We start from the raw sequence: 112128 nt of genomic DNA, 5'->3' as shown, positions 1-112128 counted from the left end.
GGGTCGGAAACGCTGTTAAGCCCGATATCGCCCATCTCATCGAGGGCCCAGAACGCGGAGACCAGCTGATTGAGAAGCTCGTGTTCCGTCATCCCTCGGGACTCGGCGGTGTGTCTCACCCACTGCTGAAAGGTGTCGGCGTCGACCGCCGTGTCGCTTTCGGAGTCCCGAGAACCCATCACAGAGCTATTTAGGGCGTTCCTCCGTTTAAGATTTGGTGTTAGCATCGGCCCGCGTCGAACGAGTTTAATTCGATCTGTGACGAAACGAGTCGCGAGGGGAGAGCGAAGCACCGCCGTGACCGGTCCCGCTTGCTTCGCCTCGCACGGAACCGGTCTGCCGCGTCCGATATTCGGCAGGTGCCGATGCTTTTATAACATGAAACTACTAAGCTCATAAACGGTATCGAGATGTCACTACGCAGGGGCCGTCTCTCCGCGTCGGTCGCCCCCGTCCTCCGACCGCGGCTCGCTCCTCGGTCAGAGGGGGAGAGCGACTCTCGGCACACGTCGGCGGTGAGCGACTGGCTCCGGCTTGTTCGGGCGCGTTGGCGGCGATGACCGAGTCCGACGACTCAGACGGTGAGCGCTCCCAGAGCCGGGGCGACCGTGCGAGCCGGTTCGACGATATTGCCGCCGAGTTCACCGACAAGTTCGGGACGCAAGCGTCCGAGAGCTCCGAATCGCGTCCCCGGGACGAGTCCCTTGATGACGACAGCCCTCCCACTGACCGGGCGAGCGATCCGGATTCCGGGACCGACGACTGGGAGTGGGTCGGCAACGACGGGGACGAGGACACGGCCAAACAGAACTCGCCGGAAGTCCCCGAGAGCGGCGTTCCGGAGCGGTCGGGGGAAAACGGTTGGCTGTGGAACGACTCGGAGGCAGAAAGCCGTCCAACGGAAGCCGAGGCGACCGACTCCGGGCCGACAGATGACGACCCGCCGGTGAGAGACGGAGCGCCCGACCGCGGTCCAACCGGAGACGACGCGGAGCGAACCGCGTCCGATGCGGGAGCGGAGCGGAGTACAGACGGCCGGAGAGAAGAAGACGACGGTCGGATCTGGGATAGGGGGTCACCGACGGAGAGCCCCGCTACGTCCACCGAGACGACCGCGCCTGCGCCGGGCGGGGACCCGACGGCCAACTTCTCTGCCGCCGAGCCTGCGGGCTCGGCCGGATCCGAGCCCGCCGGAGACGAAGCGGCGCTTTCCGACTTGGTAGAATTTACCCCGGGGACGAACGTTCTGATCCAGTCGGAGTCGCGGTCGGAGCGGACCCGACGCGGTTGTCGCGAACTGCTGTTCGTCGATAAGTCCGATCACGCCCCGTACGTCCTGCTCATCCGTTATCAGCCGATGGATGGGGAGCGGCTGCGACGCATCGCCGCGGAGGGGTATCGAACGCACGTCGTCTCCGTTGGGTACGCGCAGTCGGTCCCGCCGGCGGTCGACGAGACGGTCGAAGTCACGCAGATCAACAACCCGAATGATATCACGCGGCTGGGGATCACCGTCTCGCGGATCACGCAGGGGTGGTCGGGAGGCAACCGTGGGATCCGCGTCTGCTACGACTCGCTGAACGTCCTCCTCAACTACAGAGACGTTAAGAACGCGTTTCGGTTCCTCCACGTGTTCCTCAGTACGTTCACCAAGACGGACGCGCTCGCGCACTTTCACGCCGATCCGCTCGAAGGGGACCCACAGTCGATCAACACGCTAAAACCGCTGTTCGACGAAGTCATCTCGATCGACTCGACCGGGACGTACGCGGAGTAGATGATAGTGGCACCACCAGACACGCGACGGGAACCGCCAGTTGGGGCAGCCTCGTGAGTGACCTCGATCGGTCGCTACAAGTTCGTGCGTTCCTCGAAAGCTGGTCCGGCGTCTTCCTCGCCGTGCTTCTCGTTCTCGCCGCGGTCGGCGGGTGGTGGAGCTATCAGGTCCACGCGACGCAGGACATCGAGCGGGAGGAGGTCGTCGTCGAACAGTGGAGCGAGTCGACGACGTACGAACACAGCGCGGTGATCACGAACGACTCCCTCGTGTTCGAGGAGGGCGAACGGGTGCGAAACCGACCGGTGTACTACGTGAACCTCACCAGAGAGCTTGACGTGACGTACGCGTACGAACACACGGCCGAGACTGGGTCGGTGAACGTCACCACTGACGTCCGACTCCAGTACCGGGGCGTCGAGGGGGACACGGTGCTGTGGCAGTACGCCGAGCCGCTGGCGAGCGGCCGGGACGAAGGGGTCACAAACGAGGAGAATCACACCGTCGAGGCGGCCGTAGAGATCGAGTCCGTGTTCGAACGGATCCGTACGATCGAACAACAGCTCGGCGCCGCCGGAACCATCGAGATCCGGATCGTCGCGGCGTCGTCCGTCGAGGGGACGCTGGCGGGCCAGCCGGTGAGCGAGACCTACGAGAGTACGATGCCGATGACGGTCAACCCGCAGACCTTCCGCGTGCTGGAGATGAACACCGTCGACGAATCCGGCCAGCGAACGGAGACGGTCGAGCAGCCCGTCGATCCGGGAACGACCGAGGCGGTCGGATCGATACTGCTCGTTCTCCTCGGAGTCGGCGGCGCCGCCGGAATGTTGTTCGCTCAACGGAGCGGGTACGCCACCGTCTCTCCCGAGGAACGTGAGATTCTGGAGATCCGACAGCAGGAACAGGAGTTCTCCGAGTGGATAACCCGCGGTACGTTCCCGTCGGAACGCGACTACGAGGCGACGATCCTCGTCGACGACCTAGAGGGGTTAGTCGACGTCGCGATAGACACTAACAAGCGCGTCATCAAAGACGAGCAGCTCGGAGTGAGTTCGGTCCTCGACGGCGACTTCGCGTATCTCTACGTCCGACCGGACTCCCCGGCGAGCGACTGGCTAGTCAACTACGCCGACATGACGATGGACGAGTTCGACCGATTCGACGACTAACCGGCTTCGAGTCGGAAAGCGAGGGCACCCGTCTAGGTAAGCGACTCGCGACCGGACGGCCCGGATACGACCACTTCGACGGTCGGTCGTCGGTAACGTCGCCTTGACTACCTCCTGCGCCTGCCGCCGCAGGCATCCCACCCGCTTAGCAATCCGGTGTCTGACCGCAGGGTGCCCGCCGTCGAACGTCGATGGCAGAACGTCTGAGTGAGCTGAGCCGCGTTCCACGTGCCTGCGGCTCACAGCGGCTCATCGAGGTCGCCGAGCCGGTACTGTCGATTCTGGACCACCTGCGCGACGGAGGAGACGAGAAAGGCCGCGAGGACGATCGCCGCCCACCCCAACTCCGGGACCGTCTCTGTCGGAACGAATCCGATCCAGACGCCCCCGAGGACGACGGCGGACAGGAGCGAGAGCCCCAGGTAGTAGACCCCCCACGGGATCGATCCCTCCGGGACGACGTCGAGGTACACATCGAGTTCGGTGGCATTCTCGGTGAGTTCGACCTCGTCGCCGTCGAACTCGATCATCCCGGCGTCGGCCAGCCGGTCGAGGTGCGTCTGCTGGAGCGAGGTGTACACGCGTTTGCGTTCGGCCGAGGTGAGCTCCGCCACCGACTTGTCCTGCTCGCGGGCGGCCACCCGTTCGGCGAGGTCGGAGAGCGTGAGGGGTTCGTCCGCCTGCTTACAGAAATGGATCACATATCGCCGGCGGTGGTTGCTCAACAGGTCGTACAGTTCGTCCTTCTCGGGCTGCGTGTACTTTTTCTGGTCGGAGATCGACACGTCAGGCCACCTCCGGCGGTACCCGAGTCGGACCGAGCGCCGCGCTCGTCCGGGTCGACCACGTCATCTCCGTACCTCTCGTGCGTCAGGTTCGGGGATCGTGAGCCGTCTGGAGGCGCGCGTTCGTCCGAGCTCCGGAGGCCGAGGTATGCTCCCACACATACTGTCAGAGCGACTAACGCGAGTTGACATAATTATTCGGGTGTCGGGCCGGACTCAGTCGAGTCCGAGTGCGCTCGCGACCGCGTCGGCGTACGACACCCCGTTGAACGATGTGATCCCCGTGTCTCGTGCCGTCATCGCATTGTTACGGGCAGTGAGCGCCTCGTCGATCGTGGTGACAATCTGTCGGGATTGGCCGCCTCCTCCAGCGATGTCTCCCGGAAGAGCATTGAGAAAAGAACGCGGCCTACGAAGCGTGAGGAGGGGTATTATTAGTCTCCCGCGCTGTCGCTGCCGACCCGTATGCTCTCAACCAGATGTACGGTATCGTATTCGCCGCCGCCGTTGAACACGTCATTTGTGCCCGGAGCAGCAGCTTCGGCGATATCATCGCTAATGCTACCGACCGTGAGGTCTATCTTGAGACCAATCTGCTCAGTTTCGCCAGGATTGACCGATGTCGTGGCTTTCAACGTTTGTGAACTCACAGATCCGCCGGGACTCCCATTGGTCGAGATCTTCCCACCGTCTCCGCCTTCGTTGTAGAACTCGTATGCCTGAATGAGGTCTTGTTTCTTTATCGGACCATCGTTGACATCCGCGCCGTACAGGTTAAATCGGATCCCAACCTCGCGGGTCTCTGTCCCTTCGTTGGTAACTTGAAGGAAGTTATCGAATTTGAATTCTTCGAAGTTTTGTACGGCGGTTTCGACCTCGAGATCGCTGTTCGTCCTATCGTTCGCATACGCGGCCGGGAGCTCGTCAGGCTCGAGACCGTTGAGACCGCTGTCACCGCTGAAGAGATCGTCACTCCCGCCGTAGAACTTGCCACTAGGGTTGTCTAGATAGGCACCATCACCATTGCGGAAGCTGTCACCCGCTTCCAGAACGAGGTTGTCCTCGACGACGACCCTGAAGTCGGCAGTCGACGTCGCCGAGGCCGAGAACGCCGCCGACGAGAACACCGCTCCGCTCCCTGTTGCCAACGCCCCGAGTCCGACCACCATGCTGCGTCGTTTAACCATATGGCTTCCACCTACCTCACATCAGCGGTCCCGTCCACTTAGTATTAATCCAGCTGAAACGTTTGAAGGGTCGGCTTGAAGCACGGCGCCCCTTCAATGTCCGTTTCAGGTGGTGCTTGACCGCGCGAGCGGAGGTACCGAAATCAGTGGACGAGAGCCGGATGCCTCCACACGACGTGCGTTTGTGAGACACGTTGGCTCACCACAGTCGGCAGATTCGTCACGAACCTCTCAGCGACCGGTCACTCCTTGTCGATCGCGGCGATCTCCAGCGTGACGTTCGCTGAATCAGGAAGCTCTTCGAGGCCAGACGAACTGTCGGCAATCAGGTCCACCACGATACCGAACGTGACCGCGTCGCCGGAATCAAACGTCTCGCCGGTGTCTGCGAGGAGGGTCGTCTCCCCCTGTGCCCGCTCCGTCGATACGTCGTCGCCGGAGACCACGCGGAGCGTCTCCGCGACCTTCGACGCGTCGGGGTCCTCGTCGGTCGCCGAAAACGAGAATTCGAGTCGGTCGTACGGCACGTCGCCGTTGTTCGTCACCTCGATAAGGTCCTCGAACCGCGAGATCGCCCGCTGGTTCAGTTTCTGTATCACGATCTCGGTGACCTCGCCGTCGTCGTCGGCCCTGACGTACTCGTCGCCCGTGCGACCGGGCGTCAACGTCAGCTCCGAGACGACGACCACTCGGAGGTCGGCGGCCGCGGCCGTGCCGGAGAGGAACGACCCCGAGGTAACGGCGGCGCTCCCGACCGCCGCGGAGAGGAGGCCGATCGTCGTCTGTCGTCGTGTCGGCATTGAGTGAGGCCGCGTCCGGTCGCGGTTCGTGTCCACATCTCGGGAGCCGAGCCTTTTGTATTGGCGGGCTTTCCCCCGACGGCATGGGTGCTGACACCGGGGATCTGCCGCCGCCCGAGAGTTCAAGCGGGGCGATACCGATTCTGCCACCGCTTGAACGTCGTCCAAGCGGGGCAATACAAAGTGGGTAGGGGCACATGGTGTAGATATGGCAAGTAGACGAAGCGTCCTGATCGGACTGGGCAGTTTAGTAGCGGGCGGCGGCGCGCTCCTCGGTACGGGCGCGTTCACGACTGTGACGGCGGAGCGGACGGTCAACGTTGAGACCGCAGGTGACGCTAGCGCGTTCCTCGGGCTGGCGCCTGCGGATCGTGATAGTGATGCCGATGGGACGCAAAACGAATATGTCGCTAGCCCGGGAGATGGCACTCTTGAGATAACCCTCGTAAATGACGATGAAACCGCGGGTAACGCTACCGGTCTCAATCAGAATGCAAGAACCGTCTTCCGGAATCTGGTAACGGTTACGAATAATGGTACACAAGAAGTAACGTCACTTGAACTAGATTTCATTGGAGAGGAGAATGATAATTTATCAGATTCTGAGATCAACAATGTATTTAGTTTCACTGTCTCGCCGACTGACGGGACCAGTAACCGAGACACAGTCTCGGACGATAGTGATATTCTCACCGACAGCAACAGTATCCCCGGGGCACTCGGGCCGGGGAGTTCAATCAACTTCGGACTTGAAATTGATCTTCTTAACAATAGTGTTACCGAGATTCCAGCGGATAGTAGCTTCACGCTTGAGATAACCGCTGAAACTTCGAACTCCGCGTAAGAAGCAAAATAGCTTATTGGCGGTGAGAAGCGCTCACACACCCTTTTATCGTTATAGCAATCGTCTTCTGCTGATGACAACCGAAGACGCCAGTAAGGATCAACTTCTCAACGAGATCCGCCGACTCCACGACGAGCTGGAGAAGGTCCCATCATATCAGGAAATGAATGACCACGGAGAGGTGTATACACATACTCTCGTGTGTTTGGTTCGTGGAATGATACAGTTGAGTCGGTGGATACGTCTCACGTCCAAACCTAACTCCCAGGTCAAAAGAAGAACTGTTAGCTGAGTTAGAGAGTGGCTAAGAATTGTAATTGAACGTCGACCGCCGTCAACGCTATACGTTGGCCGCACAAAATTAAGGACTGTTGGCTGGTCCCAGTGAACTAATTCCATGAGTCGAAAACGGAGCCGAGACCGCTCGCGCGGCGGGTCGAGCGGAATCATCAGCCGCCGCGGGGTCATCGCCGCGCTCGCGGTTGGCGGTATCGGAGCCGCGGCCCTCGAGAGCACCGGCGCCTTCAGCGCGGTCGACTCGCGACGGGATGTCAGTGTCGTGTCGACAGACGACGACGAGGCGTTCATGCGCATCACCGGCGGACAGGTGAGCGGGTCCGACGGGGATACCGTCACGCTGTTCGGGTTGACGAATCAGTTCGATCAGCCGCTGACGTCGGTTTCGGCGACGGTCGTGAGCTCTGGAAACCCGATCGACCCGGGGACGGTACAGACGCCCGACCGGCTCTCACCCGGCGGCTCCGGCGACGTACGAGCGGCGCTCAATTGCGGCACCGACGGCGCGGTGAAGCTCCGAATCGTCGCCGCAAGTGCGAATCAGCGCGTCGAGTTCACGCGGACCGCCCAGGTCACGTGCGAGAGCGTCGACGTGTGCGCGCCCCGACGACTTCCCGCCGGCTGTACTGTCAACGAGGTCCCGAACAACTCCACCGATTGTAGCGTCGTCATCGACACGCCGAACCAGATCAAAGAGCAGATTACGGGTAACACCACGATCGGCGGTGCGGCCGAATTTCATTCGAAAAGCCAGATCGACCTGACGCTCAGAGGGAACTCGGAGATCCGAAAGTATCTCAAGGTTAAGACGCCCAGCCAGATCGGCTTGGATTTCGGCGGCAATAGTCGCGTCCAGGGCGGCGTTAAGATACGGAGCAAGTCACAGCTCGATTTTGGCGTTTCGACGCATGTCGAAGGCGGTATTTGTGTCGAGGACGCCGGAGAAGTGAAGCTCACACCGAGTAACGCCACGATTGACGGCGAGGTCTCGCTGACCTCCAACGATCAGGTGACCGTCGATAGCTTAAAAAATGCGACGACCGGTCCCATTACGATCGACGCCAGCGGTCAGGTGAAGTTCGATAAGACGCGGAACTCGACGGTGAATGGGCCGGTATCAGTAACTGCGGCTGGGCAAGTCAAGCTGGACAAACTGGAAGCGGTCTCGACCGGTTCCATTACGGTCGACGCCAAAGGGCAAGTGGATATCGTCAGTGAGCGTGACTCGACCGTCGACGGGGCTATCGAGATTACGGACGCTGGCGGTCAGATCACGCTCGATTTGGCGGCGACTGAGATCTCCGAGGGGGTTTCGTTGGCCAATAAGAGCCAAGTGAAAATGTCACAGACAGACGGATCAACTATCGGATCAGCCGTCGACATAGACACCGAGAGTCAAGTGGAGGTCGATCTGACTGGATCTTCGATTGAAGACGACCTGGACATCAAAACCAAAAGCCAGGTCAAAATTGACCTGACAGATAGTCAAGTGGATGGAACAGTTACGATCGAGACGCAGAGCCAGGTCGACGTTATACTGAACAACTCGTCGGTCACGGGTGATCTCTCCATCTCGACACCGAGCCAGATCACCGTTTCTGACTGTTCGGCTGTCGAAGGGGAAGTCAGCCCACGGAAGGCGTGTCAATAGAACTGAGACCCCGAACTGACCCGTTAGAATCACTTAGGACCTGACCGTCTTTCGCCTGCTTGGGGTGAGGATCGCGAGAGCAGAGCAGACGATTAACGTTTCCGAAGAAGTGACGCGATCGCGTTTCTCGGGATCGAGGTCGCTGATCGTCCTGACAACGCTGTCGACAGAACTCCGGGCACTTTGGTGGCGCGAATCACGCTTCTCGTTCAGATTCCCCCCGCGCTTATACCGGCGACGGCGCAAAGCGTGACACGAACCGGATGCCCCGCGACACCGACGCGACGGTCCTGATAATCGAAGCCGACAGCGAGGCGGTCGCGGAGTACGCCGACTGGCTGGAGGGGTACGCGGTCCGGACCGCGGCTGACGGCGAGCGTGCGCTCGACGCGCTCGACACGGACGTCGACGTGGTGCTTCTCGACGGCGAACTCTCTGACCCGACGGCCGAGGAGCTGCTCGGCCGGATCCGGGCCCGTCGCCCCGGCTGCCAGATCGGTCTTCTCTCGGGTGTGAGCGTCGGTGACGACGTCCTTCGGCTCGACATGGACGAGTACGTCCCGCGGCCGATCGACCGCGACGAGCTCCGCGAGACGGTCGCCCGGCTCGTCGACCACGGCGCCGTCGAGGGCGCCGTCGAGAGGTACCTCTCGCTCGTGGCTCGACGCCGACGGATCGAGACGCGACGGGACGACGCGGACCTGGCCGACGACGAGCGCTACCGAGAGCTGACCGGCGAGATCGCCGCCCGTCAGAGACAGATCAACACGCTGCTCGCGGAGGTCGGCGATTCGGCCGCGGGTAGGAGCGATGAGACGGGCGCCACGTCCCCCGATGACGTCCAGACGACCAAGAGCGGCGCGGGCGGACCGCTGTACCGAACTCGTCCCCGCGAGTTCTACGGCCTCTGGTTTCTCGCCGCGCTCACGTACGGGATCGGTGACGTCGTCTCGACGCTGTACGCGACCGTGGCGGTCCCCGGACTCATCGAGGCGAACCCGATCGTCGGGACGCTGCTCTCCTCGAGCGGGCTCCCCGGGTTCCTCCTGTTGAAGCTGCTCGTATTGTTCGTGTTGATCTCCGTCAGCGTCCAGGGCGCGCGACAGCGCGAACGGTTCTCGTACTACTGGCCGCCGGTCGTTGCGACCGGGATTGGACTGCTGCTCACCGGCTGGAACGTCCGACTGGTGATCGGGGCGTGACCGGCCTGGGCGGCGGATCGTTCACCGCCACCGCCTGATGGTCCGGCGAACGCGATCGGAGAAGGACAGCTCACGGCCGCGGTCCCGGAACCGGAACGGACTGAGTCCGACCGAGATGACGTACACGAGGGTCACCACCGCGACGATCACGGCGTCGATCGCGGCGACGGCGAGGTACGGGTGGACCGCGTGAAGCGAGAAGATAACCGACGCGGGGAGGAACTGAACGTACTGCCACTCGGAGACCGATCTGACGTACGCGCCCGTCTCCTCGGGCGCGTGGAGAGTGACCGCCGTCGACGCGGTCTCTCCGCGGGCCGGAACGAGCGAGGCGTCGGCGACGTCGACGCCGGTGCTGGCCGCGTTTACCGTCGCGATTCGCGGAATGAAGCCCTCGTTAGTGAAGTTGTAGCTGTACTCCACCGAGCCGCCGCGTTCGATGACGGTCGGGTCCGAGCTCGGCGTCTGTGAGCTCACGATCGTAATGTCGTTCGTCCCCGACGGGACTACCATGCTCGCGGTGGCCGGGACGGTGATGAGGAGCAGGATCACCGCGAGGATCAGGACCGAGCTCATCTCGCTGCGCCGGTCGCGCGAGCGGTCGCCGCGCTTGGACCGGCGGTTCGTCCCGCCGATGCCCTCGGCGAGGAGGCTGTACGCGAGCAACAGGATGCCGACAAGAACCATCGACGAGCCGGCGTTCCCCTCGGCGAGCCCGCCAAGTCCGGGGATCCCGGAGAGCGCCGACGCGGCGGCCGCGAATCCTGCCTGAAGCGCTAAGACGACCTGTCCGATCCGCGGGATCACGACAACCTCGCCGCCGAGCTCCAGCGCGACCGCGACGATCTGCGACTCCTGTACCGGCGGCTCCGGCCCGTCCTGATCGGTGAACGGATTGGCGTCGCCGCGCGTGACGTACCCCTGATCGGTCTCGTCGACGATCCGGTGGGTGGTCAGCCCGCCGCCCTGAAGCTGCTGGGCCTCGAAAGTCACGACGTCTCCTTCGCCCACGTCACCGGCGATCGCCGGTGGGACGGCGATGAAGCCGTCACCGGGCGCCATCTCCGCCGGTTGAGCGTTCATACTTCCGGTCAACACGAACCCGAGGACGATCGGCTGGCCGAGCTGTTGGCCGATGAGCATGGCTACGACGAGGAGGACGAGAACCGCAGTCGCACCGGATCCGGCCGCCGATCGGAGGTTCATTGGAAGACAGCTCCCAGTTATCAGAGATACGTGGGCCGAACGTATAGCTCGTTCGGCGGGATACTACCGTTTGAGAGTCGACTCGAAGGTTCCAAGCGTGTAGACAGACGAGCGGGTTCCGCCGAAAAAGAAGCCGACCGGTCGCAGATGAGCGATAGTTTATATTAACAATTTTATACAAACGCATCTAAATAAATAGTATGATATATAACACGTCAACACGATATATCAGTATGTCGAAACCCTCCCTCTGCGACGGAGAGAGAGTTCCGTCATCGACTCACGCCTACGAGAGCAACGGTGAACTACCCCACCCTACTCGCTCACGGCTGACGCCATTCGCTCCTTGAGGGTGGGGCTTCCTGTTTCCACGACGCGCTTTGCAGATACAGGCGTATCCACAGGGAGCGCAGTCTCCACAGGCGTTGATTCGGAGTATCCCACTCCTACTTCTTCAAGACCACGAGAAAGGATGTTCCACGCCGCGTTCGCATCCCTATCCGCTTCAAATCCACACGCCGGACAGGAGTGTTCGCGCATCCACAGCGGTTTCTCAGTCTTCACACCACAGGAAGCGCACTCTTTTGTCGTCCCGCGCGGGTTCACGGCGACGAAGTGCGTCCCTTCACGTTCACACTTGTATTCGAGCATCCCCAGGAACGTTCCCCACGCCACTCCCGCCCGATTTCGTGAGTTTCTGGGGAGTTCGACCAGCCCTTTTACATCCAAGTCCTCAACAGCCACCAAGTCGTACTCTGTGGCGTAGTAGTTCGACAGCTTGTGGAGAAAGTCGCGGCGCTTTCGCTTGAGATCAGCGTGGCGTTCCGCCACGGTTTGTCGTTGTGTCTCCCAATTCGTAGAGCCGTGTTCCTTCCGCGAAAGGTCGCGTTGGGCGCGTTCCAATCGTTCGCGCTCGTCGCTGAAGTCGGGACTTTCGATGGCGTACCCATCGGTGTCGTGGGCATACTTGAGAATCCCCACGTCGATACCAACGCACCGATCTGGATCGGTTGGTTTCTCAGGTGTCTCTTTCCCGTCGACAACGAATGAAGCGAACCAGTCCCCAGTTGGCTCCTTCTTAATCGTGACTTGTTTGATCGTCTCGGTGTCGGGGATTGTGCGGTGTTTGATGAGTGGAACATCCGCAAGTTTCGACAGCGACAATACGGTCTGACCGTTCTTACTATCGAACTCGAAGCCAGACTGTATGTAGGTGAAACTGCGGAAGTCCTTGGGAGCCTTCCAGTTGAGGCTTCCGACGTTGTAGCCGTTCTGTTTCAACTGGGAGAGGGCTTTGATGCTGTCTTCGATACGCATGACAGCGGCTTGTGCGACCGTTGAATAGAGGTCATTTAGTTCATCCCACCAGAGTTTAAGATCGGTGAGCTGATCGCGTACTTGGCGTACTCGTTGGGTGAGTGTTCCCGCCGATTCGGGGATTTTCTCAAATTCGGTGAGTGCGTGATTGTAGAGTTGCCTACAGGTATCTCGGTGTTGATCCAACAGCTCACGTTGTTCAGGCGTGGGATCAAGCCGGAATCTGTAGGTGTAGCGCATTGACTATTCGTCGGGGGTTGAGGTTCGGACGATTTTCACGTCTGCACCACGCCATCGCTTCGGAACGAGAACGTGTGCGCCGTTGCCGGTCGGCTTCACCTCTCCCTCGATGACTTCGTGACCTTCTACTTCGTGTCTATCCATCATTTGTGTTTAAACATTATTTCAAATTAACTCTATCGGTGAGGTGGTTAGGCAGCGAGTACGAACGTGTTTGAGACATGATGACGGCGGTGTATCCCCTCCCTACTCGCTCCCGCTGGTCGCTCCTTGAGGAAGGGGGCTTACCGCCTGTATTCTGCTAAAGGCACTGTTAGTCGGTACGTCCTTGATCTCGAAGCACGCGACCTCGTCACGATCGATCGGCGTGGCCAACAAAACACCATCCAGCTCACCGCGTTGGGGCAGACGGCCGTCGAAGCGTGTCTTGACGACGCACAAGCGCTCATCCACCCGAATCAGCGCCAACTGGGGGAGCGTCTTACTGCGACCCCTCAGAAACTCACAAGTACAGTGTCGCCCCGCCGGGCGGAGGGCCCCACTACTGAGGAGTGGATCACGACAACTGGAACGACGGACGACGACGCCGAGTACGTCCAGTGGCTCACCGACCCAAAGGCCAGCTCCCCAACCAAACGCCACCAGCGATTCGCCATCCCTGCCACTGATGACAGCATCACGCTCGTCGACGATCCACTCGACGCATTCGAGGACGGCCGTGTCGCGTATCTCAGCCACACCGATACAGAAACACTCGTCATCTGCCAGTGGGGTGGCCCTCTCGCCACGTTGGGACGTCTCGCGAGCGCCTTACTGAGCGAGAAAGCACTCGAACACATCCTCACCCCAACACGGCTTGGCCACCAGTTCGAGAACATTACTGACTCCGCTGAAGACACACCCCGAATCATCCAGCATGGCCACCAAGTGGGGTGGTTCAGCGACGACGAAGCCACCTACCACGCCTGGCGGGATCGAATCACCACCGTTCGCGATCAGTTGCTCGCGCGCCTCGCTGAGCTCACGAACAGTGATGACACCGCTGCCCGCAGCGACCTTTTCGCAGATCTTCACGGGCTCGTCGCCTCTGTCACCCAACTGTACCAGGCGGCCGGACTCAACCTCACAACCACGCTCAGAGTCCCAGACACGGCTGCCCTCGCTCGCAATCACAAGACCCGAGAAGACTTCTGTGAGTTCCTCGCCAAGACAGTCCCCAAACAATCTGTCTACGGCATTCACTCGGGGTACCGACTGCTGTTCGAAGAGCGCCCGGCAAAACTGTGCCGGCGACTGCCCTACGACGTCGACCCAACTGACCAACTTGATCTCACGATGTCGTGGGTGATTGCGGGCCCAACAATTACCGAACTCCACGAGGAGATCACCACTACCCTCCAAGCAGAACTCGCCACCGTCCGCAAGACAATTGCCGAGGGCACTGAAGACGCACCACCGCTCTCAATCCCCGTTCGAGACGCGACAACCTACCCCGCCATCAGGCGGGTGCTAGAGAAGATTGCGATGACCCACGACGTACAGTGGACACCCCGCGAGCGCCAGCGGCTCGTGCGGCTCTGTCTCCGCTCGTTTGGCCCGGCGGACACCACACGGCGTGCGTGTCCGTACGACGTCGTGGAGAGCCTGCTACGAGCGCTAAACGAGTCTCACCACCCAACCCCTGCCGACGTCGAACGCGCGGCGGCCACACTCCCGCCGGAGCGCTTTCGGCTGGATCTCGCCCCGACGGCAACGAAACTGTACGCCACCTTGCTGCGTGCCGACAAGCCGCTCGGCCGCAGTGAGCTCCTCAAGCGCGCCGACATCTCTGCGAGCAGCTATGATCGGCGACTCCGCGATGTTCGCGCGCTTGATCGGGTCTGTGCGGTACAGGTGGATGGCCACCGCCGCTGGACCATCCGAGCAACTCGCGCCCAACAGTCGGCAGGTACGCTGGAGACGCACCAACAGCCAACCACACCCCATCAGGTGGTGACCAGCCACGCCACCGGCCAGATGCCCACACACAGCGCCTGCGCCGAGTCAAAGCCGGTCACTACTACCCACTCAATGACAAGAAACAGTACACACCATTGTCGTCGAAGACATCCACTCGGCGACCACCTCGACGGACAGCCTCTAGACCAACCCCAACCCACCACCATGGACTCCGACCACTCAACAGTACAGGCATCGCTCCCACTCCACTCGAACCAGAGAGGTGACACACAATGACAGCACCCACCTTCGAGTTCACCACCCACATTACACGCGATCGCCTCGTCACCCACCACGACGGCTCGCTCACGGTGAGCCTCGATGGGTCCGCAGACCCGACAGTCACGCTCAGTGTCGAGGGACCAGACGAGACGACGGACGCAGTACTCACCCCAACCGCGGCAGAGGCACTCGGGACTGCGCTTGTTGAAACCGCCATGAGCGCACCCGCTCCGGAGGCCACAGATGAGTGACGACCCCGAAGACCACGAGGAGATCCCGGAGGTTGGCGGCTGCGACCCCGACGAGACACCCACAGATCACGACCCCACGAACGGGCGGTGGCTCGAAGGGAAGTTCGCTGACGCGCTCGAAGCGTGGGGGTATCTCACCACCCGCAATGAGCAGCTCTTCGGGCTTGAGACCGACGTCCTCGCGCGCCGACAATCCCCACGAAACGAGCCGGAGGATTTCATCGTCGGTGAGTGTAAAGACTGGCACGCAACCCTCGTCGGTCGCGACGCTGTCGCCGCAATCTCTCACCGGGCCGCACTGGCTCGCGCAATGCCCGTCCTCGTCGTCGCCAGAGGCGTCACGGCCTCGGCGTGGACGCTCGCGCAACAACTTGATGTTCGCATCCTCACCATCGAGGATCTCGCAAAAGACGGGCTGCCGCCGCTCACAGAGCATCGGCCACCCGTGGGAACGTTCCGTACCCGCCGAGAGCCCGCCGTGAGGGAACTCCGTGAACACGTCCCGTCGATCGTGGCCCGGCAGCGCACCGTCGATATCGAGGCGCCAGTGTTCTTCGCTGGGGGGACAAGCCCGTGTTATGTGCCGGACAGAACGGGCAACAACGAGTACGTCAACGCGTACGACAGCGACTACGAATTTGGGTAGGAACGGGAGAGCTGGGTAGCAGGGATTCCACCTGCGTTTTATATCATCAGAGAATGTATCCTGAACTAATGAGGACCGTTGAATCGACCACTCTCGAGAGCCACTTCGATATTGAGACTGTCCAAGCTGTGCTCCGAGAGCATCCGGTCCGGCTCGCGATCCTGTTCGGGTCCCACGCCACCGACACGGCCCACGATACGAGCGACATCGATATTGCGGTCGAGTTTGACGAACACAAGCCGACAGATCGGGGATACAACGACGTGTTCCTTGGGCTGAGCGCCGATCTGAGCGATGAACTGAACACGGATGACATCGATCTCGTTGATCTCTACACAGTCACTCAACCACTCGCGACGACGATATTCGAAAATGGGATCCTCTTGGTTGGAAACAGCAACCACGCCGCCGAACTACGCCATGAACTGACAGCAAGCGGGACCGACCAACAAACGCCTCGTGAGCGGCTTGAGACGACTCGCGACAGCGACTACGACTTCGGCTAAAGAGTTATACTCATCGACGGCGAATCAAGACGTATGAGTGTGACAATCTCCGTGGTGTCGACACCAGACGTCCTCGGTGGAAAGCCACGGATCGAGGGAACCCGTGTTGGCGTTCAGCAGCTCGGAGCACTCATCCGAGAACACGGCTGGTCAACGACAGCGATCGCCGACGAGTTCGATCTGACCGTCGACGAGATCGACGCCGCACTCGAGTACTACGACGCAAATCCTGACGAGATGGCGGCGATCGCTGCCGATGTAGCGACGACCCGTGATCGGCTGCGCGAAATGAGTCACGCTCCGGAGTGATGCGTCTCCTTTGCGACCAGAACGTCGCCCAGCGGTACATCGACGCCTGTATCGAAGCACCAGATATCCAAGCGATCACTGTCCGCGACGCGCTTGATCCTCGTGCGAACGACCCCGACATTGCCACGTACGCCGGAGAACACGGGTATGTCGTCTTGACAACGGACGACGACTTCTTCACTCTCTCCGATATGTGTGGCTGTATCTACTTCCATCAACTCGATCGGCCACCAGTTGGTGACGTTCTGACGGCCATCCGTCAGATCGGAGATGCGTACGGAACGCACGATGCGATCGTTGAGGTAGTTCCCGGCGGTTGGGTGTGAATCGCCTCGGGGTCAAGCCCTTACAAACATATTTGCGGTAGTAGCTCACATATTAAGTATGGACACGTTCGATCCCGCGCCGCCGGATGAAGCATTGACCTCCTCCCACGGCTGAAGACGCGGGAATCCCACCATGGGATTTCAGGCCGAGCGTGGCCCTCTGGTTTCAAGACGCATACGTTCCACGCGTCGCCTGCTGGGTGTCAGCATCTGCGTGGCTGTCTTGTGGGGCGGTCAACCGCCCCCCATCCCCAGCCGAGTCATCGTCGGTCTCGTGTTCTCTGGACCGACTCTCTCTGCTGAGGTAGCGATCTGCGATGTTCACCGCGCCGTTCACGTCCGCTTGATACTCGCCCATCCAACACGCATCGTTCGTACACGTGAATGTCGCCTGTCTGGGGCGATACCCCACTTCACCGCACGCGTGGCACTCCTTCGACGTGTTACGCGGATTCACCGTTTCGACGGGGATTCCCTTCTCGACGGCCTTGTAGCGTATCTGCGCGTGGAGCTTAGCGAATCCCCATCCGTGGAGACGCCGGTTCATGAACTCGCCGTAGTCCATCGACTCCCGGATGTACGTTAGGTCTTCGAGAACGAGAACGGGATTCTCGACGGAGTCGGCGTACTCCATGACTTCGCGAGTGACCCGGTGGAACACGTCGTCTATCTGGTTCCACAGGTCGTCACCGAACGACTCCACGATACGCTCGCCTCCGCGCGTCTGGAGTCGGCGCTTGGCGGTGAAGTAGGTCTTACGGAGCTGACGAACGGTCTTCCCTTCGTCGGCCCACAGTTCGGGCGTGGTCGGAGAACCGTGGTCGTCGCGGTGACACACCTTGACGAGTGACGCTTCTCCGATGTCTACTCCGATAGGTGTCCGTTCTTCGGCGGACTCCCCGGAACATTCCTCAACGTCGCGAGTAGCGGTGACGTGGAGGAACCACGTCCCCTCTCGCTCGAACAGCCGACTCTCCCCCATCTCCGCGTCGCCAGCGTTCACCGCTTCGAGCCAGTCTCGTTGTTCGGGATTCGGTTGTGCTGGCAGCCAGAGGTGGTAGTCCTCGTGATGCGGGATTTTGACGTACCACTCGATACCGTTCTCGGGCTTGTGATCGAGCCGTAGCCCCTCATTGGTGAACCGAACAGGGTGGTCGTCGTGAAGTTCGCCCGCGTTGTAGGTCGTCGTGAGTTGCGGGACGTATTGTTTGAGCGCGTTCTTCGCATACCCGCTCAGGTCGTAGTTGACCACCACGTCGTTCGCTTCGGTCTGCGTGGTACAGCGGGCGTCGAATGCGTCTTGGAGGGCATGCTGGTACGCTTCTCGCGTCTCTCGGAGTTTCCGCCGCTTGTGGGCGTTCGGATCCACGAGTTTGAGTTCGAGCGTCTTCGTGAGTTCGGTCACGAATCGCCCTCCGTGTGTTGCTGGATGTAGTTCTCGACAGTCTCGCTCGAAACGTGCCCGGCGGTCCCTGCGTAGTAGCCTCTCGTCCATCCGATTTTCTCGCCGTCGTGGTCGGCGTATCGATGGTTGTACTTGCGCGAAGAGATACCCTTGAACCAGTTGGCGAGGAGCGCCGGTTCGTTCTTGGGCGGACTACTGACGAACAGGTGGACGTGGTCGGGCTGGACGGTGAGACCGAGAATTTCGAGGCCCTTATCGTCGGCAATTTCGTGGAGGATAGTTCGCACACGGTCAGCGACCTCGTTGACGAGTACCGAGTTACGGTACTTCGGCAACCACACGATGTGGTAGTTGAGGTTGTAGGTCGCATGCCGTGTGGTCTTCATCTGCGTTGTACACTATGTATCAAGATATTTTAATACTGGTGGTAGATTGACGGGAAATCCAGCCGTAGCGTCGTCGATAGAGGTGTACGCTATTGTTCGCTCGACCCCCGCCTAAAGAGGGGGTATGCGCTCGTATCTTTATCAGGAGAAACTACTCGAAGATCTCCGAGTCGTCGAGAGAGCCGGATGTATTTTGCTCAGGGTCGATCCCCATCTCACGGAGTTCCGTATCACTTGGTGCTTCACCCTTGCCGTGGTAGCCTTGGAGCGCCTCGTCGAGATTTTCAAGCGCCTCCTGGCGGCTTTTCCCTTGGCTGACGACATCTGTCTCTTCGTCCTTTGCGACCCACCAGTTGCTCTCTCGGGTGAGCGTGATGGTGGTCCCTGTCGGCAGGTCGTGGTTGGTGCCGGATTCGGTACTCATGATTCAACTCCAGAGGTGAGACGCCACGCGAGAGAGTTCCCGATCATCTTACTGTCTACCCTATCCTCGTTTTTGAGCTGTCGGAGTCGGTAATCAGCACTGGGACGCTCAATTCCTAACTCTTCGGCAATCTCGCTTGTCCCTGCGGGTTCGTGTTTCTGTACGGCATCGAGAACCTCGTCGTCGGTGTGTTTCGCGGAGAATCGTCCGCGTTCATCGCGTTCGCTCGTGCTCATATCTATGAGATCTACCTGCTCGAATAAAAAACCATCTACCGTGTAGTAGACGGCAAAACCGCATCCAGAACGGCTAGTGGTAGGAACTACACGGCCGAGGAGCGACCAGTCGGTGTTGTCTCAGATGACCAGCGTGTTCGGACTACGACTCGTGGACTCGGGGCGACAATTACAGAGAATAGAGGAGAAAGCCTCGCGCTTCACAGCAGTTGCCGAATCAGGCCGTTGTCATACAGCCGCATCGGCATACTCGGTAGCAACTGGCTCCAACGCCTGGAGAATGATTTCGGCCTCAAGTGATGAGAGGTTGAGTTCGCGGGCCGCAATCCGATGATTGACAGTGCCGTCGACGTATTCGTAGGCGTACTCGAGAGCGGCAGCAAGGCCGTCAAGACCGTGGCGCTCGATGTAGACATCAATGTCCTCGTCTTCGTCGCGGCGGGCAACAGCTGCAATAAGTGCTGGCGTGATCGTTTGTGTCTCCTCATCCGTCGAGAGTGTGAGTACAATCGACTCGGCATTGTATTCGTACGGGCGCTGCTCACGGGTTTGTTCCACCAAGCCAGCCGTTTGGAGCTTCTGTACGTAGTCGTAGGCGGTTCCTTGTGGGATGGTGAGCGTGTCGACAATCTCAGACACGGTGACTGGACCGTGTTGTAGGATATGGGCGTACAGCCGAGCGAGTACCGGCGTCTCAAGGAGGTCAGCAATCGTCTGTAACTGCTGAATCGGGGGGCGGCTTGATTGCGATGATGATTGCGCCATCTCAATTACGAATAATAGATAATTCGTAATAAGCCTTCTGGGGATAGCACAGAACACACAACGATTCACGCTCTTCGGTAGACTGGCGGAACTAGCGGAATACATTGACAGCGATACAGTCCACGAGACTGTGGATCGGTGCCCCAGTAAGGTTCAGTGACCGGAGGAAGCCGTAGGTCCGAGCGGCCTGTTCCAAGCCCTGCTTGGACAGGCCGCGGAACTTCGCCAACCACGGTTGGAGCAGTGACCAGAGACACTCTACCTGGTTCGTGTGGACGCCTTTGTCGGAGACGTACCTCTCGTCGTGGACAACGTATTGGTGATCGTGCTCCATGCCTCGGTAAGCTGGCAGTCCATCGGTCCAGACCTCTCCCAGCGGCTGGGAGAGGTCGTCTGCTTCCTCGATAACTGGCCCAAGGTCATCTTCATAGTCGCTTCCTTCCTGAGCTGAGACCACGCGAAGCACGTCGCGGCACGCCGCGACGAGCGTCAGTTCGTCACCCTGATTCCCTGTCCAGCGGGTACGTCCACCCTCGGGCGACCCGCCGCGGTTGAGTCCCTTCCGCGGCGGATCTTGGCCTTTGAAGCCCGAACACACCTGCTGTGTTTCATCGACCTGTGTTGGCCCATCGACTGTCTGGGAGATGCGCTCCCAGACAGTCGGAAATCCCCGACAGAACGCGGTTTCAAACTCTCTGAGCTGGTCGTGAAGCGTCGTGTAACACGCTCAGCTTTGAACGTTAGCGTCGGCTGTTGAGTGAACGAAGAGGTGATCAATCTCTTCCATTAGGTCGTCGACGCTACGCTCATCGTTGTCTCGAACCCACGAGAGAAGGTTGTAAACGGCTTCTTTCAGCGAGTGTTCGAGGTTCGCTCGAAGCGATGACGCTTTCGAGCGAACCGTCCCCAAGGCGCTCGATTCGGGATCAAGACGGACGAGACTGTAGGCAGCCATCAGAAGGTGCCAGTGCCGACTGGCACCTTCGTCGGTCTGCATCTCGCAGTCTCCCAAGCCGAGATCCTGCTTCGAGTCCTCGAAGAACGTTTCGATGCGCCACCGCATCCCGTAGGAGCGAATAATGTGCTCGGTCGGTGCGTCGATCTTGTTCGTGACGAGGTACTTGACCGGGTTCTCTTCGTCTTCTTCGTCAGTTTCTTTCTCAGCGAGCACCAGCTTCACGTCTCCCAGTTGGGAGACGGGAAGCTTCTTTGTCCAGATGTGGTAGGTCTCGTCTTCGACGTCGCGTTCAACCGTGTCGATGCGCTCTGCAAGCGCATCGACGCGGATCTCTTCGCCGCCGTAGGTCACCTGTCGGTTGCTCCGGAGCGGGCCGATCCAGTCTTTCTCGGAGGATTCGATGAGTTCAGGAAGGCCAGAATCGTGGGCGAACCACGAGTCGAAGAGGTAGGTGTCCGCCGGGACACCTACCTCGTCTTCGAGTTCGGTGACGATCTCGCGGGCGAGATCGTACTTGGTGTCGTGGTCTTGGTCATTGTCGTCCTGTTTTTCGTAGAGGCGGAAGGTGAGTGGGTAGGCGGTTTTGTCGTCAGCGTAGAAGGCGTAGATGAGGTCTTGGCCCCAGACAGTGTCATCTTCAGCGTGATCGTAGAAGTGGCCGACGCCGGGGACTTCGTCCCCGGCTTTGTGGGTGATCGTGTCGTCGAGGATGATGTAGCCATCCTTCGACCAGCGTGTTTCACCGTGTTTTTGGAGTTCTTCGAGGCGTTCGTGGTTGAACTGTTGTTCGTCCCAGTCGTACTCGGTGAGGAATTTGTTGAGAGCGCGTTTGTCTCCAGCTGGAAGGACTTCGCGTGAGATGCCTGCCACGGTCTTGTTGCTGGCCGCAACAAGACCGGTGGCGTAGGTTTTCGCGTGATGACGTTGAGCTGATGACAGCGATTCGAACTCGTCAAACACACGCGTACACGACAAGAAGTCCGTAATCGGCATCATCCGTCTTCACTACCGCCTACGTCATGCTCCTACTTCAACGTTCAAAGCTGAGTAACACGGTGAGAGGAGTTCAGCGATTTGGGTAATGCTGAGGAGTGTATCAGCGTAGAGGATGAAGGCGATGAGGAACTCACCTGGGGTGAGTTCCGAATCGTAGAAGGGTGTCCCTCGCGTGTACGTGGTTTTCCAGTCACAGCGGCCACACCAGATGCGGTCAGAGCCGTTGAGAGCGTGGAGGTTGTCTGCGCCGCAGTGTGGACAGGAGCGTTCTTCCCAGATCGTCTTGAGACGCCGCTCGACGATGGCGTCGAGCGGCTCGGCCCGAAATTCTATTACCCCAAGTTCCGCAAGTTCTGATAGCCTCTGGCCGAAGGCAGGACGGTCTTCATACATACCCGTTTTTGCCGGGCCAGAGGCACTAATGCTCCTGGTTCCGCCAGTCTACTGAAGAGCGACGATTCAAGAAGTGCGCTCAAAAACCAGACCACCGCAGCGCTTACACAGAAGCTTGCCACTGTCCGCGAAGCGATCCCCGACGACACGGAAGCCGCACCGGCACTCGAAATCCTGGTCGTCGACGGGGCGACCTACCTTGCCATCCGACGGATGGTCGACGAGATCGCAACGATCACAACAGCCCTCGAAGCGACAGCCCAGCAGGCAGACACCGCCGAGACGCTCGAGGATCCGACGCCAACGGATTTCCTCGTCGGTGAGTGTAAAAACTGGCACCAAACCCCGGTCCAGCAGGACGCTGTCGAGGCGATCGCGCTCCGCGCCGCTCTCGCGAGAGCAATGCCCGTGCTTGCCGTCGCCCGCCGCGTCACGGCGAGCGCATAGCAGTTGGCACAGCGCCTCGACGTGCGGATCATGACCGAAGGGGACCTCTACAAGGACCAGCTCCCGCCGCTGACCGAACGCCGGCCGCCGGGTGGCACGCTCCACGCGCGGCGGGAACCGCTCATCCAGAACATGCGTGACCGGTTGCCGCTGCTGGTTCACCGTCGAAGCGGGCTGGATATTGAGGCGCCCGTTTTCAACGGGCCGGGTCACGGTCCGTGTTATGTGCCCGATCGGACGGGCAACGGCGAGTATGTCGACGCTCGCGACAGCGACTACGACTTCGGCTAGATATCCTCTCACAGCTGAAGCTGTGGGCTTCCTCCGTGTTCCGCTGTGAGAAACCATTATGTAGTACAGCGTGCTACTGTGTATACATGCCATCGATTAGTGCCCGAGTTCCTGATGATGATGAAGACGAACTTGAAGCGGTAAGTGAGCTGTTAGATGAAGACAAGAGTACAGTCATTCGGAAAGCACTCGCAGAGGGTCTCTCATCCATCCGTCAACGTGTCGCGATTGAACGGTACCAAAGTGGCGAGCTCTCGGTTAATGAGGCAGCTCGACTTGCCGGTGTCAGTCTCGCAGAGTGGCTCGAGATCGCCCGTGAACATAATCTCACAACGCAACTGTCTCCAGAAGATATCGAAGCAGACGCCGCTGCTGCGCGTGAGCTGTGACGCGGATTTTTCTCGATGCGACAACGCTTATCGCACTCGGTACCATCGGTGAGCTCGAGCAACTGACAAGCTTTACTGGTACGCTTGTTGTCCTCCCCACAGTCCAAAGTGAGGTCACGACAGAGCCCGCACAAACAAATCTGACCCGGTTCATTGCGCAGGATGCGGTTGCGACGACCGATCCAGCTGTTCAAGATCACATTGAGCAAGCCAAAGAGGTCCTTGGCGAAACAGAACAGAATGGAGACGTATCTCTGATCGCTGCGGTGTTGGCCTACACAGCTGAGGACCGGCCGGTCGGTGTCGTTTCAGATGATAAGCGTGTTCGAACCACGGCTCGTGGGCTTGGGGCGACAGTCACTGGGACGGTCGGTGTGATCGTTCGGGCAGTAGAGGAGGGACTTGATCGAGAGGCAGCACACGATCTCGTAAGGCGGATTGACTCACACGGGCTTCACATGACTGGGACACTTCACGAGAAGGCCGACAAACTCATTGACGACGCCGCTGAGTAGGGGACTCCGCGCTACCACTTCACTCCTCGAGACCGAGTTCGGACAGCACACGCGAGTCACCGACAAATGGCATATCCGGCGAGGTCACATCGTGAGGCCACCGCCACGTCCGGTTTTTGATTAGATCAAGGGCATTATTGTCACGAGATTTATGCTCAGCGAACTGCCAAAGCGCCCGACCAGACTCACGCATGCCGGGGGCTTTGCGTGACGTCTGCGGTTTGTAGATCCGCTCATTCATCGGCTTAATAAAGTCGGGCTTTTCAATTTCGGTGTAGTCGACGGGCACAGTGTATCGGTCAACAAATGTTCCGTAGGCATTCTTGTACCGTTCGCGTTTGCCAGCCGCGTCGCTTTGATCCCAATCAGCAGGGTACTCATTGGGATCAAGCCGCTCAAGTTGGTCACCATCATAATACCGAAGGCTACTCCGGGCTAAGTACGCAAGTTGCGTTGGGACAAACGGTCCATGAACATTAGTCCGGTCGGCAGCACTCGGATCCGATTCGCAGAGGAGCTCTTCAAACTCCCATGTTGCGACGCTCTCAGCAACTGACCCAGCGGCAAGCACCTCCCCATCCGGTGTCTCAAGCCGGAGTTCCGGCTCGATCTGTGATGGCGAACGCGCTTCAATATCATCGTCCTCGTCCCCGGCTTCCGGTGGCTCCTGATACCGAAGATACCACTTGGATGACCCGACGTCCGGTGGCAACACCGGGGTACTCCCGTCAGTAAGCGTCAGCGAATCCGACATCGTGTACAGCTGCGCGCCATTGTGAACGTCAGTGTCGGTAACGGGCTCTCGGAGTATTTTGGCGATCGATTGCACCGTAGACCTATCCTCGCCAACAAAGATACAATCCATGTCATAATGCGCGGCGCGCGCTGCGTTCGTCAAGATATTCGCCGGTTGACCGAGATTTTTGTGTTCGACTTCAACGAAGTATGCGCTCCCGTCTTTTTGAATCCAGAGGTCAGGCACAGACTCCGCTGTCTCAATATCAAGTTGCTCGACCGTCCAGCCAGCATCCGCGTAGTAGTCCGCAACCCAATCTTCGTTATACTGATGTTCCGCTGAGCCACGAGTTACTAGTGTGACCGACTGCTCATCGTCGTACTGCGTGACGTTCTCGGGCGAAGCCGCCTCTGGATCCGCTGTCTTGCCCGCAGCTGCCGGTAACACGACGGGATGCGTGACTAGGTTAGGCGGATCGATGTAGCTGACGTTCTCCCACGGTGAATACGCGATCCGATCGGAGACGAGCGCAACGAACGCTCGCACTGTTCGTTTATCAACCGGGATCTTCGTGTAGTAGTTGGCATACTGATAGAGATTCTCGAGTTCTTTGTCGGTGTCGTGATACCCGGCGTACAGGTCGTGACAGTCCTTGCGCCCGGCAAGCACACGTCGTGCCGCACGGATGATTTCGACGTCGTGTTTGTGTCGTGAGACGGCCTCCCAGCTATCCCCAGAGGTATCAATCTCGAAATACCGTGTCGCATCGAGATCAAAGTTCGAGCGAATCCGATTCGTTTGGTCGTCATAGTACGTGCTAAGATCGACTCGACCACCGGTATCGAGATGTTTGGCGAAATCGTGTTCGGTGGCAAGCCCGTAGTTAGGTGGATAGACGGCAAGCCGCTGTGAGAGCTCGAACGTAGAGTTATCGCCCCGCGAAATAATCGTCTGTAACAGATAGGGAATGTCCTTGTCGTTGAGATCGCTGATGAGCTCAACGACACCGTGCGGATTCCGCTGTGCTAACGGTAACAGGTCGGGACTTTCCCGAACCGCGAGCCGACACGTCGGCCGAATGGTTCCTTCAAGCGGCGACAGATCGACAGCACACCGGTCGTAGCCGTACCCATACGGCTTGACAAGCTGCTCTTTACACGCCGATTTAAGCGCTCCAGTCGCCGCGCTCGCCTCGTCGTGAGTCGCCGATGTCGGAGTGCCAGCGTCGTTCAGCCGCGTCTGTCCGGGATCAGTGAGATCCTCGTCTTCGTCTGGTTGGGCTTGGACCGTCGAATCGATCGGATGAAGTACCCATTCTTGATGTGGTTCTGCCGGCCACGACAGCAGCTCAAGCCGCCGGAGTTTGGTGTTTGAAAACGCCGATCGGATCACCGACGCGAGCGGGTGACTCTGTGCCGGTGGCGTCCCATCGTCGCGTTCCGGTGGCCGCAACCGGAGACAGCCGACGCGGGGCCACTGTGAGTAAATCTTTACGTCGTCCGTGTCAGTTGGGTCTGTCATTTGTAGTCAGGGGCAACCGCAAGGGTCTCTGCAAGCGATGCTACCGGCGTCCCGGCCGCCGTTGCGTCAGCAAACGGGGCGGCTGGCCGATCCGCTGTCGTGTCCGGGTAGATCCACCCACGTTGGGTGAGCGTCACTGTGTCGGGCCCTGAGAGCGCTGATTCAGTGTGGGTCGGACCCGTCGTTCGCCGTGAGAGCGCTGTCATCGACCGTTTCAGCTCCGCTTGCGACACCACCGTGGCCGACTGTGGCCACAACAAGCGGCGGCACGCAGTGGCGATCGTCGACGCTGTCAGTGTTGTTTCAGCCTGACACGTGTACGTGGTGACGAACTCCTTGAGAGCCGTTTCGAGTGACTCCTCATGTCTCCCGAACCGCCGGCGTGGATCGACCACTGACGGCCCATCGGGCCCAAGTGAGAGACACGTCGCCCGTGGACTCCACCAGCGCCGAGCGGGGACCGCTGGCAACGGGAGCGACCGGTACTGGGCAGCGAGCGCGGCTGACGTGTCGTACTGATCGCGGGCAACGCCATCGGTCGTCCGCACAACCGGCGACGACTCTGGGGCGACCCATCGCAGCGGGGTGGATGGGTCATCGAACGGCACTGTCGGTCGAAGCGGATCCCCCCAAACGGTCCCACTCGCGAGACACGCGTCGGCGGCGTACAACCGAACCGTTCCATCTGGATCAATCGTCCACTGAAGCGGCATCTCGCGGGGGACAACAGCAACGTGTCCTGACGTGACCCAGTGGCGGGCAGTACGCGGATACAGCACCGTTTCCGTGTCGGCTGCCTCAACAAACGGCTCTCGAAGGATTGTAGCCGCCCGTTCAGCTGCGGCCTGGGCCTCGGTGACGACTGTTATCGCATGCGTCTCGACACCATGCGAGGCCGCCGCAATAAGTTCGCCCGGCGGAACGGTGCCATCATCATCAACTACAATAATACTCGAGTCACCGTCTGGCGGTCGTCGTTCGGCAATCGCCCACGGCGTATCAACACCAGATGTCGCAGCCAGCGACAGCGAATCCCCGTATTCACGAAGCCGCTTGATCGCCCGGCGTGTCACGCCCGGTTGTGCTGGCCCCAACTTGCCAGATCCGAGCGACGGTGTCGGCCAGTCAGCAGTCGTTGCCGGCGCTGGGGTCCAGAGCGTGTTCGACATCTGATCACCAGCCGGAACCCGTGGGTTATGCCCAGCCGTTTCATCGGTCCCAGGAGCCGATCGAAGCAGCGCAAGCGACTCAAGGATGGGTGGCCGCCGATCGAAGTCGTGTTGGGTCTCCCACGCCGGTGTGTCATACCCCCAGACGAGTCCCAGCATGCTCGTCAGCGACGCAGCTTCAACTTCCAGTGTCGGTGAATACGCGAGGGCGTCGTACTGCTCGGCGAGTGGCTGTGGATCCCCAAGCGTTCCGAGCAGTCGCTGATACTCCAGCTGTTGGGTACAGAGATCAACCAACGTGCTCGCAGTCGCACCAGCCCCAGGCTGGCGGTGGAGTGTCGGCTGACACGGTGAGTGGCTGGCTCGCGTCTTGGGGTTCCACCCATCCTCGGTCAACAGCTCCCACGTCGACGTGATCGCGTCGGTGTCATACTGCGCTGCGAGCGATGGCGCAGTGTCTTGCGTACTGTGGCGTGCGAGATCGCGCCGTTGGAGCGTGCGTGCCTGCGGGGAGAACTGCCCAACCTGTTGTTCGACGTGGTAGGTGCCCGACCCAGCCGGCGCAATAATTGTGCGCGCAACGTGTGGGATCGACCGCTCAAGCAGCCCGTCGAGATACGTCGCCAGCTGGCTCTGTGATCTGGTTCGATCAACTGTGATCGGTGTCTCCGCATCGGTCACCAACCGGGTCGTGAGTGTCTGTGTCCGGCCGAGCGGCGTCGGATCACAAGTAACGATTTCGACACCGATCCGATCAATGAGTTGGTCTGCGAGCCACGCCCCAAACCGCATCGTAAGCGTATCGATATCCTGAACGCTGGCGGAGGTCGTCTCAAGCTCCGGGTCTGAGGGGATCGGGAGTGCCGAACCGCGACTGCTGTCTGCGGCTGGACACACCCGCAGCAGATACTCCTCGTGAGCGATTCCCCGGTAACACAGGATATCGATAGCCCGAAGATTCGGCGAGGCAGCGCTGACGATCGTCTCGATTGCCTGTGCCAACACGCCCCCCCATCGAATCGGCAATCCGCGCAGCTGGATCGGTGACGCCTGGCGGAATCAGTCGGACCCACTGGGCGTCGGTCTCGGCGGGTGTCTGTGATACGCTCAGCACTGTTCACCTGTCGCCAACTGAGCGCGCTGCCTGGTCGCTGCTGGCCGGGGGGCCTGTCGGGTGCCGGAACTCGCTCGGAGCTGTGCTGGTGGCCACCGGCGTCGCGACGCCTGTCGCTCCCGAGCGTCGCCCGGACGTCGTCGACGCAATCGACGAGCGCGTTCGGGACGTGTCCAGGCCCCCCACGGCAGTGACCGGTCGCAACGTCGCCGAGCCACTCGCCGTATCAGGGTGCGACAGCCAGCGTGTCGCCACGCCGCAGGCGACCACGCTCTCTGGCTCGCTCTCGCTGTCGTTCGGGCTGGCGGCGTCTCCTGTACGCCGCCGCGTCGAACGGACGCCTGAGGGCACACCTGTGACAGTCGGGGCCCGTCCGGCGGCTGGTAGCGAGCCCGACGGTACTGCTCGTCGACAGGAACGGGTACCCGCTCGCTCCCGAGCGTGGATCCAGCCGCCCACCGGCACCACACCGGCACCACAACTCGTCGTTGTCGCAACATATCGTGTAATCAGGCAATCTTCAATACCACAGTATAAACGACTGGTTGAGAATATTGATTGTGATAATACCCAGGCAACTCCAGGTTGGTGTGTCGGTGATAGAGACCCAATTACGGTGACGGTTACTACGAGTCCAAATCGACAGCAGGCGCCGAGTTATGATGACCACAATCCGACTGATAATAAGAATAAGTAGTGTAGAATTAGGGGGGCTGGTGAGAGAGGGATTCAGGACGGAGCCGCACGATAATTGGCGTGACACACAGTGGTCAGGGAAACGCAGACACCCTCGGTGACAGCTGAGAACTACGCTTTTGATCCCATCGTGTAGCCACACGAGCCCGGTATCAATCCAAGCCGATCCCAGCACAACCCTCGAATCATTGGAGTATTGATCCGAATCGATCCCGCCACGACCCTCGAACAATTGTAGTATCGATCCAGAACGATCCCAGCACGACCCTCGAATCATTGGAGTATTGATCCCAACCGATCCCAGCACGACCCTCGAAGGAGTACAGTATCGATCCAAACCGATCCCAACATGACCAGCAAACCATTAGAGGATCAATCCGAACTGACTCCGTCGTGAGTCCAGCGCGATCCCATCGTGACCCGTAGGTGATCGAGGTGAGCGTTCGACGTGAACCCACCGAGAGCCCAGAGTAATTCTAATGTGAACCCACCGAGAGCCCAGAGTAATTCTAATGTGAACCCACCGAGAGCCCAGAGTAATTCTAATGTGAACCCACCGAGAGCCCAGAGTAATTCTAATGTGAACCCACCGAGAGCCCAGAGTAATTCTAATGTGAACCCACCGAGAGCCCAGAGTAATTCTAATGTGAACCCACCGAGAGCCCAGAGTAATTCTAATGTGAACCCACCGTGGCCCCAAGTGTCCCCAGGTCGATCCGGGACGTGAGACCAGCCTCCCACCACACGCACCACGACGTCGCCTCCGCTCTTGGCATGGCGCCCTTCCGGGCGGCGTCGCTGTCGACGTCGTCGGGACGCTTCGTACACCGCCACAGCACCGTGCGATCGATCCGTCACCACTACAGCAACACCGACTGTCCCACGCCGCGCAGTTCCCTCACGACCGTGGTGTTCCCCACGGCGATCACAACGCAAGACGCCGTCGTTCCCCACGTCGACATCACGCTCAGCACAACGCCACTGGTCGCCACGCCCGTGCTCGCACGACCGAAAAACCGCACACACCACACTGAGACACCGCCGTGACCACTGCGACGCACCGAGACGCACGACTCGCCAGCAGCCATCGCTCCCTGAACGGGACCACAGTCCATCCCCCGTTAGGAGACGGGACGCCAGCCATCCATGACGCACTCGCTCGATACTGTGTCCTGGTTCACCACCCGATTAGCTGTCGCGTCGATCCATGCCGCCGACTGGAGAAATCCCTGCGGACTCCCCGCGTGATCCGTGTGACCAGATCATGACCCACCCGACCACCGCGTTGTCACTGCGTGCGCGCCCCAGCAGCGACCCCCTCGTTCCCGACGCCAACGACGATCGCGACACACCGCAGCCACGACGACGACGCCGTCGTTTGGGGAGGCTCCCGACACGACGCCACGCACCGCACACCCGTCTTACCCACCCTCGATCCAGTCGTACCCACCGGCTCGCACCGTCACTCGGGACGGCTGACTCGTGGCTGTCCACCGGCGATGCTACCGATACCACATGTCGCGACCCGCAAGCGACCGACACTCGCGCAGTGAACACACCCCCAGTCTTCGCTCGCGCCGTCCGCGTGACCCATGTCTGTGAGCGCCAGTTGGACACGGCATTCACCGGTGGTGTCTCGGTTGCGTTCACCATGTAGCACCAGCAGCGCCGCCTGACAGCGGCTCCTGACAAGTCCGGCGCAGTGACAGGCGGCATACACTGCGTGCCCTGCGGCGGACTCTCAAGTTGGGTTCCTGTCAGCGCTACCCCCTGTTCGAGTGCTTGCTGGCCTACAGTTGACCGGGTGATAGCTTGGACAGGCCTCGCCAATCCAGTTCTTGTGAGTAGCCGCTTCCGGACGCAGACGTGTCCAGTGTGTGAGACAGACGCCGCCGTGTCCGGACGCATAGCTCCGTTTGTCCGTGCGCACCCCCGTTCGTTCTCAACCGCAGGACCAGCCGCTGGCGAAAGGTTGACCCTCGTTTCCTACCACAGGATCAGTTGTTCCCTACTGTAGGACCAGCCGTATCCCGACGTAGGACCAGTTGTTCGCTTATCTAGGACCAGCCGTTTCCCAACGCAGGACTCATGATTTCCCAACACAGGACTCATGATTTCCCAACACAGGACTCATGATTTCCCAACACAGGACTCATGATTCCCAACACAGGACACTCCGTTTCCCACCGCAGGACTCCTCGTTTCCCACCGCAGGACTCCTCGTTTCCCACCGCAGGACTCCTCGTTTCCCACCGCAGGACTCCTCGTTTCCCACCGCAGGACAACCCGCTGTTGGAAGAGCGAACCCTTGTTCCCCGACGGAGGCCTCTCTCACTTCTCGATGAAGAGCTCCTGCTTCCCATCAACAGATCACCTGTCGCCACTCGGGACCCTCCGTATGCCACGGCCCACTCGCCCCGCTTCCTATCGTTGCAGCGTCTGTTGTCTGGCACAGAATCGCAGGCGTCCTGAGAGGCGTGGGTGATCTGACTACGGTCTCACCAGCACTGTGTTCGGCCGCATTACTGTCCGCCTGTGGCCGCTCGTGTGCTTGGCCATGGTGGGCTCAAGACAGAGACCGCACTACCGCCGGGCAGATCACACTGCGTCCATCCACGGAGGGACCTACTCGGTGTGGCTGCCCATGTTGGTGCCGAGGAGCGTGGTCTTCCCGGTTCTTGACCCTGTGGCCATTCGTCGATTGGTGCGCTGTGTAGGATCGGGTGTTCGTACCGGTCATTGGTCGCTTGGGCCCCGGTGGATGGCACCGCCCCATGTTACTCACACGCTCTGTCGGATCCTTTGGGTAGCTCTTTTTATTTTTATTATCAGTCGGTTCTTCGACAGGGTAACTCCGCCACGTCTTGCGATTATACTAGTTACCGTCCGTAATCTGGAACTTCAGCCAAGCGGCCTAAATATAATCGTGTCGGTAATCGAGTGTGGTGGCAACGCTATCGTATTTTTGTGATTTATTCTAATTAAATTTGAATGATGCGTTCTGTTAAAATCCTCAGAAAGTGATACGTTCTACTCCGGTTCCGGTCAGTACAGGTGACTCACGAATCGTTCAGTACAGGATCGTCATGTATCGCTTAGCTGGACAAACCCTCCGTCTTTAGTTAATACTCCCAGTAATACTGTTCTGTCCCAGTTTCTGTTCGAATTCTGCCGATTTACTCCCGCTATGGCGAGAAATTCGTGTTTATAGGGTCAGTTTATTGCTTAGTTTCAGTGGATACAGTGTCTGGCTCGTTTGATTAGTACACTTCAATACTATACGGCATATTTCTACCTGTGTATATTACTGTCAAGCTTAACTAAAGACGAATGCTGGACAAACTTCCCAACATCTGTCAAGAACGCTTTGCGAGATGTAGAGCGTGAGTCCAGCACGACGACTGCTTTTGTTTCACGTCAAAGCAAGAGCGTTACCCTCTCGTTGATATTGGATCTACAATTCCCGTTCGATGTATCGGTTGATCTCCTGAACAGTGTCTGGGTCGTACGTCCAGAACGCATCCCATATGTTTGGCTCATCTTCTATCGCTAAGAGTGCTGTGTGAGGTGCCGACGGGCTGTCAGGAACGAAAACGACAAACCACGAGTCTTGAAACTCTTGGTCCCACCCGCCGTGGATTATCAGCTCGTACTCGGGGGGTGGCGTCCAGTCAGGGATTCCGTACACGTGGACGTCAACGCTACTGTCACCAAGTCGTTCGTAGACCTCCCTCGTACCCCGCTCGTCGTTGATACGTGAGAGGTGTTGGAAGGATGCACGGTGTTTTCCCGTGCCGTGCTCAAGCGCTATCCGTTCGATGTATCGTGAGATGGTGATCAGCAGCAGTTTCTCTTTGTTCGACTCAGGATACCCACGCAGCCGGAAGTGAGTCTCGTCGAGTGCTGTAATCACATCCGGGAGATCCACCTCCTGAACGCTGCGCGCCCCGGTCGTATACAAGTCGGAATTGACTAACAGAATCGAGTTCGCAACTTCGTTAAGCGGTGACTCCGCAACGACCTCTCCGTCGTTCAATAAGTAGACCCTACCTGCCGAGGCGGAGCCGGCTTCGGGGACCGTGACGGATTGTTTGACTTCTACCGACTGCCGATCAAATATCTGTGTCAACAACTCGTGTAACTGCTCTGGCACATCGCTCCCAACGACCCCGAGTGACACATCTGCTCGCTCGCTCTGTGTGAAAAACTCACCGAGGCTCATGCCCTATGATCAGATCGTGTTGAATATACTAATTCCCTACGCTGTACCGGCTGTTTCTCCGCAAATCTACAATTCGTATCAGATACGTGTTCCCTGTCTCGCACGGCTACCGCAGCATATATTTGAAATGGTAGAAACATCGGTGTTCAATAAGGAAGACGCGGTCAGTGGTGACCGAATCGGGCGGCCCGATTGGGATCGCACCGGAACACCGTCGTGAGGGCTCGACACTGTACGCCTGTGTTAGCTCGTCGAACAGCGATCCCACCTCAGCGCCCGGCTGTGCCGCAAGCCCGTATTCGACGCCAGCCGCCCCACGCGGAATCCGCCAGGCGAAAAACGTTGGCGCGGTCAGATGAACATCAACACGATCGCCATCATCAGGCGTGTCGGTAAGGGCCAACACTCCGTGAAGAAGCTCGGCTGGGGCGTCGAGCTCCACACGGTCCCGCACCCGCGAAGTCGGCCCGTCACAGCCAGCGACCGTCTTCGCCTCCATCGTTGTGTGCGTGCCATCCGGCCTCGCGACCGTCACGACGACGTGGTCTGGCTTTTCGTCGAGATCGACGACCGTATGCTGCTCACAAAGGTCTGCGTCGGCGTCGACAGCGCGGCGTGCGAGTGTGTTGTCCAACTCGACGCGGCGATCACATGCGAGATAGTTCCCGATTTGTAGAACGGGTACGCCGTCGAATCTGGCCTCCCAACGTGAAAACGAGCGCCCAAAATTCGATTCTGGAGCAGCTCATCTGCGGCCCCCGCAGGGAGATACTCCCAGAGATCCGTCGAGACATGCCCGGAACACGCAAGCGGTTTTCCAACCTCGCCTTTCTCATATTGATTACTGTGAATAGTTTCAGAGGTGGCGTCGAGAAACGCTGGTTCAGCCGCCCTCAGTGCCGATGCGGATCACCACGGCGGTAAAGACTCGCAGTAATCACTATCAAGCAGTGCCACGTCGTATCCCTCGGTCGCTGCGTGGTACGCAAACCGGGATCCCGGTAGGCCGGCACCAACAACGATGAAATCGTACATAGACACGAAGTGGAACCTGCGGCTCAAAATATCCATCTATCAAAGAGGGGACCGATCTATCGACTGGCGAGACAACTACAGGTACCGGGCAAACAGACACGCGGAGGGAGCAGATCCGCAGTGTCCGTTGATCGCCTCCTCAGGATGGAAAAGGAGCCGATCACATGGGGGTCATTACCAGGCGAACTAGAAGTTATCGCAGTTGTCGGATTCACCCCACGGTTAAGCCCGTTGGCTCTCTCCCTGCTTATTTGTAGGTGTATGTGTAACTGAGAGTGCGAATGCTTCGCGAGGTGGCCGAACGGACCGAGACCGTATTACTCGTTGTCGTGTTGGTTTCGCTCATCCTTGGACAGGTGTTCGGCCAGCCGGTTCTTCTCGCATGCGTCGACTCCGGAAGCATGGAGCCCACGATAGACGAAGGCGACGGCTTCCTGACTGTCCCGGCCGCAGTTACCGGCCCACCAACAGAGGGCGATGTGATCACCTTCCGTGCCAAAGAAATCGGAGAGGGGGGACTCACCACCCACCGAATTGTTGGGGGATTATACTTGGAGGACTTGCTATTGGGATTTCGTATGGGTGTGTTGGGGCGCGCCACGCAACGCGATCGGTTCAAGACACGATCACTCGGATATTCACGACCCGAGATGAGGCTGAACTTATTGCCGTTGGGACGGTCGTGGTAGTTGCCTACCCAGTCGTCGGCTTTCCGACGCCAACACCTGGCGGGCCCCGTATTAACATCCATATCCATTTTGTAGCCTATGCGCTAGCATTCATCGCCGTTTTTGTCTCGTTGCTCCTCAGTTGATCTGCTCGGTTCTGAGGTCCGTCGAATGTATTGCGACGAGTCCAGATTTTTGACCGCAGGTGCCATCTTTCCCATCGTAAATAACGGGGATTCCCGTACCGCAAGTTGCCATATTTACTGGTCTACGACACCACTTGCGCTCTAGTGCGAAATATCCCATTCTCGCGGTCACCGGCTGGAGCAGCACTCACTTTCCCGAGCGCGACCGCTGGTGGGACGCGTAGCTTCGTGACGCATTCTCATTTTTTGTTGTGCGCCAGACCGGCCCAAGCCCCACCGTCCTACTCTCCGCTCCGTGCTCGCTCTCTCCGGCCACTATGCGCGCAACCACGACCGTGAGCAAGTATCAGTTACCGATGACTAACGTCGTCATCCGTCTTTAGTTAAGCCTCACACCTCGGTTGTGTAGCGGTAGCGAGTGTCTCTTGTAAGATTGGTCGTTGCTTGTGGATCTTTTGAGCGTCTTCGATCAGCCGGCCGAGCAGCGGCGGTGGTGAGTAGCCGAGGAACTCACCAAGTTCGTGGAGAATGAGCTGGGCGTGCGACCGGAAGGTCGCCGCCCAGCGCTCTGTCGGAAACACAAGCTCATCATCCGCCTGCTCAGTGACTAGATCCAACAGATCACGGCTTACAAGCAGCGAAAGCAACGCTGCGTACAATAAGATCCTCACCACGTGTTCGTCACTCGTGTCGAACTCGTCCAATTCGTACTGCGTCTTCAGCTCCCGGAACAGCAACTCAACTTCCCACCGACAGCGGTAGATCTCCGCTAAATCAGCCGGAAAGAACTCCTCCCTAGCTACATTCGTCATGTACAGGTGGTAGTCGTCGGCGTCCTCGTCGCGGACGCCGACGACGCGAAACCGCTTCGTATCCAGCGACCGTGTCCCATTGTACGGCCCCCGTTTGAATTCGACTTCGACCTCCACATCGATGTATTTCCGGTCAAGATCATCGAGAACAGCTCGGAGCTGCTTGCCCTCTAAGGGAATGGCGCGGCCGCGCCATTCCCGTAATTCTGCCGTAATCAGCGGATTCGCGTTCTGCTTCAGCCGACTCACAAAGTAGCCGTCGTTTTCGTCGATCAGCGCAAACCGGCCGTACTTGAAGTAGGCGAGATCGAACAGCATGAGGCGATTCTCAAGCCACGGCCCTGTTTTGAACAAGGTGCTGTCGTGCGTTTTCTCGTTAGCAGTATCGAGCTGTTCAATCGTCTGCTCTGTGGCATTGTGGAGCAGGTGGAGCTTCGCTCCAGCCTGCTCCTCGTGGCGGGCTTCGAACTGATCTGGGAGAAATTCGTGTAACCGCAACACCGTTCCATCAGCGATCATCACATCTCTAAATCGGTCGATATCAGCGTCAACAGCGTTAGGAACAGCGACCTCGTCGAGGCCGCGCTCGACGAGGTCGCGGAGGTACTCCGCAAGCGTCGGTGTCAACCGCTGATAGAATCCACCCGGCGAAATCGTCTCATCGGCAGTAGAGTTGTAACAGCGTCTAAACCCGGCGAGTGTTCGGCTTTCGCCTGCGGCGAAGCCGAACACGAACGCCCAAACGAAGGCAGGGATCTGGAGCTTGCGGTCTCGTTCGACCACGCCGAGTTCCTCGGCGTGCTCTTGGAGGAACTCAGAGGGAAACAGTGTAGTGAGCCGACGCATAATCCGAGGTGAGGAGTCCTTGTCGTGCACAGACTGGACTTCCTCATTCCTTCCGAAAGATGCCTCGATAAGCCGCCGCTATCACGCGGTTTCTCGCTTAACTAAAGACGGATGGAGACAGGGCTTTAGCCGTGGGTTAGCTTACCGAGGTCGAAACCAGACTGGTTGTACGTGACGCTTCGATAATCGGTGGGTGCTTGCCGTTTGAGCCGACCAACGTTGTATCCCTTCTCTTTTTTCTTACGAAGCTCAGCTTTGAACGTTGAAGTAGGAGCATGACGTAGGCGGTAGTGAAGACGGATGATGCCGATTACGGACTTCTTGTCGTGTACGCGTGTGTTTGACGAGTTCGAATCGCTGTCATCAGCTCAACGTCATCACGCGAAAACCTACGCCACCGGTCTTGTTGCGGCCAGCAACAAGACCGTGGCAGGCATCTCACGCGAAGTCCTTCCAGCTGGAGACAAACGCGCTCTCAACAAATTCCTCACCGAGTACGACTGGGACGAACAACAGTTCAACCACGAACGCCTCGAAGAACTCCAAAAACACGGTGAAACACGCTGGTCGAAGGATGGCTACATCATCCTCGACGACACGATCACCCACAAAGCCGGGGACGAAGTCCCCGGCGTCGGCCACTTCTACGATCACGCTGAAGATGACACTGTCTGGGGCCAAGACCTCATCTACGCCTTCTACGCTGACGACAAAACCGCCTACCCACTCACCTTCCGCCTCTACGAAAAACAGGACGACAATGACCAAGACCACGACACCAAGTACGATCTCGCCCGCGAGATCGTCACCGAACTCGAAGACGAGGTAGGTGTCCCGGCGGACACCTACCTCTTCGACTCGTGGTTCGCCCACGATTCTGGCCTTCCTGAACTCATCGAATCCTCCGACAAAGACTGGATCGGCCCGCTCCGGAGCAACCGACAGGTGACCTACGGCGGCGAAGAGATCCGCGTCGATGCGCTTGCAGAGCGCATCGACACGGTTGAACGCGACGTTGAAGACGAGACCTACCACATCTGGACAAAGAAGCTTCCCGTCTCCCAACTGGGAGACGTGAAGCTGGTGCTCGCTGAGAAAGAAACTGACGAAGAAGACGAAGAGAACCCGGTCAAGTACCTCGTCACGAACAAGATCGACGCACCGACCGAGCACATTATTCGCTCCTACGGGATGCGGTGGCGCATCGAAACGTTCTTCGAGGACTCGAAGCAGGATCTCGGCTTGGGAGACTGCGAGATGCAGACCGACGAAGGTGCCAGTCGGCACTGGCACCTTCTGATGGCTGCCTACAGTCTCGTCCGTCTTGATCCCGAATCGAGCGCCTTGGGGACGGTTCGCTCGAAAGCGTCATCGCTTCGAGCGAACCTCGAACACTCGCTGAAAGAAGCCGTTTACAACCTTCTCTCGTGGGTTCGAGACAACGATGAGCGTAGCGTCGACGACCTAATGGAAGAGATTGATCACCTCTTCGTTCACTCAACAGCCGACGCTAACGTTCAAAGCTGAGTTACGAAGGTTCGAGAGGTTACGGTGGAAGCGAGCGACGGTGGCTTGGGCGGCCTTCGAGTGTAGTTTACCGAAGACGGGCCACTTTCGCTTCCAGTCGGGAAGTTTGTTGTTCTGGTCGTACTCACTCGGCTTATTGTCTTCCGGGGCTTGCTTGTAGTCCCAGCGGACGTGGTTGTAGAGCTGGCGATGAACATCCAGATGGAGTTCCAGTCCAGCCGCTACCTCTTGTGTCGGGAAAGCGTGGTAGCGGTGACTGTGTTCCATCGCTGTCTATTGGTTAGTGAGGTGTTCGTTTAGTGGTTTGTATCACGAGTTGTCGGCTTCATCCCCGAGGTCAAGCCTCGGGGTATTCGCCTTGTCCGCCGATAAAGAGATTAACCGATTTCAAGCAACTATCGAACACAACAGTACACACCACGAACCACATACATTACAGCCCACCCAGACAGGAGAGAATCTCCGTGTGAAGTATTTATTATGCAAAGGAGGTGCTCCGGAGAAACCTATCCAAGAGAACTCATATTGGGATCTACATATCTGGATTGATCTTGTCGGCCCGAGTCAGTCAGTTAACACGCAAGGCTTCTGATAGAGGGAAAGGTTGTGTCAGATCTCTCCCCGCGCTGAAGCGAGAAAATTTTTCATCGATTCCACACAATCAGATTTCTCGCCACTCCGTCGGTTCCGGGCGCGCGACGCGGACCTGCCGCGCGTCCTTCACACGACGCGTCTCGACCACCACCTCGAACAGCGGCGCGAGCTGGGAGACCACGCGGTCGTCGTGCGCCGACCCGTCGAGCCCGACGACGACCGGGCAGCCCGCGCCCGTCGCCTTCTGGACGACGATGTGGAGGAACCGGAACACGCCCGACGCGTCTACGTACATCAGGAGCGGCGAGACCGTGTCGACCCCCACCGCGAGCGCGCTGTCGCCGCGCGCCTCGAGGAACTCGGTGAACTTGGTCCCGACCGAGGTGAGGTTGCTCGGATGCCGGGCGTACTTTACGCGCGACTCGTCGCTCAGAGACTCCTCGATCGCGCCCGTGACGCAGTCGACGACGAGCGGTGTCGGCTCGTCGTCCGACCCCTCCGGCGTCTCGTCCGCCGCCGATTCGTGACCGACGACCCGACGGTGCGTCCGGCGCGCGCCCTCGGCCGGCTGGCGCGTCGAAACGACCAGCGGGGTCCCGTCTCGCTCGTGGAGGAACTCGTGGACAACCCGCCGCTGACCGGACAGCGCCGAGCCCTCGACGAGTACGGAGTCCGTCTCGGGAACGGGGACCGTCATCTGTGCTAACAGATAGAATGATAAACGAATAAACCTAACGAGTGCGAAACGGTAGCACACGTTTCGGAACGGGAGCGAGCGCGGCGCGACCGAATCGCTTCCGGGTTCGTGACGAGCGGAAGGGCGGTCGGCGGGATGCCGTGCGGCTGAGCAGGTCGTAGCGGTCCGTGTCGTAGAAAAGTTTACTTAGTTTAATAGTAACACGCCAGAATGAGGGCGGCTGTCAAAGTCGACGAGGACTCGAAGTCCCGCGTTGAAGAGTTACGGAGAATCAAGGAGAAAGCCTCGCGCTTCAGCGCGGGGATGAATCCGACAATTCTCTACAGCAATCACGAACTTCTGGCCGGGTGTTTTAATTGAGTGGTCGTCGTATTGATAGTCATCCGAGGCGGTCCACTTAATCGGACAATATCGGGATTCCCGACCACACACAGAAAGTACCCCTTTCTGTTGTAGTGTTCGGGTACAGTAAGAAGTACCTCTGAATCCCATGCCGGGATATGAGTAACGGCTGATTGGCACAGCCAGTAGCCGTCACCGGGACAGCTACAAACCGTAAACACCCCAAACCAGCGGTGTGGGGCCGTGGGAATCTTTGCTCTTCAGGGCGGAGAGGATGTCAAAGGCGGAGATACGGCTTCGAACCGGGAAGACCGTTACCCAGCAGGAGCTGCTTTCGCAGCTTATCAACGACGCGCACGACTCCCGTGACGAGGTGACCGACTCCTTCCGCTCGTCAACGCTTCCTCTCACCGAAGAGAAAAAGAACAGATGCGCCGGGGACGAGTCAGTTCCGGGGCCGAAACCGACGAAGATGACATTGACGACGTGCTCTACGGATGACGGGTCTCGTCGATACCGGCGCCCTCTACGCGGATCACGACACCGACGCGTCGAGACACGAGGAGATGAGCGACGCGCTGGACGCGGTCTACGACAGCGAGTTCGGTGCCGCAGACGCGACTGATTACGTGTACGACGAGGCGGTCACGCTGACTCTCAAGCGAACCGGATCGTTCTCGGCGGCGAAGCGGATCGGCCGACAGCTTCGGGGCGCGGGTCCGTACCCGCCGGTTTGCGAGATACTTCACGTGTCCAATGCGGGCTTTACAGACTCGGTCGAGGTGTCCGAGCGCTACGACGATCAGGGGCTCAGTTTCACTGACGGGACGGCTGTGGAACTGTGTGACCGCCATGATATCGAGTCGGTTTTGAGCTTCGACGACGATTCCAACGGTCTCGTGGATCGGATCGATCCGACCACGCTCTAGCGAACGGCTACTCCTCGTTCGTTTCGATTCTCCCCACGGTATCGTCGCGTTCCACTAATACCTCAACCGCAAGCTCTCGAACCCGCTTTCTGTCCTCAGCGATCACGTCGACCGCCTGCGCGCTCTCGATATGGCCGTTCACGACCGCGTTCTGCTGTGGACCCCACACCTCCGGCGGCTGCGTTTTGATGTACTCGGCCCACCGGATCACCTGCTCGTAGCGGGGCGGTCGCTGGGGACCGTCATCGCTTCCGGCCGAGCCCACTTCAGGCGTTCGTGAGTCGCTCATAGCGGTCTTCGACGTTGAGTCGTTCGACCTGTGTTTCGAGGCGGTCGCGGGAAAGCGTTTCCGGGAGGATCAGAATAGCCCGGGCACGAGGACGTAGCTCAGGAGCATTCCGAACAGCCCGGCGAACAGCGCGAACAGGGCCATCGGGACGATCGCCTTCCGGAGCAGGTCGCCCTCGCGGCCGGTGATGCCGACGACGCCGCAGATCGCGGCGACGTTCAGCACCGAGACCATGTTGCCGAGGCCGCCGCCGACGTTCTGGAGGCTGACGGCGATCGTCCGGGAGAGTTCGACCGTCTCGGCGGCGTTGTACTGGAGCACGCTGAACAGGATGTTCGAGGAGGTGTTGCTCCCGGTCATGAACGAGCCGATGGCGCCGATCCACGGCGAGATCATCGGGAGCAGGCCGCCCGCGCCGATCGCGAGCGCGCGGCTGAGCGCCTCCATCATGCCGAGGAGGCCCGCGGTGTTCGTCTGCGACTGGATCATCACCTGCGTCATCGACACCGCGATGATCAGCGTGAGCGCGGCGGGCGCGACCTGCTCCGCAGAGCGCCGCCACGCCGCGCCCATCTCGTCGACGTCCATCTTGTGGATGAGGCCCGTGAGGACGGCGATCGGGATGAACGGCATCGTGCCCGGGAGGTAGAGATACTGGAGCGTGTACCCGAGCTCGGTGCCGAGGATCGAGTCGATGCCGACGGTGAAGCTCTGGATCCACGGGAGCACGGCGGTGCCGGCGACCGTGAGGTCGGGCCACCGCGTGGCGAGCAGCGCGAGCGCGACGAGGAGGTACGGCGTCCACGCCAGCAGCACCGACATCTCTTTTTGTGGCTGGTCGCGGGAGATCTCGTCGAGTTCGAGGCCGCCGAGCCAGGTGTCGCTCCACTGCGAGTCGGTCGGGAAGTCCCACTCGCGGTCGGGGATGAGGATATTGTTGTTCGCGAGCAGGAGCCCCACGCCGAGGACGACGAACCCGGCCGCGATGTCGGGGAGCGCGGGCCCGACGAACCACGCGACCACCAGCTGCGTCCCGCCGGTGACGACGCCGAGGAGGAGCGCGAACGGAGCGATGGGGAGCGTGTCGCGGACGGCGCCGCCGACGCTCCGGCCGCCGTCGGCGTCACCGAACCAGTACGTCAGGAAGAACACGCCGAGCAGCCCCCAGAACACGTACGTCACGCCCGTGACGATGCCGGACCACGCGGAGACCATCGAGAGGAACTCGGAGACCCCCATCGAGCCGGAGAGCGCCGGGTCGATGACGGCGCCGGTGCCGCCGATGACGGGGGTCCCCGCGGCGCCGAACGGCGGGTTCGGCGCGTTGAAGAACAGCCCGAACACCGCGGCGGCCAGCGGCGGGAAGCCGAGGCCGATAAAGAGCGGCGCGGCGAGCGCCCCGGGCGTCCCGAACCCGGCGGCGCCCTCGATGATCGTCATGAAGCCGAGCCCGATGAGCAGGACTTGGATGCGTCTGTCCTCTTCGATCTGTCCGAAGTACCACCTGATAGTGGCGATGGCGCCGCTCCCCTCGAGGTAGTTCATCAGGAGGATGGCGCCGAAGACGATCAGGATGATGTCGACCGCCTGGAACGCACCGTAGACGGCCGACGCGGCCAGCCAGTCGATCTCCATGCCCCAGTAGGTGAGTCCGATCCCCCCGGCGAGCAGCCACCCGACCCCCATCGCGCGGGCGGCGGACCACCTGAGTCCGGCGAGCAGGACGAACGCGACGCCGATCGGAATGACGCCGACGAACGCCAGTGAGAGTACGTTTGTCATGAGTATGTCTTTCGACCGTGTTTGGGCGTCTCACAACGATCCATATGTAACTTTCTTTTTTGACGATATTACTGGCGAGGAGTTGGGTACTGGCCGGGCGTCCGATGAGAAAGATACGTTATGTATCCCGTTAGGAAACTGCGTATAGGGAAACACCCATTAGGCTGTTACAGCAACCACGGCGTATGTCAGTCGAGTCAATCGCGACCTTCGAGTCGTCGCTCGACGAGGTCGGCGTCGAGTGCGTCCGGACGACCGCCGACGGGTTCGAGTCGGCGCTGGCGCCGCTGCTCGACGACCCGGCGGTCGGCGCGCCGCTCCCGTTCGACGGGGTCTCGCTCCCGGACGCGGTGAACACCGACCCGACCGTCGCCGAGCTCGAAGCCGCGGCGACGGGCGTCACCGCCGCCGGATACGGCATCGCCGACTACGGCTCCGTGGTGATTCAGGGCGGGGCCGCCGGCGAGGAGCCGGTGAGCCTGTACGCAGACGAGCACGTCGCGGTCGTCGCCGCGGACGACGTCCTGCCGGACATGGACGCCGCGTTCGACCGCCTCGCCGCGGACGTCCGCGACGGCGCGGGGCAGTCGATCATCGCGACCGGACCGAGCGCCACCGCGGACATGGGCGCGCTCGTGAAGGGGGCGCACGGGCCGATGGACGTGACCGTCGTGCTGGTGGAGGACAGGTAGATGAGCGCCGAGAACCGACGGCGGAAGGCCGAACACATCCGCCACATCCTCGACACCGAGGGCGACAGCGTCCAGCAGAACACGCGCGTGTTCAACGAGGGACGCTACGAGTCGACCGGCGACCTCGACGACTACGAGCGGCTGAAAGACGAGGCGCGGGCGATCAAAGAGGACGCGATCGAGCGGCTGCCGGAGCTCATCGACGAGGTGACCGAGGCCGTCGAGGCCAACGGCGGCACGGTGTACCTCGCCGACGACGCCGCGGACGCGAACCGCTACATCACGGAGGTCGTCGACGGCCGCACAGCCGTGAAGTCGAAGTCGATGACCAGCGAGGAGATCGAGGTGAACGAGGCCCTCAAGGCGGACGGCGCCGACGTGTGGGAGACCGACCTCGCCGAGTTCGTCCTCCAGATCGCCGACGAGGCCCCGTCGCACATCGTCGCCCCGGCCATCCACAAGTCGCGGGAGGAAATCGCCGCGCTGTTCGACGAGGTGTTCGAGCCCGAGGACCCCCCGGAGACCGCCGAGGAGCTGACCCGGTTCGCCCGCGAACACCTCGGCGAGAAGATCCGCGACGCCGACGTCGGGATGACGGGCGCGAACTTCGTCACCGCCGACACCGGGACGCTTGCGCTGGTGACGAGCGAGGGCAACGCCCGGAAGTGCGTTCAGGCGACCGACACCCACGTCGCGGTCGCGGGCGTCGAGAAGGTGATCCCCAGCGTCGAGGACCTCCAGCCGTTCGTGGAGCTCATCGGTCGGTCGGGGACCGGCCAGGACATCACCTCCTACGTCTCGCTTCTCACCCCGCCGACCGACTCCCCGACGTTCGGCGACAAGGCGCTCGGCTCCGGCGACGAGCGCGACTTCCATCTCGTGTTAATCGACAACGGCCGGATGGAGATGCGCGACGACGACCAGCTCCGGGAGACGCTGTACTGCATCCGGTGTTCGGCGTGCGCGAACTCCTGTGCGAACTTCCAGCACGTGGGCGGCCACGCCTTCGGCGGCGAGACGTACTCCGGCGGAATCGCGACCGGCTGGGAGGCGGGCGTCCACGGCGAGGAGAGCGCCGCCGAGTTCAACGACCTCTGTACGGGGTGTAGCCGGTGCGTGAACCAGTGTCCGGTGAAGATCGACATCCCGTGGATCAACACCGTCGTCCGCGACCGCATCAACCGCGGGACGGACGGCGACCTCGACTTCCTCGTCGAGGGGCTCACGCCGGACGCGGATCCGGGCGGGATCGACCTCCAGAAGCGCCTGTTCGGGAACTTCGACACGCTGGCGAAGCTCGGGTCGGCGTTCGCGCCGCTGTCGAACTGGGTCGCGGAGGCCGGGCCCGCCCGATCGGTGCTGGAACGGACGCTCGGCGTCGACAGCCGCCGCGAGCTCCCGCGGTTCGAGCGCGAGTCGCTCGTCGACTGGTTCGGGGACCGGGGCTCGCGGGTCGACCCCGACGCCGCGCGCGAGCGCGTGGCGCTGTACCCCGATGCGTACACCAACTACGTGCGCACCGAGCGGGGGAAGGCGGCCGTCCGGGTCCTCGAGTCGCTCGGCGTCCACGTCGACGTGCCGGCGGCCGGCGAGAGCGGACGCGCGCCGCTCTCGCAGGGGATGGTCGCGACCGCGCGGTCGAACGCCGAGGCCGTGTACGAGTCGCTCGCGCCGGCCGTCGCGGCGGGTCGGGACGTCGTCGTCATCGAGCCCTCCGACCTCGCGATGTTCCACCGCGAGTACGGTCGGCTCCTCCCGACGGAGGAACACGAGGCGCTGAAGGAGCGCAGCTACGAGGTGATGGAGTACGTGTACGGCCTGCTGGAGAACGGCGCCGACCTCGGCGCGCTCCCCGACGGCGACGGCGAACGGATCGCCTACCACAGCCACTGCCAGCAGCGCACGCTGGACCTGGAGCCGTACACGACGGCGGTCCTCGACGACGCGGGGTTCGACGTGGTGACCTCCGACGTGGAGTGTTGCGGAATGGCCGGCAGTTTCGGCTACAAGTCCGAGTACTACGACCTCAGCGTCGACGTCGGCGAGACGCTCGCGGACCAGTTCACGACCGACGAGACCGCGGACCGGACGGTGGTCGCCAGCGGCACGTCCTGTCTCGAACAGCTCGACGCGCTGCTCACGCGGCGGCCCGCGCATCCGGTCCGGCTCCTCGACGCGCGGCGTGACCGTCGCTGACGCGCCCGCTCCGGGCGCGTCGCTCCGCGAGTCGGGGCCGTCGAGTTCAGGTGGGCTTATATGTTCCCCGGTCGGATCCGGGACTATGGACGAGCACTCGCACGAGCCCGACCCGGACAAGCGCGTGACCGCACCGATGCAGGAATTCGGGAGCCGCGAGGTCGGCGTCGGCGCGGCCGTCACGCTGGTCGGCCTGCTGATCGCGTACGCCGTCCCGTTCCTCGCGACCTTCTGAACGCCGTCGCTCGTCGCGTTTTTCCGTAGTCGTTCGGCCGCCGGCAGCGACTCGCCTAGCGCGGGTACCAGGCGAGCGGGTGGTCCGCGGTGAGTTCGAGGGAGACGGGCTCGTCGAGGTCGAACTCCTCGACGTGGTTGTGGAGGCAGTGGACCGCCTCGCCGGAGTCGAGTTCGACCCGGTAGACGAAGGAGGGCCCGACGTACTGCCGCGAGGTGACGACGCCGTCGGCGAGTTCGGAGGTCGCGGGGGTCGCGCGGAGGTCGTCCGGGCGCACGAGCACGTCGACCGGCGCGCCGTCGTAGACGGTGTCGTATCCCTCCAGCGTCACGGCGTCGAACCGGCCGATGCCGGTGTCGACCTTCCCGTCGCGGAGCTCTCCTTCGAGGAACGACGCCCGCCCGAGGAAGGAGGCGACGAACTTCGACTCGGGGCGCTCGAAGACGGACTCGGGGCGGCCGACCTGCTCGATCCGGCCGTCGCTCATCACCGCGACGCGGTCGGAGATGGAGAGCGCTTCCTCCTGGTCGTGCGTGACCGAGACGGCGGTGACGCCCGCCTCCTTCAGGATGCGGCGGACCTCCTCGCGCATCTCGACGCGGAGGCGCACGTCGAGGTTCGAGAAGGGCTCGTCGAGGAGGAGTACCTCGGGCTCGGGGGCGAGCGAACGCGCGAGCGCGACGCGCTGCTTCTGCCCGCCGGAGAGCTGGTCGGGCGTCTTCTCGCCGTGGTCGGTCATCTCGACCAGTTCGAGCAGCTCGTCGACGCGCGCCTCGCTCTCGGCGGCGTCGGCGTCGGTCAGCCCGAACGCGATATTCTCGCGGACGGTGAGGTGGGGGAACAGCGCGAAGTTCTGGAAGACGATGCCCACGTCGCGCCGCTCCGGCGGGACGAACGACCCGTCGCCGGCGACGACCTCGTCGCCGAGGGTGATTTGCCCCTCAGTCGGCTCTTCGAGGCCGGCGATGGTGCGCAGCGTCGTCGTCTTGCCGCACCCGGAGGGGCCGAGGAACGTCAGCAGTTCCCCCGACCGCACGTCGAGCGAGACGTCGTCGACGGCGGTCTCGGGGCCGAACGCCTTCGTGACCTCGGACAGCGACAGGACGGGGTCCGCGGCGGCGGTCGCCCCGTCGTCGGCGGCGGCGCTCGCCCGGTGGTCGGTCGCGGAGTCGTCCGATCGATCGGCCGTCGCGTCGTCCGACTCGGTCGAGCGCGTCGTGCCGACTGGTTCCGTGGATGCCATCGATGAGGGGCGGGCACCGGAATGGCCGGCGTCCCGCGGTTGCCGCCACATACTTTAGGAGCACCTAAAAGCGTATCGCTCCCTCTCGCGTCGTCGAAATCGGTGATCGCGAGGGTACGGAGCGCGGGGCTCGCCGCTCATCCACCGCGTCGCGCCGGCTCAGCATAATACAAGGTAGAGCCTCCGAGCTCACGGAGCGAGCGAAGCGAGCGAGTAGGTCGGAGAGGAAACCGACCCGGCACTACACCAGCCACGTTCGATTGTCGGCCGGCTCCTCCCCGAACCGTCACTAATATAAAAACAAAAGTATACATCTGAAGTACGGATGGAGGTCCGTCGCACCGTCCCGGTCAAACTCAATGTGGCCGACAGCGACGCCGACCTCCTCCATGAAACTATCTCCGAGTTCCTGTGGGCTGCCAACTACGTCGTCGACCACGCCTGGCAAGGCGAGTATAAAACGACGAGCAAAGCCCAACTTCAACGTGAAACCTACGACGACGTGCGGGCAGAGACACGGTTACAAGCGAATCTCGTTCAGAACGCTCGCAACAAGGCCGCCGACGCCGTCCAAAGCGTTGTCGCCCGCTGGAAACAAGGCGACTACGCAGGGAAACCGTCTTTTTCCGCTCCCACACTCGTCTACGATAAGCGGTGTGCCACGTTCAACGACGACCACGCGACGCTCTCGACCGTCGAAGGCCGCATCACGGCCGAGTACGTCCTTCCCGACGAGAGCCGCGAGACGCCCCACTCGGAGTATCTGTTCAACGACGACTACGAGGTGACGGGCGCGGAACTTCACTACCGAGCCGGTGAGTTCTACCTTCACGTCCGCACAAAGGCGGATGTGGAGTTCGAGACTGCCGACGACGGCAACGACGAGCACAGCACAGTCCTCGGCGTTGACCTCGGCATCGAAAACGTCGCCGTCACGTCAACAGGCACGTTCTGGAACGGGTCGGAGTTGAACCATTGGCGCCGCGAGTTCGAGAAGCGACGCGGGTCGCTCCACCAGCGCGGGACGCGGGCCGCTCACGAGACCATCCAATCGGTCGGACGCACGGAGACGGGACGCTACGACCACTTCTTCCACACCGTCTCGAAAGAACTCGTCGCAGAAGCCGTCGAACACGACTGCGACGTGATCGCGTTCGAGAACCTGACGGGAATTCGTGAGCGGATGCCGAACGCCAAGAAGTTCCACGCGTGGGCGTTCCGACGCCTGTTCGAGTACGTCGAGTATAAATCCGAAGTCGTCGGCATCTCGGTTGAACAGGTGAGTCCCGCCTACACCTCCCAGCGGTGTTCCAAGTGCGGGTTCACTCACGAGAACAACCGCCCGACCTCGGACGGACAGGACGTATTCGAGTGCCTGAAGTGCGGATACTCACCGCACGCGGACTACAACGCGGCGAAGAACATCGGTCTGAAGCATCTCCGCTCGACGCAAACGTCGTCGGGTGGAGGCGCACCCGTAAACGTGCGCTTGAATCGCGGGACGTTGAACGTGAACGGTGATTACGAGCCTGCCAGCGATGGCCAGAACGGGAGTCCACGCGAAAGCCCCGCCGTCAACGAAGCGAACGGCGAAGCCGTGAGCAAGTAGGGCGGGGTAGTTTACGCCAGTTCGCGCTCGATCACGTCGCGGTGGTCGCGGACCGCGTCGACCGAGAGCGCGACCGACTCGTCGCCGACCGCGAGCGAGAGCGTGCCGTCTGTCGTCACGTCGCCGAGCCGGAACACGGGGAGGTCGCCGGCCACCGCGGCGACCGCCTCGGGATCGGTCGTCTGGACGAGGAGGCGGCCGGGCGTCTCGTCGAACGCCGCGACGCGGTCGGGCAGCGTCGCGTCGACGCCGGCGTCCTCGGTCACCAGCTCGGCGAGCGCGACCGCGAGCCCGCCCTCGCTCACGTCGTGGGCCGCGAGCGTCGACTCGTGGCGGGCGGCGGCCGCGAGCGACGCGACGAGGCCCCCGAGGTCGTCGGCCGCCCCGGACTCGTCGGGTAGGGTCGGGAACCGGTCGCCGCCGCCGGCGTGCGCGAGGTACTCGGAGCCGCCGAGCGCGTCGCCGCCGGACCCGACCAGCAGAAGCACGGAGTCGGCCGCGCGGTCGGCGTCGAGCGCGGCGGGCGGGGCGTCGTAGCCGCGCCGCGTGCCCAGCACCGCGAGCGTCGGCGTCGGGGGGATCGGCCCCTCGACGCTGTCGTTGTACAGGGAGACGTTGCCGCCGACGACGGGCGCGTCGAGCGCGGCGCAGGCGTCCGCGAGGCCGTCGACGATCCCCTCGAACGCGCCGTACACGTCGGGCTTCTCCGGGTTGCCGCCGTTGAGACAGTCGACCGCGGCGAGCGGGACCGCGCCGGTCGCGGCGAGGTTCGTCGCGTTCTCGAGGGCGACGGCTCGGGCGCCCTCGTACGGCGCGACCGCGGTCCACTTCGGGTTCGCGCCAGAGGCGAGCGCGAGGCCGACGCCGTCGGCGGAGGCGGCCGTTTCGCTCGCTTCGTCGGTCGGCTCCGTCTCGCGGACCGCGAGCAGCGCGGCGTCGTCGCCGGGCTTCACGGCCGTGCGCGTCCCGACCTCGTGGTCGTACTGGCGGTACACCCAGCGCTTGCTCGCGGTGGACGGGGCCGAGAGGACGGCCGCGACCGCCTCGTCGAGCGAGGGCTCGTCGGCGGGCAAGTCTCGGTCGGGCTCGCTCGGCGGCTCGCTTTCGAGGTCGTTCATCGGCGCGCCGTCCGCGAGGAACTCGGCGGGCGCGTCGACGACGGTCTCGGGGTCGCGGTCGGTCGCGCCGTCGGCGTCCGCGCCGCCCTCGCCGTCCGCGCCGCCGGCGAACTCGCAGACGTAGTTGCCGTCGGTCACCTCGCCGATGACCGAGCAGCCGAGGTCGAACCGCTCGGCGAGGTCGGCGACGCGCTCGACGTTGTCCGGGGCGACCTCGTAGCACATCCGCTCCTGGCTCTCGGCAAGCAGGATCTCGGTGGCGTTCATGTTCGGCTCGCGCTGGTGGACGGCGTTGAGGTCGATCCGCGCGCCGAGGCCGCCCTTCGCGACGAGTTCAGAGGAGGCGCCGCCGAGGCCGGCCGCGCCGAGGTCGCGGGCCGAGCGGACGAGGTCCTCGTCGATCAGCGCCTCGTTACACTCGATCAGGCGCTTCTCGGCGTAGGGGTCGCCCACCTGGACCGCGGGGCGGTCCTCGGTCTCGGCGTCCTCGGCGAGGTCCTCGCTCGCGAAGGACGCGCCGCCGAGCCCGTCGCGGCCGGTGCCGTTCCCGACGAGGACCAACTTGTTCCCGGGCTCCTGTGCGGTCGCCGTGACGAGTCGGTCCTCGTTCGTGAGGCCGACGCAGGCGACGTTGACGAGGGGGTTCCCCTCGTAGCCGCCGTGGAAGGCGACGCTGCCGCCGACCGTCGGGACGCCGATACAGTTGCCGTAGTGGGAGATGCCCTCGACGACGCCCTCGAAGAGGTACCGGGAGCGCTCGCGGTCGAAGCCGCCGAAGTACAGCGAGTCGAGGAGGCCGATCGGGTACGCGCCCATGCTCATCGTGTCGCGGACGATGCCGCCGACACCCGTCGCGGCGCCGTCGAACGGGTCGACGAAGGAGGGGTGGTTGTGGCTCTCGACGCCGAAGGTGACGTAGGTGTCGCCGTAGTCGTCGGCGTCGCGCTCGGCCGCGGGGTCGTCGGCCGCGTCCGGCTCGGGCAGCGCGAGGACCGCGGCGTCGTCGCCCGGGCCGACCACGACCTGGTCGCCCTCGCTGTCGAACGCCGACAGGAGGGGCCGCGAGGAGCGGTACGCGCAGTGCTCGCTCCAGAGGTTCTCGAACAGCGCGGCCTCCGCCGCCGTCGGCTCGCGGCCGAGCTCCGCGGTCACGAGCTCGTGGTCCGCATCGGACAGGCTCATTCACTTACGTGGTCATCGAGCCGGTTCTAATGCTTTTCTATACGCACGTTCGTGGTGATACCCGAGCGGGATCCCGCACAGTTAGCGGTCTCGGAGGCGCATGCCTGCGAGCGGCCGCCACCGGCGGCCGCGAAGCCAGCACGCGCGAGGGAGTCGGTGGGCCGAAGCGAAGCGGAGGACCACCGACGAGGCTGGGGAGGTGTGAGGTGCGGGGCTGTGCGGAGTGGGACTCAAAGGGGCAGCCGGGAGGCTGAGCTTTGGAGGAGGCTCTCACGGCCGCAACGATCTATAGCCGAGCGGGTGAGGCTTTCGAGGAGGTTCCCACGACCGATCCGCCGGCAATCAGTCACGAATGACCGGCCGGATCGTCGGCAGTGTTCGTCGTCGGTCTGCCGACAGCGATTTAGCCAGAGTGGTCTGGTTATAACTAAACGGCCGGAACGCCGAGCGAGATTTATGCCAGAACGGTCACCGCGGCGAAGACGACGACCGTCCCGGCCGCGCCGAGCGCCATCGCCTTCGCGTTGAGCTTGACCGCCTTCCTGCGGTCGGCGGCGAGCGCCTCCTCGTTTTCGATCTCGCTCGTCCCCCCGCCCACGTCGAAGACGCCGATGCCGGCGAAGCCGATACAGAACCGCTCGCGGTACTGTAACGCGCCCATCGCGGCGCCGTACAGCGGGAAGACGGAGAGGATGAGCGACCAGCGCGGCCACGCGAACGAGACGGCCGCCGCGACGAACGCGGCCGCGAGCGCGAGCGACCCGACGCCGAGGAGGAGCCGCCGTCGCTGCTGTGTCGGTCCGATGTTACACACGCCCGGTTGATACTCCATGGGATCGGAAAGAGCGGCAGAAGCAAAGCCTCAACGGATCGCTCCGGCGACCGGTACCGCTACCCCCGAGCGACCGACCCGCCGACGCCCGTCGCTTGACCGGCCGACGCTCGTCTCTCGACTCGCCGACGCCGAGCGACGGTTCATTATCGGCCGCCTGGAACGGGATATCGAACGCGACGGGCGACCGAGACCCGGACCGTCGAGCGCGGGACCTGGGACGGTACGAGACGATACTGGAGTCGCTCGAACCGGTCGACCTCGGAGCGATTGCGGAGGGGTGCTAGCGGAGCGTCGAGACCGCGGACGCGACAGTGCGCGCGGAGGCGACGGCGACGGTCCGCGCGGACCGTAGTCGGCTCAAACAGGTGCTGGAGAACCTCCTGCGGAACGCCGTCTCGCACGGCGGCGCGGACGTGACGGTCACCGTCGGCGACCTCGACGGCGGGTTCTACGTCGTGGACGCCGGCCCCGGACTCCCCGAAGACGAGCGCGGCGAGGTCTTCGAGGCCGGCCACACGACCGACTCGAACGGGACCGGCTTCGGCCTCGCCATCGTCGAGCGGGTCGGCGAGGCGCACGGCTGGGCAGTATGCGTCACCGACGGTCCGGACGGCGGGGCGCGCTCCGAGTTCACCGGCGTCGGTATCGAGTGACGGCGCCGCCGGGGCGGGAGCCGGCGGTGGAAACGGTGAAATGCCCGGCAGCCGACGTGGCTGTGTGAAACGGATTCAGCTCGGCAACACCGTCTTCGAGGGCGAAAACGACGTGTACCTACTGGACGGGGAGACGACGGCGCTCGTCGACACCGGGGTCGCGCTCCCCGAGGTCCGCGAGGAGTTGGCCGACGGCCTCGCCGAGTACGGGCACGCGTTCGGCGACGTGGACGCGGTCGTCCTCACCCACTGGCACCCGGACCACACGGGACTCGCCGGCGAGGTCCAGGCCGAGGGCGGCGCCGACGTGTACGTCCACGAGGCCGACGCCGGCCTCGTCGACGGGACGGAGACGCCGCTGTTCGCCGACCGCGACCTCCAGCGCGAGACGTTTGAGCGGTGGGGGATGCCCGCCGCCGACCAGGAGCGGCTGATCGAGTTCTTCGACGCCGTCAGCGTGGACCTCTCGGGGCGACCGGCCGACGTGACGACCTTCGCGGACGGCGACGCGATCGAGGCCGGCGGCGTCGAACTCGAAGCCCTCCACCTTCCCGGCCACACCGCGGGACTCTCCGGGTTCGCGTTCGACCCGCGGGCGGTGTCGGACCACGACCCCATCGCTGGTGAAGACGCGACCGAGGAGGCGTTCACGGGCGACGCGCTGCTCCCGAAGTACACCCCCAACGTCGGCGGCGCCGACATCCGCGTCGAGGGTGCGCTCGCGGCCTACGCCGAGAGCCTCGCGCGGATCGTCGACCGCGACTTCGACGCCGCGCATCCGGGGCACCGTCAGCGGATCGACGAGCCGAGCCGCCGCGCGGCGACAATCCTCGACCACCATCGGCACCGGACCCGCCGGGTGATCGGGGTCCTCGACAACTCGGGGCCGGCGACCGCGTGGGAGGTGTCGGCCGCGCTGTTCGGCTCGCTGGAGGACATCCACGTCCTCCACGGTCCCGGCGAGGCGTTCTCGCACCTCGACCACCTCGCCGACGCCGGCGTCGTCGAGCCCGACGGGACCGCCTACCGACTCGTCGACCCCGACCCCGACGTCGACGCCCTGTTCCCGACGACGCCGCTCGACGACGTCGTCGACGGGAGCGACGACGCGTAGGCGGAGAGGATCGGGGGCGTTCCGGCGCGACCCCGAAACCGACCGCCGCCGAAAGCTATTCCCGGCGGCCGGCGTAGTCGGGGACGTGAAGCGGGACGCCCTCGTCGCGGTCGCGGTCGCCCTCCTCGCCCTCGTCGCGCTCGGCGTCGCGGCCGCGACGCTGGACACCGCCGTCGACACCGGCGGCGGCGGGTTCGGCGGGAGCGGCGGAGACGCCCCGAGCGTCGGATCTGACACGGGCGACCCCGGCGTCCTCACGTCGTCGGGGGAGGCGGGCGACTTCTCCGCGCCGGGGCTCTGTCTGCCGTTCCTCAGGGAGCCGCCCGCCGTGATCGCGCTGCTCGTCGGCCTGACGCTGCTCGCGGGGGTCACCTATCGCGACACCGGGTCGCCGTTCGCGAGCGTCGCCGTCGCCGGCGTGATGGGCGCCCCGATCGCGGTCCTGTTCTGGGTGCTGTCGACGTGCCGGTCGGTCGCGGAGAACGTCTCCACCTCGCTCGGGATGGGCAGCAACGGGACGGAGTTACTGTCGACCGGCGCGGCCGGCGGCGGGCTCGGCAGCGGCGAGGGCGCGGCGTCGGCGCCGCAGATCCTGTTCGCGGTCGTCGTCGTCGCCGCGGTGATCGCGAGCGTCGCCGCGCTGCTCCTCGCCGGCGGCGACGACGAGGCGGACGGCGGCGGCGACCGGACCGACGAACCGGTCGAGGAGCCGCCGGACCTCGCCGCGGTCGGGCGGACGGCCGGCGAGGTCGCGGACCGGATCGAGTCCTCGGACGCGGACAACGAGGTGTACCGCGCGTGGCGCGACATGACCGACGTCCTCGACGTCGACCGGCCGGACTCCTCGACGCCCGCGGAGTTCGCGGCCGCCGCGGTCGACGCGGGCGTCGCCGAGGAGCCGGTGACCGCGCTCACCGAGGCGTTCGAGCGGGTCCGATACGGCGGCGAGGACGCGACCGACGACCGAGAGCGCCGCGCCGTCGAGGCGCTGCGTCGGATCGAGGAGCGGCACGGAGGCGACTCGTGACGCGCGCTCTGACGGAGAGCGCGGGCGAAACGGTGGGAACCGACGGTGGTGGTCGGTAGTGCGGCCGCTCGCCGTCGCGGGAGTGCTGGCGGTCGCCGTCGGCATCCTCGCGGCGCTCGACCGCGGCGTGGCGTCGGTCCTCTCCCCCACGTCGGCGGTCGTCACGCTGATCGGCGTCCTCGGCGTGGTTCAGGGGATTCGATACGCGAACGCGCGTCGGGACCGCCGGCGGATGCCGACAGACACCGGAGAGCCGGAGCGGCGCGCGCCCGCCGCGGTGCCCGGTGCCGACCTCGACGAGCGGATCGCCCGCGTGGCCAGTCCGGCGCCGGGCGGTTACCGGAACCGTCGCGCCCTCCGCGACCGGGTCCGGGAGGTCGCCGTGGACGCCGTCGCCCGCGACCGCAACTGCTCGCGGGAGGCGGCGGCGACGGCCGTCGACGACGGGACGTGGACGGACGACGCGGCCGCCGCCGCGTTCTTCGACACCCGGACCGCCTATCCCGTCCGGGTCCGGCTCTCCGCCGGGGTCCGGGGACGGTCGAACTACTGGTACGGGCTCCGCGCCGCGATCGGCGAGATCGAGCGGATAGAGGGGGGTGCGGCGTGAGCGACCCCTCAAGCGGCGCCGCCGCGTCCGAGCCGGCATCGACCGACGGTGAGGCGACCGGACGAGACGGCGACGCGGTCGGACGCGACCGCGACGCGACCGAGACTGAATCGGCCGACGCGACCGAGACTGAATCCGCCGGCGCTCCGAGCGACCGGGAACACCGCCGAGCGATCGAGACGGAGCGCTGGCTGGGGGTGGCGGGGGCGGCCCTGGCGCTGGTCGGCCTCGGCGTGCTCGTCCGGCAGTCGTCGCTCGTGCTCGCCGGCGCGGTGGGCGCCGGGTACGCGGTGTACGCGCGGGCGGGCGACGCGTCGGCGCCGGCGCTCGCGGTGACGCGGACGGTGAGCGACGAGGCCCCGGAGCCGGGCGACGAGGTCAGCGTGACCGTCCGGGCGGAGAACGTCGGCGAGGAGGCCCTGCCGGACCTCCGGCTCGTCGACGGGGTCCCGCCGGGGTTGGCGGTCGTCGACGGCCCCGCTCGGGTCGCGACGGCGCTGCGACCCGGGACGGCGGTGACGTTCGAGTACACGGTGCGCGCGGCCCGGGGCGACCACGAGTGGGAGCCGCTGACGGCGATCACCCGCGACGCGGCCGGCGCCCGCGAGCGCACGACCGCGCTCGACGCGCCGACCGCGATCGCCTGTACGCCGGAGCTGTCCGCCGGCGGCGACCTCCCGCTGCGCGGGCTGACGACCGTCCACCACGGTCGGGTGCCGACCGACGTGGGCGGCGCCGGCGTTGAGTTCCACGCCACCCGGGAGTACCGCCGCGGCGATCCGCTCAAGCGGATCGACTGGAACCGGCGGGCGCGGACGGGGGAGCTGTCCACCGTCGAACTACGCGAGGAGCGCTCCGCGACGGTCGTGCTGGTCGTCGACACCCGCGAGTCCGCGTACGTCGCCGCCGACCCGGACGCCGAGACGGCGGTGGAGGCGAGCGTCGCGGCCGCGGGACAGGCGTTCTCCGCGCTCCTCGACGGGGGCGACCGGGTCGGGATCGCGGCGCTGTCGCCGATCGACTGCTGGCTGCCGCCCGGCAGCGGGACCGTCCACGCGGCCCGCGGGCGCGAGACGCTCGCGACCGACCCCGCGCTGGCGCCGACGCCGAGCGACGACCGGTTCTACCGGTCGCTGTGGCTCCGGCGGTTCCGGCGGCGGCTCCCGGCCGACGCGCAGGTGCTCTTCTTCACCCCCCTCGTCGACGAAACCGCGACGGCGATCGCGCGGCGCGTCGACGCGCACGGTCACCTCGTGACGGTCCTCTCGCCGGACCCGACGACGGCCGAGACGGCGGGCGAACGGTTGACCGCCTTCGAGCGCCGCCAGCGGCTCCGGGCGCTCCGGGCGGGCGGGATCCGCGCGCTGGAGTGGGGCGACGACTCCTTCCCGGCCGCGGTCGCGGCCGCGACGAGGCGGTGGTCGCGATGAGCGGCGACGGCTCGGCGCCCGGAACGACTGGCGACGGATCCGCGATTGCGACGGGGGGCGACGAGTCGGCGTCCGAAGCGCCAGCCGACTTCCACGAGGCGGACGCCCGGCCCCCGACGGTCGCGGTCGTCGCGAGCCTCGCCGCCGCGGGCGTCGCGGCGACCGCCGCGCTGATAGCGAGTCCGACGGGCGGCGCGCTGGTCGGGGTCGGCGCGCTCGCGTTCCTCGGCGGCTCGCTCCGGGGGTCGGCGCGAGTCCTGACGTGGGGCGCGACCGCGGGCGTGGCGGGGATCGCGCTCGCGGGGTACCGCGGCGCCCCGCCCGAAGCCCTGCTCGTCGCCGCCGTCGGGCTGGCGGTCGCGTGGGACGTCGCCGACCACGGGGTCGGCCTCGGGGAGCAGGTCGGACGGGGCGCTCGGGTCCGGCGGAACGTCGCGGTCCACGCGGGGGCGAGCCTGCTCGTCGGCGCGCTCGCGGCCGGCCTCGTGTACGGCGTCTCGCTCGCGGTCGGCGGCGGCCAGCCCGTGGCCGCGCTCGCGCTCCTCTTGGCGGGCGGTATCGCGCTGATCTCCGCGCTGCGGTGACAGTGCGAGCGCCAGGTTTACCGGGCCGCCCGCGCGCTGCGCGGCGATCGCGGACGCTTTTGTGCTGGCCCGGCGACGGCCGAGTATGCGAACCGAAGGGTGGTCGGCGTGACCGACCTCGTGACGTTCGGCGAGACGATGCTCCGCCTGTCGCCCCCGCGCGGCGAGCGGCTGGAGACGACGGACTCGCTCGACGTTCAGGCAGGCGGCGCCGAGAGCAACGTGGCGGTCGGCGCGTCGCGGCTCGGCGTCGACGCCGTCTGGCTCTCGAAGCTGCCGGACTCCCCGCCGGGGCGCCGAGTGACGAACGAGCTGCGGAGCCACGGAGTGACGCCCGAGGTGGCGTGGACCGACCCGGCTGAGGGCCGCGTCGGGACGTACTACCTCGAACGCGGCGGCGCGCCGCGGGGGTCGAACGTCGTGTACGACCGCGGGGACGCCGCGATCACGACGGTGACGCCCGGGGACCTGTCGACGGCGTCGTTCGCGGACGCGAGCCGGTTCCACACCACCGGGATCACGCCCGCGCTGTCCGACCGCGCCGCGGAGACGGCGGCCGCGCTGCTGCGCGAGGCGGGCGACGCGGGGCTCACTCGCTCGTTCGACCTGAACTACCGGGAGAAGCTCTGGGACCCGGAGACCGCGCGAGCGGCCTATGAGAGCCTGTTCGAGCACGTCGACACGCTGTTCGTCCCGCGGCGGGACGCCCGCGAGGTGTTGGACCGCGAGGGCGACGCGGTCGCGATCGCGCACGGACTGGCCGCGGAGTTCGGCGTCGAGACGGTCGTCGTCACCCGCGGGACGGAGGGCGCGGTCGCGCTGCGCGACGGCGAGGTGTACGAGCAGGGCGTCTTCGACGCGGAAACGATCGACGCGATCGGCACCGGAGACGCGTTCGTCGCGGGCTACCTCGCGAAGCGGATCGACGGCGGCGACCTCCCGGCCGCGCTGGAGTGGGCGGCCGCGGTCGCGGCGCTGAAACGCACCGTCGCGGGCGACGTCGCCGTCGTCACGCCCGGGGAGGTCGAGGGCGTGGTGGCCGGCGGCGGCGGCATCGATCGGTAGTCGACCGGCGCGGGGCGAGCGCCGGAGCTAAACCCTTATCAGCGCGCGGGTGGCAGGTACGCCCGTATGAGCGACCTCCCGGACGACTTCGACTGCACGCTCACCAACTGGGAGTACATCTACGGGCTCTGCCGCAACGTCTCCGACGCGGTGAAGCGGGCCGACTTCGAGCCGGACGTGGTCGTCGCCCTCGCCCGCGGCGGCTGGTTCGCGGGGCGGTGTATCTGCGACTTCCTCGGGCTCAACGACCTCACCAGCCTCAAGATGGAACACTACGTGGGGGCGGCCGAGAAGAGCGACGAACCGCAGATCCGCTACCCGATGCCCGAGGGGAGCGTGGAGGACAAGAACGTCCTCATCATCGACGACATCGCCGACACCGGCGGCTCGATCAGCCGCGCCGAGGAGTACGTCGAGGACCGCGGCGCGGGCGAGGTCCGCACCGCGACCCTCCAGCTCTTGGGCACCTCCGAGTTCCAGCCCGACTTCGTGGGCGAACGGCTCGAACAGTGGACGTGGGTCGTCTACCCGTGGAACTTCCTCGAAGACATGATCGACCTCACGGAGGGCGCCATGGAGCGCGCCGACGACTCGACGTTCTCGCGGGAGGACCTCCGGCACTACTTAGAGGAGTACCACGGCATCGGCCGGATCGAGATGGAGGTCGCCCAGCCCGGCCGCCTCGACGAGGTCATCGACGAGATGGTCCGGCGGGACGTGGCCGAGCCCGTCGGCGACGAGACGTGGGCGCTCGCCGAGTAGCCGGACCGAGCGATGGCCCCCGGAGACGACGCCGACGCTGACCCCGCAGACGACGCGGCGCTCGACGCCCTCCTCGACGCCTACGCGCTCAAAGACGAGCGGCGCACGGGGTGGCAGCTCCGCGGGGTCGACGAGCCCGAGTCCGTCGCCGCCCACTCGTGGGGCGTCGCGTACCTCGTGTTGACGCTCGGGGACCGGTTCCGCGAGGACCTCCCGGGCGTCGACCGCGACCGCGCCCTCCGGCTGGCGGTCGTCCACGACGTCGCCGAGGCGGAGACGGGCGACGTGGCGACGCGGGCGGCCGACGTGACGGCCGACGACGACGCGACCGGGGACGCGGTCGATCGCGAGGCGAAGGTCGCCGCCGAGCGAGAGGCCCTGCGCGACCTCGCCGGCCCGCTCCCGGAGCGCGTGCGGGACGCGTGGGAGGCGTACGAGGCCCGCAATTCGCCGGAGGCGGTCCTCGTCAAGGAGTGCGACCTGCTCGACACCTGCCTCCAAGCCCTGCGTTACGAGCGCGGCGACCGGTACGACCCGGAGCGCGGCGATCCCGATGCGTTCCGCGAGTACGACGACCTCGACGAGTTCTTCGCGACGAGCGAGCCGCGGCTCCGGACCGACGCCGGGGTGGAGCTGTTCGCGTCGATCCGCGAGCGGTACCGGGCGGCGCGCGACCGGTAAGCGCTCTCGCAGTCCGGTAGCGCCCGCGACCCCGACCGTTCAGCGGTTGCGAGGCCATCGACGGGACGGCGCTCGACCGTCACCGGCGCGAGCGACACCAGTAAGTGTCGGCCGGACCGATTCGGGCCATGGCATCGAACCGCGACGACGGGGTCGCGTCAGACGGCCCGGCGACCGGAACCGGCCTCGTCGACCGCTGGACCGCGCTCGACCGCGGCTGGCAGGCGCTCGCGCTGGGGCTCGGGATCGTCGCCGCGCACCTCGTCGGGCAGGCGCTGTGACGGGGATCGGCGAGGCGGTCCGCGCGTACCTGCCCGGCCTCGCGCTGCTCGCAGGCGGCGCGGTCGCCGCGACGCTCGTCGCGGACGCGGTCCCCGGCCTCCAGCCGCTCGTCGTCGCCGTCGGGATCGGCGTCGGGCTCGGCAACACCGTCGGGATCCCCGAGATCGCGGAGCCGGGCGTGAGCGCCGACAAGCTGTTCTTAGAGACCGGCATCGTGCTGCTCGGCGCGACGGTGGCGGTCGAGGAGTTCCTCGCCGCGGGACCGACCGTCCTCGGGCTCGTGGTGGCGGTCGTCGCCGGCGGGCTCCTGTTCGCGGAGGTCGTCGCGCGCGGGCTCTTCCGGATCGGGTCGCCCACGTCCTCCCTGTTGGCGGCCGGCGCGAGCATCTGCGGGGTCTCCGCGGTCGTCGCAATCGGCCGGGTGCTGGACGCGCGCGGGACCGCGATCACCTTCGCGGCCGCGACGATCCTGCTGTTCGACGCCGCGACGCTCGTCGCGTTCCCGCTCGCGGGCGAGTGGCTCGGCCTCACCGGTCGACAGTTCGGCGTCTGGGCGGGCGTGAGCATGTTCTCGACCGGCCCCGTCGCGGCCGCCGGGTTCGCCTACTCGCCCGAGGCAGGGCAGTGGGCGACCGTGACGAAACTGGCGCGCAACTCGCTCCTTGGCGGCGTCGCGGTCGCGTACTCGCTGGCGTACGCGGCGCGGTCGGCCGCCGACCCCGGCGTCCGGCGGCTGTGGGCGGAGTTCCCGAAGTTCCTGCTCGGCTTCCTCGCCGTGGCGGCGGTCGCCAACAGCGGGCTGCTCTCGCCGGCCGCGCTGGCGTCGATCGGGTGCGTGTCGGACGCGCTGTTCGCGCTGGCGTTCGTCGGCCTCGGGCTCTCGATCCGGGTCGACGACATGCGTGCGGTGGGCGCCGCGCCCGTCGGCGCGGTGCTCGTCCACCTCCTCGCCGTGAGCGCGGTGGCGCTCGCGGCGGTCCGCTGGCTGCTGTGAGACGGGTTCTCCGCGGAGCCGTCGACGACGCGCCGGGCCGTCGACCGCGGCCGCCGACCGCGTTCACTCCTTATAAGTAGCGAGCGGGCGCACTCGGGGTATGGGAACCATCGGATTCATCGGCGGCAGCGGCATCTACGAGGCGCTCCCCCTCAACGACGTGCGCGAGGTCGCGTTCGACACGCCGTACGGCGAGCCGAGCGACGCGGTGACGATCGGCGAGTTCGGCGACACGGGCCGCGAGGTCGCCTTCCTCCCGCGCCACGGCTCGAACCACGGCGTCTCGCCGACCGACCTCCCGTACCGCGCCAACATGTACGCCCTGAAGCAGGCGGGGGTCACCCACGTGTTCGCGTCGAACGCGGTGGGGAGCCTGAAGGAGGAGTTAGCGCCCGGCACGCTCGTCGTTCCCGACCAGATCTACGACCGGACGAAACACCGCGACCTCTCCTTCTACGGCGACGGGGTCGTCGTCCACCAGCCGTTCGCGGACCCGTACAGCCCCGAGCTCGTCGACCACCTCACCGAGGCGGCCGAGTCCGCCGTCGGCGGCGAGGGGGACGACGGCACAGACGTCGTGAAGGGCGGCACCTACGTCTGTATCGAGGGGCCGCAGTACTCGACGCGCGCGGAGTCGGAGTTCTACAAGAGCCAAGGCTGGGACCTCGTCGGCATGACCGCGATCCCGGAGGCGAAGCTGGCCCGCGAGGCCGAGATCGCGTACGCGACGATCGCCGGCGTCACCGACTACGACGTGTGGAAGGCGGACAGCGAGGTGACGCTCGAAGAGGTGCTCGAGAACGCCGAGCAGAACCAGGCGGCGATCAAGGCCGCCGTCGAGGAGGCCGTGCGGACCCTGCCCGAGGACTTGGAGTGTGACGCGCACACGTCGCTCGAAGGCACCGTCAACACGCCGACGGAGGCGATCCCCGAGGAGACGAAGGAGCGCGTTGAGCCCCTGCTCGGCGACTACTTGTAAATAGACGCGCCGTGCGGTGGCGCGTGCCTGTGAGCGGCCGGAGCGAAGCGGCGGCCACGAGGAGCACGCGCGAGGGAGTCGGTCGCCCGGAGCAGCGCGGAGGGCGACCGACGAGGCTGGGGAGTGTGAGGTGCGGGGGCGGTGTGGGGCGGGGCGGGACTCGAAGGGGCAGCCGTGAGGCGGGCAGAGGCGACGTAAGCACCGCAGGAGCGAGTGAAACGAGCGACGAGGAGCGCAAAGAGCGTCTGCCCGCCTCACGGCTGGGGCTTCGGAGGCGTTCGCCGCCGATTGGCGGGCAGCTATTCACTACAGAACGGCGACATCACTGGGGACGGTTCCCTCCCTAGAAACGTATTAGTCCGCGATCGCTTCCGACTCGGCGGTCATCGCAGACGGGTCCTTCACCCAGAGGTCGCCGAACAGGTCGTCCTGCTGGAGGCGGACCGAGCCGCGGTGGGCCATGAACAGCAGCGCGAGGTACGTCATGAACGGGCGGCCGCCGGCGCTCTCGATCTCCGCGAACAGCACTTCCGTGCGCCCGCGGTCGAAGTGCGTCCGAAGGACGCCGTCGATCTCCACGATCACCTCCTCGATGTCCTCGTCGTGGGTGCGGTCGGTCGCCTCGCCCGCGGTCGGCTCGCCGTCCTGCCGGAACTCGTCGCCGGCGCGGTAGTCGAGCGTCTGCGTGCCGCGGGCGTGGCCGTGCGGCGACTCCGAGGTGTCGTACTCCCGGGAGTCCTTCCACCACGAGCCGCGCTCGGCCTCGCGCAGCTCCCGCACGAGCTCGTCGAGCGTCTCCGGCGACCCGCGAGTGTTCTTCCGGTCGAGCCGGCGGTCAATCTCGGCCTCCAGCTTGTCGACCGGGTCGAACCCGTCGGCGGCCGGGTCGGGCGCGCCGCCCTCCATCGCGACCTCCCACGGCTCTGGCTCCGGCTCCTCGTCCTCGTCGTCGTCCGCCAGCATGCCGTCGCTTTTCATCCGGAGGAGGACGCTGGCGTAGAACAGCGCCCGGCCGGTCGTTCGGAGGTCCGTCTCGTCGAGCTTCTCCAAGAAGGCGTCCGTCACTTGGACGATGTCGATGTCCCACGGTTCGATCTCGCCCTCCTCGGCGAGCTGGACGAGGAGCTCGACTGGCTCGACCTCGTCGTCGTCGGTCTCGTCCGGCGGTGCGACATCGGGCACGTCCGACGGTGAGACGTCGGGCACGTCCAAATCGGGCGCGCCGGTCGACTCCGCCTCGTCTCCGGACGCGTCGTCCGTGAACGGGGGCGCGCCGTCGCGGTCGCTCGTCAGGTCGAGGTCCGGGACGCCGCCGGCGGCCCCGTCGCCCTCCTCAGTCATCCGCGCTCACCTCCTCGTCGGCGTCGTCGCCGAACTGCATCCCGGTCACCGCCGAGAGGTTGTCGCCCTGCATCGTGACGCCGATGGCGCGGTCCGAGCGCTCCAACAGCGCCGCGCGGTGGCCGACGACGACGAACTGCGCCTCCTCGGCCAGCTCCTCTATCATCTCGCCGACGCGCTCGGCGTTGACGGCGTCGAGGAAGGCGTCGATCTCGTCGAGCGCGTAGAACGGCGCGGGGTTGTGGCGCTGAACGGCGAAGATGAAGGACAGGGCGGTGAGCGACTTCTCCCCGCCGCTCATCGCGTCGAGCCGCTGGACCGGCTTGTCCGCGGGCTGGGCCTTCATCGTCAGCCCCTCCTCGAACGGGTCCTCGGGGTTCTCCAAGACGAGCTCCCCCGTCCCGGCCGAGAGGCGCGCGAAGATGTCCTCGAAGTGGTCGTTGATCGACTCGAACGTCTCCATGAACGTCTCCTTCTTCGCCGCCTCGTACCCCTCGATGCGTTCCTCGATGGCGTCGCGCTCCTCGACGAGCACGTCCCGGCGCTCCCGGAGCTCGTCGAGCGCGGCCTCGACCTCCTCGTACTCGTCGATCGCGAGCATGTTCACCGGCTCTAACGCCTCCATCTCGGTCTCCAGCTCCTCGATCCGCGACTCCACCTCGTCGAGGTCGGGGATCTCGTCGGCCTCGTAGGCGCCGACCTGCGACTCTAACTCGTCGATCTCCCACTCCAAGCGGTCGCGGCGGTCGGTGAGGTCCGACAGGTCCGACTCGGCCTCGGCGACGAGCGACCGCTGCTCGTCGCGCGCCTGCGTCGCCTCGCGGATCTCCTCGCGGAGTTCCTCGCGGTCGCTTTTCAGCGCCGAGAGCTCTTCTTCGAGGTCGGCGATCGCCTCCTTCTTCGCTTCGAGCTCCGCCTCCCTCTCCTCGATCGCCGCCTCGTGGTCGGCGATCGCCTCCTCGGCCTCCGCCTTCGCGTTCTGGGCCTCCTCGACGTCGTCGTGGAGGTCGTCGAGCGCGTCCTCGGCGTACCCCTTCTCTAACTCCAGTTCGTTGATCCGGCCGTCGAGCGAGCTCATGCGGTCGTCGAGGTCGCCGATCTCGGCGCGGATCTCGTCGGCGCGCTCGGAGAGCTCGGGGATCTTCGAGTCGGCGAGTTCGGCCTCGATCTCGTCGATCTCGGCCGCGAGCTCGTCGATCTCCGCGTCCGTCTCCGCCAGCTCCTCGTCTAACGCGGTCATCTCCGCGTCGACCGACTCGCGTTCCGCCTCCAGCTCCTCCAGTTCGGCCTCTAGCTCCTCGATCCGGGCTTCCGCCTCCGCGAGGTCGTCTTCTGCGCGCTCGACGTCCGCCTCCAACGACCGGACGCGCTCGGCCGCGTCGGCCTTCCGGTCGCGCGCGTCCTCGATGTCGTCGTCGAGCGCGTCGATCTCGGACTGGACCGACCGGCGCTCGTCTTCGAGTTCCGAGATCTCCGTCGCGAGCCGTTCGATCTTGCCGCCGCCGGACTTCGTGAACGAGTAGCGGGAGCCGCCGCCGGAGCCGCCGGTCATCGCGCCCGACTTCTCGACGAGGTCGCCGTCGAGGGTGACCATCCGGTAGTCGCCCATCAGATCGCGGGCGGTCGCCATGTCCTCGACGACGAGCGTCGAGCCGAGCACGTACGAGAAGATCGACTCGTACTCGGCGTCGTAGTCGACGAGGTTCCGCGCGAAATCGACGACGCCCGGCAGCGAGGGTTTCCGCGGCAGGCTCCGGTCGTCCATCTCCGTGACGGGGAGGAACGTCGCCCGGCCCGCGTTGCGCCGCTTGAGGTAGTCGATACAGGTCGAGCCGACACCGTCGTCGTCGACGACGACGTTCGCCAGCCGCCCGCCGGCCGCGGTCTCGCAGGCTTCGGCGTACTGGGCTTCGACAGAGGCGAGTTCGCCGACCGCGCCGTGGACGCCGTCGATGCCGCCGTTCTTCACCTCGGTGACCGCCCGGGGCCACGAGGCGTCGCCGCGCTGGTCGGCCGCCGCCTCCAGCTTGGCGTACTCGTTCTGCTTCTCGCGGAGGGTGTCCTCGATCGCCTCGAGGCGCTCCTCTGCTTCCGCCTTCTCGGCGAACAGGTCGGCGACCGCGTCCTCGATGGTCGCCTGATTCTTCTCGGCCTTGTCGAGCTCCCCTTTCAGCTCGGAGATCCGCGCTTTGTGTTCCGGGAGCGACTCCCGGGCCTCCTCCAGCTCCTCGCGAGCCTCGCTCACCGCGTTCGAGCGGCGGCGGGCCTCGTCGAGCAGCCGGTCTTTCTCGCGTTGCGTCTCGTTTTTTTCCGCGCGGAGCGACTCGATCGCCTCCTTCTTCTCCGACAGCTCGGCCTTCAGCTCGTCGAACTCGGTGTCGGCACCCTCGATCTCCGCCTCTACGTCGGCCAACTCGGAGCGCTTCGTCGCCAACTCCGATTTCACCGAGGCCTTCTCCACTTTCGTCTCGCGGATCTCGCCTTCCAACTCCTCGATTGTCTCCTCCTTGCGGTCGATCTGGACGAACGCCTGCCGGCGGTCGTTCTCGGCGGACTCGGCGCGCGACTCCGCCGACTCGATCCTGTCTTCCAGCCGCGAGATCCCGCCTTTGATCTCCTCGATCTCCGAGCGGATCTCGATCTGCTCGTCTTCGCCCTTCGTCTCGATCTCGTGGTTGAGGTCTTCGAGGTCCTCCTCCAGCCGGGTGAGCTTCCCCTGTCTGGCGTCGAGTTCCGCGCGGAGCTCACCGAGGTCCGCCTCGGCCTCGTCGATGTCGGCCTCGACGGTCGCGAGCGCGTCGCGCTTCTCCTCCAGCTCGGAGGCCTTGCGGAACCCGCGGTACTCCTCTAACTCGTCGCGGAGCTCCTGGTACTGGAGGGCGGTCTCGCGCTCGTCGGAGAGCCGGTCGAGCCGGTCCTCCTTCTCGCCGATCCGGAGGTCCGCCTCGCCGATGCGGTCCTCGACGGTGTCGAGCTCCTCGTAGGCGGCCTCCTTCTTTTCGTCGAACTCGGCGACGCCCGCGATCTCGTCGATTATTCCCCGCCGCTGGTAGGGGGTCATGTTGATGATCTCGGTGACGTCGCCCTGCATGACGACGTTGTACCCCTCCGGCGTCACGCCCGCGGCCGCGAGCAGATCCTGAACGTCCGAGAGGTTCACCGAACGGCCGTTGAGGTAGTAGTACGAGTAGTAGTTGTCCTCGGTCTCCTTGACTCGCCGCTTGATCGTGATCTCGGAGACGTCGCCGACGTTCTCCGTGCCGGCCGCGGAGACGACCTGCGACCGGTCGAGGGTCCCGTCCTCGTTGGAGAGAACCACGGTCACCGAGGCCTCGTTCGGCCCGTCGGCGGCCTCGCCGTCGTCGTGGCCGGGGTTGTAGATGAGGTCGGTGAGCTTCTTGGCGCGGATCCCGCGAGTGCGGGCGAGGCCGAGCGCGAACAGCACGCCATCGATGATGTTCGACTTCCCCGAGCCGTTCGGGCCGGTGACGACCGTGAAGTCCTCGTAGAAGGGGATCCTCGTCGTTCGCCCGAAGCTCTTGAACCCGTCCAGAACGACTTCAGTGATGTGCATGTGGTCGGAGGCGACCGGTTACGCGACGATGATGTCGTCGCCCTCGCTCGACTCGCCCTCGTCGTCCTCGGCGGGCTCCTCGGCCGCCGCGTCGGCGTCGGGCGTCGTCGCCGACTGCTCGGGCACGATGACGTCCTCACCGTCGCTCGCGGCGTCCGCGCTGGCCGCGTCCGCCCCGTCGGACGACTCCTCGACGGACTCGAAGACGTCGACGTGGTCGTCGGAGTGGGTCGTCCGCTCGCCGCCGGACGCCGAGTCGTCCCCGGCCTCCTCGGCCGCGGGGTCGTCTCCCGCCGAGCGATCGGCCGCGGGCTCGGCGGCGTCGGCCTCGACCGCGACCGACCGCTCGTCTTCGAGCTGTCGGACGCGTTCCTTCATCTCGACGAGCTCCTCGGTGAGCCCGTTGACCGCCGCCTGTAGCTCCGCGACCTGCCGTTCGAGGTCCTCGACGCGGTTACTCATTATATTCACGCATGCTCGCGCGACGCGTATAAATCTGCGTCAGACACATGTGTGACCAAATACCACGATCGGGGGCGAACGCCGCGGCGTATCGACGTTCGGCCAAACATTTCGGATTCGGTAAACGTGTCAGACAACGGGGGAAGATACTTGTACCGACCGGCGGTACGAGTCCGGTATGAGCAAGATCACCTTCCGGGCGGACGACGACCTCGTCGACCGGCTGGAAGCGTGTGACGCCTCCAAGAGCGAGGTGATGCGGGAGGCGCTCCGGACGCACCTCGACGAGGTCGACGCGGAGGACGGCGCGTCCGACGCGTCCGACGCCGCGGCCGGGAGCGTCGACGACGCCCTCGCGGACCGCGTCGACGAGCTGATCGCGGAGCGGCTCGACGCGGCGCTCGACGAGCGGCTCGGCTCGGCGGACGGCGCCGGTCTACCCGCGTACGCGCCCGGCGGCGCCGGCGACGTCAACGTAAACGTCACGCTCGACGCGCCGTCAGCCGGGTCGAGCGAGCCGGCGGAGGCCGTCAGTGTGGCGCGTGAGACGGCCGAGGCGGCGGACTCGGGCGGACGTAAGACGGAGGATAGCGTCGGTGCCCGGAACCGTGAGGCGCAGACGGGCGAAAGTGCTTGCGGTGGCTGCGGCGAGGTCGTCCCGCGAGAGCACGTGTACTGCCCGAACTGCGGAGAAAAGCAGTCGCACAGAGCGTTCTGCGAGTGCGGTGACGAGATCCGGACGGACTGGGCGTTCTGCCCTGGCTGCGGTCGGCGGACCCCGGCCGCAGACGTATTGAAAGACAGGTAACAGGTTGTAAGCGCTCAAATCCGTCGAAATCGACCGACTCAGCGGTTTGTCTTACAACGTCCGATAGTTTTATATTGGTAGCCTCGGTGATTTGAGTTGCGTAAGACGGTCGTCTTACAACGGGCGTCCGGCTCGGGGCACGGCCCCCTGCCCGGGCGGCTCCGGACTGTAAGACACACGCGTCGCGTGTTCGCCGTCTTACCGGGGGAATACAATGGAGCGTGTGACACTACGAATCCCGAAACAGCAGATCGACGAGGTCGAACAGATGGTGGAAACGGGCGAGTTCCCGAACCGGAGCGAGGCGATCCGGTCGGCCGTCCGCGACATGTTGAACGAACAGGACGGCGAGCGCGACGAGCGCGGCCGCAACCGCAGCTGGGCGAAGGTGTAAACTGATGCAAGATCTCGTTCAGGACGCCCTCGACAACGCGGAAGCGGAGAAACGCGACATGGACGTCGACATGGACGACGACGAGTTCGGGGACCCCCGGATCGTCATCGTCGGTGCCGGCGGCGCCGGGAACAACACGGTCAACCGGCTGTACAACATCGGCGTCGACGGCGCCGACACCGTCGCCATCAACACGGACAAACAGCACCTCAAGATGATCGAGGCCGACACCAAGATCCTCGTGGGCAAGTCGCTCACGCAGGGGCTCGGTGCCGGCGGCGACCCCAAGATGGGCGAGCGCGCCACGGAGATGGCGCAGGGGACGATCAAAGAGGTGCTCGGCGACGCGGACCTCGTCTTCGTCACCGCCGGCATGGGCGGCGGCACGGGCACCGGCGCGGCGCCCGTCGTCTCGAAGATCGCCAAAGAGCAGGGCGCCATCGTCGTCGGGATGGTGTCGACCCCGTTCAACGTCGAGCGCGCCCGCACGGTGAAAGCCGAAGAGGGGCTCGAAGACCTCCGGAACGAGGCCGACTCGATCATCGTCCTCGACAACAACCGCCTGCTCGATTACGTCCCGAACCTGCCGATCGGGAAGGCGTTCTCCGTGATGGACCAGATCATCGCGGAGACGGTGAAGGGGATCTCCGAGACGATCACCCAACCGAGCCTCATCAACCTCGACTACGCGGACATGTCGACGATCATGAACCAAGGCGGCGTCGCGGTCATGCTCGTCGGCGAGACGCAGGACAAGAACAAGACCCAAGAGGTGGTCAACGACGCGATGAACCACCCGCTGCTCGACGTCGACTACCGCGGCGCCTCCGGCGGGCTCGTCCACATCACTGGCGGCCCGGACCTCACGCTGAAGGAGGCCGAGGGAATCGCGAACAACATCACCGAGCGGCTGGAGGCGAGCGCCAACGTGATCTGGGGCGCACGCATCCAGGAGGAGTACAAGGGGAAGGTGCGCGTCATGGCGATCATGACGGGCGTCCAGAGCGCGCAGGTACTCGGCCCCTCCACCCAGAAGCAGGCCGACAAGTCACGGGCGGCGGTCAACGCCGACGACCTCGGCGACTCGCGCTCCCGGGCCGCCGAGGCGAACGAGGCAGCAGGCGGTGCGGGCGGCGCAGGCGGCGCGGGCAACAGGGGCGAGCCGGCGGTCTCCGGCGGCACCGACCGCGGCTGGGAGTCCGACGGCGGCAGCGACCAGATCGAGAAGAACAACGGACTCGACGTCATCCGCTGACCCTCGGTCGTCCGGGGATCGACCGCGGTCGACTTTTTCCGACGCGCCGGCGCGCGTCTTCCGCGCTCAGACGGCTTCGATCGATTCTAGCAGCCGGCACTTCCGACAGACGTCGCGACTCGTCTGCGAGCCGCAGCGCTCGCACTCGCGGAGGGCGGAGCTCTCGCCGTCGGCGTCGTCTCCCTTCTCGCCGTCCCCGCGGTAGGCGTCGGCCGCGAGCGCGGACAGTTCCTCGTAGCCGGCCATGATCGAGTGGCGCGCGCCGGGGTGGTTCTCCTCTAAGGCGTGGATCGTCGACTGGATCTCGCCGCGGTACGCCTCCTCGGCGTGGGGGCACTCCGCCATGTGCGTGGGGAGGTCGCGGACGTGGCAGTACAGCGCGATCTCCTTTTCGGGCACGTCGCGGAGCGGCTTGGCACGCGGGACGAACGCGTCGGTGTCCCCGCGCTCGTCGAAGGGCCCGAGCGAGGCGTCGAAGTGTTTCGCGACCTGCCGCACGTCGCCTTCGAGGAAGTTCATCATGGCGGTCTGCGCCTCGTCGTCGAGGTTGTGTCCGGTGAGCAGCTTGTCCGCGTCGAACTCGGCGGCGTAGTTCTCCAGCAGGTCGCGGCGGAACACGCCGCAGTACGCGCAGGCCGCCATATTCTCGGGGTCGTCTTCGACCACGTCGTCCATCCGCACGTCGAACTCCTCCTCGTAAGACACGAGTTCGTGGCGCATGGAGAGGTCGTCGGCCAGCTCCACGCAGGCGTCCACGCTCGCGTCGCGGTACCCCTCGATCCCCTCGTGGATCGTTAAGGCGAGCATCTCCACGCGGGGGTCCTTCCCGAACACGTCGTCCAGGATCGTCGTCAGGGCGACGCTGTCTTTCCCGCCGGAGAGGCCGATCACCCAGCGGTCGGGGTCGTCGGGGGTCGCGTCCGGGTCGAGGAGGCCATCCTCGCGGACCCGACGCTTCACGCGCTTCTCGACCGACTGCCGGAGGTGTTGGCCGCAGAGGTGCGCCCCGGAGTAGGCGGCGTGGTGGATCGCGTCGGCCCCGCACTTGTCGCACTCCATCGGTGTCGGGTTGCGGTCGCGCGGGGATACCCGTTTCGGGCCAGCTACGCGAAGAGAGTAGTGAGACGGGGCGGCGGCGACGCCGGCGCAAACGATTCCGAGAGCCCGACCGTTCGCTCGGGAGTGGCGGAACACGGATTGGTCGAAACCGCCTCCGAGGTCCCAGCCGCGAGGCCCCGCACCTCACGCCTCCCCAGCCTCGTCGCCGGCTGCCAGAGGCGCCTCGCGCCTCGCTCCCGCTCACGCCCCGCGGGCGTTCGCGGCGTCCCTCGGGCGTGCTCCTCGCGGCCTGTCGGCCGCTCGCAGGCACGCGCCGTCGAGATCCGCGTAAACGCGTGTTAGACGCCAGTGATCCACGACTGAAGCCGTGGGATTCCTCCCTGTTCCTCTGTGAAACCCCGGACGCGTTGTCGCCGGTTCCGACACCGGTTTGTCGGCGGAACCCCCCGAATCGGCGTGACCGATTCCCCGACCGGGGTCGACCGCGATCCCGACCCGCGACCGCTTCGCGAGGACCCGCCGGCGGAGAGCCGCCGGACCCGGCTCTGGCGGTACGGGTTCAACCTCCTGCCCGCGTACCGGGGGACCGGGGCGCGCGTCGACCACATCGCCGCCGGGTGGCGGTACGTCCGGATCCGGGTTCCGCTGAACTGGCGCACCCGGAACGCGGTCGGCACAATCTTTGGCGGCAGTGTCTACGCCGCGATCGACCCGGTGTACATGATGATGCTCCGCCGCGTCCTCGGCGACGGGTTCACCGTGTGGGACAAGTCGGCGGCGCTGGAGTTTATCGAGCCGGGTCGCGACACGCTGTACGCGGAGTTCGAACTGCCGTCCAACGAAACCGAGGCGATCCGCGAGGAACTCGACCCGGGCGAGTCGACCGACCGCGAGTACCTCGTCTCGCTCGTCGACGAGGACGGGGGGGTCCACGCGGCCTGCGAGAAGACGCTGTACGTCCGCCGCGACGAGTGAGGAGCCGTCGCGAGCCGGCAGCGGGTCGGCTCAGTCGTCGGCGGCGCGTCCGACGGCGTCGAGCGGCGACACCGAGATGACCAGCCGGTCGTCCGCGGTGGTGCTCACCATCTTCGACTCGGCGAACCGGCTGCCGTCCGCCCGGAGCCCCGTGCTCGTCCCGCTCCACCGCTCGCCGCCGGTTACGGCCGGGATGATGTGGGTGCGGATGTGCTCGACTTCGTCGGCGGGGTGGAGCCGCTGCCACGGCTCACCTTCGAGCTCCTCGGGGTCGTACCCGTACAGCTCGCCGTACTCCTCGCCGACGAACTCGAAGGTGCCGTCCGGTCCCACGGTACAGACGCCGTCGAGCGCGACGTCCGAGGGACGGCCGTCGTCGAAGCCGGCGTCGAGGCGCCCGCGCTCGCCCGCCTCGGCGCGTTTGACGCGGCGGAGCAGTGCGGTGTAACCGTCCGCGCCCCCGTGTTTCGAGACGTAGTCGCTGACGCCTGCGCGGACCATCTCGGCCGCGATCTCGTCGGGACCGGTCGCCGAGAACAGCAGGAACGGGAGCTCCGGCTCGGCCTCGCGCGCCGCCGAGAGCAGTTCGACGCCGGTGAGGCCGGGCATGTCGTAGTCGCTGACGACGCAGTCGAACGACTCGCGCTCGACGCGGCGGAGCGCCTCGCGGGGGTCCGTCTCGGCCGCCGTCTCGCAGCCGAGGTCGTCGTCTCGTTCGAGGTGCGTCGCCACGAGCCGGGCCAGCCCCGGTTCGTCGTCGACGCACAGGAGGCGAAACGTGTCCGTCATTGCGAGTCCTCGGGGAGTGGCGTACTTATCCGTGACCGTTCGATATTCAGGGCTGAGAATCGCGGACGAGACCGGTCGTTACGCGGTCGCGCCGGCGACGAGCGCCTCCTCGACCGTCTCGACGAAGCGGTCGGGGTGTTCGACGTGCGGGAGCAGCCGCGCGCGGTCGAAGACGACGAGGCGCGCGTCGGCCGCGTCCGCGAGTTCGCGGCCGTCCGTCAGGGGGCTCACGGTCGCCTCTCGGCCCCAGACGATCGTCGGGGGCACGTCGAGGTCGGCGAGCGCGGCCGCGAGGTCGATCTCGCTGTTGAGCGTCCCGGAGACGAACGACGCGGGCGCGAAGCGCGCGTTCTCGATGTGGGTCGTGCGCCACTCGTAGTCGGTCCACTCCGCGCTCGGGTTCGCCGGGTCGTCGTAGCCGTGGTCGGCGTTGAAGTACCGTATCGACGGCTTCGCCGTGATGGCGTTGAACAGCGCCCGGCCGACGAGCGGCGCGCGGAGCAGTTCGCGGAGCCACCCCTTCGCCGGACTCGGCCCCGCGGTCGCGGTGGGACAGACGGCGAGGAAGCCGCTCAGCTCGACCCCGCCGTCCGCGTCGCCGTCGTCGACCGCGGCGGCCGCGTACGCCGCCGACAGCGAGGAGGCGACGACCGCGGGCTCGTCGAACTCGGCGAGGAAGTCGTGAACGAAGTCCTCGTACAGCGCCGCGGAGTACCGGAGCGGCGGCCGGTCGGAGCGGCCGTACCCCGGGAAGTCGGGCGCGACGACGTGGTACTCGTCGGCCAGGTCGTCGAACACCGCGCGCCACTCGCCGGAGGAACCGGCGGCGTTGATCCCGTGGAGCAACACGAGGTCGGGGTCGTCCGGATCGCCCGCCTCGGTGTACGCGACGTCCATCCCGCGCCAGCGGAAGAGGCCGTCGTCGCCGTCGAGCGGGGACTCCAGTTCGCCCTCGTAGCGGAGGCCGGTGTTGAGCGCGGCGAGCGCGCCGACGCCGAGGACGGCGCCGCCGAGGAGGTTCCTGAGCTTCATACAAACTGTTGGTTCGCTGGCGACTTATACTCGTGGGACGCGGCGGAACACCGCCCCTCGGAGCGGGCCGGGCGTTCGGGGAACCGCCCGTCAGTCGCCGGCGTCGCCGTCCGCGGCCTCGTCGACGCAGTCGGCGATCGGACCGACGATCGCCTCGGCGACCGCGTACGGGTCCGTCTCCCGGTCGCGGACGCGCTCCGCGAGCCGGTCGATCCCGCCGTGCCGTTCGATCTCGGCGGTCGCGAGCGACCCCACGTCCGCCCGCACGAGCGTGCGGATCTCCTCGGCGTACCGGCGCCGCTCCGTCGCCGCGATCCGACCGGACTCCCGGAGGTAGGCCGCGTGCGCGTCGAACGTCTCGATCAGCGCCGCCACGCCCTCGCCGGTGTTCGCGACGGTCTCTAACACGTCGGGCGTCCACGACCCGTCGGAATCGCCCGCGTGCGGATCGGACCCGCTGTGTCCGGACCCACCCGCGCGGTCGCCGTCGCCGTGATCGGACGACGAGCCCCCGGCGCCGGTCGGGGCCGTCGAGGTCGCGCCGTGGTGGCCGGCGTCGCGTCCGGTCGTACCGCCCTCGCGGCGGTGGACCATCTCCTCTAGCTCGGCGACGGTCCGCTGTGCGCCGTCCATGTCAGCCTTGTTGACGACGAACACGTCGCCGATCTCGAGGATGCCGGCCTTCAGCGTCTGGACGTCGTCGCCGGAGCCGGGCTGGACGAGCACCGCGACCGTGTCGGCCGTGCGAACCACGTCCACCTCGTTCTGTCCGGCGCCGACGGTCTCTAACACGACCAAGTCCTTCCCGAAGGCGTCGAGCGCCTTCACGGCGTCCGCGGTCGCCGTCGAGAGTCCCCCGAGCTGACCGCGCGCGCTCATCGACCGGAAGAACACGTCCATGTCGCCGACGTTCGACCCCATCCGGATACGGTCGCCGAGGACGGCGCCGCCGGTGTACGGCGAAGAGGGGTCGACCGCGATCACGCCGACCGTGTCGCCGCGCTCGCGGTAGGCGGCGGCGAGCTTGTCGACGAGCGTCGACTTCCCGGCGCCGGGCGAGCCCGTGATCCCGACCACGTCCGCGCCGCCGGTGTGCTCGTGGAGCGCGGAGACGATCGCCCGGTAGCCCGGCGTCCGGTTCTCGATCTTGGTGATCACGCGGGCGAGGGCGCGGTGGCTCCCCGCGAGGAGGTCCTCGACGAGCGCGGCGTCCGCCTCGGAGAGCGTCGGCGCGTCGGCGACTGCGGATGCGTCCGGCCCGGCCATCTACGCGCGCTCCGGAACGTTGTTCCGGATGAACTCGATCGTCTCCTCCATCGGCGTCCCGGGGCCGAACACCTCGGCGACGCCGAGCTCCTTCAGGTCGTCCTCGTCCTCGTCCGGAATGATCCCGCCGACGAGGACGAGGGTGTCGTCGAACGCGTCGTACTCCTCGAGCCCCTCGATCACCTTCGGGACCAAGGTGTTGTGCGCGCCCGAGAGAATCGAGATGCCGAGCACGTCCACGTCCTCCTGAACCGCCGCCTGAACGATGTCCTCGGGCGCCCGGTGGAGCCCGGAGTAGACGACCTCGAAGCCGGCGTCGCGGAACGCCCGCGCGATCACGTGTGCGCCCCGGTCGTGGCCGTCGAGCCCCACCTTCGCGACCAGACACCGGACGGCCCGCTCCTGCTGTTCGGCACTCATGCCCCATGGTGGGTCACGTGCCCGCTTGATTCTAACGGAAGATAGGGAAGGTCCGAGCGGGGGACCCCCTCCGATCCGGATCCGCCACCGACGCGTTGAACGCGCGGACGACCGTAGATCGTCTCGTGACCGACACCAACGACGGCGATTCCGCTACCGCCGCGAGCGACCGCGGAGGCGGCCTTCCGCCCGAAACGCGGATCGGCCGCGGGGCGCCCCGGGTCGCCGACCTCGACGAGGCGGTCGCGTTCTACCGCGACGTGGTCGGGCTCTCCGTCCTCGACCGCAACGACGGGCGCGCGACGCTCGGGGCGGGAGGGGCCCCGCTGCTCGTGTTGGAACGCGACGCCGACGCGCCGGACCGAGAGCAGAGCGACGCCGGGCTCTTCCACACCGCGTTTCGTGTTCCCTCGCGGGCCGCGCTCGGCGAGGCGCTGGCGCGCGTCCGGGAGGGGTGGCGCCTCGACGGCGCCTCCGACCACCTCGTCAGCGAGGCGCTGTACCTCGACGACCCGGAGGGAAACGGGGTAGAGATATACCGCGATCGGCCGCGGGAGGAGTGGCCCCGCACCGGGAGCGGAACGGCGCGGATGGCGACCGAACCGCTCGATATCGAAGGAGTCGCCGAGGCCGCCGGCGACGGGAGCGACGGCGGCGGAGTCGGCTCCGCCGCCCTCGTCGATCGCGCTCCCGCCGACACCGATCTGGGTCACGTACACCTCGAAGTGACCTCGCTGTCGGCGTTCGAGGCGGTGTACGTCGACGGACTCGGCTTCGCGACGGGGATGAGCGGCCCTGACGTCCGGTTCGTCGCGGCCGGCGGCTACCACCACCACCTCGGCGCGAACACGTGGCGAGGGCGGACGACGCCGGCCGGCGGGCGCGGGCTGGCGTGGTTCGAGGTGGTCGTTCCGGACGTGGCCGCGCTGGACGCGGTCCGAACGCGGCTCGACGCGGTCGCGGCCGAGGGCGACGCCGAGTTTGCGGTCGCCGAGCGCGACGACGGGATCGTAGTCACCGACACCGACGGCATCGAGGTCCGCGTTCTGACTGAGTAGTCGGTCCCGCGGGTCCGCTCAGTGGCCGGCCTCGGACCGGCTCACGAACCGCTCACCCGACGATCGTCCGGAGCGTCGACTCGGTCAGGAAGGCGGTGACCCCGAGCGCCTCGGTCGTCATCCACCCGAGGAACACCGCGTACATCGCGAGGAAGACGTACCCCTCCTCGGTCGATATCTCGAAGTCCGTCGCGGACAGCACCACGACGACGAGCGTCGTGTAAAACAGGAACAAAAGCAGCGGGACGGAGGTGAGGAAGCCGATCGACACCCCGCCGGCGAGGATGACGCCGATCGGCAGCGCCGCGACGAGGTTGAACGTGTTCGTCCCGAAGACGTTCGCGACCGCCGCCCGCTTGTCGCCCGCCTGCCCCATCTTCACGCCGACGAGGAGGTCCGGGAACGAGCTCATCACCGAGAGCACGGTCACGGAGATCAGGAACGGCGGCGCGCCGAGCGCGTCGGCGACCTGAAGCGTCATGCCGATCATCGACTCGACGCCGACGAGCACGACGGCCAGCCCGCCCGCGAACAGGCCGAGCTGCTTCGGGACGTTCGTCGACTCGGCCCGTTTCCGGTCCGACGCGCCGCTCTTGCCGCCGACGAGCAGGATGACGTACACGCCGTACAGTACCAACAGCCCGACGCCCATCTGCGGGGAGATCCGGGCGAGCTCCCGCCCGTCGGTCCCGAGGACGCCCAAGGCGATCACGCCGAAGAGGGCGAGGACCGCGACGGTGTAGAAGATGGCGTCGCGGTAGACGATCCCTTGCGTCGTCGCCGTGTCGCCGCTCGTGATGGCGACCGCGGCCGGGATGACCAAGATGTTGAACACCGCCGTACCGATGAGCGCCCCGGCGCCGACGCCGAACTCGCCGAGGACCAAGACGGAGATCACGATGATCGCGAGCTCGGGGAACGACGTGGCGGCCGCGACGATCAGCCCGCCCTGTACCGCCTGCGAGACGCCAAAGTGGTCGCTGATCTTCGAGGTCGTGGACTCGACGACGTTCGCGCCCTTCCACGTCAGGAGGAACCCGATCACGCCGAGCGCGATCCAGACGGCGAGCGGCTGGTCGCCGATGAGCTCGTAGAGTATCGTCACCGTGCGATCGGTACGCACGGAGCCGATTAGTGATTCCGGAAGCGCTCGGGTGGTCCGGCCGTCGGTGCGTCAGTCCGCCGGACGGCGCCCGCCGCGCGCGGCGACCGCACCGCGTCGGCGGCCGTTCCGGATCCCCGGGCGAATTTCGAGGAACGTTATCCGAACTTGCCCGTGATGTAGTCCTCGACGCGCTGCGCTTCGGGGTCCTCGAAGATCTTCGCCGTGTCGTCGTACTCGACCAGCTCGCCGCCGGTGAGGAACACGGCCGTCCGGTCGGAGATCCGGGCCGCCTGCTGCATGTTGTGCGTGACGATGATGACCGTGTACTCCTCCGCGAGGTCGTCGATCAGGTCCTCTATCTTCGAGGCCGCGACGGGGTCCAACGCGGAGGTCGGCTCGTCCATCAGGATGACTTCCGGGTCGGGTGCGATGGCCCGGGCGATACAGAGGCGCTGCTGTTGCCCGCCGGAGAGTTCGAGGCCCGAGGAGTCCAGCTGGTCTTTCACCTCGTCCCACAGCGCGGCGCCCTTCAGCGACTCCTCGACGCGCTCGTCGACGTCGCCGTCGAACCCCTGGATCTTCAGCCCGTACGCGACGTTGTCGCGGATCGACTTCGGGAACGGGTTCGGCTTCTGGAACACCATCCCGATCTTCCGGCGCAGGGCGACGGGGTCGACGTCGGCGTCGTACACGTTTTTGCCGCCGAACTCCACGTCCCCCTCGACGCGGCAGATCTCGATCATGTCGTTCATCCGGTTAATACACCGGAGGAACGTCGACTTCCCGCAGCCCGAGGGGCCGATGAGCGCGGTGACGCGCTCTTCGGGGATCTCCATCGTCACGTCGTCGATGGCCTGCTCGTCGCCGTAGTAGACGTTCAGGTTCCGCGCCGCCACCGCGGTGCCCGCGGCAGGCGCCGCGCTGTCGTCGTTCGAGTCCGCCTGTACCTCCGTCGTGATGAGCGAGTCGTCTGATGTGGTGTTACTCATGTTAGCTCCCCCGTTCCGCGCGGTTCCGCAGCAGAATCGCCGTCCCGTTCATGCCGACGAGGATGAGAAGTAGCGTGATAACGCCTGCGGCGACGACGCCGTAACGGAAGTCGGCCTGCGGGAAGCCGGCCCACGTGTAGATCTGCATCGGCATGGCGCTGAACCGACTGAACAGGCTGTCCGGCGCCCTGAACACGGTCGTCGCCGCGCCGATCATGATCAGCGGCGCCGTCTCGCCGATCGCGCGGCCGAGCGCGAGGATCGTCCCGGTGAGGATGCCCGGCATCGCCTCGGGCAGCACCACGTTCTTCGTCGTCTGCCAGCGCGTCGCGCCCATGGCGTCGGAGCCGCGCCGGAGGTCGTCCGGCACCGACCGGATCGCCTCCTGCGCGGAGATGATCGTGATCGGGAGGATGAGCAGCGACAGCGTCAGCGCCGCGGTCACCGCCGTCCCGATGCCGAGCCCGAGGAGGTTCGCGAACAGACCCAGCCCGAGGAGCCCGTAGACGACCGACGGCACCGCCGCGAGGTTCGCGATGTTGACCTGGAGGATCCGCGTCAGCGTCCCGAGCGGCCCGGTCCCCGGCGTGTATTCCTCCAGGAAGACGGACGTGCCGACCCCGAGCGCGAACGACAGCACGGCGACCAGCGCGATGATGATGACGGACCCGACGATGGCCGGATAGAGTCCGGCGTCCGACGGCGTCCGAGAGGGTGCCGCCGTGAGGAACGACCCGTCGAGCCACGGGTCGGGGGCCGGGAAGCCAAGTGCTCCGACGATCAGCGCGCCCAGGACCGCGCCCGCGGCGAGGAGCAGCGGGAGCCCGAGGCCGGCGAGACCCTCGCCGGCGTCGGCGACGCGAGAGACGTACACCGCGGTCGGCACGCCGGTCGAGACGAGCACGAGGAGGACCGTCGGGGAGGGCAGCCCGGCGCCGGGCGCCAGGAACCCCCCGGCAGTCGCGGCGGCGAGCGGGACGCCGCCGACGGCGGCCGCGGCGACGCGCCCCCGGCGGTCGGCGACGAGGAGCGCCCCCGCGACCGCGACCGGGACGGCGACCGTCCAGAGGTAGATGATCAGGTCCGACGGGTACGTCGGGATCACCTCGCGGAGGAACACCGCGGCGACCAGTCCGCCGAGGCCGACCGGCGCCGCCGCGGTCCGCGCTCGGGGCGTCGACCGTCGCCGCCCGAACGCGTACAGCCCGACGGCCGGGAGGACCCCGAGCGTGTACGCGAGGAACCACAGCAGCGGGTCGAACACGAGGAACAGCGTGCCGACCGCGAGCCCGACGGCGGCTCCGCCGACCAGCCGCCCGAGGAGTCCGAAGCCGACCGCGCCGACGCGGCCGCCGCTGCCGACGTACGCGAGGTACGCGGTGACCGGGGCCGCGACGACGAAGAGGTACGCGAGCTGCCAGTTGAGCCGCGGAATCGGCACGACGAGCGCCTCGATGGCGGTGAACAGCGCGGCGACGGCGACGAGGCCGCCGCCGAGCGCGCCGAGCGCGCGTCGGGTCACGGTCGGGTCGCTCGCGCTGTACAGGCAGAACGCGAGGAACGGGACGACGAGCGTGAGGAAGTACGTCAGCAGCCACTCCGGGCTCGCGTTCGCGAGATCGAAGGCGTCGATGGCGACGTACACGAGGAGCACGCCGAGCGCGACGAGGCCGAACACGCTCGCGCCCAGGGACAGGTACTCGAAGACGATTCCCCGGACTCGACTGACCTCGCCGAAGCCGTTCGCGTTCGCGTTGTCGGTCGCCATCAGTACTCCTCCCGGTAGCGTTGCGCGATGATATCACTGATCACGTTCATGACGAGCGTTACCGCGAACAGCGCGAGGCCGAGCGCGAACATGGAGTTGTACGGGAGCGTCCCGCCGGTGAGGTCGCCGCCGGTGATCTGGACCATCGCGACGGTGATGGTCATCCCGGACTCCAAGAGCACGTCGGCCGGGTTGACGAAGGGGATACCGAAGAGCGCCTCCCGGACCGCGGGCATCCGCGCCTGCGCGCCCATGGCGACGACGACGATCATCGTCTCGCCGATAGCGCGGGAGACGGCGAGGATGTACGAGGAGGCGATCCCGGAGATCGACGCCGGGACGACGATGCCGGTCGACACCTCGAACTTGGTCGCGCCGAGCCCGTAGCCGGCCTGCCGCAGCTCGTCGGGCACGGCGCTCATGGCGTCCTCGGAGATCGACGACACCATCGGGATCGTCATGATCCCGACCATGATCGACGCGGACAGGGCGTTGAACGTGCTCATCTCCGGGAACAGCGTCGCCTTCAGCGCCGGAGTGACGTACACGAGCGCGAAGTACCCGTACACGACCGTCGGGATCCCCGCGAGGATCTCCAACAGCGGTTTCAGGATCGACCGGGCGTTCGGGGTCGCGTACTCGCTGAGGTAGATTGCCGTGAGCGTCCCGATCGGGATCGAGATGAACGCCGCGGTGATCGTCACCGTGATCGTCCCGATGAGAAGCGGGATGATGCCGAACGCCTGCCCGCCGCCGGCCGGGTTCGGGCTCCAGTTGGTGCCGGTGAGGAACTCGGCGATCGAGATCGAGCGGAAGAACACCACCGCGTCCGACAGGAGCGTGACGAAGATTGCGGCCGTGGTGAGCAGGGTTATCGCCGCACACGCCGCGAACAGGCCGCCGTAGGTTCCCTCCTTCAGTCGTGTGAGTCCGCCCCGCCGCGACAGGTCGGGACTCTCTGTGCTGTCAGTCACGAACGGTGGGGTATCGAACGCTGTCGTAAATCAATACACCGGTTCATCGCGCCGGCTCAGCCCTGCGCCTGCTCGATCGCGTCTTCGAGCGTCTGCATCTGTTCCTCCTGCGTCTCCTCGGTGGCGGGCACGTAGCCGACGTCGTTGGCGACGAGCTCCTCGTTCGTCGTCTGTTCGACGAAGTAGCGGGCGAACTCGGCGATGTGCTCCTCGCCGAGCGATTCGATCGACGGGTAGGTGAAGAGGGGCCGCGAGAGCGGCGTGTACTCGCCCGACGAGGCGGTTTCGAGGCTCGGCTCGACCGGCCCGTCGCCGTCGTCGATGCCGAGGGCCTTCAGCTGGTCGGGGTTCTGGAAGTAGTACGCGAAGCCGAAGTAGCCGATCGCGTACGGGTCACCGGAGACGCCCTGGGCGATCGTGTTGTCCTGCTCAGTCGCCTGATAGTCGCTGGTGTGGCCCTCCTCTTCGAGGATCGCCTCGATGAAGTAGTCGTACGTGCCGGAGGTGTCGGCGGCGCCGAAGCGGTTTATCTCCTCGTTCGGGAACTCGTCGCGGACCTCGTCCCACGTCTGGACGGGGTCGGACTTCCAGATCTGGGCGAGCTCCTCGGTCGTGAGCGAGTCGATCCAGTCGGCGTCGGGGTTGACGACGACCGTGAGCGCGTCGGTCGCCGCAATCAGCTCGACGTACTCGACGCCGTTCTCCTCGCATAGCTCCTCCTCCTCGGGCTGGATCGGGCGGCTCGCGTTGTTGAAGTCGGTGTCGCCCGTACAGAAGAAGTTCGAGAATCCGCCGCCGGACCCCGTCGAGCTGATGTCGGGGTCGACGCCGGGGTGCTGCTCGGCGAAGTCCTCCATGACCGCGCTCATCAGCGGGAACACCGTGCTCGAACCGGCGATGTTGATCGGACCGGAGAGCTCGTCGCCGCCCGAGCCGCCGTCTCCGCTCTGCGTACAGCCGGCGAGACCGAGCGCCCCGGCGCCGGCGATCGCCGCGAGCGATTTCCGCCGCGTGATTCCCGTTGCGTCCGCGTCGTGACTGGACTCCATTACGTGTGGGTGGACGAGTTCCGGTTAAGTAGTATGCTATGAACGGTACGTGGTGTCGCATACTCCCCAGTACGGCTATATGCTTCCACATATTCTATATAGTAGTATATACTCCCGAAGAGCGACGGTCGGCGGGGAGAGACGGCGGCGCGCGGCTCCTCGGCGCCGGATCGGGGCGAAACCGGGACGTGGTTTTAAGTCCTCGTACCGGGAGAACCCGGACGAATGACGCCTCCCACGACCGACGGGCCGCCGGCGCCGACGACCTCCCGGGAGGAGGCGTGGGTGGCTCACGCCGCGCTGCTCGACGCCGCGCGGAGCGCGACCGACGACGAGGCACCGTACCACCGCCCGATCGAGTCGTTAGAGCGGGGCGCGGCGCTCGACGACGAGGGCGTCGCCCTGCTCCGCGACGCGCTCGTCGACTACCTCGGCGACGCGCCGGTCCGCGACCGCGCCCCCGGGCGAGCGCTGTTGCGGCGCACGGACGAGGCGACGGACCGGCGGTCGCGGCGAGCGTAGGGACGGCGGTCGCGGCGAGCGTCTCGGTCCGGCGGCTCCGACGGACCGAGTCCCCACGCTACGATCCGACCTCCACCGCCTCGATCAGCAGCTCCGCCACGTCGACGATCTCGATCTGGTCCTCGAAGTCCCCCGTCTTCCGCCCGTCCTCGAACATCGTCGTACACATCGGACAGGCCACGACGAACTTCTCGATCGACGCCCCCGCGTCGGTGTCCTCGACGGCCTCACGGAGGCGCTCCTCGCTCGGCTTGACTTCCTCCTCGTGTTCGGTCCAGAGCCCGCCGCCGCCGCCGCCGCAGCAGAACGAGTCGTCCCGCGACCGGGGCATCTCGTGGAGGTCGGCGCCGGTCGCCCGGATGAGCTCGCGGGGCGCCTCGTACTCGTCGTTGTACCGGCCGAGGTGACATGGGTCGTGGTAGGTGACGGTGTAGTCCAGCTCGTCGCCCGAGAGGTCGAGCCGGCCCGCCTCGACCAGCTCCTCGACCACCTGCGTCCAGTGGAACACGTCGACCGCGCCGTCAGCGTTCCACGGCTCCTCGCGCTCGAACGGCATCATCGGGTCGTCCGCGAACTCCGCGAAGTCGACCTCGGGGTACTCGTTTTTGATCGTGTTGTAGGAGTGCGGATCGGTACAGACGATGTTCTCGAACTCGCAGTCGGCGAACGTCTCGACGTGGTGGCCGGCGAGTTCGAGGTAGAGGAACTCCTCGCCGATCCGGCGGATGTCGTTGCCGTCCGTCTTCTCGTCGTCAAAGAGGATGCCGAACGACACGTCCGCCTCGTCGAAGAGGCGGGCGAGCGCACGCGCGACCTTCTTGTTCCGATCGTCGAAGCTCGGGTAGTCGCCGACGTACCAGAGGTACTCCACCTCGGTCTCGCGGGCGTCCGGGACCTCGACGCCGTCGAGGTCGTCGGCCCAGTCGCCGCGGGTCGCCTGGGAGTCGCCGAAGGTGTTCCCCTTCTGCATCACGTCTTGGAACACGTCTTGGAGGTTCGAGTCGACCGCCCCCTCGTCGACGAGCTGGCGGTTCATTTTCGTGAAGGAGGTGAGGTGCTCGATGTCGACCGGGCAGGCGTCCATACACGCCATACAGGACATACAGGACTCCATCGACTCGGCGTCGATGACGCCGCCCTCGTCGGCGACGATGGGGACCGTGCCGCCGTCGGTCGCCGCGGGACCGCCTCCGCCGCCCGAGCCGGCCACCGGGTCGTCGCTCACCGACTCGCGGTACGACTTCAGATCGAGGATGACGTTCCGCGGGTCGAGGTTGCGCCCGACCGTGTCGGCGGGGCAGGCGTCGGTACACCGGCCGCACTTCGTACAGGCGTCGCCGTCCATCAGCTCCTTCCAGGTGAAGTCGTCGAGCGACTCCGCGTTCGTGTGGTCGAGGTCCGCGGGGACGTTCGGGAGCCGCGCGCCCGCCTTCTCGTCGCGGGCGACGACGTTGGCGAACGACGAGATCATGTGGAACGGCTTCGCGTAGGGGATCCACGCCACGAACGCGAACGCCAGCAGCGAGTGGCTCCACCAGAGGACGCCGTATATTGCCTCGGCGCCCGCGGCCGTGAGCCCGGCCGACTCCAGCCCGGTCGCGAGCGCCATCCCGACGAAGCTCACCGTCTCGGTCGCCCGCCCCGGCTGGCCGACCATACTCACGCCCTCGACGACGAAGCCGCCGACGCCGAGCAGGAACAGCGTCCACACGAACGCGTCGTCCTCGAAGGAGGTGTGTTTTCCCCAGAGCCGCCCCTCGCGCTGCCGGTAGCGGCGGTACGCGGCCATGCCGACGCCGACGACGAACAGCAGGCCGAACGCGTCGACGGCGAACTGGTACGCGAGGTAGAAGTCGCCGACCCAGAAGGACTCGCCCGTGAGCGGACGGTAGAGGTCGATGTCGATCCCGAGGATGGTCGTCGCGACGAGCAGGACGAGGAACCCCCACAGCACGAACGTGTGCATCACGCCGGTGTAGAGGTCCCCGTCGAACTGGTTCTCGTTCGCGAGGACGGTCTTCGTCGCCCCGATCACCCGTCCGGGGAGGTCCGACAGCCGGTCTCGCGGGTCTTCGCTCCCGCGCGCGTACGCCGCGAACCGCGCGTACACGCCGTACAGGAAGACGAGGATCGCGACGACGGCGAGCCAGTAGAACGCGGCCTTCCCCACCGGACCGATGGTCCAGAAGGTTTCGCGGGTGGCCGCCTGTAAGGGAGTCATGATCGATCACCGGGATACGGCCGGGTTAAAACTTGCCACAGCGCAGCGGCCGCCGCGCGGCGTTCGCGCGAATCGAAGGACTCCCGCCGCGGAGGAGATCCCGGTCCGCGCAAGCGACGACGGCTCAGACGGCCCGAAACAGCGCCGCCGCCAGCAGCGCTCCCGCGAGCGCCAGCGCCGGCGCGTCGATTCGGGTGAGCATCAGCCGCGGCAGCGTCGGGTTCCACGCGAAACAGCGGGCCGAGAGCGCCGTGGAGAGGCGGTCCGCGCGCCCCAGCGTCCGGGTCGCGCCCGCGACGGCGACGCGCTCGATCCGGTCGACGAGCGGGCGTTCGGTGCCGAGCCGGGCCGCCGACGCCTCCCTGACCGCCGTGATCTCCCGCCGGAGAACCGGGAGGAACCGGAAGACGAGCGAGACGCCGACGCCGAGGAACACGCCGGGGCGACCCGGGACGGTCCGCTGGATCGCCGCGCGCGACTCCCGGACCGTCGTGGTACGGACGTACGCCGCGCTGACGACGACGACGAGCAGCACGCGGTAGCTCGACAGCGCCGGGTAGACGGCCGCTCCCGGGTCTATCGCCGGCGGAGACAGCTCGATCGTCGCGACGAGCGGCGCGGCGACGAGGAAGGGGAGGATGACCCTGAACGAGCGGACGACGCCGGCGAGCGACAGCGACGCGAGCCGGGCGACCGCGAGCGCGAGGACGGACAGGACGGCGAGCCCGCGGGGGGTCGTGTACGCGAACGCCGCGGCGGCGAACGCGACCTGAACGGCGATCTTCGCCCGGGGGTCGAGCCGGTGCGCGACAGTCGAGCCGGGGACGTAGCCGATCATCGCGTGTCGGACTCGCCCTCGAGGCGCTCGCTCGCCGGGACGTGGACGTCGAGCGCGGGGAGTTCGGCGCGCGCCGCCTCGGGCGGGGCGTCCAACGCGATCGACCCGTCGGCGAGCGCGATCACCCGGTCACACCGGTCGATCAGGCCGCGCAGGTCGTGAGTGACGACGACGATCCCCGTTCCGTCGGCCGAGAGCGACGCGAGGTGAGACAGCAGCGAGCGACGGGCGGGCTCGTCGAGCCCCGAGAACGGCTCGTCGAGGACGAGGTGGTCCGGCTCCATCGCCAGCGCGCCGGCGACCGCGACACGGGCCTTCTCGCCGCCGGAGAGCGCGTCGATCCGCTCGTCGCCCCGCCCGGCGAGGTTGACCGCGTCGAGGGCGGTCGCCACGCGTCGGTCGATCTCGTCGTGGGACAGACCGAGGTTCTCGGGGCCGAACGCCACGTCGGCCGCGATCGTCGCGGCGACGAAGCTGTCCGCCGGGCGTTGGAACACCATCCCGACCGCCGTCCGCGCCGCGACGAGGTCCGCCTCGGCCGGGACGCCGTTGACCCGGACCTCTCCCTCGGTGGGCGAGAGCAGGCCGTTGAAGTGACGGACGAGCGTCGTCTTGCCAGAGCCGTTCGGGCCGGTGACGAGGAGGAACTCGCCGTCGTCGACGGAGAGCGAGACCGAGTCGAGCGCGACCGCCCCGTCGAACGCGTGCGTGAGGTCGCTGACGGCGATCACGCCGGGTCAGGCAGCCGCGATCGCGTCGTTCTTGACGATGCCGACGGCGGCGGCGATCTTGACCGCCTCGACGGGGACGAAGGCGAACGAAGAGACAAGGAACGCCTGCCACAGCGACGCGTACCACGGGTCGTACTGTATCACCGCGAAGCCGACCGTGCCGAACCCGTAGATGATCGCGGTCCCGGCGACCATCGCTCCCACGAGGACCGGCGTCGGGACCGCGTCGACCTCGGAGAGGCTCGTCCCGCGGTGGGCGACGAGCCCGATCACTCCCGCGGCGAAGGGGTACGACCAGAGGAACCCGAGCGTCGGGCTGGCGATCAGGTAGCTGATCCCCGCGGTGCCGCCGGAGAAGACCGGCGCGCCGACCGCGCCGGCGGCGAGGTACAGGACCATCGAGAGCGACCCCCACACCGGGCCGAGCATGATCCCCGCGAGGAACACGCCGAGGACTTGGAGCGTGATCGGTACCCCTGCCGAGAGCGGGTTCGGGAAGGAGACGTACGCGAACGCCCCGACGAGCGCCGCGAACAGCGCGGCGCGAGCGAGGTTCGTCGCCGCCTCGTCGCCGACGAGATCGACGGACTCCGTGTTCGTTGCCATGACTCAACGGACTCGTAAACCCACTTCAACGTAGCGGTTTACGAGCTCTGGGCGGGCGGGCAGCGCAGCCGGACGTCGAGTCGAGCACTTCGGGACTCTCTCGATAATCTCCGGATAATAACGTTCATCCCTACCCGGCGTCCACGACGCGAGTATGCCGAAGATAAGCGTCGAGATCCCGGCGGAGCTGCTCGCCGACCTCGACGACCACGTGGGCGACGACGGGAAGTTCGTGAACCGCAGCGACGCGGTGCGCGCGTCGATCCGGAAGACCCTCGACCTGCTCGACGAGATCGACGCCCGCCACGACCGGCTCGACGACGACCCGGGGACGGCGGCGGGGTTGGAGGAGAGCGAGTCAACGGAGGAGACCGATGAGTAGTCGGACGGCGGCCGGCGGGAACGGGCCCTTCCGGACCGACCCGCTGGACCGGACGGCGGTCGCGGCGGTGGCGCTTATCACGCTGTTCACGGTCGCGCTCGGGACCGCGCAGCTCACCGCAGCGAAGGTGCTCGCGCTGCCGCTCCCGTTCGCGCTGCCGGTGGTCGGCGCAGAGATCCTGCTGCCCGGCGCCGCGCTCGCGTACGCGCTCACGTTCCTCGCCTCCGACTGCTACGCGGAGCTGTACGGCCGGCGCGCGACGCAGGTGGTCGTCAACGTCGCGTTCCTCGCGAACTTCCTCGTGTTAGCGCTGGTGTGGTCGACGCTCGCGGCGCCCGGTGTCGACCCCGAGGTGTCCGCCGCCTTCCAGGCGGCGCTCGGACCGGCGGCGAACATCGTCGCGGGCAGCCTGCTGGCGTACGTCGTGAGCCAGAACTGGGACGTGTTCGTGTTCCACGCGATCCGCGACCGCACGGGCGAGGGAATGCTGTGGCTCCGCAACATCGGCTCGACCGCCACGAGCCAAGCGATAGACACCGCCATCTTCGTCGGCGTCGCCTTCTACGCCGCCCCGCTCTTGCTCGGGGTCGGGCCGGTGTTCGACCCGCCGGCGCTGCTCGCGCTCGGACTGGGTCAGTACCTGCTGAAGCTCGCGATCGCCGTCCTCGACACGCCGGTCGTCTACCTGATCGTCGGCGCGGTCCGAGACTGACTGCTTTCGACGGCGTTCGACCGCGTTTCGTCGCTTTTCGCCTCGCTCGCTGCTCAAGCGACCGCCAGCGCCCGCGCCGGGCGGTCGGGGAGATCGACCGGGACCTGCTCGAAGGAGTCGCCGGCGTCGCGGGTCACGAAGAGCCCGCGGTTCGAGAGCGCCCAGATCTCGCCGGCGGACCGCCCGGCCGCGAGGACCGCTCGATACGTCCCCTCCCCGGTCGGAACGCCGCGGTCGTCGAGGCGCTCGAACGCGCCCGCGTCGCCCGTCGCCCCCGTCCCCTCGTCCTCCTCTTCCCCGCCGCGACGGTAGCGGTACAGGTGCGCCTCGCCGCGGCGGTGGGCGGCCGTCGCGCCCCGGGCCGCGCTGACCACGGCGGTGTCCGGGTCCCCGGGGTCGACCGCGAGCCCCCAGACGTAGCCGTGGTCGAGGCCGGCGTCGCGGACGCGCCACGAGTCGCCGCGGTCGTCGCTCTCGGCGAAGCCGTCGCCGGCGGCGGCGTAGACGCGGTCGGGGGCGTCCGGGTGCGTCGCCATCGCGTGGGTGTCACGGCGCGACCCCGGCGGGCGGTCGGTCCACGTCGCGCCGCCGTCGGCCGTCACGGCGAGCGCACCCGCCTCGATCCCGAGGAGCCAGCGGTCCGGATCGGCGGGACAGGGTTCGATCCACCGGACGTGGTGCGTGTCGGGTCGCGGCGGGAACGACCACTCGGACGCCGAGGGGAGGTCGGTCAGCCCGCCGACCAGTGCCGCCGTCTCGCCGCCGTCGACGGAGCGGTACGCGCGCGAGGGCTCCGTGCCGATCCAGACGACCGAGGGGTCGTGCGGGCTCGTCGCGACCGCGGTGACCGCGTCCGGGCCGGACCCCTCGGGACCGAGCGTCGACGCGGCCGCGCCCGCGAACCGCTCGCCGCCGTCGACGGAGCGGAACAGCCCCGCGTCGAAGGTCCCGGCGAGGACGCGCGGACCGCGGGTTCCGGCTCCCGCCGCGCCGTCGCCGGGGTCCGCGACGGAGAGACAGTCGACGCGCTGGCCGGAGAGGCGAGTCTCGACCGCGCCGGTCGCGGGGTCGACGATCCGGAGCCCGTCGTCGTACGCCGCGTAGACGCGCATGGTTCGACGTTCGTCGGGAGGCCTCAAAAGCGTACGCCGGTCGCCGAGAGGAACGAGTCGCCTAGGGAGGGCGAGAGTCGTCGTCGGAACCGGGCGCCGGCGCGCCGCGAACCGGGTCCGCGAGCGCAAGAGACTTACCGCCGCCACCCGTGTGAACTGTACGCATGGATCTTCGCGTTCAGGGGGACGTTCCTCCCGACCCGTTTCTCGGCGCCGCGGACCTCTTCGAAACCGAGCGCTCCGTGGAGGCGCCGGTCCGCGTCGTGGTCCGCGAGGACCCCGACGAGCGGACGTGGGCCGGCCACTACGACGACCACCACGTCCTGAACGTCTCCCGGCGGGCCGCCACGAGCGCGATGGCGCGCGAACTGGCGATCCACGAGCTCGCGCACATGGCCCGGTACGAGGAGGGACACCCCTCGCACCTTCAGTCCACGGAGGAGGCGTTGTACCTCGGTCTCTCCGGTGAGAAGGTCGAGCGCCGCAAGCTCGCGCACTGCTACCAGATCGCGAACCACATGAAAGACATCTACGCCGACGACATCACGCTCTCGGTGGCGCCCGCGAACAAGCTCCTCGGCTTCCTCGAATCGACGCTGGCGGCCGCGGTCGCGGACCGCCCCGACGTGTCTCGTACCGGTTCACCGCCGGTGACGGCGGGCGCCGACCCAGAGATTACCGCCGTCAACGCCGCATTCGCGCTCGCCCTCGTGGAGCGACACGACATCGCTGGTCCCGACCACCGCATCTACGACCTCGCGCGCGCGGCCGGCAGCGACACCGACGCCGTCGACGTGGACGCGTTCAAAGCACGGTTCCTGGACCTCGGTCACGACCCCTCGGAGAGCGACTACCGGAAGGCGCTCGTCGCGGCCGCCCGCGCCTACGCCGTTTGAAAGCCGAGGAGGCGTGGGGCTGTGGTGCGGCAGGGGGTTTGGCGGTGGTCTTCGCCGCTTCGGTGATGGCTGTTTATAAGTGAACGGCTGGATATTCTGACGTTCGTACTGACAATCGCGGTCAGCTACCCACAGACAATCGCATCGAACTCCGAAGATGTCGTAGTCCGCGACTATTCCGCGTCGTTCCGAGCGGGCCCGCCCTCGCCGTCCGTCTCCGCCGCCTCGGTCTCGTCGGTCAAGTCGGTGGCCTCGACCGGGGCGCTCGAGTCCGCCGCCCCCGCGTCGCCGTCGAGGACCTTCACGCGCGCGGACATGATGCGGGTGTTGTCGACGCGCTCGATACGGATCCGGATCTCGTCGAACTCGATCTCTTCGCCCTCCTCGACGAGGCGCCCGGCGCGGTTGAACACGAAGCCCGCGAGCGTCTCGAACTCCTCGCCCTCCGGGAGATCGATCCCGAGGATCTCGTTGACCTCGTCGATGTTCACCTCGCCCTGGACGACCGCGACGTTGTCGTCGACGAACTCCACCGGCGCCTCCTCGTCGCCCTCGAGGATCTCGCCGACGATCTCCTCGACCATGTCCTCTAAGGTGATGATCCCCTCCGTGGTGCCGAACTCGTCGATGACCGTCACCATCTGGAGGCGGTTCTCCTGCATCTCCGCGAGCAGCTCGTCCGCGTTCTTCGACTCCGGGACGTGGAGCGTGGGCTTGACGACGCGCTCGAGGGAGGGCTGGCCCTCGGAGTAGCGCAGTTCGCGGACCAGATCGCGCACCGTCACCACGCCGATGATGTTGTCGAGGTTCCCCTCGTAGACGGGGACGCGCTCGTGGTCGGCCTGGATACACGTCTCGATCGCCTCCTCGACGGAGTCCTCCTTCGCGACCGCGGTGACGTCGAGCCGCGGCGTCATCACCTCCTTGGCGATGGTGTTGTTGAACCGGAAGATGCGGTCGAGCATCTCCCGCTCCTCCTCCTCGATGACGCCCTCGCGCTCGCCCGTCTCGATGATGTCCTGGATCTCGTCGCGGGTGACGTACGTCGACTCGATGGCCGCCGAGCCGCCGATGACGCTGTTGACGCCCTTGACGATGTAGTCGAAGAGGACGACGAGCGGGTAGAGGGCATACTCAGAGGCCTTCAGCGGGCGGGCGATCCGCAGCGCCCACGACTCGGTGTTCTCGACGGCGTACGACTTGGGCGCGCTCTCGCCGAAGATCAGCACGAGCGTCGTGATCCCGAAGGTCGTCGCCAGCACCGACTGCCCCCGCGAGAGGTAGATCCCGAACAGCGCGGTGGCGATGGAGGTCATCGCCACGTTGACGATGTTGTTCCCGACGAGGATCGTCACCAGCAGGCGGTGGGGGTTCTGTTTCATGTCGCGGATCGTCTTCGCCCCCGTCACCCCCTCGTCGACGAGGCTATCGATGCGGTGTTGCTGCAGCGAGAACATCGCGATCTCGGACGAGGAAAAGAACGCCGAGAGCCCGATGAGAAGCATAATCGCAACGACACCGAGGGCGGTCACGACCTCTTGACCCGGCATCGGTATCTGGAGGACATCGACCACCGGCGCACTAGACGACAAGCCCATGTTCGTTTGTCATCCGTCGGCCCGCGATTAAAGCGTTCCCTTCGACTAACCCGGAAGCGACCCGACCGCCGCGGAAACGGTCGCCGTGCCGCGCACCCGAGCGCGCCCACCGGTGCGCGCGGTGCCCCGAATCGTCGCCGACTCGGATCCGCCGACACCGAGGGTGCCGCTGCCGACACGATTACCCGTCTCGCGGGCGAATCGCGAGGCATGACCGAGCCACAGATCACCCTGTACCGGCTCCAAGCGTGTCCGTACTGCGAGCGCGTGGTCCGGACGCTGAACGAACTCGACGTGGCGTACCGCTCCCGATACGTCGAGCCGATGCACTCGGAGCGCAACGTCGTCAAGCGCGTCTCCGGCGCGCGGAGCGTCCCGGCGATCGTCGACCGCGAGACGGGCGTGACGATGTCCGAGAGCGCGAACATCGTCGAGTACCTCCGCGGCACGTACGGCGACGCGGCGGCCGACGGCGGCCGCGCGGTCGACGCCGAGGGAGGTGCCTGAGATGCCCGACTTCGACGTCGTCTCTCTCCCGGAGACCGACCACGTCGAGGAGGGCGACGCGGCGCCCGACTTCACCCGCCCGCTCGTGAACGGCGAGTACTGGGAGGACCGCTCGCTCGCCGACGTCGTCGACGGGCCGACGCTCCTCCTCTTCCACCCGATGGACGGCGCGTTTCAGGGGACGTACCTCTACAACACGGTCGACGACCACGGGTGGAGCGACGAGGTCGACGTCCTCGGCGTCTCGATCTCGACGCCGTACGCCCACAAGCGCCTGCTCGCCGACCGCGGCGACGGCGTCCGCATCTTCTCTGACCCGGGCGCGGGCGTGATCGAGGAGTACGGCCTCGCGCACGACATCGACGGCATGACGGGGGTCACGGAGAGTCGTCCCGCCGTCTTCCTCCTCGACGCCGACCGCACCGTCGAGTACGCGTGGGTCGCGGGCGAACACCCCGCATTCCCCGACGCCGAGGCGATCGACGACGCGGTCGCGAACCTCGTCGACTGATACCCTCGCGCTCCGCGGCCGCGTCGTCTCCCGGCGGGCGTCGGTAGGGGCGGCAACGTCCACTCGTCACGCTTTTTCAACTCGGCACCGAATAGCCGCACGTGACCGCCGATACGAGCGACGACGGACCGGACCGATCCGACGAGCTGCGCGCGGCGGCCGCCGCCGTCGACCGCGGCGACCTCGTCGTCTACCCGACCGAGACGGTGTACGGGCTCGGCGCGGACGCGCTCGATCCCGACGCCGTCGAGCGCGTCTTCGACCTGAAGGGCCGCGACCGGTCGAATCCGCTCTCGCTCGGCGTCGCGAGCGTCGACGACGCCCTCCGCCACACCCGCCCGACGGAGCGGGCGGTGGCGTTCGCCCGGGCGTTCCTCCCGGGGCCGGTGACCGTCGTCGTCGAGCGCGGCGACGGCGTGCCGGACGCGCTCACCGCCGGCCGCGACCGCGTCGGGATCCGCGTGCCGGACCACGACCTCGCGCGGGCGCTCATGGCCGAGACCGGTCCCCTCACGGCGACGAGCGCCAACGTCTCCGGGACCGGCAGCGTCACCGACCTCGGCGACCTCGACGACCGGGTCCGCGACGGGGTCGCCGCCGTGATCGACGGCGGCGAGACGCCCGGCACCGAGAGCACGGTCGTCGACCCCGAGGCGGGGACGATCCACCGCCGCGGGGCGATGGCGGGCGCCATCGAGGCGTGGCTGGCGGACCCGCCGGTAGACGGGTAGAAGCGCCGGCGAGAAGCGGTCGGCGCGTTAGACGGAGAGGTCGCCCTTCGCCTTGATCACGTCGAGGTCCCCGGCGTCGACCGTCTCGACGTCGAGCCAGTGGGGGACGTACTCGCGTTTGTCGTAGGCGTCGCGCTCGTCCTCGGTGCCGACGGTACACCATAGCTGGGGCTCGTCCGGGCCGTGCCAGCCCCCCTGGACGTTGATGCCGAAACAGACCAGCTCCTCGCCGTCGTGCTCGATCACCGCGTCCTTCCGGATGTCGGGGTCGCCGCGGATGATGAGGTGTTTCATGTGCCGGCGTTTGCGTGTTCCGGGCTTAATCGCTTCGATACCGCGAATCGACGGGCGTCGGGGGGCAACCGCGAACGTCGATTCCGATCAGCCGGAGTAGTAGTACTCGCCGTCGCGCTTCTGCTGGCTGTCGAGCTGTGAGCCCGGCTTATTGATCCGGGGGCGTCCGGTGCGCTCGTCGCGGCGGAAGGTGATCTCGAGGTCGGCGAGGAACTCGTTCATGCCGTCGCGCATGTCCTGCGGCGGCGCCGCGCGGCCGCGCTCGGCCGGCTCGCCGTCGAACACCATCAGCCGGTCGGCCAGCAGGTCGATCATGTAGATGTCGTGGTCGATCACCATCACCGTCGCGTCGTGGTTCTCGGCGTACCGGCGGATCGCCGTCGTCGCCCGGACGCGCTGCTCCACGTCGAGGTGGGCCGAGGGCTCGTCGAGCAGGTAGAGATCGGCGTCGTCGGAGAGACAGGCCGCGATGGCGACGCGCTGACGTTCCCCGCCAGAGAGGTCCGAGAGGTTCTGCTCCATCACGCGCTCCAACTGGAGGGGCTGGGCGATCTCGGTGTTCCAGTAGGAGGAGCCGAACTCGTCGGTGATCGACGAGAGGAACGCGTCGACCCGCATGTGCTGGTCGATGTCGATGTACTGCGGCTTATAGGAGATGTCGAGCGCGAAGTCGAGCTCGCCCTCGTCGGGCTCCAAGTCACCCGTGAACAGCTGCGCGAGCGTGGACTTCCCGATCCCGTTCGGGCCGACGACGCCCAACACCTCGGAGCGGTTGATCTCGCCGCCCTCGACGCGGAGCTCGAACTCGCCGTCGCCGTACGACTTCCGCAGGTCCGGGTACTCGATCAGCGTCTCGCTCCGGGAGGCGACCCGCGGCGCGTGCTCCTCGAAGGTGATCGCCGACGGGCGGATCCGCATGTTCTCGTTGTCGAGGTACCCCTTCAGGTACTCGTTGATCCCCTTCCGCACCGACTTCGGGTCGGTGATGACCCCGTACGCGCCGGGCTCCCCGTACGCGACGTGGAGGGTGTCGGCGAGGAGGTCGAGGATGGCGAGGTCGTGTTCGACGACGAGCATCGACCGGTCGGCCGCGTCGTCGTCGGCGAGCTCGCGGATGAGCCGGGCGACGATCATCCGCTGGCCGATGTCGAGGTACGGCGTGATCTCGTCGAGGAAGTAGAAGTCGGCGTCACGTGCGAGGCACGCCGCGATGGCGACGCGCTGGAGCTCGCCGCCCGAGATGGAGTCGATGTCCTGGTCCATCACCGGGCGGATGTTGAGGCGGTCGACGAGATCGTCGAGCGCGCCGCGCTCGTCGGTCCGCTCCAGGAGTTCGCGGGTGTTCCCGTCGAACTGGTTCGGGATCTGGTCGACGTACTGCGGCTTGCGCGCGACCGTCACGTCGCCGTCGCGGAGCGATTCGAGGTAGCTCTGGATCCCGGTGCCGCGGAAGCGGTCGAGGACGCGCTCCCAGTCGCCGTCGGCGGCGTGGTCGCCGAGGTTCGGGACCATCTCGCCGGCGAGCGCGTGGACGGCCGTGGACTTCCCGATCCCGTTCGGACCGAGGATACCGGTGACACTGCCCGGCTCCGGCGTGGGGAGGCCGTACAGCGAGAAGGCGTTGTCGCCGTAGCGGTGGACCGGGTCGTCGTCGAGTTCGGAGGGGAGGTTGATGATCTCGATGGCGTCGAACGGGCAGGAGTTGACGCAGATGCCGCACGTCTCGCCGAGACAGATTTCCTCGGAGATGTGGATCTGGTCCGGATCGCCTTCTTCGGCGTCCTCGCCGCGCTCCGTGATACACTCCTTGCCCGTCCGGTTGGGCGGGCAGTCCTTCATACACTCGTAGTTACAGCGGTCGGGCTGACACCGGTCGAGGTCCACGACCGCGATACTGTCGTCCGCCATCTCAGACCCCCAGTTCGACGCCGGACGTCAGGAGGACGGTGTAGCTGATGAACCAGAGGGTGAACGTGAGAAACGCGACGTAGAGGTTGTCTTTGACGCCGAAGTCCCCGACGCCGACCGCTTTAAATATCGGGTACTGCGCGATGACGAACGCCCCGAGCACGAACACCGCGGTCGTGCTCGCGGCGGAGGCCGGATCGGTGCCGACGTAGACGGCCGAAACGACGCCGGCGGCGATCCCGGCGAGACAGCAGATGGTCGTGACGACCACGCCGCGCGCGTGGTCGGAGAGGCCCGAGTCGTCGCTCATGCCTTCGGATCCGCGAGCGCCCGTGAAAAGCCGTTCGTTCCCGCCGCCGGCCGCGACCGCGACGGGAGTACCGCGGGGACATCCGCCGGGTCGGTCCGGCGCGCGTCGCCCCGGCCGAGGCGCGCGCGAGCCGAATCGCTGACTGACTGGTCAGTCCAGCGGGGAGAAATAGGGCCATATTGCCGGTTTGTACCGCGAAAAGCGGCGCATATCTCCGGTATACGGCGGTTCAGCGGCAATGCTCCATCAACATTTATGAGCGTGTGCGGTTTCGAATCGTAACGATGGAAGGAACTCAAACGGAGGGCCTCGACGACCTCCCGCCGAGCGCCAAACTCGTCTTCAAGGTGCTCGAGTACAACGGACCGTTGACCCAGAAGGGGATCGTCCAAGAGTCGATGCTGTCGGCCCGCACCGTCCGGTACGCGCTCGAACGGCTCGAGGGGATCGGCGTCGTCGACGAGGACGTCTACTTCGCGGACGCCAGGCAGAACCTCTACAAGCTCACGGAGCCGGCTCAGGAGTTCACCGCCGACGAGAACGAGGCCTCCTGTACGGCCGACTGACGGGATCTTCCGATCGTCGGTGCGGTTCCGATCGCCCCCCTTCTCGCGGCGGCCCGATGCGGTCCCTATGACTCCGGACGCTCCGCGCCACGTGCGCCGCTGACGGCGGTCGCGATCGTGAGGACGACCGCGACCGACAGCGCCGAGGTCGCCGCCAGCACGAACGCCAGCAGGAGGAACCAGACGTCCGGTCCGAAAAGCGGGTACTCGCGCGTGTCGATCACGGGGCCGAGCAGTTCGAGGGTCCTGACGAGGTACAGCAGGACCGCGAGCAGCGCGCCAGCCGCCGCCCCCACTCGGACGTTGCGGTAGAACGACAGCGACTCAAGGAGAACCAGCATCGGGGGCTTCGAACTGTCCTCGCTCACAGGTAGCCGTACGGTCGGCGGCCGCAAAGAGTCATCGGAACGCGACCGAGGCCCCCGGAAGCGGGGGGCGACGAGGCCGATTCGAAGCGGACGGGCGGCCCGTTGACCGAGCCTCGACGACACGGGGAGAGGATATCCTACACGATCGAAACGGACGTATGAAGGCCTGACAGCGTCAGTGACAGTCGTAAAGTGGATCGGCGGGAGAGGAGGCGTATGGCCAAACTGGTGCTGTCCGCGTTCCCGATGATAGACCCGGAGACGTACCGCGAGGTGCTCGCGGACGCGGTCGACGAGCCGGTCGAGATCGAAGTCGCGGAGCTGGGCTCGACCGAGCGGCTGATCGACGCGGCCTCGGGGGCCGACGCTGTCGTCACCGACATCAACACGCCCGTCACGGAGGCGGCGCTCGACGCCACGGACCTCGACGTCGTGGTCCGGTCGGCGGTCGGCGTCGACAACATCGACGTGGAGGCGGCCGCGGAGCGCGGCGTCACCGTCACCCGCGTCCCGGACTACTGTACCGACGAGGTCGCGACGCACTCGGTGACGCTGCTCCTCGCGTGCCTGCGGTCGCTGAAGCCGTACGACGACGCCGTCGCGGGCGGCGGGTGGAGCTGGGAGGCCGGCGCGCCGATCCGGCGCGTGAGCGCGTCGACCATCGGGCTGCTCTCGTTCGGGCCGATCGCGCAGCGCGCCGCCGAGCAGCTCTCCGGGTTCGACGCGGACCTCGTCGCGTACGACCCGTTCGTCGGTGCCGACGAGATGGCCGAGTACGGCGTCGAGGAGGTCGATTTCGAGGCGCTGTTCGACCGGGCCGACCACGTCGGCGTCTACGCCCCCCTGACGGACGCGACCCGGGGAATCGTCGACGCTGACGCGCTGGCGCGCCTCGACGAGGACTCGGTCGTCGTCAACGTGAGTCGCGGTCCGGTCGTCGACGCCGACGCGCTGCTCGACGCCCTGGAGGCGGACGAGATCAAGGCCGCCGGCCTCGACGTGCTCGCCGAGGAACCGCCGGAGGACGACCCACTCGTCGGGCGCGACGACACGGTCGTCACGCCGCACGCGGCGTGGTACAGCGAGGAGGCGAAGGACGACCTCAACCGGAGCGGCGCGGCGGACGTGGCGGCCGTCCTCAACGGCGAGACGCCGGCCGGCCGGGTCGACCCCGACGCGGACTGGCTGTAGTTCGGCGCCGTCGACGGCGCAGGTGCTCCGTCTACAGGCGGTCGAGGGCGTCAAAGTCGTCGTCGTCCGAGTCGCCCGCCTCGTCGAGAACCGGCGAGTCGCTCCCGCCGTCACCGTCGGGGTAGTTCGCGTCGAGCCCCGCGGCCAAGCCGACCCCGAGGTCGTAGGTGTCGCGGACCGTCTGCGCGAGGACGCCGTCGCGGTCGAAGACGACGTAGACGGCGACGAACTCGTACTCCGCGGGGCGCAGCACGAACACCTCCCGCGGGTCGTCGTCGTCCCGCGAGTCGTTCACCCGCGCGACGAGCGGTTCGATCGGGAGCCGCCCGGTTCGGACCTCCTCGAAGGTGTCGCTGCCGGGCGCATCGGCGAAGAGGTAGAGCGCGCCGTTCGGATCGCCGTCGTTCGACCGGGTCGTGATCGAGCCGACGGGCTCGCCGTCCGCGCGGATCTGTCGCCACGTCTCGACGGCCGCCTCGAACATCCCCTCCACGTCGTCGGCGAAGCGGAACCGGGTCTCGCGGACGACCTCGACCTCGCGGAATCGCGCGGAGCCGTCGGTCCACGCCAGCGTCGCGTCGACGACGAAGCCGGGACGGAGCGCGTCGACGGCGTCCGCGAGGTCGCCGTCGTATCCCTCGGCGGTGGCGTACAGCGGGTCGTACCGGTCCGCGGCGTCGGGGTCCGTCGGATCGACCGGCTCGTCGGCGAGTTCGACGAGGACGAACTCCTCGGCGTCGTCGACGCCGCTCCGAGCCGCGTCGTCGTCGATGTCCGGCCGCTGGCGCCGGTCGTGGACGCGGAACCGGCCGCTCGTCGTCGGGTTCATGCCCGAGGGAACGGGTGGCGGGCGGAAAAGACGGTCGGAAGCGGGCGCCGAAACCGGCGTCGGCCGACCGCGGATCCGTGTCGTTATGGGGCGGGCGGCCCAATGAACCGGTAAATGGGGATCCTCGAGGACAAGTCGAACGCCCGGCTCTTCTACAAGTACCTCTCGAAGGTGTACGACCAGATCAACCGCTTCAACTGGAACGAGGAGATGCGCGCCGAGGCGCTCTCGTGGCTGGAGTTCGGCGACGACCCGACGGTGCTCGACGTCGGCTGCGGCACCGGGTTCGGCACCGAGGGACTGTTAGAGCACGCCGACGACGTCCACGGCCTCGACCAGAGCGTCCACCAGATGGAGAAGGCGTTCGAGAAGTTCGGGAAACACGACCGCGTCGACTTCTATCGCGGCGACGCCGAGCGGCTCCCGTTCCGCGACGACGCGTTCGACGTGGTCTGGTCGTCCGGCTCGATCGAGTACTGGCCGAATCCCGTCGAGGGGCTCCGCGAGCTCCGCCGCGTCGCGAAGCCCGGCGGACAGGTGCTCGTCGTCGGTCCGGACTACCCGAACAACCCGATCCTCCAGCGAGTGGCCGACGCGATCATGCTGTTCTACGACGCCGACGAGGCCGACCGGATGTTCGAGGCCGCCGGCTACGAGGAGTACGAACACCACATCCAGCAGGCGACGCCACAGAGTCCGCGAGCGATCACGACCGTCGCTCGCGTTCCCGGCGGCGACGGAACGGACGACGGGTCGGGTTCGACCGCCGCCAACGCGGAACCCTCGGCGCCCGACGCCGAGTGAGAGCGCGGTTCCCGCGTCGCGCTCGCTTCAGCCCGCTTCGACGGACGCCTCCAGCGACGCGACCGGCTGCCCGTCGGCCGTGATGTCGACGGTGACCGTCCGGCCGGGTTCGAGCGTCGGATCGTTGGTGTCCGCGACGCGGAACGTCGCCGTCTCCCCGACGCGCAGCGTGTCGTCGCCGGCGGCGTTGAACGGACCGGTCGGCCCGGGGTGAAACCCGGCGGCCGAAAAGAACGGGAGCGGCGGCTGTTCGTCGAGCGGTTCGCCGTCGATGCTGACGCGGATCGTCACGGCCGAGACGTCGATCGGGTCGCCGCCGCGGTGATCGATCGCGATCCGATCGTCGGTCGCCGACAGCGACAGCACCGCCGACGGCGGCACCGTCGCGCTGGGACCGTCGAGCGCGGCGGCCGCGACGCCGCCGGCCAGCACGACCGTGATCGCGATGAGCAGCACGCCCGCGACGGGCGCCATTCCCCGGCGGCGACGAGCGGCTGGTGGCACGGCGGTCCTGCGGCGGTTCCGTACAAAAGGGTCGGCCCGGGCGGCGGCGAGCGGGGGCGGAAACGCGGGCCGGAACGGGCGGTCCGGACCGGCGGAGACGACCCGGCCGACCGGTCACTCGTCGCCGACCGGCCTCGGGGTCGTCAGGGGTTCGATGTCGTCGAGAACGACGACGTACGGCTCGTCGACGACCGTGATCCGGTACGGCTCGGCGGGCGAGAGCGTCCGAACGACGCCGGCCCCGTCGGTGGTGCCGATCGCCCGACTGTCTCCCCCGCCGACGGACTTCGTGACGGTGACATCGGGAACCGGTTCGCCCGTCTCGTCGTCGAGGACGGTGACGGTCACCGGGCCGCCGGGGTAGGTCCGCTCGACGGTGACGTTGAACCCGTCGCCGGAGGCGGTGACCGGTTCGCTGTCGGGGAACGCCGTCAGGCCGACCCGCTGGTGTTCGACGAACACCTGTTCCGTCCCGCCGCTGACGAACGTCTGGAGGGTGCCGAACTCGTGCGGGATCGTGATACGCTGGACCGAGCCCGCGCCGAACGCGTCGGGCTGGCGGAGCGCGGCCGTCTCAGGGTAGGCCGCCTCGGTCATCTCGATGGCCGCGTCGTTCGAGATGTCGCTGCCGCCGCGGTCCCAGCGGCCCGTGCGGAAGACCTCGCGAACGTACTCGTCCTCGACGACGGTCGCGAGCACGACGGCGCCCTGGCTCGACGCGACGTAGATGTCGCTCGGGGCGGACTGCCCGCGGGCGATGGCGAGGGCGCGGTCGCGGACCGGCCCCTCGTACACCTGTAGCGCCACCTGAAGCTCGTCGAGCCGACCGGGAGAGCTGAAGTCCTCCGTCGCGTCGGCGAGCGCGTCGATCGCGTCGAGCCGCTCGTCGTACTCCTTAGCGGTCGCCGCCACACGGACGAGTTCGTCGAGCAGTTCGCGGTCGGTGATCTCGCCGTCGGCGTGCGAGCTGAAGGCCTCCGACTGGCGGCTGTACAGCGCCACCTCGGCGCGCTCGACGCGGTTGATCTCCGCGAGGATCTGCTGTTGGCGCTCGACGTTCGTCTCGGTGCGCTCGATCCGGTCGACGACGGCCGCCGTCTCGAAGGCGGCGTCGGCGTCGGCGGTCGCGAACCCGAGCGACGATCCGAGGTCGGGGCCCCGGGTGGACGTGCTGACGCGCGTCGCCGCGCCCGACGGCGTCGAGAGCGTCCGGAGCGTGAGGTTCGCCGTTTCGATCTGCGGCGCGAGTTGGCTGGGGGTCGACGGGGAATCCACCGAGGAGGCGAGATCGACGGACCGTGACGGGGATGTGGAGGGCGAGACGGGATCAACGGACTGCGCCGGGCCGGAAGGCGGGACGGAGGCGGCGGGCCGCGCCGGCTCTGAGGCGGGCGAAGCGCCGTCGGAGGCGACGACGTCGGGGCCGGCGACGCCGGCGACCGGCGCCACGAGCAGCAGGACCGCGACCGCGGCGATCGGGAGGGCTCTCATCGTCTGCTGGTTCGCCCCGCGATACAAAAAATCCACCCACTGCGGTCGGTCACCGGCGCCGTGCGGGTCGGTGTCGCGGTCGACGGCGCGTCCGGCCGCGGACGTGAGTGGGAGTTCGACCGCGTTTCCCGTCGAAAAACAGCGTATGGAAAGCGTTTTGCCCGGCGCGCGAGTGGCCGGAGACGTATGCGGAACCCCGCCCTGCGCGCGTTCTTGGTCGCGATCGTCGCGCTCGCGTTGCTCGCGAGCGCCGGCGGCGCGGTCACCGGCGCGACGACGGCCCCCTCTCCCCTCGACGCGGAGGTCGCCCCGAACCACGCCGGGCCGCTCGACGGCTCGACCGACGTTCGGGGGTCTCTCGGCGGGGAATCAGCGGTTCGCCAACAGACCGACGACGCGATCACCTCGCCGTCGACGACCCGTATCCGACTCGCGTTGAACCCGGACCGGAGCGCCGACTGGACCGTCGCGGTGCGGTACTCGCTGGCCGACGAGAACGAGACCGACGTGTTCCGCACGGCCGGCGAGCGCTTCCGCGGCGGCGAGATCGGGCCGAACGCCGCGCTGTTCGAGGGATTCCGTCGGGAGGCGAGCCGCACCGTCGACCGGTCGATGTCTATCGAGGGCGTCGAGCGGGAGGTCGAGGTGTACGAGGACCCGAGCGAGTTCGACGTCGCCACCGAAGACGCCGTCGCCGTCGGTGAGTTCCGCCTGCGGTTCACCTGGACCGAGTTCCTCGCACAGGACGGCGAGAGCCTGATCCTCGGGGACGCGCTGACGACGCCGGGCAACGAGACGTGGCTGCGTAGCCTCGAGGCGAGCCAGACCCTGGAGGTGGCGACGCCGGAGGGGTACGCCGTCACCGGAACGCCGAGCACCGCCGTGACGCAGCTCTCCGACGGCGACGTGATAATCGAGGGCCCCCAGACGTTCGAGAGCGGCGACCCGGTACGGATCGTGTACGAGCCCGCCGGGGCGGGCGCTCCGTGGGGAATGCTGGCGGCCGCGATACTGCTCGGGGCCACGCTCATCGCCGGCAGCGTCGTCGGGTACCGCCGGATCACCGCCGAGGAGGACGTCTCGGACGAGTCAGCCGCGACCTCCGAGACCGCGGACCCCGGCGGCGCCGACCGGAAGCCGATCGGTGCCGGCGACGGCGGTCCGGAAGACGACGGTTCGGGGGACGACCCCGGCGATTCCGTCGGAAAGGGGGAGGACGGCGACGACGGGCCGGACCTCTCGCTGCTCTCGGACGAGGAACGCGTCGAGCGGCTCCTCGACGAGAACGGCGGCCGGATGCGGCAGGCAGACATCGTCGCCGAGACCGGGTGGTCGGACGCGAAGGTCTCGCAGTTGCTCTCGGCGATGGCCGACGAGGGGCGCGTCGAGAAGCTCCGACTCGGCCGCGAGAACCTCATTTCGCTGCCCGACGGCGAGGACGAGACGGGCGGCGACGGCGAGGAGTAGGCGGAAGCGGCGACACCGAGGAGACAGCGACGGCGGCGACAGCGCCCGTTCGAGCGCCGAGCGCTGACCCGCGGAAGCGGAAACCGCCGGTCCGTCCTCGCCCGTTCCGAAAACCATTACAGGGCGAGCGACCGAGTAACGATCATGAAGGTTCTGGTGACCGTCAAGGAGGTCGCGGAGGCGGACGACGACTTCGCGATCGAGGGGACCGACATCGCCGAGTCCGATCTCGAGTACGATCTCAACGAGTGGGACGACTACGCCGTCGAGGCGGCGGTCCAGCTGGCCGAGGCCGGGATCGCGGACGAGGTCGTGACCGTCACCGTCGGGCCGGAGCGCTCGGAGGAGACAATCCGGATGGCGCTCGCGAAGGGCGCCGACCGCGCGGTCCGCGTCTGGGACGACGCGCTGGACGGCGGGTTCGCCGACGTCGCCTCGAAGGTCGAGCTGTTCGAGGCGGTCGTCGCGGAGGAGGAGCCGGACCTGATCCTCGGGGGGGTCCAGGCGGCCGACACCGGGTTCGGCGCGACCGGCGTCGCGCTCGCGGAGCGGATCGGCTTCGAGCACGCCGCGGTCGTCAACGACCTCGACGTCGACGCGGACGCGGGGGTGGCCCACGTCCACCGCGAGCTGGAGGGCGGGGTCGAGGAGCTGACCGACGTCGACCTCCCGGCGGTGTTGACCGTCCAGACCGGGCTCAACGAGCCGCGGTACGCGAGCCTCCGCGGGATCCGGCAGGCACAGCGGAAGGAGATAGCGGTGAAGGCGCTGTCCGACCTCGGGCTGACGGCCGAGGACGTCGAGAGCGCGCTGACGCTCACCTCGATGTACGAGCCGGAGAGCGAGTCGGACGCGGAGATCATCGAGGGGGACGCCGGGGAGTCCGCGGGTCGCCTTGCCGAGGTCCTCCGTGACAAGGGGGTGAGCGCGTAATGAGCGTGCTCGTCGCCGCCGAACACCGCCGGGGAGAGCTCCGCGACGTCTCGTACGAGGCGATCACCGCCGGCCGAGAGCTCGCCGACGCGCGGGGAGTCGACCTCCACGTGGCGGTCGTCGCGGGCGACGTCGACGCCTTCGCGGAGGAGCTGAACCGCGAGGGGGTCGACGCGATCCACGCCGTCGCCGACGGCGAGGAGTTCGACCACAACGCCTACCGAGCGGCGGCCTCGACGCTGGCCGACCGCGTCGACGCCGGGGCGGTGGTGCTGCCGAACTCCGTCAACGGGCTCGACTACGCGCCCGCCCTCGCCGAGAGCCTCGGCGTCCCGCTGGTGACCGACGCGGTCGGGATCGAGTACGACGACGGGCTCACCGTCACCCGCGAGATGTACGGCTCGAAGGTCGAGACGACGGTCGACGTCGAGGGCGACCGGTTCGTCCTCACGGTCCGGGGCGGTGAGTGGCCGCCCGCGGAGGGCGTCGGAGACGCGACGGTCGAGACGGCCGACATCGACCTCCCCGAGTCGGGAGCCCGCGTCACCGGCTTCGAGGAGGTCGGCGGCGGCGACGTCGACATCGCGGACGCCGACGTGCTCGTCTCGGTCGGCCGCGGCATCGAGGAGGAGGAGAACATCGAGCTCATCGAGGACCTCGCGGACGCGCTCGGCGCGACGCTGTCCGCCTCTCGACCGATCGTCGACAACGGTTGGCTGCCGAAGAACCGGCAGGTCGGACAGAGTGGGAAGGTCGTCACGCCGGACGTGTACATCGCGGTCGGCATCTCCGGCGCGGTCCAGCACGTCGCCGGCATGAAAGGGTCGGACACGATCGTCGCGATCAACACCGACCCGAACGCGCCGATATTCGACATCGCCGACTACGGGATCGTCGGCGACCTCTTCGACGTGGTGCCCGAACTCATCGACGAGTTCGCGTAGGCGGACCCCGGAGCCGGCGGCAACGCTCTTGTATCGCGGCGGAGTACCGAACGTTCTGACGGCGTTCGCCGTCTCGTCACGATGATCCCGATCCGCACCAGCGTTCCGACCGTCGACGAAGCGGAGGCGCTGCTCGCCGGAGTCCGACGGACAGTCGACATCGAGGCGGACGGCGCGGCCGCGGCCCTAGCCGATGAGGAGCCGGATCTGGGCCTCCTCGAGATCGTCTCGGGCCCGTTCGCGTCCGTCGCCGATGTCGACGAGCGGCTGGCGCGGACCGAGTCGTACCTCCGCGAGCGCGGCGACCGGCGCGCGGTGTTTCTCACGGTGTACAGCCGGATGACGGCGACCGTCCGGACCGCGATCGACGACGGCGCGTTCGTCGACCCGGAGTGGGCCGCGTCGTACCTCGTCGCCTTCGCGGAGCGCTACCGCCGGGCGCTGGCGGCGTTCGAGCGCCGCGCGTTCGAGTCGCTCCCGCGACCGTGGCTGATCGCCTTCACCGCCGCGGTCCGCGGCGAGTCGCTCGTCGCGCAGGACGCCCTGCTCGCGATCAACGCGCACATCACCTACGACCTCACGTACACGCTCGGTGCGGTCGAAATCGACCCGGACCGCGATGTCAAGCGCGAGGACCACGACCGCATAAACGCGATCCTCGCCCGGCTCGTCCAGACCGTACAGGACGTCCTCGTCGAGGCGTACGCTGCGGTCGGGATCGCCGGGGTCGACCGGCTGCTCGATCCCCTCGACGACCGGTTGGCCCTGCTCGGCCTGAAGGGCGCTCGGGAGTTCGCCTGGCGGAACGCCGTGTTACGCGCCGACCTCCCGGCGTGGCTCGGGGAGCGATACGTTGACTGGCGCGCCGAGACCGTCGCGACTGGCGCCGCGGCGGCCGTCCTCGCGCCGGATGTAGACGCCGACGCGACGGGGCGCCTGCGAGAGGCGGAGGACGGCGGCGACGCGGCGAGCGCGTTCCGCGAGGCGGTCCGACGGCGGATGTAGCGACGAGAGAAACACTGATGACGGTCCTCGCGGATATGACGACTATGCCACATATCCGGGGGACGGTCCACGGCGTCGCCGCGATGGTGACCCTCGTCGTCGGGTCGATGCTGACGGACGCGATCCGCGAGGAGTACGAGCTGTTCGCGCAGATCGCGGCGACGACGACGCACCTGCTCATCGACGTCGCGGAACTGCCGGTGTCGCGAGAGATCGCGGCGGTGGTCGTCCCCGTCGGCGTGTTGATGGGAGTCTGGGTGTTCGCGTACGAGCTCCAGCGGCTGATGCGGGCGGAGTGAGAGCCCGGTCTCGGTTCGTTTATCACCCCGCCGACCCTCAGATCGGGCAATGAGCGAGGCCGACGAGCAGCCGGCTGCGACCGCGACGGGCCGGGAGATCTGGATCGAGAAGTACCGGCCGCAGACGCTCGACGACATCCACGGGCAATCGGAGATCGTCGAGCGGCTCCAGAGCTACATCGCGCAGGACGACGTGCCGCACCTGCTCTTCTCGGGGCCCGCGGGCGTCGGGAAGACGACCGCGGCCACCGCCATCGCCCGCGAGATCTACGGCGAGGACAACTGGCGCGGCAACTTCCTCGAACTGAACGCCTCCGACCAACGCGGCATCGACGTCGTCCGCGACCGGATCAAGGGGTTCGCGCGCTCGTCGTTCGGCGGCGACTTCCGGATCGTGTTCCTCGACGAGTCCGACAGCCTTACAGATGATGCACAGGCGGCGCTCCGCCGCACGATGGAGCAGTTCTCCGACAACACCCGGTTTATCCTCTCGTGTAACTACTCGTCGAAGATCATCGACCCGATCCAGTCGCGCTGCGCCGTCTTCCGGTTCTCGCCGCTGTCGGACGAGGCGGTCGGCGGGATGGTCCGCGAGATCGCGTCCGCGGAGTCGATCGAGGTGACCGACGCCGGAGTCGACGCCTTGGTGTACGCAGCCGACGGCGACATGCGCCGCGCGATCAACTCGCTTCAGGCGGCGGCGACGACGGGCGACGTGGTCGACGAGGAGGCGGTGTACGCGATCACGGCGACCGCCCGCCCGGAGGAGATCGAGTCGATGGTGACCGACGCGCTGGAGGGCGACTTCGCTCGCGCGCGCTCGACGCTCGACACGCTGCTCACGGAGACGGGGATGGCCGGCGGCGACGTGATCGACCAGCTCCACCGCTCAGTCTGGGAGTTCGACCTGAACGAACGCGAGGCGGTGCGGCTCATGGAGCGCATCGGCGAGGCCGACTACCGGATCGCCGAGGGCGCCAACGAACAGGTCCAGTTGGAGTCGCTGCTCGCGGCGCTCTCGCTGGACGAGTAGCGATAGACCGGTTTCGAGTCTCCGGGCGCTTGTTTATCCGGTACTGACGACCCAGCGACGGCGAACACTTCCAAAGCCCAGCCGCTCGGTTACATGTCGTTGAGTCCGGGGCGACGACGGACACCCCCGAAGCCCCGCCCCGCACGGCAACCGCGCCTCACGCCTCCCCAGCCTCGTCGGTCGCCCTCCGCGCTGCTCCGGGCGACCGGCTCCCTCGCGCGTGCTCCTCGCGGCCGCCTTCGGCTGCCACTCGGAGGCACGCACCACCGTGGCGAGCGCGCTTTTTAACTCACGCCGGCGCGGACTCCCGGTATGCTCGTCGTCGTCTCCGACACGCACGCACGCGAGGAGTCGAGGCTTCAGGGGCGGACCGCGGAGGCGGTCCGCGAGGCGGAGCTGGTGATCCACGCGGGCGACTTCTACCGCGAGCCGGTCTTAGACGCTTTTCAGTCGACCACCGCCGCCCTCCGGGCGGTCTACGGCAACAACGACGACGCCGCGATCCGCGACCGCGTCCCGGAGGTTCGGACCGTCGAATACGCGGGGGTCAGGTTCGCGGTCACGCACCGACACCGCAGCGGCGACACGGGGCTCGTCATGCTCGGTCGCGGCCGCGACGCCGACGCCGTGATCTGCGGCCACAGCCACCGGCCGCGGTTCGACGACTCAGGTGGGCTCCCGATACTGAATCCGGGCAGCCACGCCCAACCGCGCGGGAACCGGCCGGCGCACGCGGAATTGCGTCCGGTGGACGACGGGGCCGGAGACGGTCTGGACGGGCGACTGGTGACGCCGGACGGGGAGGAGTTCGAGACGTTCCGGATCGGGGCCGAGAGCCGCGAGTAAGGGAGCGAATCACGAGAAGCGGATCGGGCTCGCCGTCGCGTCGGCAGAGACCGATCGCGACGCCCCGCTGACGGCCGGGCCGGCCGACGGTCGTGTCAGCGGTGGAGGACCCGGATCGACGCGGATGTGGGCGCCGGCTGTCGGTCGCTGGTCGGCCGGGGAGGGGGATACCGGACTGGGTAGGGAGCGGGTGCGAGTCCGACCAGCCGGCGGTCGGCCGGCGGGTTCGAGCGTGAGGGCCGAAGCGGGGGGTCGCGATTACACGTAGTCGGGGTATCGACATATACGTGGCTGAGGGACAAAAACGCGTTTTAGTTACCGGGATCCGATCGCCTGAACGCGTCGGAATCGTCCGGGTCACGCGACCGTTCGGCTCGAAACTTATAACCGCGTGCCGACGGATTCAGGCGTATGCTCCCGGTCCAACCGCTGTTCGTACTCCTGTTGGTGGGTCTTCTCGGGCTGTTCTTCTTCGGGTTCCTCCTCGTCCGGCGCACGGTGGCGGGGCTGAACGAGGGGTACAACGACGGGCGACGCTGATGGTCGTCGCCACCGCCGCGACCCTCCTCGTCGCCGCCGCCGCCAGCCTCTTTATGGCGTGGTCGATCGGCGCGGGGTCGTCGGGCTCGACCCCGTTCGCGCCCGCGGTCGGGGCGAACGCAATCTCCGTGATGCGGGCCGGGCTCGTCGTCGGCGTCCTCGGGCTCCTCGGCGCGATCCTCCAGGGCGCGAACGTGACCGAGGCGGTCGGCACCGAACTGATCGGCGGGGTGACGCTCACCGCCGTGGCGGCCATCGTCGCGCTCGTCACGGCCGCCGCGCTGGTCGCGGTCGGCGTGTTCGCCGGCTACCCGATCGCGACGGCGTTCACCGTCACCGGTGCGGTCGTCGGCGTCGGCCTCGCGCTCGGCGGCGACCCGGCGTGGCCGAAGTACGCCGAGATCGCGACGCTGTGGGTGCTCACGCCGTTCGTCGGCGGCGGCGTCGCCTACGGCGTCGCGCGCATGCTCATCGGCGAGTCGCTGCCCGAGCGACCGCTCACGGCCGCGCTCGCCGGCGTCGTCGGCGCGATCCTCGCGAACGTCGGGTTCGCGCTGCTCGGTCCCGCCGGCCAGCAGGCGTCGGTGGCGAGCGTCCTCGGGGCGGGGCTGGGCGGCAGCGGCGCGGGTCCCGCCGCGGTGAGCGTCGCGATCGCCGCGCTCGTTTCGGTCGCCGTGTACGCGGACCTCGGCCGCGACCGCGAGGGGGCACAGCGGCGGTTCCTGCTCGCGATGGGCGGGCTCGTCGCGTTCTCGGCCGGCGGGTCGCAGGTCGGTCTCGCGATCGGCCCGCTCGTCCCGATCTTCAGCGAGGTCGGCGTCCCGCTGTGGGCGCTACTCGTCGGCGGCGGCGTCGGGCTGTTGGCCGGGTCGTGGACCGGCGCGCCGCGGATGATCAAGGCGCTCGCGCAGGACTACGCCTCGATGGGGCCGCGACGGTCGATATCGGCGCTCATCCCGTCGTTCGCGATCGCGCAGACCGCCGTCGCGTTCGGGATCCCCGTGTCGTTCAACGAGATCATCGTCTCGGCGATCGTCGGCGCGGGCTACGCCGCGGGCGACGCCGGCGTGAGCCGGAAGAAGATGGGGTACACGGTCCTCGCGTGGATCGGGTCGCTCGTCGGCGCGTTCGTGCTCGGGTTCGGCCTCTACTCGGCGGTCGACTTCGTCGCGTGACGGGCGGCGACGCTCCGCTTCACCCTTAGGCGCGTCCCTCGGGGTACGTCGGCAGCCGCGCGGACCGCGCGCTCCCGTCGACGAACGGGAGGTCGACGGCGGTGGCCGGACTCTCCTCGCCGTCGACGCGGACGGCGACCTCGCCGAGGGCGGCGTCGAACCCGACGAGCGCCAGCGCGACTGGCACGTCCGTCGCGGGGCCGACGGCCGCCCGCGTCACCTCGCCGATCGCCTCGTCACCGTCGAAGACGGCCGCACCGGACGCGGGGAGCGCGGCGTCGATCCCCTGCGGGTCCGCGTTCGGGTCGACGCCGTCGACCGCCTCGGCGACGCCGTCGAGTTCGAGGCCGACGAGCCGTCGGCTCGGTCGCCCCTGATTCTCCACGCGCGAGACGACCTCCTGCCCGACGTAACACCCCTTCTCGAAGTCGAGCGCGTTCCGGAGGCCGAGGACGTTCGGGACCGTGCCCGCCAGTTCGTACTCGAAGAGGGGCGTTCCGGCCTCCGTCGCGAGCGCGTCCCACGTTCGGTACCCGAACGGCGCGGCGTTGAGTCCGCGGTTGATCAGGGTGTCGAACACGTCGCCCGCGTCGGCGGCGGCGCAGACGATCTCGTACCCCTCCTCGCCGAGCGGCGCGTCCGTCGCGATCACGGTGACGCCGGCGTCGACCATCGACCCGCGGACGAACGAGAGGGGCCCCTCCGGCGCGCCCGGTCCGCCGAGGACGGAGGCGACCTTCTCGGTCGACTTCGGGCCGTGAACCCCGAACACGCCGAACTCGTCGGACACGTCGTCGATCGCGACGTCCTGAATGAACACGTTCTCCGCCCAGTCGGCGGCGACCGACTCGACCCGTTCCGGGGGGAGGAAGACGAGCAGCCGCTCGTCGGCGTTGTACACGTACATGTCCGTCTCGATCCCGCCTTGGGGATCGAGCAGGAGGGCGTACGTTCCCTCGCCGTCCTCGGCGGGGACGCGGTTCGAGACGGCGTTGTCCACGAACTCGACGCGGTCGCTCCCCCTGACGGCGAGGACGCCGTACCCCATCTCGATCACGCCCGCGACGTTTCGGACCGCCTTGCCGACGCGGACGGGCTTCCCGTAGTGGTCGACGACCTCGCGACCGCCGCGGTCGCGGTACGCGGCGCCGTGCGCGTCGTGGGTACCGGAGACGAGCGTCATGGTCGAACGGTGGCGATCGAGGGCCAAAAGGCCGCCGTCTCCGACGGCTACAGTCCGAGTCGGTCCCGGATCGCGTCGACGAGGCTCTCGGAGGGGTCGTCGTCGGGCGCCTCCGGGTCCGGAACGACCTTCTCGTGGGCGTACACCCGAACGTGCTCCTCGGACTCGACGGTGATCAGCGAGTCCTCCTTCAGCGTCGAGAGGGCCTCCTCGACGGCGTCGATGTCTGCGTCGACGGCCGCGCGCAGTTCGAGGACGGTCATTCCCTCGTCGCCGCGGTCGACGAGCGCGTCGAGCAGCGCGACCTCGACGTCCGGCCGGTCGCGGTATTCCGGCTTTGCGGCCATACCCGTCCCTTGTGCGGGCCGGACTTTACGTCTACCGGCGATCGGAGAG

General features: G+C 66.3%; 111 protein-coding genes and 5 pseudogenes (1 of these 116 cut by a window edge). 61 read left to right on the top strand and 55 right to left on the bottom strand.

Annotated elements, in window-relative coordinates:
- On the bottom strand, positions 1-179 hold the start of the coding sequence (locus tag EO776_RS03605; RefSeq protein ID WP_094521391.1) for a coiled-coil domain-containing protein. The gene continues 808 nt to the left of window position 1, outside the view; 179 of the gene's 987 nt are visible here — the first part of the coding sequence; the start codon lies at positions 177-179; its stop codon lies beyond the left edge, outside the window.
- A gap of 377 nt (positions 180-556) precedes the next feature.
- Here EO776_RS03605 and EO776_RS03600 point away from each other — a divergent pair, with 377 nt between their 5' ends.
- Positions 557-1777, top strand: a complete 1221-nt coding sequence (locus tag EO776_RS03600; protein ID WP_094521390.1) for a DUF7504 family protein — start codon at positions 557-559, stop codon at positions 1775-1777.
- A gap of 53 nt (positions 1778-1830) precedes the next feature.
- On the top strand, positions 1831-2949 hold the full coding sequence (locus tag EO776_RS03595; RefSeq protein ID WP_094521389.1) for a DUF5305 domain-containing protein: 1119 nt from the start codon (positions 1831-1833) through the stop codon (positions 2947-2949).
- 239 nt (positions 2950-3188) lie between these two features.
- Here the strand turns inward: EO776_RS03595 and EO776_RS03590 are convergent, their stop codons facing one another.
- From EO776_RS03590 to EO776_RS03580, 3 genes are all read right to left on the bottom strand, one after another.
- A complete protein-coding gene (locus EO776_RS03590; protein ID WP_094521388.1) occupies positions 3189-3734 on the bottom strand; it encodes a DUF7344 domain-containing protein in 546 nt (181 codons plus the stop codon).
- A 434-nt stretch (positions 3735-4168) separates the two neighbouring features.
- The gene (locus tag EO776_RS03585) at positions 4169-4921 is read right to left on the bottom strand and encodes a hypothetical protein (RefSeq protein ID WP_145964603.1); all 753 of its coding nucleotides are present in this window, start codon (positions 4919-4921) and stop codon (positions 4169-4171) included.
- 242 nt (positions 4922-5163) lie between these two features.
- Positions 5164-5721, bottom strand: coding sequence for a hypothetical protein (locus EO776_RS03580; protein WP_094521386.1), 558 nt, complete (start codon positions 5719-5721; stop codon positions 5164-5166).
- Between the two features lie 208 nt (positions 5722-5929).
- Between EO776_RS03580 and EO776_RS03575 the strand changes: the two genes are divergently transcribed.
- The 4 genes from EO776_RS03575 (at position 5930) to EO776_RS03560 (ending at position 9715) form a co-directional block, all read left to right on the top strand.
- The gene (locus EO776_RS03575) at positions 5930-6565 is read left to right on the top strand and encodes a hypothetical protein (protein WP_129452369.1); all 636 of its coding nucleotides are present in this window, start codon (positions 5930-5932) and stop codon (positions 6563-6565) included.
- 73 nt (positions 6566-6638) lie between these two features.
- A complete protein-coding gene (locus tag EO776_RS03570) occupies positions 6639-6857 on the top strand; it encodes a homing endonuclease associated repeat-containing protein (RefSeq protein ID WP_129452368.1) in 219 nt (72 codons plus the stop codon).
- 105 nt (positions 6858-6962) lie between these two features.
- Positions 6963-8513: a hypothetical protein gene (locus EO776_RS03565; protein ID WP_094521385.1), complete on the top strand. Its 1551-nt coding sequence runs from the start codon at positions 6963-6965 to the stop codon at positions 8511-8513.
- A gap of 263 nt (positions 8514-8776) precedes the next feature.
- On the top strand, positions 8777-9715 hold the full coding sequence (locus EO776_RS03560; RefSeq protein WP_094521384.1) for a response regulator: 939 nt from the start codon (positions 8777-8779) through the stop codon (positions 9713-9715).
- 21 nt (positions 9716-9736) lie between these two features.
- On the opposite strand, the gene EO776_RS03555 is transcribed toward EO776_RS03560, so the two are convergent.
- From EO776_RS03555 to EO776_RS03545, 3 genes are all read right to left on the bottom strand, one after another.
- The gene (locus tag EO776_RS03555) at positions 9737-10921 is read right to left on the bottom strand and encodes a S24/S26 family peptidase (RefSeq protein ID WP_094521383.1); all 1185 of its coding nucleotides are present in this window, start codon (positions 10919-10921) and stop codon (positions 9737-9739) included.
- Positions 10922-11236: 315 nt separating this feature from the next.
- On the bottom strand, positions 11237-12478 hold the full coding sequence (locus EO776_RS03550) for an RNA-guided endonuclease InsQ/TnpB family protein (protein WP_129452367.1): 1242 nt from the start codon (positions 12476-12478) through the stop codon (positions 11237-11239).
- Between the two features lie 3 nt (positions 12479-12481).
- Complete coding sequence (locus EO776_RS03545) at positions 12482-12622, bottom strand: DUF2080 family transposase-associated protein (protein ID WP_129452366.1); 141 nt, start codon at positions 12620-12622, stop codon at positions 12482-12484.
- Between the two features lie 126 nt (positions 12623-12748).
- Between EO776_RS03545 and EO776_RS03540 the strand changes: the two genes are divergently transcribed.
- From EO776_RS03540 to EO776_RS03515, 6 genes are all read left to right on the top strand, one after another.
- A complete protein-coding gene (locus EO776_RS03540) occupies positions 12749-14713 on the top strand; it encodes a plasmid replication protein repH (RefSeq protein WP_246041492.1) in 1965 nt (654 codons plus the stop codon).
- Positions 14710-14949: a hypothetical protein gene (locus EO776_RS03535; RefSeq protein WP_094520498.1), complete on the top strand. Its 240-nt coding sequence runs from the start codon at positions 14710-14712 to the stop codon at positions 14947-14949. The genes EO776_RS03540 and EO776_RS03535 overlap by 4 nt, the downstream gene beginning before the upstream one ends.
- Positions 14942-15595: a hypothetical protein gene (locus EO776_RS03530; protein ID WP_094520499.1), complete on the top strand. Its 654-nt coding sequence runs from the start codon at positions 14942-14944 to the stop codon at positions 15593-15595. The genes EO776_RS03535 and EO776_RS03530 overlap by 8 nt, the downstream gene beginning before the upstream one ends.
- Positions 15596-15663: 68 nt before the next feature.
- Positions 15664-16101, top strand: a complete 438-nt coding sequence (mntA, locus tag EO776_RS03525) for a type VII toxin-antitoxin system MntA family adenylyltransferase antitoxin (protein WP_176455038.1) — start codon at positions 15664-15666, stop codon at positions 16099-16101.
- 33 nt (positions 16102-16134) lie between these two features.
- Entirely contained in the window at positions 16135-16410 is a 276-nt protein-coding gene (locus EO776_RS03520; protein ID WP_094519310.1) for a DUF433 domain-containing protein, read from the top strand.
- Complete coding sequence (locus EO776_RS03515; protein WP_094519309.1) at positions 16410-16736, top strand: DUF5615 family PIN-like protein; 327 nt, start codon at positions 16410-16412, stop codon at positions 16734-16736. Before EO776_RS03520 ends, EO776_RS03515 begins: the two co-directional genes overlap by 1 nt.
- Positions 16737-16902: 166 nt before the next feature.
- Here the strand turns inward: EO776_RS03515 and EO776_RS03510 are convergent, their stop codons facing one another.
- The 8 genes and pseudogenes from EO776_RS03510 to EO776_RS03475 form a co-directional block, all read right to left on the bottom strand.
- Positions 16903-18141, bottom strand: a complete 1239-nt coding sequence (locus EO776_RS03510) for an RNA-guided endonuclease InsQ/TnpB family protein (protein ID WP_094519308.1) — start codon at positions 18139-18141, stop codon at positions 16903-16905.
- Complete coding sequence (gene tnpA / locus EO776_RS03505) at positions 18138-18527, bottom strand: IS200/IS605 family transposase (RefSeq protein WP_094519307.1); 390 nt, start codon at positions 18525-18527, stop codon at positions 18138-18140. The genes EO776_RS03510 and tnpA overlap by 4 nt, the downstream gene beginning before the upstream one ends.
- A 151-nt stretch (positions 18528-18678) precedes the next feature.
- Complete coding sequence (locus EO776_RS03500; RefSeq protein WP_176454905.1) at positions 18679-18951, bottom strand: type II toxin-antitoxin system HicB family antitoxin; 273 nt, start codon at positions 18949-18951, stop codon at positions 18679-18681.
- Entirely contained in the window at positions 18948-19187 is a 240-nt protein-coding gene (locus tag EO776_RS03495; protein WP_094519339.1) for a helix-turn-helix domain-containing protein, read from the bottom strand. Before EO776_RS03495 ends, EO776_RS03500 begins: the two co-directional genes overlap by 4 nt.
- Positions 19188-19415: 228 nt before the next feature.
- Positions 19416-19952, bottom strand: coding sequence for a winged helix-turn-helix domain-containing protein (locus tag EO776_RS03490; protein WP_094519338.1), 537 nt, complete (start codon positions 19950-19952; stop codon positions 19416-19418).
- Between the two features lie 91 nt (positions 19953-20043).
- Positions 20044-20676, bottom strand: a pseudogene (locus EO776_RS03485) (IS1595 family transposase); the annotation flags it as partial.
- Positions 20677-20679: 3 nt separating this feature from the next.
- Complete coding sequence (locus EO776_RS03480; RefSeq protein ID WP_129452365.1) at positions 20680-21906, bottom strand: IS701 family transposase; 1227 nt, start codon at positions 21904-21906, stop codon at positions 20680-20682.
- 39 nt (positions 21907-21945) lie between these two features.
- Positions 21946-22299: pseudogene (locus EO776_RS03475) on the bottom strand (IS1595 family transposase); the annotation flags it as partial.
- Positions 22300-22512: 213 nt separating this feature from the next.
- On the opposite strand from EO776_RS03475, the gene EO776_RS19265 reads away from it, so the two are divergent.
- From EO776_RS19265 to EO776_RS03460, 4 genes are all read left to right on the top strand, one after another.
- On the top strand, positions 22513-22746 hold the full coding sequence (locus EO776_RS19265) for a hypothetical protein (protein WP_094519337.1): 234 nt from the start codon (positions 22513-22515) through the stop codon (positions 22744-22746).
- 30 nt (positions 22747-22776) lie between these two features.
- Positions 22777-23037, top strand: coding sequence for a hypothetical protein (locus EO776_RS19260; protein ID WP_246041490.1), 261 nt, complete (start codon positions 22777-22779; stop codon positions 23035-23037).
- 86 nt (positions 23038-23123) lie between these two features.
- Positions 23124-23426: a UPF0175 family protein gene (locus tag EO776_RS03465; RefSeq protein ID WP_129452364.1), complete on the top strand. Its 303-nt coding sequence runs from the start codon at positions 23124-23126 to the stop codon at positions 23424-23426.
- Positions 23423-23941 (top strand): hypothetical protein, encoded by a 519-nt coding sequence (locus tag EO776_RS03460; RefSeq protein WP_094520227.1) that lies wholly within the window; start codon positions 23423-23425, stop codon positions 23939-23941. The genes EO776_RS03465 and EO776_RS03460 overlap by 4 nt, the downstream gene beginning before the upstream one ends.
- Before the next feature lie 19 nt (positions 23942-23960).
- On the opposite strand, the gene EO776_RS03455 is transcribed toward EO776_RS03460, so the two are convergent.
- The 4 genes and pseudogenes from EO776_RS03455 to EO776_RS03435 form a co-directional block, all read right to left on the bottom strand.
- Positions 23961-26198, bottom strand: a complete 2238-nt coding sequence (locus EO776_RS03455) for a hypothetical protein (protein WP_129452363.1) — start codon at positions 26196-26198, stop codon at positions 23961-23963.
- On the bottom strand, positions 26195-28369 hold the full coding sequence (locus EO776_RS03450; protein WP_129452362.1) for a hypothetical protein: 2175 nt from the start codon (positions 28367-28369) through the stop codon (positions 26195-26197). Before EO776_RS03450 ends, EO776_RS03455 begins: the two co-directional genes overlap by 4 nt.
- Before the next feature lie 4262 nt (positions 28370-32631).
- Positions 32632-33399 (bottom strand): DICT sensory domain-containing protein, encoded by a 768-nt coding sequence (locus tag EO776_RS03440; protein WP_186279052.1) that lies wholly within the window; start codon positions 33397-33399, stop codon positions 32632-32634.
- A 148-nt stretch (positions 33400-33547) separates the two neighbouring features.
- Positions 33548-34233, bottom strand: a pseudogene (locus EO776_RS03435) (FAD-dependent monooxygenase); the annotation flags it as partial.
- 482 nt (positions 34234-34715) lie between these two features.
- On the opposite strand from EO776_RS03435, the gene EO776_RS03430 reads away from it, so the two are divergent.
- Positions 34716-35123 (top strand): S26 family signal peptidase, encoded by a 408-nt coding sequence (locus tag EO776_RS03430; RefSeq protein WP_129452360.1) that lies wholly within the window; start codon positions 34716-34718, stop codon positions 35121-35123.
- Positions 35124-35631: 508 nt separating this feature from the next.
- Here the strand turns inward: EO776_RS03430 and EO776_RS03425 are convergent.
- Positions 35632-36906, bottom strand: a complete 1275-nt coding sequence (locus tag EO776_RS03425) for an IS4 family transposase (protein ID WP_129452540.1) — start codon at positions 36904-36906, stop codon at positions 35632-35634.
- 300 nt (positions 36907-37206) lie between these two features.
- Here EO776_RS03425 and EO776_RS03415 point away from each other — a divergent pair, with 300 nt between their 5' ends.
- A complete protein-coding gene (locus EO776_RS03415) occupies positions 37207-38433 on the top strand; it encodes an IS701 family transposase (RefSeq protein WP_129452359.1) in 1227 nt (408 codons plus the stop codon).
- A gap of 6 nt (positions 38434-38439) precedes the next feature.
- Here the strand turns inward: EO776_RS03415 and EO776_RS03410 are convergent.
- Positions 38440-38700 (bottom strand): annotated as a pseudogene (locus EO776_RS03410) (RNA-guided endonuclease TnpB family protein); the annotation flags it as partial.
- Positions 38701-38716: 16 nt separating this feature from the next.
- Between EO776_RS03410 and EO776_RS03405 the strand changes: the two are divergent.
- The gene (locus EO776_RS03405; RefSeq protein ID WP_246041486.1) at positions 38717-39025 is read left to right on the top strand and encodes a DUF1616 domain-containing protein; all 309 of its coding nucleotides are present in this window, start codon (positions 38717-38719) and stop codon (positions 39023-39025) included.
- A 69-nt stretch (positions 39026-39094) separates the two neighbouring features.
- Here the strand turns inward: EO776_RS03405 and EO776_RS03400 are convergent, their stop codons facing one another.
- Positions 39095-39724 carry a DUF7504 family protein gene (locus EO776_RS03400; protein WP_100050375.1) on the bottom strand — a complete coding sequence of 210 codons (630 nt, stop codon included), beginning with the start codon at positions 39722-39724 and terminating at the stop codon, positions 39095-39097.
- 616 nt (positions 39725-40340) lie between these two features.
- On the opposite strand from EO776_RS03400, the pseudogene EO776_RS19740 reads away from it, so the two are divergent.
- Together EO776_RS19740 and EO776_RS03390 are read left to right on the top strand one after the other, a co-directional pair.
- A pseudogene (locus EO776_RS19740) lies at positions 40341-40567 on the top strand (hypothetical protein).
- A complete protein-coding gene (locus EO776_RS03390) occupies positions 40564-40995 on the top strand; it encodes a type II toxin-antitoxin system VapC family toxin (RefSeq protein ID WP_100050374.1) in 432 nt (143 codons plus the stop codon). The pseudogene EO776_RS19740 and the gene EO776_RS03390 overlap by 4 nt, the downstream one beginning before the upstream one ends.
- A 7-nt stretch (positions 40996-41002) precedes the next feature.
- Here the strand turns inward: EO776_RS03390 and EO776_RS03385 are convergent, their stop codons facing one another.
- The gene (locus tag EO776_RS03385; RefSeq protein ID WP_100050373.1) at positions 41003-41284 is read right to left on the bottom strand and encodes a hypothetical protein; all 282 of its coding nucleotides are present in this window, start codon (positions 41282-41284) and stop codon (positions 41003-41005) included.
- Between the two features lie 69 nt (positions 41285-41353).
- Entirely contained in the window at positions 41354-43066 is a 1713-nt protein-coding gene (locus EO776_RS03380; protein WP_094495417.1) for an L-lactate permease, read from the bottom strand.
- Positions 43067-43251: 185 nt separating this feature from the next.
- Between EO776_RS03380 and EO776_RS03375 the strand changes: the two genes are divergently transcribed.
- The 3 genes from EO776_RS03375 to EO776_RS18855 all read left to right on the top strand — a co-directional run bounded on the left by EO776_RS03375 (position 43252) and on the right by EO776_RS18855 (position 46189).
- Positions 43252-43758, top strand: coding sequence for a LutC/YkgG family protein (locus EO776_RS03375; protein WP_049931506.1), 507 nt, complete (start codon positions 43252-43254; stop codon positions 43756-43758).
- A complete protein-coding gene (locus EO776_RS03370; RefSeq protein WP_094519453.1) occupies positions 43759-45954 on the top strand; it encodes an LUD domain-containing protein in 2196 nt (731 codons plus the stop codon). It abuts the gene before it with no gap.
- Positions 45955-46039: 85 nt separating this feature from the next.
- A complete protein-coding gene (locus tag EO776_RS18855) occupies positions 46040-46189 on the top strand; it encodes a DUF7550 family protein (RefSeq protein ID WP_176454915.1) in 150 nt (49 codons plus the stop codon).
- A gap of 55 nt (positions 46190-46244) precedes the next feature.
- On the opposite strand, the gene EO776_RS03365 is transcribed toward EO776_RS18855, so the two are convergent.
- Positions 46245-47432: an ABC transporter ATP-binding protein gene (locus EO776_RS03365; protein ID WP_089307993.1), complete on the bottom strand. Its 1188-nt coding sequence runs from the start codon at positions 47430-47432 to the stop codon at positions 46245-46247.
- Between the two features lie 325 nt (positions 47433-47757).
- On the opposite strand from EO776_RS03365, the gene EO776_RS03360 reads away from it, so the two are divergent.
- Positions 47758-49041, top strand: coding sequence for an RNA-guided endonuclease InsQ/TnpB family protein (locus EO776_RS03360; protein ID WP_094519454.1), 1284 nt, complete (start codon positions 47758-47760; stop codon positions 49039-49041).
- Between the two features lie 11 nt (positions 49042-49052).
- Here EO776_RS03360 and purL read toward each other — a convergent pair whose 3' ends face one another.
- On the bottom strand, positions 49053-51341 hold the full coding sequence (gene purL / locus EO776_RS03355; protein WP_100050372.1) for a phosphoribosylformylglycinamidine synthase subunit PurL: 2289 nt from the start codon (positions 51339-51341) through the stop codon (positions 49053-49055).
- 454 nt (positions 51342-51795) lie between these two features.
- Positions 51796-52173 carry a hypothetical protein gene (locus tag EO776_RS03350; RefSeq protein ID WP_049931502.1) on the bottom strand — a complete coding sequence of 126 codons (378 nt, stop codon included), beginning with the start codon at positions 52171-52173 and terminating at the stop codon, positions 51796-51798.
- A gap of 314 nt (positions 52174-52487) precedes the next feature.
- Between EO776_RS03350 and EO776_RS19255 the strand changes: the two genes are divergently transcribed.
- The 12 genes from EO776_RS19255 to mtnP all read left to right on the top strand — a co-directional run bounded on the left by EO776_RS19255 (position 52488) and on the right by mtnP (position 62357).
- A complete protein-coding gene (locus EO776_RS19255) occupies positions 52488-52829 on the top strand; it encodes a sensor histidine kinase (protein ID WP_246041485.1) in 342 nt (113 codons plus the stop codon).
- Positions 52830-52893: 64 nt separating this feature from the next.
- Positions 52894-53943, top strand: a complete 1050-nt coding sequence (locus EO776_RS03340; RefSeq protein WP_094592697.1) for an MBL fold metallo-hydrolase — start codon at positions 52894-52896, stop codon at positions 53941-53943.
- Positions 53944-54028: 85 nt separating this feature from the next.
- Positions 54029-54970 (top strand): DUF4129 domain-containing protein, encoded by a 942-nt coding sequence (locus tag EO776_RS03335; RefSeq protein ID WP_129452358.1) that lies wholly within the window; start codon positions 54029-54031, stop codon positions 54968-54970.
- 58 nt (positions 54971-55028) lie between these two features.
- On the top strand, positions 55029-55580 hold the full coding sequence (locus EO776_RS03330; RefSeq protein ID WP_086216739.1) for a DUF7269 family protein: 552 nt from the start codon (positions 55029-55031) through the stop codon (positions 55578-55580).
- Positions 55577-57010: a DUF58 domain-containing protein gene (locus EO776_RS03325; protein ID WP_100050371.1), complete on the top strand. Its 1434-nt coding sequence runs from the start codon at positions 55577-55579 to the stop codon at positions 57008-57010. Before EO776_RS03330 ends, EO776_RS03325 begins: the two co-directional genes overlap by 4 nt.
- Entirely contained in the window at positions 56950-57594 is a 645-nt protein-coding gene (locus EO776_RS03320; RefSeq protein WP_049931498.1) for a DUF7519 family protein, read from the top strand. Before EO776_RS03325 ends, EO776_RS03320 begins: the two co-directional genes overlap by 61 nt.
- A gap of 99 nt (positions 57595-57693) precedes the next feature.
- Entirely contained in the window at positions 57694-58659 is a 966-nt protein-coding gene (kdgK1, locus tag EO776_RS03315) for a bifunctional 2-dehydro-3-deoxygluconokinase/2-dehydro-3-deoxygalactonokinase (RefSeq protein WP_186279051.1), read from the top strand.
- Positions 58660-58725: 66 nt separating this feature from the next.
- Positions 58726-59421 (top strand): phosphoribosyltransferase, encoded by a 696-nt coding sequence (locus tag EO776_RS03310; RefSeq protein WP_049931497.1) that lies wholly within the window; start codon positions 58726-58728, stop codon positions 59419-59421.
- 12 nt (positions 59422-59433) lie between these two features.
- Positions 59434-60102, top strand: coding sequence for an HD domain-containing protein (locus EO776_RS03305; RefSeq protein ID WP_100050370.1), 669 nt, complete (start codon positions 59434-59436; stop codon positions 60100-60102).
- Between the two features lie 128 nt (positions 60103-60230).
- Positions 60231-60383: a hypothetical protein gene (locus tag EO776_RS18850; RefSeq protein ID WP_176454917.1), complete on the top strand. Its 153-nt coding sequence runs from the start codon at positions 60231-60233 to the stop codon at positions 60381-60383.
- Positions 60380-61378 (top strand): YeiH family protein, encoded by a 999-nt coding sequence (locus EO776_RS03300; protein ID WP_100050369.1) that lies wholly within the window; start codon positions 60380-60382, stop codon positions 61376-61378. Before EO776_RS18850 ends, EO776_RS03300 begins: the two co-directional genes overlap by 4 nt.
- A gap of 100 nt (positions 61379-61478) precedes the next feature.
- Complete coding sequence (gene mtnP / locus EO776_RS03295) at positions 61479-62357, top strand: S-methyl-5'-thioadenosine phosphorylase (RefSeq protein ID WP_094519460.1); 879 nt, start codon at positions 61479-61481, stop codon at positions 62355-62357.
- Positions 62358-62711: 354 nt separating this feature from the next.
- Here the strand turns inward: mtnP and EO776_RS03290 are convergent, their stop codons facing one another.
- Genes EO776_RS03290 through EO776_RS03280 form a run of 3 tightly spaced genes read right to left on the bottom strand, consistent with a single transcriptional unit; the run spans position 62712 to position 67734 of the window.
- Positions 62712-63698: a segregation and condensation protein A gene (locus tag EO776_RS03290; RefSeq protein ID WP_094579589.1), complete on the bottom strand. Its 987-nt coding sequence runs from the start codon at positions 63696-63698 to the stop codon at positions 62712-62714.
- Entirely contained in the window at positions 63691-67272 is a 3582-nt protein-coding gene (smc, locus tag EO776_RS03285; protein WP_089308002.1) for a chromosome segregation protein SMC, read from the bottom strand. Before smc ends, EO776_RS03290 begins: the two co-directional genes overlap by 8 nt.
- A gap of 18 nt (positions 67273-67290) precedes the next feature.
- Positions 67291-67734 carry a DUF7518 family protein gene (locus tag EO776_RS03280; RefSeq protein WP_094579590.1) on the bottom strand — a complete coding sequence of 148 codons (444 nt, stop codon included), beginning with the start codon at positions 67732-67734 and terminating at the stop codon, positions 67291-67293.
- 178 nt (positions 67735-67912) lie between these two features.
- On the opposite strand from EO776_RS03280, the gene EO776_RS03275 reads away from it, so the two are divergent.
- From EO776_RS03275 to ftsZ, 3 genes are all read left to right on the top strand, one after another.
- On the top strand, positions 67913-68542 hold the full coding sequence (locus EO776_RS03275; protein ID WP_094579591.1) for a double zinc ribbon domain-containing protein: 630 nt from the start codon (positions 67913-67915) through the stop codon (positions 68540-68542).
- 214 nt (positions 68543-68756) lie between these two features.
- Positions 68757-68936, top strand: a complete 180-nt coding sequence (locus EO776_RS03270; RefSeq protein WP_006111915.1) for a ribbon-helix-helix domain-containing protein — start codon at positions 68757-68759, stop codon at positions 68934-68936.
- Between the two features lie 4 nt (positions 68937-68940).
- Entirely contained in the window at positions 68941-70191 is a 1251-nt protein-coding gene (gene ftsZ / locus EO776_RS03265) for a cell division protein FtsZ (RefSeq protein WP_049931490.1), read from the top strand.
- Between the two features lie 66 nt (positions 70192-70257).
- Here the strand turns inward: ftsZ and ncsA are convergent, their stop codons facing one another.
- The gene (gene ncsA, locus EO776_RS03260) at positions 70258-71250 is read right to left on the bottom strand and encodes a tRNA 2-thiolation protein NcsA (RefSeq protein WP_049931489.1); all 993 of its coding nucleotides are present in this window, start codon (positions 71248-71250) and stop codon (positions 70258-70260) included.
- 456 nt (positions 71251-71706) lie between these two features.
- On the opposite strand from ncsA, the gene EO776_RS03255 reads away from it, so the two are divergent.
- The gene (locus EO776_RS03255) at positions 71707-72225 is read left to right on the top strand and encodes a DUF4442 domain-containing protein (RefSeq protein WP_094520685.1); all 519 of its coding nucleotides are present in this window, start codon (positions 71707-71709) and stop codon (positions 72223-72225) included.
- Between the two features lie 30 nt (positions 72226-72255).
- Here the strand turns inward: EO776_RS03255 and EO776_RS03250 are convergent, their stop codons facing one another.
- The 4 genes from EO776_RS03250 to EO776_RS03235 form a co-directional block, all read right to left on the bottom strand.
- Positions 72256-73014 carry a response regulator gene (locus tag EO776_RS03250; protein ID WP_049931487.1) on the bottom strand — a complete coding sequence of 253 codons (759 nt, stop codon included), beginning with the start codon at positions 73012-73014 and terminating at the stop codon, positions 72256-72258.
- Between the two features lie 78 nt (positions 73015-73092).
- Entirely contained in the window at positions 73093-74046 is a 954-nt protein-coding gene (locus tag EO776_RS03245) for an alpha/beta fold hydrolase (protein ID WP_094520686.1), read from the bottom strand.
- A gap of 90 nt (positions 74047-74136) precedes the next feature.
- Complete coding sequence (meaB, locus tag EO776_RS03240) at positions 74137-75312, bottom strand: methylmalonyl Co-A mutase-associated GTPase MeaB (protein WP_049931485.1); 1176 nt, start codon at positions 75310-75312, stop codon at positions 74137-74139.
- Positions 75313-75732 (bottom strand): cobalamin B12-binding domain-containing protein, encoded by a 420-nt coding sequence (locus EO776_RS03235; RefSeq protein ID WP_049931484.1) that lies wholly within the window; start codon positions 75730-75732, stop codon positions 75313-75315.
- A gap of 125 nt (positions 75733-75857) precedes the next feature.
- Between EO776_RS03235 and EO776_RS03230 the strand changes: the two genes are divergently transcribed.
- Positions 75858-76790 carry a VOC family protein gene (locus EO776_RS03230; protein ID WP_129452357.1) on the top strand — a complete coding sequence of 311 codons (933 nt, stop codon included), beginning with the start codon at positions 75858-75860 and terminating at the stop codon, positions 76788-76790.
- Positions 76791-76842: 52 nt separating this feature from the next.
- On the opposite strand, the gene EO776_RS03225 is transcribed toward EO776_RS03230, so the two are convergent.
- The 5 genes from EO776_RS03225 to EO776_RS03205 form a co-directional block, all read right to left on the bottom strand.
- Positions 76843-77895 carry a sodium:calcium antiporter gene (locus EO776_RS03225; RefSeq protein ID WP_086215904.1) on the bottom strand — a complete coding sequence of 351 codons (1053 nt, stop codon included), beginning with the start codon at positions 77893-77895 and terminating at the stop codon, positions 76843-76845.
- Positions 77896-78050: 155 nt separating this feature from the next.
- Positions 78051-78884 (bottom strand): phosphate ABC transporter ATP-binding protein PstB, encoded by an 834-nt coding sequence (gene pstB / locus EO776_RS03220; RefSeq protein WP_086215905.1) that lies wholly within the window; start codon positions 78882-78884, stop codon positions 78051-78053.
- A 1-nt stretch (position 78885) separates the two neighbouring features.
- A complete protein-coding gene (gene pstA, locus EO776_RS03215) occupies positions 78886-80652 on the bottom strand; it encodes a phosphate ABC transporter permease PstA (RefSeq protein WP_094579592.1) in 1767 nt (588 codons plus the stop codon).
- Positions 80652-81626 carry a phosphate ABC transporter permease subunit PstC gene (gene pstC, locus EO776_RS03210; protein WP_089308007.1) on the bottom strand — a complete coding sequence of 325 codons (975 nt, stop codon included), beginning with the start codon at positions 81624-81626 and terminating at the stop codon, positions 80652-80654. Before pstC ends, pstA begins: the two co-directional genes overlap by 1 nt.
- 56 nt (positions 81627-81682) lie before the next feature.
- A complete protein-coding gene (locus tag EO776_RS03205) occupies positions 81683-82675 on the bottom strand; it encodes a PstS family phosphate ABC transporter substrate-binding protein (RefSeq protein ID WP_049931478.1) in 993 nt (330 codons plus the stop codon).
- 225 nt (positions 82676-82900) lie between these two features.
- Between EO776_RS03205 and EO776_RS03200 the strand changes: the two genes are divergently transcribed.
- The gene (locus tag EO776_RS03200; RefSeq protein ID WP_049931477.1) at positions 82901-83197 is read left to right on the top strand and encodes a DUF7853 family protein; all 297 of its coding nucleotides are present in this window, start codon (positions 82901-82903) and stop codon (positions 83195-83197) included.
- 58 nt (positions 83198-83255) lie between these two features.
- Here EO776_RS03200 and EO776_RS03195 read toward each other — a convergent pair whose 3' ends face one another.
- From EO776_RS03195 to EO776_RS03180, 4 genes are all read right to left on the bottom strand, one after another.
- Positions 83256-85418, bottom strand: a complete 2163-nt coding sequence (locus tag EO776_RS03195) for a (Fe-S)-binding protein (RefSeq protein ID WP_094552402.1) — start codon at positions 85416-85418, stop codon at positions 83256-83258.
- A gap of 124 nt (positions 85419-85542) precedes the next feature.
- Positions 85543-86256 (bottom strand): energy-coupling factor transporter transmembrane component T family protein, encoded by a 714-nt coding sequence (locus EO776_RS03190; RefSeq protein ID WP_086215907.1) that lies wholly within the window; start codon positions 86254-86256, stop codon positions 85543-85545.
- A complete protein-coding gene (locus EO776_RS03185) occupies positions 86253-86987 on the bottom strand; it encodes an energy-coupling factor ABC transporter ATP-binding protein (RefSeq protein WP_049931474.1) in 735 nt (244 codons plus the stop codon). The genes EO776_RS03190 and EO776_RS03185 overlap by 4 nt, the downstream gene beginning before the upstream one ends.
- 6 nt (positions 86988-86993) lie before the next feature.
- Positions 86994-87593 (bottom strand): biotin transporter BioY, encoded by a 600-nt coding sequence (locus tag EO776_RS03180; RefSeq protein WP_094520690.1) that lies wholly within the window; start codon positions 87591-87593, stop codon positions 86994-86996.
- Between the two features lie 154 nt (positions 87594-87747).
- Between EO776_RS03180 and EO776_RS03175 the strand changes: the two genes are divergently transcribed.
- Together EO776_RS03175 and EO776_RS03170 are read left to right on the top strand one after the other, a co-directional pair.
- Positions 87748-87975 carry a ribbon-helix-helix domain-containing protein gene (locus tag EO776_RS03175; protein ID WP_094520691.1) on the top strand — a complete coding sequence of 76 codons (228 nt, stop codon included), beginning with the start codon at positions 87748-87750 and terminating at the stop codon, positions 87973-87975.
- On the top strand, positions 87968-88687 hold the full coding sequence (locus tag EO776_RS03170; RefSeq protein WP_049931471.1) for a queuosine precursor transporter: 720 nt from the start codon (positions 87968-87970) through the stop codon (positions 88685-88687). The genes EO776_RS03175 and EO776_RS03170 overlap by 8 nt, the downstream gene beginning before the upstream one ends.
- A gap of 53 nt (positions 88688-88740) precedes the next feature.
- On the opposite strand, the gene EO776_RS03165 is transcribed toward EO776_RS03170, so the two are convergent.
- Complete coding sequence (locus tag EO776_RS03165; RefSeq protein ID WP_094520921.1) at positions 88741-89799, bottom strand: WD40/YVTN/BNR-like repeat-containing protein; 1059 nt, start codon at positions 89797-89799, stop codon at positions 88741-88743.
- A gap of 164 nt (positions 89800-89963) precedes the next feature.
- On the opposite strand from EO776_RS03165, the gene EO776_RS03160 reads away from it, so the two are divergent.
- Entirely contained in the window at positions 89964-90695 is a 732-nt protein-coding gene (locus tag EO776_RS03160) for a DUF5781 family protein (RefSeq protein ID WP_086215909.1), read from the top strand.
- A gap of 173 nt (positions 90696-90868) precedes the next feature.
- Here the strand turns inward: EO776_RS03160 and EO776_RS03155 are convergent, their stop codons facing one another.
- Complete coding sequence (locus tag EO776_RS03155) at positions 90869-92293, bottom strand: hemolysin family protein (protein ID WP_094520920.1); 1425 nt, start codon at positions 92291-92293, stop codon at positions 90869-90871.
- 210 nt (positions 92294-92503) lie between these two features.
- Here EO776_RS03155 and EO776_RS03150 point away from each other — a divergent pair, with 210 nt between their 5' ends.
- From EO776_RS03150 to EO776_RS03140, 3 genes are all read left to right on the top strand, one after another.
- On the top strand, positions 92504-92800 hold the full coding sequence (locus tag EO776_RS03150) for a glutaredoxin family protein (RefSeq protein ID WP_089308014.1): 297 nt from the start codon (positions 92504-92506) through the stop codon (positions 92798-92800).
- A 1-nt stretch (position 92801) separates the two neighbouring features.
- The gene (locus tag EO776_RS03145; RefSeq protein ID WP_086215912.1) at positions 92802-93311 is read left to right on the top strand and encodes a redoxin domain-containing protein; all 510 of its coding nucleotides are present in this window, start codon (positions 92802-92804) and stop codon (positions 93309-93311) included.
- 101 nt (positions 93312-93412) lie between these two features.
- Positions 93413-94042 carry an L-threonylcarbamoyladenylate synthase gene (locus EO776_RS03140; RefSeq protein ID WP_049931465.1) on the top strand — a complete coding sequence of 210 codons (630 nt, stop codon included), beginning with the start codon at positions 93413-93415 and terminating at the stop codon, positions 94040-94042.
- Between the two features lie 27 nt (positions 94043-94069).
- On the opposite strand, the gene EO776_RS03135 is transcribed toward EO776_RS03140, so the two are convergent.
- The 3 genes from EO776_RS03135 to EO776_RS03125 all read right to left on the bottom strand — a co-directional run bounded on the left by EO776_RS03135 (position 94070) and on the right by EO776_RS03125 (position 96554).
- Positions 94070-94336, bottom strand: a complete 267-nt coding sequence (locus EO776_RS03135) for an HAH_0734 family protein (protein WP_049931464.1) — start codon at positions 94334-94336, stop codon at positions 94070-94072.
- A gap of 87 nt (positions 94337-94423) precedes the next feature.
- Positions 94424-96244 (bottom strand): ribosome biogenesis/translation initiation ATPase RLI, encoded by a 1821-nt coding sequence (locus EO776_RS03130; protein ID WP_049931463.1) that lies wholly within the window; start codon positions 96242-96244, stop codon positions 94424-94426.
- Position 96245: 1 nt separating this feature from the next.
- A complete protein-coding gene (locus EO776_RS03125) occupies positions 96246-96554 on the bottom strand; it encodes an EMC6-like membrane protein (RefSeq protein WP_086215915.1) in 309 nt (102 codons plus the stop codon).
- Between the two features lie 284 nt (positions 96555-96838).
- Between EO776_RS03125 and EO776_RS03120 the strand changes: the two genes are divergently transcribed.
- The gene (locus tag EO776_RS03120) at positions 96839-97120 is read left to right on the top strand and encodes a MarR family transcriptional regulator (protein WP_049931461.1); all 282 of its coding nucleotides are present in this window, start codon (positions 96839-96841) and stop codon (positions 97118-97120) included.
- A gap of 65 nt (positions 97121-97185) precedes the next feature.
- Here EO776_RS03120 and EO776_RS03115 read toward each other — a convergent pair whose 3' ends face one another.
- Positions 97186-97488: a DUF7536 family protein gene (locus EO776_RS03115; protein ID WP_425433476.1), complete on the bottom strand. Its 303-nt coding sequence runs from the start codon at positions 97486-97488 to the stop codon at positions 97186-97188.
- Positions 97489-97704: 216 nt separating this feature from the next.
- Here EO776_RS03115 and EO776_RS03110 point away from each other — a divergent pair, with 216 nt between their 5' ends.
- Complete coding sequence (locus EO776_RS03110; RefSeq protein ID WP_086215917.1) at positions 97705-98679, top strand: C-terminal binding protein; 975 nt, start codon at positions 97705-97707, stop codon at positions 98677-98679.
- 31 nt (positions 98680-98710) lie between these two features.
- On the opposite strand, the gene EO776_RS03105 is transcribed toward EO776_RS03110, so the two are convergent.
- Positions 98711-99508 (bottom strand): DUF6663 family protein, encoded by a 798-nt coding sequence (locus tag EO776_RS03105; protein WP_089308017.1) that lies wholly within the window; start codon positions 99506-99508, stop codon positions 98711-98713.
- A 114-nt stretch (positions 99509-99622) separates the two neighbouring features.
- Between EO776_RS03105 and EO776_RS03100 the strand changes: the two genes are divergently transcribed.
- Positions 99623-100312 carry a methyltransferase domain-containing protein gene (locus tag EO776_RS03100; RefSeq protein WP_049931458.1) on the top strand — a complete coding sequence of 230 codons (690 nt, stop codon included), beginning with the start codon at positions 99623-99625 and terminating at the stop codon, positions 100310-100312.
- 27 nt (positions 100313-100339) lie between these two features.
- Here the strand turns inward: EO776_RS03100 and EO776_RS03095 are convergent, their stop codons facing one another.
- Both EO776_RS03095 and EO776_RS03090 read right to left on the bottom strand, forming a co-directional pair.
- Complete coding sequence (locus tag EO776_RS03095; protein ID WP_086215919.1) at positions 100340-100786, bottom strand: type IV pilin; 447 nt, start codon at positions 100784-100786, stop codon at positions 100340-100342.
- Positions 100787-100930: 144 nt separating this feature from the next.
- Positions 100931-102307, bottom strand: a complete 1377-nt coding sequence (locus EO776_RS03090; RefSeq protein WP_094520919.1) for a DUF7094 domain-containing protein — start codon at positions 102305-102307, stop codon at positions 100931-100933.
- A 186-nt stretch (positions 102308-102493) separates the two neighbouring features.
- Between EO776_RS03090 and EO776_RS03085 the strand changes: the two genes are divergently transcribed.
- From EO776_RS03085 to EO776_RS03050, 9 genes are all read left to right on the top strand, one after another.
- Positions 102494-103774, top strand: coding sequence for a helix-turn-helix transcriptional regulator (locus EO776_RS03085; protein ID WP_086215920.1), 1281 nt, complete (start codon positions 102494-102496; stop codon positions 103772-103774).
- Positions 103775-103918: 144 nt separating this feature from the next.
- Positions 103919-104707 carry an electron transfer flavoprotein subunit beta/FixA family protein gene (locus tag EO776_RS03080; protein ID WP_049931454.1) on the top strand — a complete coding sequence of 263 codons (789 nt, stop codon included), beginning with the start codon at positions 103919-103921 and terminating at the stop codon, positions 104705-104707.
- Positions 104707-105651 carry an electron transfer flavoprotein subunit alpha/FixB family protein gene (locus EO776_RS03075; RefSeq protein WP_086215921.1) on the top strand — a complete coding sequence of 315 codons (945 nt, stop codon included), beginning with the start codon at positions 104707-104709 and terminating at the stop codon, positions 105649-105651. Before EO776_RS03080 ends, EO776_RS03075 begins: the two co-directional genes overlap by 1 nt.
- 81 nt (positions 105652-105732) lie before the next feature.
- A complete protein-coding gene (locus EO776_RS03070) occupies positions 105733-106656 on the top strand; it encodes a DUF5995 family protein (RefSeq protein ID WP_094495720.1) in 924 nt (307 codons plus the stop codon).
- 44 nt (positions 106657-106700) lie between these two features.
- A complete protein-coding gene (locus EO776_RS03065) occupies positions 106701-106955 on the top strand; it encodes a hypothetical protein (protein WP_176455094.1) in 255 nt (84 codons plus the stop codon).
- A gap of 49 nt (positions 106956-107004) precedes the next feature.
- On the top strand, positions 107005-107988 hold the full coding sequence (locus EO776_RS03060) for a replication factor C small subunit (RefSeq protein ID WP_086219969.1): 984 nt from the start codon (positions 107005-107007) through the stop codon (positions 107986-107988).
- 312 nt (positions 107989-108300) lie between these two features.
- Positions 108301-108834: a metallophosphoesterase gene (locus tag EO776_RS03055; RefSeq protein WP_094519973.1), complete on the top strand. Its 534-nt coding sequence runs from the start codon at positions 108301-108303 to the stop codon at positions 108832-108834.
- 411 nt (positions 108835-109245) lie between these two features.
- Entirely contained in the window at positions 109246-109374 is a 129-nt protein-coding gene (locus EO776_RS19590) for a DUF7859 family protein (protein WP_254921732.1), read from the top strand.
- A complete protein-coding gene (locus tag EO776_RS03050; protein WP_049931449.1) occupies positions 109374-110549 on the top strand; it encodes an inorganic phosphate transporter in 1176 nt (391 codons plus the stop codon). Before EO776_RS19590 ends, EO776_RS03050 begins: the two co-directional genes overlap by 1 nt.
- Positions 110550-110574: 25 nt before the next feature.
- Here the strand turns inward: EO776_RS03050 and ygfZ are convergent, their stop codons facing one another.
- Positions 110575-111732, bottom strand: a complete 1158-nt coding sequence (gene ygfZ, locus EO776_RS03045; protein ID WP_049931448.1) for a CAF17-like 4Fe-4S cluster assembly/insertion protein YgfZ — start codon at positions 111730-111732, stop codon at positions 110575-110577.
- A gap of 47 nt (positions 111733-111779) precedes the next feature.
- Positions 111780-112079 (bottom strand): DUF6432 family protein, encoded by a 300-nt coding sequence (locus EO776_RS03040; protein ID WP_049931447.1) that lies wholly within the window; start codon positions 112077-112079, stop codon positions 111780-111782.
- Between the last annotated feature and the right edge of the window lie 49 nt (positions 112080-112128).

Origin of the sequence: Halorubrum ezzemoulense (genome assembly GCF_004126515.1) — an archaeon.
Classification (GTDB): domain Archaea; phylum Halobacteriota; class Halobacteria; order Halobacteriales; family Haloferacaceae; genus Halorubrum; species Halorubrum ezzemoulense.
The sequence above is the reverse complement of the archived record's forward strand: the minus strand, read 5'-3'. Positions and strand labels throughout refer to the sequence as shown.

Excerpts from the sequence above, each read along its gene's own strand:
- EO776_RS03500 (WP_176454905.1), bottom strand. The coding sequence starts at position 18,951 with ATGAGTACCGAATCCGGCACCAACCACGACCTGCCGACAGGGACCACC.
- EO776_RS19590 (WP_254921732.1), top strand. The coding sequence starts at position 109,246 with ATGCTCCCGGTCCAACCGCTGTTCGTACTCCTGTTGGTGGGTCTTCTC.
- EO776_RS03075 (WP_086215921.1), top strand. The coding sequence starts at position 104,707 with ATGAGCGTGCTCGTCGCCGCCGAACACCGCCGGGGAGAGCTCCGCGAC.
- EO776_RS03560 (WP_094521384.1), top strand. The coding sequence starts at position 8,777 with ATGCCCCGCGACACCGACGCGACGGTCCTGATAATCGAAGCCGACAGC.
- EO776_RS03180 (WP_094520690.1), bottom strand. The coding sequence starts at position 87,593 with ATGGCAACGAACACGGAGTCCGTCGATCTCGTCGGCGACGAGGCGGCG.
- EO776_RS03575 (WP_129452369.1), top strand. The coding sequence starts at position 5,930 with ATGGCAAGTAGACGAAGCGTCCTGATCGGACTGGGCAGTTTAGTAGCG.
- EO776_RS03085 (WP_086215920.1), top strand. The coding sequence starts at position 102,494 with ATGCGGAACCCCGCCCTGCGCGCGTTCTTGGTCGCGATCGTCGCGCTC.
- EO776_RS03065 (WP_176455094.1), top strand. The coding sequence starts at position 106,701 with ATGCCACATATCCGGGGGACGGTCCACGGCGTCGCCGCGATGGTGACC.
- ygfZ (WP_049931448.1), bottom strand. The coding sequence starts at position 111,732 with ATGACGCTCGTCTCCGGTACCCACGACGCGCACGGCGCCGCGTACCGC.
- EO776_RS03125 (WP_086215915.1), bottom strand. The coding sequence starts at position 96,554 with ATGAGCGACGACTCGGGCCTCTCCGACCACGCGCGCGGCGTGGTCGTC.
- EO776_RS03400 (WP_100050375.1), bottom strand. The coding sequence starts at position 39,724 with ATGACGGTCCCCGTTCCCGAGACGGACTCCGTACTCGTCGAGGGCTCG.
- EO776_RS03060 (WP_086219969.1), top strand. The coding sequence starts at position 107,005 with ATGAGCGAGGCCGACGAGCAGCCGGCTGCGACCGCGACGGGCCGGGAG.
- EO776_RS03455 (WP_129452363.1), bottom strand. The coding sequence starts at position 26,198 with ATGACAGACCCAACTGACACGGACGACGTAAAGATTTACTCACAGTGG.
- EO776_RS03165 (WP_094520921.1), bottom strand. The coding sequence starts at position 89,799 with ATGCGCGTCTACGCGGCGTACGACGACGGGCTCCGGATCGTCGACCCC.
- tnpA (WP_094519307.1), bottom strand. The coding sequence starts at position 18,527 with ATGAAGACCACACGGCATGCGACCTACAACCTCAACTACCACATCGTG.
- EO776_RS03040 (WP_049931447.1), bottom strand. The coding sequence starts at position 112,079 with ATGGCCGCAAAGCCGGAATACCGCGACCGGCCGGACGTCGAGGTCGCG.
- EO776_RS03160 (WP_086215909.1), top strand. The coding sequence starts at position 89,964 with ATGGATCTTCGCGTTCAGGGGGACGTTCCTCCCGACCCGTTTCTCGGC.
- EO776_RS03080 (WP_049931454.1), top strand. The coding sequence starts at position 103,919 with ATGAAGGTTCTGGTGACCGTCAAGGAGGTCGCGGAGGCGGACGACGAC.
- EO776_RS03415 (WP_129452359.1), top strand. The coding sequence starts at position 37,207 with ATGATGCCGATTACGGACTTCTTGTCGTGTACGCGTGTGTTTGACGAG.
- EO776_RS03110 (WP_086215917.1), top strand. The coding sequence starts at position 97,705 with ATGGCCAAACTGGTGCTGTCCGCGTTCCCGATGATAGACCCGGAGACG.
- EO776_RS03145 (WP_086215912.1), top strand. The coding sequence starts at position 92,802 with ATGCCCGACTTCGACGTCGTCTCTCTCCCGGAGACCGACCACGTCGAG.
- EO776_RS03150 (WP_089308014.1), top strand. The coding sequence starts at position 92,504 with ATGACCGAGCCACAGATCACCCTGTACCGGCTCCAAGCGTGTCCGTAC.
- EO776_RS03365 (WP_089307993.1), bottom strand. The coding sequence starts at position 47,432 with ATGGCATCCACGGAACCAGTCGGCACGACGCGCTCGACCGAGTCGGAC.
- EO776_RS03055 (WP_094519973.1), top strand. The coding sequence starts at position 108,301 with ATGCTCGTCGTCGTCTCCGACACGCACGCACGCGAGGAGTCGAGGCTT.
- EO776_RS03360 (WP_094519454.1), top strand. The coding sequence starts at position 47,758 with ATGGAGGTCCGTCGCACCGTCCCGGTCAAACTCAATGTGGCCGACAGC.
- EO776_RS03535 (WP_094520498.1), top strand. The coding sequence starts at position 14,710 with ATGACAGCACCCACCTTCGAGTTCACCACCCACATTACACGCGATCGC.
- EO776_RS03600 (WP_094521390.1), top strand. The coding sequence starts at position 557 with ATGACCGAGTCCGACGACTCAGACGGTGAGCGCTCCCAGAGCCGGGGC.
- EO776_RS03275 (WP_094579591.1), top strand. The coding sequence starts at position 67,913 with ATGAGCAAGATCACCTTCCGGGCGGACGACGACCTCGTCGACCGGCTG.
- EO776_RS03580 (WP_094521386.1), bottom strand. The coding sequence starts at position 5,721 with ATGCCGACACGACGACAGACGACGATCGGCCTCCTCTCCGCGGCGGTC.
- EO776_RS03175 (WP_094520691.1), top strand. The coding sequence starts at position 87,748 with ATGCCGAAGATAAGCGTCGAGATCCCGGCGGAGCTGCTCGCCGACCTC.
- EO776_RS03515 (WP_094519309.1), top strand. The coding sequence starts at position 16,410 with ATGCGTCTCCTTTGCGACCAGAACGTCGCCCAGCGGTACATCGACGCC.
- EO776_RS03585 (WP_145964603.1), bottom strand. The coding sequence starts at position 4,921 with ATGGTTAAACGACGCAGCATGGTGGTCGGACTCGGGGCGTTGGCAACA.
- EO776_RS03375 (WP_049931506.1), top strand. The coding sequence starts at position 43,252 with ATGTCAGTCGAGTCAATCGCGACCTTCGAGTCGTCGCTCGACGAGGTC.
- EO776_RS03050 (WP_049931449.1), top strand. The coding sequence starts at position 109,374 with ATGGTCGTCGCCACCGCCGCGACCCTCCTCGTCGCCGCCGCCGCCAGC.
- EO776_RS03095 (WP_086215919.1), bottom strand. The coding sequence starts at position 100,786 with ATGGCGCCCGTCGCGGGCGTGCTGCTCATCGCGATCACGGTCGTGCTG.
- EO776_RS03155 (WP_094520920.1), bottom strand. The coding sequence starts at position 92,293 with ATGGGCTTGTCGTCTAGTGCGCCGGTGGTCGATGTCCTCCAGATACCG.
- EO776_RS03465 (WP_129452364.1), top strand. The coding sequence starts at position 23,124 with ATGCCATCGATTAGTGCCCGAGTTCCTGATGATGATGAAGACGAACTT.
- EO776_RS03520 (WP_094519310.1), top strand. The coding sequence starts at position 16,135 with ATGAGTGTGACAATCTCCGTGGTGTCGACACCAGACGTCCTCGGTGGA.
- EO776_RS03135 (WP_049931464.1), bottom strand. The coding sequence starts at position 94,336 with ATGAAACACCTCATCATCCGCGGCGACCCCGACATCCGGAAGGACGCG.
- EO776_RS03290 (WP_094579589.1), bottom strand. The coding sequence starts at position 63,698 with ATGACTGAGGAGGGCGACGGGGCCGCCGGCGGCGTCCCGGACCTCGAC.
- EO776_RS03170 (WP_049931471.1), top strand. The coding sequence starts at position 87,968 with ATGAGTAGTCGGACGGCGGCCGGCGGGAACGGGCCCTTCCGGACCGAC.
- mntA (WP_176455038.1), top strand. The coding sequence starts at position 15,664 with ATGAGGACCGTTGAATCGACCACTCTCGAGAGCCACTTCGATATTGAG.
- EO776_RS03370 (WP_094519453.1), top strand. The coding sequence starts at position 43,759 with ATGAGCGCCGAGAACCGACGGCGGAAGGCCGAACACATCCGCCACATC.
- EO776_RS03070 (WP_094495720.1), top strand. The coding sequence starts at position 105,733 with ATGATCCCGATCCGCACCAGCGTTCCGACCGTCGACGAAGCGGAGGCG.
- EO776_RS18850 (WP_176454917.1), top strand. The coding sequence starts at position 60,231 with ATGGCATCGAACCGCGACGACGGGGTCGCGTCAGACGGCCCGGCGACC.
- smc (WP_089308002.1), bottom strand. The coding sequence starts at position 67,272 with ATGCACATCACTGAAGTCGTTCTGGACGGGTTCAAGAGCTTCGGGCGA.
- EO776_RS03310 (WP_049931497.1), top strand. The coding sequence starts at position 58,726 with ATGAGCGACCTCCCGGACGACTTCGACTGCACGCTCACCAACTGGGAG.
- EO776_RS03425 (WP_129452540.1), bottom strand. The coding sequence starts at position 36,906 with ATGCGTCGGCTCACTACACTGTTTCCCTCTGAGTTCCTCCAAGAGCAC.
- EO776_RS03565 (WP_094521385.1), top strand. The coding sequence starts at position 6,963 with ATGAGTCGAAAACGGAGCCGAGACCGCTCGCGCGGCGGGTCGAGCGGA.
- EO776_RS03480 (WP_129452365.1), bottom strand. The coding sequence starts at position 21,906 with ATGATGCCGATTACGGACTTCTTGTCGTGTACGCGTGTGTTTGACGAG.
- ncsA (WP_049931489.1), bottom strand. The coding sequence starts at position 71,250 with ATGGAGTGCGACAAGTGCGGGGCCGACGCGATCCACCACGCCGCCTAC.
- EO776_RS03430 (WP_129452360.1), top strand. The coding sequence starts at position 34,716 with ATGCTTCGCGAGGTGGCCGAACGGACCGAGACCGTATTACTCGTTGTC.
- EO776_RS03245 (WP_094520686.1), bottom strand. The coding sequence starts at position 74,046 with ATGAAGCTCAGGAACCTCCTCGGCGGCGCCGTCCTCGGCGTCGGCGCG.
- EO776_RS03235 (WP_049931484.1), bottom strand. The coding sequence starts at position 75,732 with ATGAGTGCCGAACAGCAGGAGCGGGCCGTCCGGTGTCTGGTCGCGAAG.
- EO776_RS19265 (WP_094519337.1), top strand. The coding sequence starts at position 22,513 with ATGGTCGACGAGATCGCAACGATCACAACAGCCCTCGAAGCGACAGCC.
- EO776_RS03130 (WP_049931463.1), bottom strand. The coding sequence starts at position 96,244 with ATGGCGGACGACAGTATCGCGGTCGTGGACCTCGACCGGTGTCAGCCC.
- EO776_RS03530 (WP_094520499.1), top strand. The coding sequence starts at position 14,942 with ATGAGTGACGACCCCGAAGACCACGAGGAGATCCCGGAGGTTGGCGGC.
- EO776_RS03495 (WP_094519339.1), bottom strand. The coding sequence starts at position 19,187 with ATGAGCACGAGCGAACGCGATGAACGCGGACGATTCTCCGCGAAACAC.
- EO776_RS03280 (WP_094579590.1), bottom strand. The coding sequence starts at position 67,734 with ATGAGTAACCGCGTCGAGGACCTCGAACGGCAGGTCGCGGAGCTACAG.
- ftsZ (WP_049931490.1), top strand. The coding sequence starts at position 68,941 with ATGCAAGATCTCGTTCAGGACGCCCTCGACAACGCGGAAGCGGAGAAA.
- EO776_RS03105 (WP_089308017.1), bottom strand. The coding sequence starts at position 99,508 with ATGAACCCGACGACGAGCGGCCGGTTCCGCGTCCACGACCGGCGCCAG.
- EO776_RS03380 (WP_094495417.1), bottom strand. The coding sequence starts at position 43,066 with ATGACAAACGTACTCTCACTGGCGTTCGTCGGCGTCATTCCGATCGGC.
- EO776_RS03555 (WP_094521383.1), bottom strand. The coding sequence starts at position 10,921 with ATGAACCTCCGATCGGCGGCCGGATCCGGTGCGACTGCGGTTCTCGTC.
- EO776_RS03305 (WP_100050370.1), top strand. The coding sequence starts at position 59,434 with ATGGCCCCCGGAGACGACGCCGACGCTGACCCCGCAGACGACGCGGCG.
- EO776_RS03385 (WP_100050373.1), bottom strand. The coding sequence starts at position 41,284 with ATGAGCGACTCACGAACGCCTGAAGTGGGCTCGGCCGGAAGCGATGAC.
- pstB (WP_086215905.1), bottom strand. The coding sequence starts at position 78,884 with ATGAGTAACACCACATCAGACGACTCGCTCATCACGACGGAGGTACAG.
- EO776_RS03350 (WP_049931502.1), bottom strand. The coding sequence starts at position 52,173 with ATGGAGTATCAACCGGGCGTGTGTAACATCGGACCGACACAGCAGCGA.
- EO776_RS03550 (WP_129452367.1), bottom strand. The coding sequence starts at position 12,478 with ATGCGCTACACCTACAGATTCCGGCTTGATCCCACGCCTGAACAACGT.
- EO776_RS19260 (WP_246041490.1), top strand. The coding sequence starts at position 22,777 with ATGACCGAAGGGGACCTCTACAAGGACCAGCTCCCGCCGCTGACCGAA.
- EO776_RS03440 (WP_186279052.1), bottom strand. The coding sequence starts at position 33,399 with ATGAGCCTCGGTGAGTTTTTCACACAGAGCGAGCGAGCAGATGTGTCA.
- EO776_RS03090 (WP_094520919.1), bottom strand. The coding sequence starts at position 102,307 with ATGAGAGCCCTCCCGATCGCCGCGGTCGCGGTCCTGCTGCTCGTGGCG.
- purL (WP_100050372.1), bottom strand. The coding sequence starts at position 51,341 with ATGAGCCTGTCCGATGCGGACCACGAGCTCGTGACCGCGGAGCTCGGC.
- EO776_RS03250 (WP_049931487.1), bottom strand. The coding sequence starts at position 73,014 with ATGACGGACACGTTTCGCCTCCTGTGCGTCGACGACGAACCGGGGCTG.
- EO776_RS03545 (WP_129452366.1), bottom strand. The coding sequence starts at position 12,622 with ATGGATAGACACGAAGTAGAAGGTCACGAAGTCATCGAGGGAGAGGTG.
- EO776_RS03490 (WP_094519338.1), bottom strand. The coding sequence starts at position 19,952 with ATGGCGCAATCATCATCGCAATCAAGCCGCCCCCCGATTCAGCAGTTA.
- mtnP (WP_094519460.1), top strand. The coding sequence starts at position 61,479 with ATGGGAACCATCGGATTCATCGGCGGCAGCGGCATCTACGAGGCGCTC.
- EO776_RS03390 (WP_100050374.1), top strand. The coding sequence starts at position 40,564 with ATGACGGGTCTCGTCGATACCGGCGCCCTCTACGCGGATCACGACACC.
- EO776_RS03195 (WP_094552402.1), bottom strand. The coding sequence starts at position 85,418 with ATGACTCCCTTACAGGCGGCCACCCGCGAAACCTTCTGGACCATCGGT.
- EO776_RS03190 (WP_086215907.1), bottom strand. The coding sequence starts at position 86,256 with ATGATCGGCTACGTCCCCGGCTCGACTGTCGCGCACCGGCTCGACCCC.
- pstA (WP_094579592.1), bottom strand. The coding sequence starts at position 80,652 with ATGGCGACCGACAACGCGAACGCGAACGGCTTCGGCGAGGTCAGTCGA.
- EO776_RS03100 (WP_049931458.1), top strand. The coding sequence starts at position 99,623 with ATGGGGATCCTCGAGGACAAGTCGAACGCCCGGCTCTTCTACAAGTAC.
- EO776_RS03570 (WP_129452368.1), top strand. The coding sequence starts at position 6,639 with ATGACAACCGAAGACGCCAGTAAGGATCAACTTCTCAACGAGATCCGC.
- EO776_RS03200 (WP_049931477.1), top strand. The coding sequence starts at position 82,901 with ATGACGCCTCCCACGACCGACGGGCCGCCGGCGCCGACGACCTCCCGG.
- EO776_RS03120 (WP_049931461.1), top strand. The coding sequence starts at position 96,839 with ATGGAAGGAACTCAAACGGAGGGCCTCGACGACCTCCCGCCGAGCGCC.
- meaB (WP_049931485.1), bottom strand. The coding sequence starts at position 75,312 with ATGGCCGGGCCGGACGCATCCGCAGTCGCCGACGCGCCGACGCTCTCC.
- EO776_RS03205 (WP_049931478.1), bottom strand. The coding sequence starts at position 82,675 with ATGGAGTCCAGTCACGACGCGGACGCAACGGGAATCACGCGGCGGAAA.
- EO776_RS18855 (WP_176454915.1), top strand. The coding sequence starts at position 46,040 with ATGGACGAGCACTCGCACGAGCCCGACCCGGACAAGCGCGTGACCGCA.
- EO776_RS03270 (WP_006111915.1), top strand. The coding sequence starts at position 68,757 with ATGGAGCGTGTGACACTACGAATCCCGAAACAGCAGATCGACGAGGTC.